Consider the following 112,643-nt stretch of genomic DNA (forward strand, 5'->3'; position numbering starts at 1 on the left):
GGAGTCCTCCAGCGACAGCTCGCCGCCCTCCAGCCGCTCGACCAGGGTCTGCAGCTCGGTGAGGGACTGTTCGAAGTCGAGGGCGGCTTTCTTGCGGGCCATGGCGAGTCTCGGCGGGTTGAAATCGGGCGCGACACTAGCAGAGCCGTGCCCAAGCGGCAAATGCCCGGTCCAGACGATGGGCTCCTGGCCTCGGGGGGCTGTTGCCGATAGGGCATTGGTGCAGGGTACGGTGAACCTTTGCGCTGCGGTTGCCGATGACTTCCGGTGGTCTGCGGAAACGACCGGAGCCCTGCTGTCTGTCCGAATCTCCTATTTCCCGAGGGACACGAATGGGTATTATCGCCGGGAATTTGGCGTGTGCGCCTGCTCTCGGCACAACTTGCGGGCTTCCCAGCCTCTCTTTTCCCATCAAGCAAGGCTTTATGCACCGTATCGAACTGCGCTGGCTGATCCTTCTGCTGATGATCGCCGCGGCATTCCTGGCCTGCTCCATCGGCTTCTATGCCAGCTACCGCACCGTGCGCGAACAGCTGATGAGCCAGGCGCTGGAAGCCAATCGGGTGTACGCGGCCAAACTGGCCCAGAGCGCCGACACCCTGTTCAAGGCGGTCCAGTCGGAAGTGGCCTACAGCGCGAGCATGCTGTCCGATGGGCTCGGCGATCCGGCGCGGGTCGAGGCGGAGGTCGCCCGTCTGCAGTTGCAGAGCAACGCCTTCAATGCCGCCTACGCGGTGAATGCCGAGGGGCGGATCCTGGCCGGCATGCCCCGGCACACGGGGCTCGTCGGCACCGTGCTAGAAACCGAGGGCGCGAAGGCCGCGCTGGCCCAGCGGCGGCCCCTGATCAGCTCGCCCTACATCAGCGCCAGGAACAATCTGGTGGTCTTCATCTCCCATCCGATCTTCGGCAAGGACGGGAGCTATCAGGGCTACATCGGCGGCTCGATCTACCTGGCGGAAACGAACATCCTCCACTCCATGCTCGGCCATCATTACTATCAGGACGGTTCGTACCTGTATGTGGTGGACCGCCAGCGGCGCATGATCTATCACCAGGACTCGCTGCGGGTGCGGGAAACGGTCACCGGCAATCCGGTGATCGAGGCCGTGATCAAGGGCGAGGAGGGGGCCATGCGGGTGACCAATTCCCGCGGAGTGGACATGCTCGCCGGCTATGCGCCGGTGGAGAGCACCGGCTGGGGCGTCGTTTCCCAACGGCCGGTCGAGGCCACCCTGCAGCCGCTGGACGGGCTGATGCTGGAAATACTCAAGCGCTGCCTGCCCTTCGTCGTTCCCCTGTTCCTGGTGATCTGGTGGCTGTCCCGCCTGGTGGTGAAACCGCTCCACCAACTGGCGATTACCGCACGGCATTGGGACCGCGCCGAATCCCAGGAGCAGATCCGCCAGGTGCGCACCTGGTATTTCGAGGCCGATCAGCTCAAGCACGCCATATTGGGCGGCCTGGGCCTGTTGCACGAAAAGCTCGGCAGGCTCAACCAGGAAAGCATCACCGACCCGCTGACGGGGTTGGCCAACCGGCGCGGCCTGCATACCGTGCTGGCCCAGTGGAAAGCCCAGGAGAACCCCTTCTCGGTGGTCGCGGTGAACATCGACAACTTCAAGCAGGTCAACGAGGCCCACGGTCAGGAGGTCGGCGACAAGGTTCTCCAGTTCCTCGGGACGCAGATGCGCAGCATTTCCCGCAGCGGCGACCTGCTCTGCCGGCTCGGCTCCAAGGTACTGCTGCTGCTGCCGCACACCAGCCTTGAGGAGGCGGGGGAGATTGCCGAGCGATTGCGCCTGTGGACCGCCTATATGGAAAGCCCCACCGGCTCGTTCATCACCGTTTCGGCGGGGGTCGCCTACTGGCCCGGCGGTTCGGCTTCGATCGCGGATACCCTCAAGAGGGCGGACGACGCCCTGCATCAGGCCAAGCGCGAGGGGCGCAACCGCACGGTCGTGAGCCCGCCGCAGGAGGAGGAGTCGGTCGCCACCGGCCCTCAGGAGGGCGTCTGAGGCACGCCCCGTACCGGTGTCGCTGCGACACCGGCAACGATTGGCTTTTCTGCAGGCAATAAAAAACGGCGCGACAGGGTCGCGCCGTTTTTAGGTCCTTACTTTCCTTGTGGGTCATCATCCTGATGAATCGCATCCTGCGATGTCCCTGACCGGCGATCCTTGCCGGCCTGTGTCGGTCCGTCGACACGGGAGCGATAGTAGGTAGATCTCTGGCCGGCAGTAAGTGGACGACTGCCTGACTTGATGTAAGTAATTGCTTACAGGCTTTTTGATATCTCCTTTCCGGGAACGAATCCGCCCGTTCGTCGAAGGTGGCGCAGAGCCGGCGCCCGCCCATCGGCCAGCCAAGCAGCCGGGGCGATGAATTCTTTAAGCTGTCCGCAGCGTGCCGCTTCAGCGAGGCCGGCCGCCAGGTTCGCAAACCTATCAACCTCACCGACGTTCAGCCGCGCAGCTGTTCGAATACCCGGTCTGTACGGTTTGCCGATGAGTTGCGCCGCCCTTCACTTATTCCTTCGCGTCGCCGCCCAATTGTCGGACCTCGCCCAACGTTTTCTCGCCGACCGCTTTCAGGCCATGTCCGGCCCGGATAGGCGTTTCTAAATCGGAGACTTTACGCCATATGACCGCTGAACTGATTCACGTGGACTTTCGCAATCGCAAGGTGAACGGGCGGCAGCCGGAACGGCAGCCCGGAGCTTTCAATCCGCTCAGGGACGAATTTTTCCGGGGCTTTGTCGACGTGATGGCCCGCGTGGCCATTTCCGCCCATGAGCGCGGCGCCGATTACCAGCGCATGATCGTGGTGATGTCCGACGGCGAGCTGAACCAGGTCGTGTTCAGCGGGGACGTTCTCAGTCCCGAGGAAGCGGTGGAGTCGCTGAACCGGGGCGTCGACAGGCTGCTCGATCATCTCGACGAATCGGTGCGCGACCTCTGAGGCCGGGGCCTCGTCATTCGATTCCGAATCCCTGCGAAATATTCCTTTATGTCACCTGACCGCGAGCTTGAATTCGACCATGCGGGCTTCCTGGGGCGTTTGTCACGCTATGCGCGCCGGGCGCAGTGTCCGGCAAGGACATCTAAAACTTTGATGCGATGGCGGCAGGCCAAGTCTCCCGTTAGTGTCGGCGTGCATTTCGCAACGAACGTTTTTCAGTGTTCTCGCTTGGGAGTTGAAGTAGATGGGGTTCTTGAAACGAATCGGATTGGCCGCCGCGCTGCTCGCGTGCCTGGTTCCGGCAGTACGGGCGGAAACCGTCAAGCTGGCGATTACGGATGTGGGGGGCATGAAGAAACTGCAGGGGTCGTTCGGCGCGTTCAGGGAGACCTTGGCGAAGGCGACCGGACAGGAAATCGAGTTCCTGCCGGTGAAGGACCACGAGACGGCGCTGGAAGCCCTGCGCGACAAGAAAGTCGATTTCTTGCTCACTGGGCCGGCCGAATATGTGGTGATCCACAAGCAAACCAATGCCCGCATCGTCGTGGGTCTTTCGCGTCCCGGCTATTTCTCGAGCATCGTGACGCTTGCCAGCAGCCCCTATAAAAGCGTGAAGGATCTGAAGGGGACCAAGGTTGGCCTGGGCGATGTCGGCTCCACCTCCAAGCACCTGGGACCGCTTCAGGCCCTGGCCGATGCCGGCCTGGATCCGCGCAAGGATGTCGAGATCGTCAACTTCGACGCGCGGACGCTTTGGGACGCGCTGAAGCGAGGGGAGGTCTCCGCCATCGGCATGACCAACACCACTTTCATCGCGGCGCGCAAGCTGGAAAAGAAAATGGGTGGTTTGCCGCCCGACGCCTTCCGCGAGATCGCCCGCGGGCCGGTTTTGCCGAGCGACGTGCTGTTGGCTGGCACGGACGTGGACGACAAGGTGGTGGAGAATGTCCGCAACGCCGTCTCGGCGCATTCCGACGAGCTCATCGCCGCCATTCTCAGCGGTCGCGGCAACAAGAAATACCGTGGCATGCGCTTCACCACCCAGGTCAAGGACAGCGACTACGATTACGTGCGCTCCATGTACGCCTCGGCAGGTTATCCGGAATACGACAAGTTCGTCGGCAACTGAAGAGAGCGAGCAGGCTACGGGCGGCTTTTTCCATGCAGACGGGGCCTGCGCCATCTTCCGCTAGCGTCGAGCATCGCCCACGGATGGGCGCCTGCTGGAAAGAAAACCGGCGGAAACAAAAAAGCCGGCTTGTGGCCGGCTTTCAGGGGGTGGCTTGGCTTACTTCTGGTAGGCCGCTGCCGCCTTCATGATTTCGGCACGGGCCGCTTCCGCGTTGCCCCAGCCTTCGACCTTGACCCACTTGCCCTTCTCGAGGTCTTTGTAGTTCTCGAAGAAGTGCTTGATCTGCTCGAGCAGCAGGGCCGGCAGGTCGGTGTATTCCTTGATGTCCTGATAGAGGACGGTCAGCTTGTCGTGCGGGACGGCGATCAGCTTGGCGTCGCCGCCGCCCTCGTCGGTCATGTGCAGCACGCCGACCGGGCGGGCGCGGATCACCGAGCCGGGAGCGACCGGGTAGGGAGTCACCACCAGCACGTCCAGCGGGTCGCCGTCGTCGGCCAGGGTGTTGGGGATGTAACCGTAGTTGGCCGGGTAGAACATCGGGGTGGCCATGAAGCGATCGACGAACAGGCAATCGCTGTCCTTGTCGATCTCGTACTTGATCGGCGCGTGGTTGGCGGGGATCTCGATCGCGACGTAGATGTCGTTCGGCAGGTCTTTGCCCGCCGGGATCTTGCTGTAGCTCATGGACTGACTCTCAGATAAGGGCCATCGGATAGGGCCAAAAAGTGGCGGCGATTATAGGCACAACGCCCCATCCTTGACCATCGCCGGGCGGCTCAAGCCCCGGGGGCGGAGCGGTATGCCGGATGTTCGACCTGCAGATGCCGCAAACGTGCCAGCGGGTCCTGCCGGTAGAACTTCGCGAGCTGCGCGTACACGGCCGGGTAGCCGGCCTCGAGCAGGTCGGGGCCGCTGAAGAAATATTCGCTGGCCACTGCGAAGAACTCCGCCGGGTCCTGGGCGGCGTAGGGATCGATGGGCGTTTCCGCGTCCGGGTCGGCGTCGAGCCGGGCGTTGAGGTCGTCGAAGGCCGCCTGCATGGCTTCCGCCCAGTCGCTGATGCGCATGTCCGGATGCAGCGGCGGCAGGCCGTTGGCGCTGCCGTTGAGCATGTCCAGCTTGTGCGCCAGCTCGTGGATCACCAGGTTGTAGGCGTCCCAGCCGCCGCTCGCTTCCACCCCCGGCCAGGCGAGGATGACCGGGCCCTGTTGCCAGGCCTCGCCGCTGCGCTCGTCGTCCCATTCGTGGATCACACCGGCGGAGTCGCGGTGCTTCTGCGGGCTGAGGAAGTCTTCCGGATACAGCACCAGCTCGTGGAAGCCCTGATACCAGTCGAGTTCCGGCAGGGCCAGCAGCGGCAGCTCGGCCTGGGCCGCCAGGCGCAGGCGGGCCGGCAGGTCAGGCTCGACGTCAGGGAGGGCGGTCAGGCGCTTGGCATGCAGGAAAAGCACGCTGCGCTCACGCAGGCGCTCGGTGTCGTCGGGGCTCAGGCCGTCGAGGATCGGCAGGCTATCCAGCACCTGTTGCCACAGCGCAGGCTCGACGGGATAGCGTTCCAGGATCCGGTGACGGCGCCAGGCTTGGAATGACCACATGGAATGCTCCAACCTTGGGGGCGGATCACCTTAAGGGCGGTGCGCGGACGGGGCAAGAGGGCGAAGCCGCGCCATGCCCTCACTCCAGCAGGAAGTTCCGCGTTCCGCTCTCCAGGATCGGCACCTCGGCCTCGTCCTTCAGCTGCACGCCGGAGAGCTGGCGCCGGCAGGCCTCGCGCATCAGGTAGAGCAGGCGGTGGGCCGCCGTGCCGTAGCTCAGGCCTTCCAGGCGCACGTTGGAGATGCAGTTGCGGTAGGCGTCGTTCAGGCCCACCCGCGGCGCCCAGGTGAAGTACAGGCCGAGGCTGTCCGGCGAGCTCAGGCCGGGGCGCTCGCCGATCAGGATCACCACCATCCGCGCCCGCAGCAGTTCGCCCACCTCGTCGCCCACGGCCACCCGGCCCTGTTGCACCAGTACCACCGGCGACAGGCTCCAGCCCTCGGCCTGCGCCTGCTCCTCCATGCGCTCCAGGAAGGGCAGGGCGTGGCGCTGCACGGCCAGGGCGGAGAGGCCGTCGGCGATCACCACCGCCAGGTCGTAGCCCTGGGGATGGGCTTCGGCATGGCGGCGCAGCAGCGCGGCGGACTCCGGGTCCAGGCGGCGCCCCAGGTCGGGACGCTGCAGGTAGGTGTGGCGGTCGGCGGCGGCGCTGTGCACCAGCAGCGTCTCGCGCCCGCGCTCGGCCAGGGCGGCGCTCAGCGCGGCGTGATCGAAGGGCAGGTGCACGGCGTCGCGGGCCTGGGCATGGGCGAACTGGAAGTCCAGGTGGGCGGCGGTCGGCAGGCTGGTGCCGGCGCGGCCGAGGGCGATGCGCGCCGGGGTCAGGCGGCGCAGCTCCTGCCAGGGATTGGGCGTGGCGGTGGGTTTCGACTCGCTCATCGCGGTTCCTCAGCTCAATTGCGCCAGGGCCGGGCGGAACGCCGGCGGCAGTTGCTCGGCCAGGCGCAGCCGGCCGTCGCGCTGTTGCAGGATGTGCATGCGCTCCAGCCACTCCTCGAATTCCGGGGCCGGACGCAGGCCGAGGCTCTGCCGGGCGTAGAGGGCGTCGTGGAAGGAGGTGGTCTGGTAGTTGAGCATGATGTCGTCGGAACCGGGGATGCCCATGATGAAGTTGATCCCGGCCACGCCGAGCAGGGTCAGGAGCATGTCCATGTCGTCCTGGTCGGCCTCGGCGTGGTTGGTGTAGCAGATGTCGCAGCCCATGGGCAGGCCGAGCAGCTTGCCGCAGAAGTGGTCCTCGAGGCCGGCGCGGATGATCTGCTTGCCGTTGTACAGGTACTCCGGGCCGATGAAGCCGACCACGGTGTTCACCAAAAACGGCTTGAAGCGCCGGGCCACGGCGTAGGCGCGGGCCTCGCAGGTCTGCTGGTCGACGCCGTGGTGGGCGTTGGCCGAGAGCGCGCTGCCCTGGCCGGTCTCGAAGTACATCAGGTTGTCGCCGAGGGTGCCGCGCTTGAGCGACAGTCCGGCCTCGTAGCCTTCCTGGAGCACCGCGAGGTTGACGCCGAAGCTGGCGTTGGCCGCCTCGGTGCCGGCGATGGACTGGAACACCAGGTCCAGCGGCGCGCCGCGGTTGATCGCCTCGATGGAGCTGGTGACGTGGGTCAGCACGCAGGACTGGGTGGGGATCTCGTAGCGCTGGATGATGGCGTCGAGCATCTTCAGCAGGTCGCCGATGCCCTGCAGGCTGTCGGTGGCCGGGTTGATGCCGATCACCGCGTCGCCGTTGCCGTAGAGCAGGCCGTCGACGATGCTGGCGGCGACGCCGGCCGGGTCGTCGGTCGGGTGGTTCGGCTGCAGGCGCGTGGACATGCGCCCGCGCAGGCCGACGGTGTTGCGGAAGCGGGTGACCACGCGGATCTTCTGCGCCACCAGCACCAGGTCCTGCACGCGCATGATCTTCGACACCGCGGCGGCCATCTCCGGCGTCAGCCCCGGCGCCAGGGCGCGCAGGCTGGCTTCGTCGGCGGCGTCGCCGAGCAGCCAGTCGCGGAAGTCGCCCACCGTCAGATGGCTGACCGGGGCGAAGGCGGCGCGGTCGTGGCCGTCGATGATCAGGCGGGTGACCTCGTCTTCCTCGTAGGGGATCAGCGCCTCGTCGAGGAAGCGCTTGAGCGGCACCGCGGCCAGGGTCATCTGCGCGGCGACGCGTTCGGCGTCGCTGCCGGCGGCGACGCCGGCCAGGCAGTCGCCGGAGCGGGCCGGGCTGGCCTTGGCCATGACTTCCTTGAGACTGTCGAAGCGCCAGGTCTGGCCGCCGACGCTGTGGGCGTATTCGGACATGGGAACTCCTTGGGCAGGCAAAGGGCGCCGGGCCGCGCGGTCCGGCGCGGGGTATCAGCCTTCGCTGGCGAGGCTGGCCGGTACGCCGCGGCCCACGGCCACGACCAGGTTGCAGCAGGCGAAGCCGGCGACCATCAGCAGCAGGAACAGCAGGGCGATGATCGGGTTGAACCAGAGCATGGCGGCCAGGCAGAGCAGCGCCAGGCCCAGGGCGATGCCCGGCACCAGCGGGTAGCAGGGGGCGCGGAAGCTGCGCTCCAGGTGCGGCTCGCTGCGGCGCAGCTTGAACAGGCTGAGCATGCTCATGATGTACATGACGATGGCGCCGAACACGCTCATGGTGATCATGGCGGCGGTCAGGCTCATGCCCTGCAGGCTGATCAGACCGTCGCTGAAGATCGCCGCGATGCCCACCACGCCGCCGGCGAGGACGGCCCGGTGCGGAGTATGGAAGCGCGACAGCTTGGCCAGCCCCGCCGGCAGGAAGCCGGCGCGGGCCAGGGCGAAGAATTGCCGCGAATAGCCGAGGATGATGCCGTGGAAGCTGGCCACTAGGCCGAACAGGCCGATCCACACCAGCATGTGCATCCAGGTCGAGTCGTTGCCGACCACCGCCTTCATCGCCTGCGGCAGCGGGTCGTTGATGTTCGACAGCGCCCGCCAGTCGCCGACCCCGCCGGCGAAGATCATCACGCCGATGGCCAGGCTGACCAGGGTGAGGATGCCGGCGATGTAGGCGCGCGGGATGGTGCGTTTCGGGTCCTTGGCCTCCTCGGCGGCCATAGCCGCGCCCTCGATGGCGAGGAAGAACCAGATGGCGAAGGGGATGGCGGCGAAGATGCCGCCGATGGCCGCCGGGCCGAATTCGTCGGAGCCGGCCCAGCCGTCGAGGACGAAGTTGCTGAAGCTGAAGCCCGGCGCCACCACGCCCATGAACACCAGCAGCTCGGCCACCGCCAGCACCGTGACCACCAGCTCGAAGGTGGCGGCGATGCTCACGCCGAGGATGTTCAGGGTCATGAAGATCAGGTACGCGCCGGTGGCCGCCCATTTCGGGTCGAGCGCCGGGTACTGCACGTTGAGGTAGGCGCCGATGGCCATGGCGATGGCCGGCGGGGCGAAGACGAACTCGATCAGGGTGGCGATGCCGGCGATGGTCGCGCCGTTCTTGCCGAAGGCGCGCAGGCTGTAGGCGAAGGGCCCGCCGGCGTGGGGGATAGCGGTGGTCAGCTCGGTGTAGCTGAAGATGAAGCAGGTGTACATCAGCGCCACCATCAGGGTGGTGACCAGGAAGCCGAGGGTGCCGGCGGTGCCCCAGCCGTAGCTCCAGCCGAAGTATTCGCCGGAGATCACCAGGCCCACGGCCAGACCCCAGAGGTGCAGGGTTCCCAGTGTCGGTTTCAGTTGCGATGCGCTCATTGCGGACTCCTCTGCCCCGCGGGGTGTGGACGGGTTACCAGGCCTTGATGGTAGCGGGCGCCGCGTCCCGGGACTTGACCCTGGAGCGCGGCATGCGGTCTCTGCGGTCAAGTATTGCCCCGCAATGGTGCGTTGCTCGCCCGGGAGCGCCGAGGCCCGGCTCGCCGGACGCCTTGCGAAGCCCGCCGGACGGGCCCGCGGGGCGAGGCACGGGAATTGCTTCGATCGCTCGTCCCATGAACGATAGATCACGAGCCTGCCCATGACTCCGTCCCTGTTTTCCTGCGCCGGCACCGCGCCGCTGGCAAGCAACATCGGCGTGCTGTCCGCCGCCGCCAGTGGACTGGATGACTTCATCGCCGCCCAGGGCGGCGACATCGACCGTGTCTTCGGTCGCGCCGGCATCGACCCCGAGCAGCTGCTTCACCCGACCCTGAGCCTAGCCCTGACCAACTACTGCCGGGTGCTGGAGGAAGCGGCGCGGCAATCCGGCTGCGACAACTTCGGCCTGCGCTACGGCCAGCAGTTCCAGCCGCGCGCCCTCGGCCTGCTGGGCTACGTCGGGCTCTGTTCGGAAACCCTGGAAGACGCCCTGCGCAACTTCGCCGCGGCCTTTCCCTACCACCAGCACAGCACCCTGATCCGGCTGGTCGACTGCGGCGAGTGCTACCGCTTCGACTACCAGGTGCAGCACGGCGCCATCCTCGACCGCCGGCAGGACGCCGAGCTGACCATGGGCATGGCGCTGAACCTGCTGCGCCACGTTCTCGGCGCGCAGTGGGCGCCGCGCGCGGTGGGCTTCGAGCATGCCCGCCCGGGCGACGGGCAGGAGCACGCGCAGGCCTTCGGCGCGCCGGTGCACTTCGAGCGCGGCTGCAACTGGCTGCTGGTGCCCAAAGCCGACATCAAGGGCCGGCCGATGCCCGAGCGCGATGCCAATCTGCTGTTCCTGGTGCAGGACGTGATCCGTCGCCTCGGCGAGCAGGGCGGTCGTCCGGATCTGCTGGAGGATGCCGGCACCCAGATTCGCCTGGCCCTGAGCGAGGGCGAGCCGGTGCTGGAGCTGATCGCCGAGCGTCTGGAGCTGACCGCCGCCGGCCTGCAGCGGCGTCTGCGCGAGGCCGGGCTGAGCTTCAGCCAACTGGTGGAGAACACCCGCCGCGAACTGGCCGTGCACTACCTGCGCCAGCGTCAGCGGCCGATCTCCGAACTGGCGCCGCTGCTCGGCTATTCCGAGACCAGCGCCTTCTCCCGCGCCTTCCGCCGCTGGTTCGGCGTGAGTCCGCGGCAGTGGCGCAGCGACGGGCATTGAGCCGCGTCCGAGCCGGGCACCGGAAAAAAAGGCGCGGCCCGCAGGCCGCGCAAAATAGAGGGAGTCGGAAAGGTAGGGAGCCTGCGCCCGGATGGACGCAGGCGGGTAGGGTGGATCAGAAGGCGTTGCGGAAGATCTCCTCGATTTCCCGCTGACCGGCCGGCCGCGGGTTGGTCAGGCCGCAGGCGTCCTTCAGGGCGTTGGCCGCCAGGGTCGGGATGTCGTCGGCCTTGGCGCCCAGCTCCTTGAGGCCGGCAGGGATGCCGATGTCCGCCGACAGGCGACGGATCGCCGCGATGGCGGACTGGGCGCCCATCTCGGCGCTCATGCCCAGGGTGTTCACACCCAAGGCTTGGGCGACGTCGCGCAGCCGCTCCGGACAGACTTCGGCGTTGTAGTTCTCCACGTGGGGCAGCAGGATCGCGTTGCAGACCCCGTGGGGCAGGTCGTAGAAGCCGCCGAGCTGGTGCGCCATGGCGTGCACGAAACCGAGCGAGGCGTTGTTGAAGGCCATGCCGGCGAGGAACTGGGCGTAGGCCATGTTCTCCCGGGCGGTCATGTCGTTGCCGTTGGCCACGGCGTTGCGCAGGTTGCCGGCGATCAGCTCGATGGCCTTCAGGGCGCAGGCATCGGTGATCGGGGTGGCGGCGGTGGAAACGTAGGCCTCGGTGGCGTGGGTGAGGGCGTCCATGCCGGTGGCGGCGGTGAGGCCCTTGGGCATGGCGGCCATCAGCGAGGGATCGTTGACCGACAGCAGCGGCGTGACGTTGCGGTCGACGATGGCCATTTTCACGTGGCGGGCCTCGTCGGTGATGATGCAGAAGCGGGTCATCTCGCTGGCGGTGCCGGCGGTGGTGTTGACGGCGATCAGCGGCAGCTGCGGTTTGGCCGAGCGGTCGACGCCCTCGTATTCGCTGATATGGCCGCCGTTGGCAGCGCACAGGGCGATGCCCTTGGCGCAGTCGTGGGGCGAGCCGCCGCCGAGGGAGATGACGAAGTCGCAGCCGCTGCTCTTGAGCACCTCCAGACCTTTTTCCACGTTGCCGATGGTGGGGTTGGGCTTGGCCCCGTCGTAGACGACCGAGGCGATGTCCCGCTCGCTCAGCAGTCCGGCTATCTTGGCGGCCACGCCGGCCTTGGCCAGCCCGGCGTCGGTGACGATCAGTGCCTTGCGGAATCCGTAGTTCTGGATGGCGCCCATGGCCTCTTCCAGGCTGCCGATACCCATCATGTTCACTGCCGGAATGAAAAAGGTGCTGCTCATGGTTGTTTCCTCATTGTTTTGGTGGTCTAGGCCACCTCTATCGCATAGTGAAGTCCGTTTCGCGGTGCCTGGCGAGGACATCGGGGGATTTCAGGCCACCCGGGCTGCGCCTTTCCTCGGACCTCTTCGGGACGGGGCGCTGGCGCCCCGGTACTTCTCTCTCGGGCCGGCCCGCTGCGACGGACGCCGCGGGGCGGTCGGCATCAGAAGAAGCCCAGCGGGTTGACGTCGTAGCTGACCAGCAGGTTCTTGGTCTGCTGGTAGTGGTCGAGCATCATCTTGTGGGTCTCGCGGCCGACGCCGGACTTCTTGTAGCCACCGAAGGCGGCGTGCGCCGGGTACAGGTGGTAGCAGTTGGTCCATACGCGGCCGGCCTGGATGCCGCGGCCCATGCGGTAGGCGCGGTTGATGTCGCGGGTCCAGACGCCGGCGCCCAGGCCGAACTCGGTGTCGTTGGCGATGGCCAGGGCCTCGGCCTCGTCCTTGAAGGTGGTCACGCCGACCACTGGGCCGAAGATCTCCTCCTGGAACACGCGCATCTTGTTGTGGCCCTTGAGCAGGGTCGGTTGGATGTAATAGCCGCTGGCCAGGTTGCCATCCAGCCGCTCGGCGGCGCCGCCGGTCAGCACCTGGGCGCCCTCGGCACGGGCTATATCGAAGTAGGAGATGATCTTCTCGAACTGCTGGCTGGATGCCTGGGCGCCGACCATGGTCTCGGTGTCCAGCGGGTGACCGCGCTTGATCTGGCCGACTTTCTTCATCACCACCTGCATGAACTCGTCGTAGATCGATTCCTGGATCAGCGCCCGCGACGGGCAGGTGCACACCTCGCCCTGGTTGAAAAAGGCCAGCACCAGGCCCTCGGCGGCCTTCTCGATGAATGCAGGCTCGGCCTGCATGATGTCCTCGAAGAAGATGTTCGGGCTCTTGCCGCCCAGCTCCACGGTGCTCGGGATGATGTTGTCGGCGGCGCAGCGGAGGATGTGCGCGCCCACCGGGGTGGAGCCGGTGAAGGCGATCTTGGCGATGCGCTTGCTGGTGGCCAGGGCCTCGCCGGCCTCGCGGCCGAAGCCCTGCACCAGGTTGAGCACGCCGGGCGGCAGCAGGTCGCCGATCAGCTCGACCAGCACGGTGATCGACAGCGGGGTCTGCTCGGCCGGCTTGAGCACGACGCAGTTGCCGGCGGCCAGGGCCGGAGCCAGCTTCCAGGCGGCCATCAGCAGCGGGAAGTTCCACGGGATGATCTGCCCGACCACGCCCAGCGGTTCGTGGAAGTGATAGGCCACGGTGGATTCGTTGATCTCCGCGGCGCTGCCTTCCTGGGCGCGGATGCAGCCGGCGAAGTAGCGGAAGTGATCGGCGGACAGCGGCACGTCGGCATTGAGGGTCTCGCGGACCGGCTTGCCGTTGTCCCAGGTCTCGGTCACCGCCAGCACTTCCAGGTTCTGCTCGATGCGGTCGGCGATCCTCAGCAGGACCGCGGCGCGCTCCTGCACCGAGGTGCGACCCCAGGCGCCGGCGGCGGCATGGGCGGCATCCAGCGCCTTCTCAATATCCTCGGCGGTGGAGCGGGGGAATTCGGCGATGGCCTCGCCGGTCACCGGCGAAGTGTTGGTGAAGTACTGGCCTTGCACGGGGGCGACGAACTCGCCGCCGATGTAGTTGCCGTAGCGGGTCTTGAAGGACACGACGGAGCCTTCGCTGCCGGGGTGCGCATAACGCATGGTTCGATCTCCATGTTCTTGGACTGGAGGCGCTGCGGGGCGCCTGTCATGCCTTGAGCAAGGGGCGGGCCAGAATCGCGGAATGCCCGTGCCAGAGCGGTTCCCTGCCGGAGTGCGGTTTTTTCGGCGGGCCGGAGTGTGTCAGGGCTGGAACAGGGGGTGTGACACTTTGTCCCGGAATATTGACAGTGGTACAACGTTAGTCAGGCTGACATTGCAAGAGCCCGGCATCTGGAGGATGCTGCAGTCCCCTGTAGGGGGCCGATCGTACGACGGAGAATAACAACTAATGTATGCGAACCGATTGCGACGCCACGCCCAGCGGGTCCTGACCGTGGCCCTGGGGCGCTCCGACGGCCCGGCCGCCGCGCCGTCCATTGCCGACTCCTGGCTGCGCTGCCTGGAGCAGCACCGCCTTGACCCCGGCCATGCGGTCGCGCCCAGCGTGCTGGAGCATGCGCGCATCCTCGAGCGCAGCGAGCCCCTGCAGGACGTGCTGGAAATCGCCAGCGGCGAGATGACCCGCCTGTACCGCCAGCTCGCCGACCGCCAGGCGGTGCTGCTCTCCGATGCCCGCGGCGTGATCCTCAGTTGCGTGACCGGCGATGCCGACCGTCAGCTCTTCGAGCAGGCCGGGCTGTCGCTGGGCGCCGACTGGAGCGAGGCCTGCGAGGGCACCAACGGCATCGGCACCTGCGTGGTCGAGCGGCAATCGCTGATCATCCACCGCGACGAGCATTTCCGCAGCCTGCATACCGATCTGACCTGCTCGGCCAGTCCGGTGTTCGATCCCCATGGCGAACTGCTAGCGGTACTCGACGTGTCCTCCGTCAGGGATCGGGTGTCGCGGCAGGGGCAGTTCCACACCATGACTCTGGTCAACCTGACGGCCAAGGTCATCGAAACCAGCTACTTTCTGCGCCTGTTCGAGGACCAGTGGCTGCTGCGCTTCCAGGCCCAGGTCGAATACCTCGGCCTGTTCAGCGAAGGGCTGCTGGCCTTCGACGGCGAGGGGCGGGTGCTGGCGGCCAACCAGAGCGCCCTCAACCTGCTCGGCCACGCCCGCGGCGAGCTGCTCGGGCTGTCGATGGAGGCCCTGTTCGACTGTCGCCTGGACGACCTGTTCGGCCGCGCCGGCGAGCAGCCGGGCCCCGGCTGGCCATTGCGCACCCGGGACGGCCGCGAGTTCTTCGCCGTGCTGCGCGGCCGCCCGCGGCGGCCGACCGTCGTCCTGGCCCGGCCGGCGCCAGCGCTGGCCATCCCCGGGATATGCCTGGGCGACGAGACCCTGCAACGGGCCTTCCGTCAGGCTCTGCGGGTGTTCGAGCACGACGTGCCGCTGCTCCTGCACGGCGAGACCGGCTCCGGCAAGGAGGCCTTCGCCAAGGCCGTGCACCAGGGCAGCAGCCGGGCGCAGAAGCCGTTCGTCGCGCTGAACTGCGCGGCCATTCCGGAGAGCCTGATCGAGAGCGAGCTGTTCGGCTACCGCGGCGGCAGCTTCACCGGCGCGCGCAAGGAGGGCATGCCCGGCCGTCTGCTGCAGGCCAACGGCGGCACCCTGTTCCTCGACGAGATCGGCGACATGCCGCTGGCCCTGCAGACCCGGCTGCTGAGGGTGCTCGAGGAGCGCCAGGTGGTGCCGATCGGCGGTGCGCCCCAGGAGGTCGACGTGCGCATCCTCAGCGCCACCCACCGCGACCTGCGCGAGCGGGTCGCCGCCGGGCTGTTCCGCGAGGATCTCTACTATCGCCTGAACGGCCTGGAGCTGTCCCTGCCGCCCCTGCGCGAGCGGGCCGACAAGGCGGAGCTGATCGACCATCTGCTCGCCGAGGAGGCGCGCGGCCGCTCCATCCGCCTGGAGCCGGCGGCCCGCCAGGCCCTGCTCGACTATGCCTGGCCGGGCAACGTGCGCCAGCTGCGCAACGTGCTGCGCACCCTGGCCGCGCTCAGCGAGGACGGCTGGGTGTACCTGACCGATCTGCCGGCGGAGCTGCGCCAGGTCCGGGCGCTGCCGCCCGCGGTCGAGCCCGATGACCGGCAGCAGCCCCTGCAGCGGGCCGAGCGCGATACCCTGCTGGCCGCGCTGGAGGCGCATCACTGGCACGTCAGCCGCACCGCCGAGCAGCTCGGCATCAGCCGCAACACCCTGTACCGCAAGCTGCAGCGCCACGGGATCAGCCGCATGGCCGACTGAGCGGCTTGTGCGCCGGCGCCTGTCTGCGCGCCGGCCCTGTGCTAACCTGCCGGCTGGTTCGATCGGGCCGCGCCAGGCCCCTGCAGGAGTCTTCATGCATATCCACATCCTCGGTATCTGCGGCACCTTCATGGGCTCGCTGGCCGTGCTCGCCAAGGAACTCGGGCATCGCGTCACCGGCTCGGATGCCAACGTCTATCCCCCCATGAGCACCCAGCTCGAGGCCCAGGGCATCGAGCTCATGCAGGGCTACCTGCCCGAGCATCTGGACCCGGCGCCGGACCTGGTGGTGATCGGCAACGCCCTGTCGCGCGGCAACCCGGCGGTGGAGTACGCGCTGAACCAGGGCATGCCCTACGTCTCCGGGCCGCAGTGGCTGGCCGACCACGTGCTGCAGGGGCGCTGGGTGCTGGCGGTGGCCGGCACCCACGGCAAGACCACCACCACCAGCATGCTGGCCTGGGTGCTGGAGCACGCCGGCATGAGCCCGGGCTTCCTCATCGGCGGGGTGCCGCAGAACTTCGGCGTCTCCGCGCGCCTGGGCGGCACGCCGTTCTTCGTGGTCGAGGCCGACGAATACGACAGCGCCTTCTTCGACAAGCGCTCCAAGTTCGTCCACTACCGCCCGCGCACCGCCATCCTCAACAACCTGGAGTTCGACCACGCGGACATCTTCCCGGACCTCGCGGCCATCGAGCGGCAGTTCCACCATCTGGTGCGGACCGTTCCCGGCCAGGGGCTGATCATCCATCCGACCAGCGAGCAGGCCATCGAGCGGGTGCTCGGCATGGGCTGCTGGACCAAGGTCGAGACCACTGGCGAAGGCGGGGAGTGGCAGGCCAAACTCCTGGTCGAGGACGGCTCGCGCTTCGAGGTGATCCGCGACGGCGAGGTGCAGGGCGTGGTGGACTGGGAGCTGAGCGGCCGGCACAACGTGTCCAACGCTCTGGTCGCCCTGGCGGCGGCGCGTCACGTCGGCGTGCCGGCGGATCTGGGCGCCGAGGCGCTGTGCCGGTTCCTGAGCGTCAAGCGGCGCATGGAGAAGGTCGCCGAGGTGAACGGCATAACCATCTACGACGATTTCGCCCACCATCCGACCGCCATCGCCACCACCCTCGACGGCCTGCGCAAGCGCGTCGGCGAGGCGCCGATCATCGCGGTGATCGAACCGCGCTCCAACTCCATGAAGCTCGGCGCCCACCGCGACGGCCTGCCGGGCTCCGTGGCCGAGGCCGATCAGGTGGTCTGGTACGCCCCGCCGAACCTCGGCTGGGACCTGGCCGCCACCGCCGCCGCCTGCCCGGTGCCGGCGGTGGTCTGCGACTCGCTGGAGGCGATCATCGCCCGGGTCAAGAGCCAGGCCGCGCCCGGCACCCAGGTGGTGATCATGAGCAACGGCGGCTTCGGCGGCCTGCACGGCAAGCTGGCGAAGGCGCTGGAGAACTGACATGGCGGGACCGCAACGCATTACCCTGGCGATGACCGGCGCTTCCGGCGTCCAGTACGGCCTGCGCCTGCTCGACTGCCTGGTGCAGGAGGAGCGCGAGGTGCACTTCCTGATCTCCAAGGCGGCGCAGCTGGTGATCGCCACCGAGACCGACGTCACCCTGCCGACCAAGCCGCAGGCGATGCAGTCCTTCCTCAGCGAATACACCGGCGCGGCGCCGGGGCAGATCCGTGTGTTCGGCAAGGAGGACTGGATGGCGCCGCCGGCCTCTGGCTCCAGCGCTCCGGGGGCGATGGTGGTGGTGCCGTGCTCCACCGGCACGCTCTCGGCGATCGCCACCGGGGCCTGCAACAACCTGATCGAACGCGCCGCCGACGTCACCCTGAAGGAGCGCCGCCCGCTGATCCTGGTGCCGCGCGAGGCGCCCTATTCGAGCATCCACCTGGAGAACATGCTCAAGCTCTCCAACCTCGGCGCGGTGATCCTGCCGGCCTCGCCGGGCTTCTACCACCAGCCGCAGAGCATCGACGACCTGGTCGATTTCGTCGTCGCGCGCATCCTCAATCTGCTGGACATCCCCCAGGACATGCTGCCGCGCTGGGGCGAGCACCATCTCGTGAGCGAGGAGTGAGACGCTGGGCGGGGCTCCTCCCGCTATTGGCTGCGCTGCTGCTCGGCGGCTGCGCCAGCGTGCGCACCATGAACGCGGCCAAGCCCGGCGCGCCGATCATCTACTCCGGCACCCAGCTGGACTGGTACGCGCTGCATGACGGCTGCTGCCCGCGGGATCGTTTCGGCGCCGAGGCGCCTCGCCATCCCGGGCTGGATCTGCCGGCCAGCGTCCTGCTGGATACGCTGATGCTGCCCTTCGCCGTGGCCGCCGAGCTGGGCGTGGTGCTCGGCGTCTCCGGCGGCAACTAGGCGTAGGCCGCTTCGCTGACCACCACCCGGTTGCGTCCTTCGTTCTTGGCCTGGTAGAGGGCTTCGTCGGCCCGCTTCAGGACTTCCTCGACATCCTCGGCAGTTTCCGGCCAGTGCGCCACTCCGGCCGATAGGGTGATGGCCGAGCACTCGCCGTGGCGGGTCTCGGCCATGCTGCAGCGCACCCGCTCGGCGACCTGCCGGGCGGTTTCCAGGTCCGCGTTCGGCAGCAGCATCAGGAATTCCTCGCCGCCGGTGCGGCAGAGCAGATCGCTGGGGCGCGAGCCGTTGGCCATCAGCCGGGCCAGGTTCTGCAGCACGCGGTCGCCGAACTCGTGCCCGTACTGATCGTTGACGCGCTTGAAATGGTCGATGTCCAGGGCCACGGCCGCGAACGGCTGGCGGTGTTCCCGCCAGGAATCCAGTTGCTGGTGCATGCCGCGGCGGTTACGCAGGCCGGTCAGCGGGTCGGTCAGGCTTTCCTGGCTGAGCCGGCCCAGGCGCTGGTGCATCAGGGCCAGGCTGCTGAGCACCGCGCGCTTGAGCTGATTGGCCTCGAAGTACCAGGTCTTGATGTTGCGCACCTGCTCCAGGGACTCGTCGGTGCCCCACTGCTGGGCGCTCCTGGCCAGCTGCCAGAGCGGCCTGGAGATGCGCTGCGACAGCCACCAGATGCCGATCAGCGAGAGCAGCAGCAGCGGCAGGGCCTGGCGCAGATTGTCCAGCATCAGCCGGTTCAGCTCCTGCTCGGTGACGGCCAGCGGGCGCTGGGCGACGATGCCCCAGCCGGCGGTCGGCACCGGGGCGAAACCGGCGAGCATCTCGATGCCGTCGGAGTTGGTCAGCTGGAGCGTGCCCATCTCGCCGGCGATCACCCGCTCCACCGCCGGGTTGCCGACCACGGTGTCGCCGATCCGCAGCGGGTCCTTGTGGTAGATCAGACGGCGGTCGCGATCGACCACGTAGAGATAGGAGCTGTCCTGGTAGAAGTGCTCGCCGAGCAGGCGGTGCAGGACGTTCTGCTGCTGCAGGTAGATGCTGCCGCCGACATAGCCGAGATAGCGCCCGTAGTGGTCGAGGATCGGCTGCGAGATGAACACCACCAGATTGTTGCGGGCGCTGATATAGGGCGCGCTGATCAGGAAGCGGTGCTTCTGCAGGGCCTCCAGCGCCCCGTTGGTCCTGAGCGTCTGGTTGAGCAGGCCGAGGCTCTCGGGCGAGCCGGCCAGCACCAGCCCGTCGTTCCTGACGACGAAGATCGCGTTGAAGATGCGGCTCTGGCGGAGCAGGCGCTCGGTCTCTTCCTGCAGGCGCTCCGGCTGGTCCATCCATTTCGGCAGCAGCGTGGCGCTGTAGCCCAGTTGCAGGTGTATCGAGTCGAGGAGTTGTTCGATACCCTGACCGAGTTTGGCCGCATAGACGCGGTTGGCCTCCTGGGTCTGCTGGATCAGCTGTTCGCGCTGGGTCCGGTAGCTGGCGTAGAAGCCGTTGGCGGACAGGAGCAGGGCCACTGCCAGGGTCAGCAGCAGGATGAGGCGGCGCAGGTCGATTTGAGTCGGGGGCATAGGCATAGGGCTGGAGCGCGCGGCTTCCTGCTCGTCGCGGCGTCTGGGCCACTTTCTCGTTCTTGGAATTGTTGTCGGGATGCGTTGCAGCTCCATGCTCAGCTTGGCACTGTAGCATGATGCCAGCATGGGGGCGACAAGGCTCGCCCGGGCTGGAGACACGCCGCGCCCGCCTTCTTTGCCGATAATCGGCGAGCGGGCCACAGGCGAAATTCATGGGAGGTATCGTGAAGCAACAGGCACCGTTTCATATCAGTTACTGGTTCGTCGCCATCCTCGGGTTCATGTTCATCCAGCACCTGCTGAGCCTCGAACAGCAGGTGGCGCAGATCCCCTACAGCGAGTTCGAGCAGTATCTCAAGGACGGCCGGATCGACGAGTTGGCGGTCACCGACCGGCAGATCGAGGGCAAGCTCAAGCAGCCGCTGCCCGGCGGCCAGAGCCGCTTCGTCACCACCCGCATCGACCCGCAGCTGGCCGAGGAGCTGAAGCAGTATCCGGTGCGCTATTCGGGCAAGGTCGAGAGCACCCTGCTGCGCGACCTGCTCTCCTGGACGCTGCCGGCGCTGATGTTCTTCGGCCTCTGGCTGTTCCTGCTCAAGCGCATCGGCGGCGGCCTCGGCGGCGGCATGATGCAGATCGGCAAGAGCAAGGCCAAGGTCTACGTCGAGACCGACATGAAGGTGACCTTCGCCGATGTGGCCGGGGTCGACGAGGCCAAGGACGAGCTGAAGGAGATCGTCGATTTCCTCCGCGATCCGGAGACCCACGGCCGCCTCGGCGGGCGCATGCCCAAGGGCGTGTTGCTGGTCGGCCCGCCGGGCACCGGCAAGACCCTGCTGGCGCGGGCGGTGGCCGGCGAAGCGAAGGTGCCGTTCTTCTCCATTTCCGGCTCCGAGTTCGTCGAGATGTTCGTCGGGGTCGGCGCGGCGCGGGTGCGCGACCTGTTCGAGCAGGCCCGGGCCCAGGCGCCGGCGATCATCTTCATCGACGAGCTGGACGCCCTCGGCCGTGCCCGCGGCGTCGGTCCACTGGGCGGCGGCCACGACGAGAAGGAGCAGACCCTCAACCAGCTGCTGGTGGAGCTGGACGGCTTCGACACCTCCGCCGGGCTGGTCCTGCTGGCGGCCACCAACCGCCCGGAAATCCTCGACCCGGCTCTGCTGCGCGCCGGCCGCTTCGACCGCCAGGTGCTGGTCGACCGGCCGGACAAGATCGGCCGCGTGCAGATCCTCGAGGTGCATCTGAAGAAGGCGCGCCTGGCGCCTGACGTCGATCCGCAGCAGATCGCCGCGCTGACCCCCGGCTTCACCGGCGCCGACCTGGCCAACCTGGTCAACGAAGCGGCCCTGCTGGCCACCCGGCGCAAGGCCGAGGCGGTGACCATGGAGGATTTCACGGCGGCCATCGAGCGCATCGTCGCCGGCCTGGAGAAGCGCAACCGCCTGCTCAATCCGCGCGAGCGGGAGGTGGTCGCCCACCACGAGATGGGCCACGCGCTGGTGGCCATGGCTCTGCCGGGCGTCGATCCGGTGCACAAGGTCTCGATCATTCCCCGCGGCATGGGCGCGCTCGGCTACACCATCCAGCGGCCGACCGAAGATCGCTTCCTGATGACCCGCGAGGAGCTGGAGGACAAAATGGCGGTGCTGCTCGGCGGCCGGGCCGCCGAGTGGCTGGTCTATTCCCAGCTCTCCACCGGTGCCGCCAACGATCTGGCCAAGGTCACCGAGATCGCCCGGGCCATGGTCACCCGTTACGGCATGTCCAAGCGGCTCGGCCACGTCACCCTGGAGCGCGAGCAGAACAGCTACCTGGGCGTCGAGCAGATGTATGGCCTGCCGGCCCGTCACGAGTACGGCGAAGCCACGGCGACGGCCATCGACGAGGAGGTCCAGGCGATCGTCGAGGAGGCCTTCGAGCGGACCCTTGGCCTGCTTCGCGAGCGTCGCGAGCTGCTCGAGCGCTGTGCCAAGCGTCTCCTGGAGGAGGAGACCCTGGATGCCGAGGAGCTGGCGGAGATGGTCGGGGCGCCGAAGCCCAAGCAGCTAGCCTGATTCACACGTTTACCAAGAGAGGTTCGAAAGACATGAAAGACCGGCAAGACCTGGACCCCGTTCCGGTGTGCCCTTCGCCCCCGGATGAGTTCGAGTGCTGCGACAGCGGCTGCGGCGAAGCCTGCGTCTGGGAGAAGTACTATCTGGACCGTGAGCGGTACGACAAGGCCCTGGCCGAGTGGAAGGTCCGCCACCCGGAGAGGCTGGAGGCCCACGGCTAGGGCGGAACGCGAGGGACGGACGGCCTGCTACTTGCCCAAACGGTGCAGCTCGTCCGACTCGACGATGCGCACGCCCTCGCAGTCCTCCAGGGCCAGGCGCCACAGGGCGCGGGCCAGGGCGCAGGGATCGATGCCGCGGTATTTGCCCGGCGTCCAGCGCATCAGGGGATCGGTCAGGTGGTCGACCAGGCGGAACTGGCTGCGCGGGCCGAGCAGCTGGGCGGGGCGGGCGATGGTCAGCTGCGGCCAGTTCTGCGCCTTGAGCGCTTCCTCCACAGTGCCCTTGATGCGGCTGTAGAGCTCCGGCGAGTTCGGGTCGGCGCCCTGTGTACTGATCACCAGCAGATGGCGAGCGGCCAGTTCCCGCGCCCGGCGGGCGAAGGCCAGGACCAGATCGTGGTCGACGGCGCGGAACTCCTCCGGCGTGCCGGCCTGCGTGCGGGTGCTGCCGAGGCAGCAGAAGGCGATGTCGATAGGGCCGGTCAGCTGCGGCAGGAGGCTCGCCAGGTCGCCCTGGGGATTTTCCAGGCGCGGATGGTGGGCCAGCGGCCGCGAGCTGGGCGCCACCACCCGGGTGACCGCCGGCTCGTTGAGCAGACGGTCGAGCAGGTGCTCACCGGCCAGTCCCGTGGCTCCGGCGAGCAGGATGTGCTGAGGCGTCATGGGCATAAGCGTTCCTTACTCGGGATGAGGGTCAGCAGGGCGACCGAGGTTCCGCCGCCTCGTTCGCTGAGGTGCCGCCACTGTCGCCATGTTCCCAGTGTGGTCGAAACTGCCTGCCCGTGCACGAACGGCGCCGCCCATACGGGGGCGCGCGTGCCGCTGCGGGCGTGACGCCAAGCCGAACGGCCTGCCTATAATGTCGTCCGCTCGATCAAGATCGTCGGGCCGGCGGCAACGAATAAGGAGAATTTCATGCTATTACGCGGCCTGACCTGGCTGGTGCTGTTCCAACTGCTCGGCACGCTGATCAACGTGCTCTTCCTGCACATGCTGCCGGGGCCGATCATCGGCCTGCTGCTACTGTTGCTCTATCTGATCTGGCGCGGCGAAGTGAGCGCGCCGCTGCAGGAAGCCGCCAGCAGTCTGCTGCGCTATCTGCCGCTGCTGCTGGTGCCGCCGGCGGTGGGCGTGATGGCCTATGTCGGTGCCATCGCCGCCGACCTGTGGGCCATCACCGGGGCGTTGCTGCTGTCCCTGCTGGTGTCGCTGGCCTTCGTCGGCTGGCTGATGCAGCGCCTGATCGAGCGCCAGGGGCGCCGTGGGGAGGATGCATGAGCCTCGACTGGCAGGGCGCCTGGCAGGCGCTGGTGCATCATCCGCTGTTCCCCTTCGGTATCACTCTCGGTGCCTTCCAGCTGGCGATGGCGGCCTACGAGCGGACCAAGTGGGTGTTCCTGCAGCCGGTGCTGATGTCGATGCTGCTGGTGATCGGCGTGCTGCTCGCCTGCGGGGTGGACTACGCGACCTACCGCGACGGCGCGAAGATCCTCACGGTATTCCTCGGGCCGGCTACGGTGGCCCTGGCCGTGCCGCTGTTCCTGAACCTGAAGCGTATCCGCCAGCTGTTCTGGCCGGTGGTGACGACCCTGCTGGTCGGCGGGGTGTTCACTACGGCGCTGGGCATCGGGCTGGCCTGGCTGTTCGGCACCGACCGGCTGATGCTGATGACCTTGGCGCCGAAATCGGTCACCTCGCCGATCGCCATGCTGGTGGCCGAGCAGCTCGGCGGGGTGGCCGGGCTGGCGGCGGTGTTCGTGCTCATCACCGGCATTCTCGGCGCGGTGCTCGGCCCCGCCCTGTTGCGGCTCTGCGGGGTGCGCCATGCGGCTGCGCTGGGCATGGCCCTGGGCCTGACCTCCCATGCGGTGGGCACTTCGCGGGCGCTGCAGGAGGGCGAGGAGTGCGGCGCCTTCGCCGCACTCGGTATGAGCCTGATGGGTGTGTTCACGGCGGTGTTTCTGCCGCTGGCCGTGACGCTGATCGCATGAGGGACCGAATATGGATTTTCCGCTGTTTCCATTGAACACCGTGCTGTTTCCCGGGTGCCGGCTCGATCTGAAGATCTTCGAGGCACGCTACCTGGACATGCTCAGCCGTTGCCTGCGCCAGGGGACGGCCTTCGGCGTGGTCTGCATCCTCGAGGGCGAGGAGGTCGGCGAGGCCGCCAGCCGTTTCTCCGCCATCGGCTGCGAGGCGCTAATCCTAGACTGGCAACAGCAGTCCGGCGGCGTGCTGGAGATCCGCGTCGAAGGCGCGCGGCGCTTTCGCGTCAAGCGGGCCGAGGTGCAGCGCGACCAACTGACGCTGGCCGAGGTGGACTGGCTGCACGAAGCCCATGCCGCTCCGCTGGCCGCCGAACACGCGGACCTGGCCACCCTGCTGCAGGCGCTGGCCGCGCATCCGCTGGTCAAGGCCCTGGGCATGGGTGGCACGGCGGAGAATCAGCAGGTGTTGGCCGATCAGTTGAGCTACCTGCTGCCGTTCAGCCCGGAAGAGAAGCTGCAACTGCTGGCCATGGGCGATCACGCCCGGCGCCTCGAACACATCCAGACCCTGCTCGAGCGCCTGCAGGGCGACCAGCCGGCCTGAGCGTCAGAACTGCTCGTCGGTCAGCTCGTACAGCGGCCGGCTGCCGGCGCGGATGGCGGCTTCCAGCGAGGCGATGCGCGGCAGCAGCTTGGCGAAATAGAACTGCGCGGTCGCCAGCTTGGCGCCGTAGAAGGCATCGTCGTCCGCCAGGCGGTTCTGCGCCGTATCGGCCATGCGCAACCACATGTAGGCATAGGCCACGTAGCCGAGCAGGTGCAGATAATCCACCGCGGCTGCGCCGATCAGCGCGGGCTCCTGCGCCGCCCGTTCGAGCAGCCAGGCGCTGACGCTTTCCAGCCGCTCCAGGGCCTGCAGCAGCTCGCCGGCCCGGGGGTTGCCCGGCCGGTCGGCGAAGGCGCGGATCTCCTCGGCGAACAGCCGCAGCGCGGCGCCGCCGTCGGCCACCACCTTGCGCTCCAGCAGGTCGTGGGCTTGGATGCCGTTGGTGCCCTCGTAGATCTGCGCGATGCGCACGTCGCGGACCAACTGCTCCTGTCCCCATTCGCGGATGTAGCCGTGGCCGCCGAACACCTGCTGGCCATGGACGCAGCTCTCCAGCCCGGTATCGGTGAGGAAGGCCTTGGCCACCGGGGTGAGCAGGGCGGCCAGGGCCTGGGCGCGGCGGCGTTTGTCGGTATCGTTGGCGTACTTGGCCAGGTCCAGCTGCTGCGCGACGTAGGTGGAGAAGGCCCGGCCGCCCTCGGTCAGCGCCTTCATGGTCAGCAGCATGCGGCGCACGTCGGCGTGGGCGATGATCGGCACGGTCGCCTGCTCCGCCCGCCGCGCGCCGTCCGGAGTGCGGCCCTGCCGGCGTTCGCGGGCGTAGGCCACGGCGCTCTGGTAGGAGGCCTCGGCGCAGCCGAGGCCCTGGATGCCGATGGACAGGCGCTCGTAGTTCATCATGGTGAACATCGCGGCCAGGCCCTTGTTCGGCTCGCCGATCAGGTAGCCGGTGGCGCCGTCGAAGTTCATCACGCAGGTGGCCGAGGCCTTGATCCCCATCTTGTGCTCCAGCGCGCCGCAGGACAGGGCGTTGTGCGGCCCCAGGGAGCCGTCCGGGCCGACCAGACGCTTGGGCACCAGGAACAGGGAAATGCCCCTGGAGCTGGGCGGCGCGTCGGGTAGGCGGGCCAGCACCAGATGCACGATGTTCTCGGTCAGATCGTGCTCGCCGCCGGTGATGAAGATCTTGCTGCCGCTGATGGCGTAGCTGCCGTCCGCCTGCGGCTCGGCGCGGGTACGCAAGAGGCCTAGGTCGGAGCCGGCCTGCGCTTCGGTCAGGCACATGGTGCCGGCCCATTCGCCGCTGTACAGGCGCGGCAGGTAGAGCCGCTTGAGCGCCTCGTCGGCATGGGCGTCGAGGGCCAGGCAGCAGCCGGAGGTCAGCGCCGAGTACAGGGTGAAGCTGGCATTGGCGGCATAGAGCATTTCCTCGAACTGCACGGCGAGCATCTTCGGCATGCCCAGTCCGCCGTAGGCCGGATTGCCGGCGAGGCCCACCCAGCCGCCGCCGGAATAGGTGGCGTAGGCCTCGCGGAAGCCGTCGGGGGTATGCACGACGCCGGCTTCCCAGCGGGCGCCCTGTTCGTCGCCGCTGCGGTTGAGCGGGGTGAGCAGTTCGCCGGTGACCTTGGCCGCTTCCTCGAGGATGGCGTCGGCGGTGGCGGCATCCACCGTTCCGGCCAGCGCCGGCAGGCGCGACCAGAGTCGCTCGGCGGCGAAGACCTCGTGCAGGACGAAGCGCATGTCGCGCAGGGGAGCTTGGTATCCGGCCATGACGAACCTCCGGGGCTTCGGTTTCGGGTGGTGGGTTTGCCCGCTCGGGCGGCGTGTTGCTCAGTAGACGTGAAAGCCCCGGCCGCTCTTGCGACCCAGGTAGCCGGCGGCGACCATCTCCTTGAGCAGGCTGGCCGGGCGGTACTTGGGATCGCCGAAGTCGCGGTAGAAGGTTTCGAGGATCGCCAGCAGGGTATCCAGGCCGATCAGGTCGGCCAGGGCCAGCGGGCCGATCGGGTGGTTGCAGCCGAGGCGCATGCCGGTGTCGATGTCGGCGGCGCTGGCCAGGCCTTCCTGCAGGGCGAAGATGGCCTCGTTGAGCATCGGGCAGAGGATGCGGTTGACCACGAAGCCGGGGCTGTTGCGCACGCTGATGGCGGTCTTGCCGACCCGCTCGGCCAGCTCGACGGCCCGGGCCTGGGTCGCGTCGCTGGTCTGTAGACCGCGGATGACCTCGACCAGCGTCATGACCGGCACCGGATTGAAGAAGTGCAGGCCGATGAATCGCTCGGGCCGGCTCACGGTGGCGGCCAGCTCGCTGATCGATAGGGAAGAGGTGTTGCTGGCGATGATGCATTCGTCGCCGACCCGCTCGTCGATCTGCTTGAGGATCTTCCGCTTCAGTTCGAGGCTCTCGGTCGCCGCCTCGATCACCAGGTCGGCGCCGCGCAGCTCGTCGTAGTCGGTGCTGGTCCGGATGCGCGGCAAGGCGGCCTCGCGCGCGGCCTCGCTGATGGTGCCCTTCTTCACCTGGCGCTCCAGGTTGCCGGAGAGCGTCGCTAGGCCGTGCTGCAGGGCGCTTTCGGAGATGTCCAGCAGGGTGACCGACAGGCCCGCCAGGGCGCAGACCTGGGCAATGCCATTGCCCATGGTGCCGGCGCCGATGACGGCGATGCGCAGATCGTTGGATTGGTTCTGGTCGTTCATGCTTGCTTCCGTATTGACTGTCATGACTGATTCTTTCGACCTCTGCCGGCGCCGGCCGCTCGCAGCGACCGACGCCGGACTCAGTATGCCTCAGTGGGCGCTGGCCGCTGCCGCCCCCAGGCCGGTCTGGGCCCGGACGAACTGGTCGTCGAAGGCCGCCCGCTCCCGCTCGGCGCGGGCGCTGCGGTCGAGCTTGGACACCACGACGATGACCAGGAAGGCCAGCGGCATGGAGAACAGCGCCGGGTGATCGTAGGGGAAGATCGCCTTGGCGTTGCCCAGTACAGTCACCCACACCGCCGGCGAGAGGATCACCAGCAGCAGCGCGCTGACCAGGCCGGCGCAGCCGCCCCAGAGCGCACCGCGGGTGGTCAGGTCTCTCCAGTACATGGCCATGATCAGCACCGGGAAGTTGGTGGAGGCTGCCACGCCGAAGGTCAGCCCCACGAGGAAGGCGACGTTCTGCTTCTCGAACAGGATGCCCAGGCCGATGGCCACCAGGCCCAGACCGATGGTGGCGATGCGGGTCACGCGCATCTCCTCGCGCTCGCTGACACGGCCTTTCTTCAGGACGGTGGCGTAGAGGTCGTGGGAGATCGCCGAGGCGCCGGCCAGGGCCAGGCCGGCGACCACGGCGAGGATGGTGGCGAAGGCCGTGGCGGAGAGGAAGCCGAGGAACAGGTTGCCGCCCACCGCCTTGGCCAGGTGCATGGCGACCATGTTGCCGCCGCCGATCAGTGCGCCCTTGAGATCGCCGCCGACGAAGTACTGCGGGTCGGTGCCGACGATGACGATGGCCGAATAGCCGAGGGTGACCACCACCAGGAAGAAGAAGCCGATGAAGCCGGTGGCGTAGAACACCGACTTGCGGGCTTCCTTGGCGTTCGGCACGGTGAAGAAGCGCATCAGGATGTGCGGCAGGCCGGCGATGCCGAAGGCCAGGCCGAGGGACATCGAGGCGGCGTTCAGCGGGTCGGCGAGCATGGAGCCGGGCCCCATGATCGCCTTGCCGATGGCGTGGCTGTCGATGGCGTGGGCGGCCAGGGTCTCGTAGCTGAAGCCGAACCGGGACATGGCCATCAGCGCCAGGGCGGTACCGCCGGCGAGCAGCAGAACCGCCTTGATGATCTGCACCCAGGTGGTGGCGATCATCCCGCCGAAGATCACGTAGACCAGCATCAGCACGCCGACCACCACCACCGCCACCGGGTAGTCGAGGCCGAACAGCAGCTTGATCAACTGGCCGGCGCCGACCATCTGTACCACCAGGTAGCAGCACACCACGGTCAGCGAACCGAAGGCGGCGAAGGTGCGGATGCGCGACTGGTCGAGGCGGTAGGAGACGATGTCGGCGAAGGTGAAGCGGCCGAGATTGCGCAGCCGTTCCGCCATCAGGAAGGTGATCAGCGGCCAGCCGACGAAGAACGCCACTGTGTAGATGAAACCGTCGTAGCCCTTGGCGAACACCAGGCTGGAGAGGCCGAGCAGGGTGGCGGCGGACATGTAGTCGCCGGCGATCGCCAGGCCGTTCTGGAAGCCGCTGATGCCGCCGCCGGCGGTGTAGAAGTCGGCGGTGGAGCGGGTCTGGCGGGCGGCCCACCAGGTGATCGCCAGGGTGCCGAGGACGAAGACGAAGAACATGCCGATGGCATGCAGGTTGAGAGGCTGTTTTTCCGCGACGATCACCGGGGCGGCGAGAGCGCAGGCGGGGAGGCAGAGGCCGGCGAGGCCTAGGGCGCGAAGCGGTCTCATGGCTGGCTCTCCTCGATAATCTGGGCGCTGAGGCTGTCGAAGCGGGTGTTGGCGCTGCGCACGTACCAGCCGGTGAGCAGCCAGGAGAAGACGATCAGCGCCGCGCCGACCGGAATGCCGGTGGTCAGCAGGCTGGCCTCGCCGAGCGGCCGGTGCAGCCATTGCGGGGCGAAGGCCACGATCAGCATGAACAGGCTGTAGACGCCGAACACCAGGGCACTGAGGGTCCACGCCAGGCGCGAGCGGCTCTGCACCAGCTTGCGGAATTTCGGGTTGTTGCGGATCTGGTCGTAACTCTGGGCATGTGAAACAGGACGGTCCATGTCTGGCTCCCGATCTTTATTGTTGTTGTTCTTTCTTGTCGCCGTACCTCTCGCGGCCGGCTTGGGGCCAGCCGCGTGCAGGGCGTCCGGCAGGGCCGGACGCCCGACTGCTCGCTCCGTCGGTGGTCGATGGCTACAGCGCCTTGGCCATCTCGCGCAGGACGTATTTCTGCACCTTGCCCGTCGAGGTCTTCGGCAACTCGCTGAAGACCACGGTCTTCGGCACCTTGAAGCCGGCCAGATGCTCGCGGCAGAAGGTGACGATGTCGGTCTGGCCGGTCTGCTCGTGACCGGACTTGAGGGTGATGAAGGCGCACGGGGTTTCCCCCCATTTCTCGTCAGGACGCGCCACCACGGCCGCCTCGAGCACGGCCGGGTGGCGGTAGAGCACGCCTTCCACCTCGATGGTGGAGATGTTCTCGCCGCCGGAGATGACGATGTCCTTGAGGCGGTCCTTGATTTCCACGTAGCCGTCCGGATGCCAGACGCCCAGGTCGCCGGTATGGAACCAGCCGCCCTCGAAGGCCTCGGCGGTGGCGGAGGGGTTCTTCAGGTAGCCCTTCATCACGGTGTTGCCGCGCATGAAGATCTCGCCGATGGTTTCGCCGTCGCGGGGCACCGGCTGCATCGTCTGCGGGTCGGCCACCATCACCCCCTCCAGGGTGGGGTAGCGCACGCCCTGGCGGGCCTTGATCCGCGCCTGATCCTCCAGCGGCAGCGCATTCCAGTGCTCGTGCCAGGCGCAGACGGTGACCGGGCCGTAGACCTCGGTGAGGCCGTAGACGTGGGTGACCTTGATGCCCATCGCCTCCACCGCGCCGATTACCTTGGCCGGCGGGGCGGCGCCGGCGACCATGGCGTTGACCGGATGGTCGATGGCGGCACGGTCGGTTTCCGGCACGTTCACCAGGGCGTTGAGCACGATGGGGGCGCCGCTCAGGTGGCTGACCTTGTGCTCGCGGATCAGGTGGAGAATCTTCTGCGGGTCGACCCGGCGCAGGAACACGTGCACGCCGGCCAGGGCGGTGACCGTCCAGGGGTAGCACCAGCCGTTGCAGTGGAACATCGGCAGGGTCCAGAGGTAGACCGGATGGTGGCCCATGGACCAGGTCATCTGGTTGCCCATGGAGTTCAGGTAGGCGCCGCGATGGTGGTAGACCACGCCCTTGGGATTGCCGGTGGTGCCGGAGGTGTAGTTCAGGGAGATGGCCTGCCACTCGTCTTCCGGCCACTCCCAGGCGAACTCGGGGTCGCCCTCGGCGAGCAGGGCCTCGTAGTCCAGTTCGCCGAAGGGCTGGCCTTCGCCGTATTCCGGGTCCTCGACCTCTACCAGCAGCGGCGGGTGTTCGAGCTGGGCGACGGCGGCCAGGGCCACCTCGCGGTACTCGCGGTCGGCGATCAGCACGCGGGCCTCGCCGTGCTCCAGCATGAAGGCGATGGCTTCGGCGTCCAGCCGCACGTTAAGGGTATTGAGCACCGCGCCGATCATCGGCACGCCGAAATGGGCTTCGAGCATCGGCGGGATGTTCGGCAGCAGCACCGCGACGGTGTCGCCCTTGCCGACCCCGCGTCCGGCCAGCGCGGAGGCCAGGCGCCGGCAGCGGGCATAGGTTTCCGCCCAGTCGCGGCGTAGCGAGCCGTGGATCACGGCGGGGTAGTGCGGATAGACGGCGGCGGTGCGCTCGATGAAACTCAGAGGAGAAAGCGGAGCATGATTGACGGTAGAGCGCGCGAGGCCCTGCTCGAAGATCGACATAGTGGTCCTGTCCCTGGCTATTGTTAGCTCTTATTTGTTCAGCCCCCACTTCCGGAGAGAGCTGCTCGTCCCTTCAGTAACCTGTATAGCAATGTCTGGCCAAATGTGAAACTAATACCAAGGATTTATAGGAGTCTTACTAGATGGGAAGGAACCCACCGCCATGACTCAGCCTCTCGTTCTGCTGGCCCATGATCCTCAGCCCGGTCTGTTGCTGGATGCGAAGGCGCAGCCGCTGGAGCTGAACCCGGCCCTGCGGACGCTGCTCGGGGCCGATCCCCAGGCCGCCCTGTCGCACTGCCTGCCGTCGAACCATCTCCATCTGGTGCGCGCCTGCCTCGACCAGCGGCGGGCGATCGAGGGCGTCGAGGCGCAGTTCGGCGAGCGTGTCCTGCTCTGGACCTACATCCCTGACCTGCCGGGCGAGCGGGTGCTGGCCCGCTGCCGGGACGCCACCGTCCAGCTGCTGGGGCAGCGAGCGGCGGCCCGGGCGCGGCGGCTGTACCGGGTGATCACCGAGAACACCACCGATCTGATCTCGCGGCACTCCCCGGACGGCCGTTTCCTAGATGCCTCGCCGGCGTCCTGGAGCCTGCTCGGCTGCTGGCCGGAAAGGCTGCGCGGCAAGTCGGCGCGGGCGCTGCTGCATCCCCACGACCGCGTCCGGCTGCAGGCGGCGCGGGAGGCGCTGGAGCATGACGGCTATCACACCATGACCTGCCGCATCCGCCATCGCAGCGGACGCCATCTCTGGTTCGAGACTGCCAGCCGGGCGATCCGCGATACCTACACCGGCGAAGTGGTGGAGGTGATCTGCGTTTCGCGCGACATCACCGCGCGGGTGCGGGTCGAGGAAAACAACCGGCGCCTGGCCGAGGTGGTGGAAGCCAATACCGATCTGGTGTTGTTCATCGATTCCCATGGGAATATCACCTATCTCAACCCGGCGGCGCGACGCAGCCTCGGTATCGCCGAGGGCGAGCCGATGCCGGAGCTTTCCCGCCTGTTCGCCCCCGACGATCTGGCGCGCCTGCGGCGCGAGGGCTGGAGCTGCGCCGAGCGCCTGGGCGTTTGGAGTGCCGACTCGCGCCTGCAGCCGCCGGGGGGCGGCCCTTCGGTGCCGGTGTCCCTGGTGCTGCTGGTGCACGCCGGCGTCGGCAGCGAGCGTTACTACTCGCTGGTGGCGCGGGACATGACCGAGCGCGAGCTGCGCGAGGCGCAGCAGCGCCGCCATCAGGACGAGCTGGCGCATACCGCGCGGCTGGTCACTCTCGGCGAGCTGGCCTCGGGCATCGCCCACGAGATCAACCAGCCGCTGGCGGCGGTGGTGAACTATGCCAGCGCCAGCCAGCGCTATCTTCAGGCCCTCGGCAACCAGCCGCAGGCCGCCCAGCGGGTAGCCCAGGGGCTGGAGCGCATCACCGAGCACGCCAACCATGCGGCGGAGGTGATCAAGCGACTGCGCGCCTTCCTGCGCAAGGGCCAGCGGCGCGTGCAGGCGCTCGACGTGGGCGAAGTGGTGCGCGAAGCGGTGAGTCTGTGCAGCTGGGAGGCCGGCGCCGGCCAGGTGGCGCTGGAGCTGGATCTGCCCGAGGCGCTGCCGGCGGTGCAGGCCGACCGGGTACTGCTCGAGCAGGTGCTGCTCAACCTGCTGCGCAATGCCATTGACGCCAATCGCGAGACCCACCCGGGACGCCCTTCGACGGTCGCACTGCAGGCCAGGGCCGACGCCGGTCGGCTGGCCATCGAGGTGCGCGACCGCGGTCCCGGACTGGGCGAGGCCGAGCTGGAACGCGTCTTCACGCCGTTCTACACCAGCAAGCCGGAAGGACTGGGGCTGGGCCTGTCGATGAGCCGCAGCATCGTCGAGGGCTTCGGCGGCTCCCTCGAGGCCGTGAATACCGCGGGCGGCGGACTGACCATGCGCTGTCTGCTGCCGATCCACTAGAAGAACAACAACGGGAGGGATTCCATGGAACAGGTGGTCTATGTGGTGGACGACGACCGGGGGATGCTCGATTCGACCGTCTGGCTGCTCGAGTCGGTGGGCCTCAAGGCCTTGCCCTTCACCAGCGGCAGAGCCTTCCTGGAGGTCTGCGATCCGCAGCTGAACGCCTGCGTTCTGCTGGATGTGCGCATGCCCGGGATGGGCGGGCTCGGCGTGCAGGAGGCGATGCGTGCGCGGCAGATCGACCTGCCGGTGATCTTCGTCAGCGCCCATGCCGACGTGCCCATCGTGGTGCGGGCGTTCAAGGCCGGCGCCCACGATTTCATCGAGAAGCCCTACAACGAGCAGTTGCTGCTGGACAGCGTGCAGCAGGCCCTCGGCCGTCTCGGCGAGCGCCGCTCCAGCCTGCGCCGCCATGGCGAGCTGCAGGAGCGCCTGGCCGGCCTGACCGCGCGCGAGCGCGATGTGTTGGAGCCGCTAGTGCAGGGCTACACCAATCGGGAGATCGCCGAACGGCTGTCGATCAGCGTGAAGACCGTCGATCTCTACCGGGCGCGGGTGATGAAGCGCATGCAGGCCGAGCGGCATGCCGATCTGGTGGGCATCGGCATCGCGGCCGGGTTGGCGGACCCGCTCAATCTGCGCTGAGGCCGGCCCGACAGCCGCTCAATATCGATACATCTCCAGCGCCAGCGGCAGCCTCCACAGGATCACGCCGCCGAGCAGGGCCAGGCAGGCCGGGAGGACCAGCCACCAGGCCCGCGGGTTCAGCGCCGTCAGGGGGCTGTTCCATTGCGCCAGGGCCAGGATGGCCGCGCAGACGGCGCCGGCGAGCAGGGCGCCGGCGATGATGTCGGTGGGCCAGTGCACGCCCAGATAGACCCGCGACAGGGCGACGGCCGTCGCCGGCAGGCAGGCCAGCAGCAGCCAGGTCAGGCGCATCCGCGGCGGTTGTTCGCGGCCGGCCAGGATGCCCAGCACCAGGAAGAAGGCGAAGGCCGAGGTGCTGTGCCCGCTGGGCAGGCTGTAGCTGGTAAGGGGATTCAGCAGGACTTCCGGACGCATGCGGCAGAACAGCAGCTTCAGGGTGCTGCCGGCCTGGCCTGCGACGAGGAGGACGCCGAGCGGGAGCAGGGCGGCGCGCCATTGCTTGGCCAACAGCAAGAGCAGGCTGAGCAGCACGGAGGCATAGAGCATGGTGTGGAAGTCGCCGATGACGGTGATCATCTCCATCACCCGATCAAGGCTGGCGTTGCGGTGCTGCTGGATCAGGGTCATCAGCCCGTTGTCCAGTTCGTGCAGATGCATCCAGCCCAGCAGCAGGGCGATGAGCGCGGTCAGGCACAGGCAGGCTGCCAGCGGCACCGTCCAGCGCTGCCGGCGCAGGCTGGAATGGGCGATCACTCCGACGACGACAGCCAGCGCGACCAGGACCACTGCTGCCTCGCGCCAGAAGCCCTCGGGCAGCGGCAGGCGCAGGGCGGCGCCGGTGGTCCAGCCCGGCAACAGGTAGGCGACCGACCAGCCGGAGGCGGCCAGCAGACTGACCAGGATGAAGCGCGGCAAGGGCATGTCCAGCATGCCGGCGATCATCGGCAGCATCGGGCGCAGCGGGCCGATGTAGCGGCCGACCAGCAGGCTGACGGTGCCGTAGCGCTGGAAGTAGGCCTCGGCGCCGACCATCCATTCCGGATGATGGCGCAGCACTGGCAGGCGCCGGATGCTCTGGTGGAAGCGCCGGCCCACGGCGTAGGAGATCGCATCGCCGAGCAGGCCGCCGGCATAGCCCAGCAGCAGGGTCTCCCAGGCGGTCAGGGCGCCGCTGCCGGCCATCACGGCGACGGCGAACATCAGCACGGTGCCGGGGATGATGATGCCGACCACGGCCAGGCATTCGGCGCAGGCCAGCAGGAATATGGTCAGACCCAGCCATTCGGGGTTGGCGGTCAGCCATCCGGTCAGACTGTCGATCCATGCGCTCATGCCTGCGCTCCTGGTGATGGGGTGTGGTTCTAGGGGGAGCCCGTATTCTCGGGCGCATCGCATCATAGCAACAAGAGGCGGGTGTCAGCCTTAAGCCATTCGCCCAACTGTGCTGGGCGGCAGGCGGAGGCACCGCTATAATCCACCGATTTCCCTGACTTCAGACCGAGACCATGACCGAGTCCGTGCTCGACTACATGACCCGCCTGGGCCGCGCCGCCCGCGAGGCCTCGCGGGTGCTCGCGCGCATCAGCACCGCGCAGAAGAACCGTGCTCTGGAGGCCGCCGCCGGCGCGCTGGAAGCGGCCGGCGAGGAGCTTGCCGCGGCCAACGCCCGTGACCTGGCCAACGGCCGCGACAACGGCCTGGACGAGGCCATGCTCGACCGTCTGGCACTGACCCCGGCGCGCATCGACGACATGATCGAAGGCCTGCGCCAGGTCGCCCGGCTGCCCGATCCGATCGGCGAGATTCGCGACATGCGCTACATGCCCTCGGGCATCCAGGTCGGCAAGATGCGCGTGCCCCTCGGCGTGATCGGCATCATCTACGAGTCGCGCCCCAATGTGACCATCGATGCCGCCAGCCTGTGCCTGAAGTCCGGCAACGCCACCATCCTGCGCGGCGGCTCCGAGGCGATCCATTCCAACCAGGCGATCGCCCGCTGCATCCAGCAGGGCCTGGCCGAGGCCGGCCTGCCGGCGGCCGCCGTGCAGGTGGTGGAAACCACCGACCGCGCCGCCGTGGGCGCCCTGATCAGCATGCCGGAGTTCGTCGACGTGATCGTCCCGCGCGGCGGCAAGGGGCTGATCGAGCGGATCAGCCGCGAAGCCAAGGTGCCGGTGATCAAGCATCTGGACGGCATCTGCCACGTCTATATCGACCGCGCGGCCGATCCGGACAAGGCGATCCGCGTCGCCGACAACGCCAAGACCCAGCGCTTCGCCCCCTGCAACACCATGGAGACGCTGCTGGTGCACGCCGACATCGCCGCCCGCGTGCTGCCGCCGCTGGGCGATATCTACCGGACCAAGGGCGTCGAGCTGCGCGCCTGTCCGCGCAGCTGCGCGCTGCTCGGGGCGGGCACGCTGGAAGCGAGCGAAGCGGACTGGTCCTCCGAATACAACGCGCCGATCCTTTCGGTGCGCGTGGTGGATTCGCTGGACGAGGCCATCGCCCACATCAACCACTATGGTTCGCACCATACCGATGCCATCATCACCGAGAGCTTCACGGACGCGCGGCGCTTCCTCACCGAAGTGGACTCCAGCTCGGTGATGGTCAACGCTTCGACCCGTTTCGCCGACGGTTTCGAGTACGGCCTGGGCGCGGAGATCGGCATCTCCACCGACAAGCTGCACGCCCGCGGCCCGGTCGGCTTGGAAGGGCTGACCAGCGAGAAGTACGTGGTCTTCGGCGACGGGCACATCCGCAGCTGATGGCGAAACGAATCGGCATCCTCGGCGGCACCTTCGATCCGGTGCACATAGGCCATCTGCGCGGCGCCCTCGAGGTGGCCGAGCAGTTCGCCCTGGACGAGCTGCGCCTGATCCCCAGCGCCCGTCCGCCGCACCGCGGCACGCCGCAGGTGTCGGCCGAGGACCGCCTGGCGATGGTCCGCGGCGCGGTGGCCGGGGTGCCGCCGCTGACCGTGGACGACCGCGAACTGCGCCGCGACCGGCCGTCCTACACTATCGATACGCTGGAGTCGCTGCGCCGCGAGCTGGCGCCGGACGACCAGCTGTTCCTGGTGCTCGGCTGGGATGCCTTCTGCGGCCTGCCGACCTGGCATCGCTGGGAGGAACTGCTCGACCACTGCCATATCCTGGTGCTGCAACGCCCGGACATCGGCAGCGAGCCGCCGGAGTCCCTGCGCAACCTGCTGGCGGCGCGCAGCGTCGGCAATCCCCAGGCCCTGTGCGGGCCGGGAGGCAACATCGCTTTCGTCTGGCAGACGCCGCTGGAAGTGTCCGCCACCCAGATCCGCGAGCGCCTGGCCAGCGGCAGATCGGTCCGCTTCCTGGTGCCCGATGCGGTGCTGGCCTATATCCATGCGCACGGGTTGTACCCGGCGTCGAACTGAACACACATCAAGAGTCGTACATGCAGAACGAACAACTGGTCCAACTGGCGGTAGCCGCCCTGGAAGATCTGAAAGCCAAAGACATCACCGTCATCGATGTGCGCGGCAAGACCAGCGTCACCGACTACATGGTGATCGCCAGCGGTACCTCGGGCCGCCACGTCAAATCCCTGGCCGAGAACGTGATCGAGAAGGTCAAGGAGCAGGGCAGGCGTCCGCTGGGCAGCGAAGGCCTGGATGGCGGCGAGTGGGCCCTGCTCGACCTGGGCGACGTGGTGGTGCACGTGATGCAGGTCGCCACCCGCCAGTTCTACGATCTTGAGCGCCTGTGGCAAGGCGCAGAGCAGAGCCGCGCCCAGCACGGCGAAGCCTGAGGCCGTCGTGCGTCTGCGTCTGATCGCCGTGGGCTCGCGCATGCCGCGCTGGGTGGAGGAGGGCTGGCAGGAATACGCCAAGCGTCTGCCGCCCGAGCTGACCCTCGACCTGGTGGAGATTCCGCTGCACACCCGGGGCAAGAACGCCGACGTGAACCGCCTGATCCGCCAGGAAGGCGAGGCCATGCTGGCCAAGGTGCAACCGGGCGAGCGCATCGTCACCCTCGAGGTGCAGGGCAAGCCCTGGAGCACCGAGCAGCTGGCCGGCGAGCTGGATCGTTGGCGCCTCGATGCGCGTACCGTCAACCTCATGGTCGGCGGCCCGGAAGGGCTGGCGCCGGAAGTCTGCGCGCGCAGCGAGCAGCGCTGGTCGCTGTCGCCCCTGACCCTGCCGCATCCGCTCGTGCGAATCCTCATCGGGGAGCAGATCTATCGTGCCTGGACGCTGTTGTCCGGGCATCCGTATCACAAATGACTGCGGTTAGCTGAATGCCGGAGCCGATTCGTCTCAAAGACCACGAGAAGGATGCGCGCCTGATCCGGGCGCGGGTCGTCGTCAGTGCCGGGGCGATTTTCCTGCTGGCGCTGGTACTGGTCGCCCGCCTGTATTACCTGCAGGTGGTGCAGTACGAGCATCACTCGACCCTGGCGGAAAACAACCGGATCCACGTGCAGCCGCTGCCGCCGCCCCGCGGACTGATCTTCGACCGCAACGGCGTGATCATCGCCGACAACCGGCCGAGCTTCAGCCTGACCATCACCCGCGAGCGGGCCGGTGACTGGCTCAAGGTGCTCGACACCATCGTCGAGGTGCTGGCTCTGACCCCGGAGGATCGCGTCCTGTTCGAGAAGCGGGTGCGCCAGGGGCGTCGTCCGTTCGAGCCGGTCCCCGTGCTGTTCGAACTGAGCGAGGAGCAGATCGCGCGGATCGCCGTCAACCAGTTCCGCCTGCCCGGGGTGGAGGTGGACGCCCAGCTGGTCCGCCATTACCCCGAAGCGGAGCACTTCGCCCACTCGGTCGGCTACGTCGGGCGGATCAACGAGGCCGAGCTGAAGAAGCTCGACCCAGTCGACTACGCCGGCACCCACCACATCGGCAAGACCGGCGTGGAGCGTTTCTACGAGGATCTGCTGCACGGCCAGGTCGGTTACGAGGAAGTCGAGACCAACGCCCGTGGTCGGGTCCTGCGGGTGCTCAAGCACACCGACCCGGTGCCCGGCAAGGATCTCACCCTGACCCTCGACCTGAATCTGCAGAAAGCCGCCGAGGCCGCCCTCGGCGACCGGCGTGGGGCGGTGGTCGCCATCGATCCGGCGACCGGCGAGGTGCTGGCCATGGTCAGCCAGCCGAGCTTCAATCCCAACCTGTTCGTGACCGGGATCGGCTACAAGGACTACGCCGCGCTGCGCGATTCCATCGACCGCCCGCTGTACAACCGCGTGCTGCGAGGCCTGTACCCGCCGGGCTCGACCATCAAGCCGCTGGTGGCCCTGGCCGGCCTCGACACGGGCGTGGTCGACCGCAGCTCGCGGGTCTTCGATCCGGGCTATTACCAGCTGCCCAACGTCGAGCACAAGTACCGCAACTGGAACCGCGGCGGCGACGGCTGGGTGAACATGGAGGCGGCCATCTCCCGCTCCAACGATACCTATTTCTACGATCTGGCCCACAAGCTGGGCATCGATCGCCTGCACGGCTACCTGAGCCACTTCGGCATCGGGCAGCGGGTTTCCCTGGACATGTTCGGCGAAGCCGAAGGGCTCATGCCGTCGCGCGAATGGAAACGCGCCATCCGCCGGCAGGCCTGGTTCCCGGGGGAGACCCTGATCACCGGCATCGGCCAGGGCTACATGCTGACCACGCCGCTGCAGCTGGCACAGGCTACCGCCCTGGTCGCGAACAAGGGCAAATGGCATCGCCCGCGGCTGCTGCTGAGGGCGGACAAGCTTTCCCCGGAGCAACTGGTCGCCCAGGGGCTGGTGGAAGCCCTGCCGACCCCCTCGGACATCCGTCTGAAGGACCCGCGCTACTGGGACATGGTCAGCTCAGACATGCAGCAGGTCATGCACAGCGCGCGCGGTACCGCGCACAAGGTCGGCGATACCGCCGTCTACCGCATCGCCGGCAAGAGCGGTACGGCGCAGGTGGTGGCGATCAGGCAGGGTGAGAAGTACGACCGTAGCAAGCTGCACGAGCGCCACCGCGACCACGCCCTGTTCGTCGGCTTCGCTCCGGCCGAGGCGCCGAAGATCGCCGTGGCGGTGATGGTCGAGAACGGCGAGTCCGGTTCGGGCGTCGCCGCACCGGTAGTCAAGCAGGTGATGGATGCCTGGCTGCTCGGCGAGAATGGCCGTCTGAAGCCGGAGTTCATGCCGCCCGCACCCTTGGAGGTGGTCCATGAACAGTAACTTCGATCGCACCCTGTCCCGGGAGGACGTGCTGCGCCGCCGCTCCAGCCTGCTGCAGCGCCTGCACATCGACGGCCCGCTGCTGCTGCTGTTGCTGCTGCTGGCCTGCGGCAGCCTGTTCGTTCTCTATTCGGCCAGCGGCAAGGACGTTGACCTGCTGCTCAAGCAGGCCAGTTCGTTCGGGCTGGGCATGGCCAGCATGCTGCTCATCGCCCAGGTCGAGCCGCGCTTCATGGCCCGCTGGGTGCCGCTGGGGTATGTCTGCGGCGTCCTGCTGCTGCTGGTGGTGGAGGTGATGGGGCACAACGCCATGGGCGCCACGCGCTGGATCAACATCCCTGGAGTGATTCGCTTCCAGCCTTCGGAATTCCTGAAGATCATCATGCCGGCGACCATCGCCTGGTATCTCTCCCGGAGCAGCCTGCCGCCCAGCTTCAAGCATACGCTGGTGAGCCTGGCGCTGATCGGCGTGCCCTGCGTGCTGATCCTGCGTCAGCCCGACCTCGGCACCGCGGTGCTGATCCTCGCTTCCGGCGCCTTCGTGCTGTTCGTCGCCGGCCTGCGCTGGCTGTGGATCGCAGGTGCGGCGGCGGCGGCGGTGCCGGTCGTCGTGGGCATGTGGTACTTCGTCCTGCACGAGTACCAGAAGCAGCGCATTCACACCTTCCTCGATCCGGAAAGCGACCCTCTGGGAACCGGCTGGAACATCATCCAGTCGAAGGCGGCCATCGGCTCCGGCGGGGTGTTCGGCAAGGGCTGGCTGCTCGGCACCCAGTCGCATCTGGATTTTTTGCCGGAAAGCCATACGGACTTTATCATTGCGGTCCTGTCCGAGGAGTTCGGGCTGGTGGGCGCCTGCCTGCTGCTGATGGTCTACCTGATGCTGATCGCGCGGGGCCTGGTGATCACCGTGCAGGCACAGACGCTGTTCGGTAAGCTGCTGGCTGGCGGCCTGACCCTGACCTTCTTCGTCTACGTGTTCATCAACATCGGCATGGTGAGCGGTCTGCTGCCGGTGGTGGGGGTGCCCCTGCCTTTTATTAGTTACGGTGGAACTTCGCTTGTGACCCTGATGTCAGGGTTCGGGGTTTTGATGTCGATCCACACCCATCGCAAGTGGATCACCAAGGTTTGAGTGGATCATCGATGCAGATACGGTGTGGCTGGGCGGCGCGAATGCTGTCTACGACGGGCCTGGCGGCAATTCTCGGCTTTGTCGGTGCGCTGCAGGCCGGAACGGTGCGGGCGGGCGACTACGCCGGCTCGCCCCAGGTCGACGAATTCATCGCCGAACTGACCCGGGATTACGGATTCGCCAGCGAACAGTTGGTCAGTCTGTTCCAGGAGGCCGAGCGCAAGCAGTCGATTCTCGACGCCATCTCGCGCCCGGCGGAGCGGGTCAAGCCGTGGAAGGAATACCGGCCGATCTTCATCACCGACGCCCGGGTCGCCCGCGGCGTGGATTTCTGGCGCCAGCACGAGGCCGCCCTGGCCCGTGCGGAGCAGGAGTACGGAGTGCCGGCGCAGGTGATCGTGGCGATCATTGGCGTGGAGACCTTCTACGGCCGCAATACCGGCAACTACCGGGTGATCGACGCGCTCTCCACGCTCGGCTTCGACTACCCGCCGCGGGCGCCCTTCTTCCGCAAGGAGCTCCGGGAGTTCCTCCTGCTGGCCCGCGAGGAGCAGGTCGACCCGCTCAGCGTGACCGGCTCCTACGCCGGCGCCATGGGCCTGCCGCAGTTCATGCCGAGCAGCTTCCGCTCCTTCGCGGTGGACTTCGATCACGATGGCCACATCGACATCTGGAAGAATCCGACCGATGCCATCGGCAGCGTCGCCAGCTATTTCAAGCGGCATGGCTGGGCTGCCGGCCAGCCGGTGGTCAGCCGCGCCGAGCTCCAGGGCACCCAGGCCCAGCAGGGCCTGAGCGAGGGGCTGGATCCGCAGAAGAGCTTGGGCGAGCTGCGCAGCCTCGGCTGGAAGACCCGGGATGTCCTGGACGATGCCATGCCGGTGACCGCCTTCCGCCTCGAAGGCGCGGAGGGCGACGAGTACTGGCTGGGCCTGCCCAACTTCTACGTGATCACCCGCTACAACCGTAGCGCCATGTACGCCATGGCGGTCTATCAGTTGTCCGACCTGCTGGCTCAGGCACGGAGCAAGCCCTGATGCGAAAATCGAGTGTCCGACTGACCGCGCTCGGGGGGCTGGCCATGCTGCTGGCCAGCTGTTCCAGCCACCATCCGTCGTCGGGCGGATTGTCCTCCGGTTCGGACCAGTACATGCGCCCGCACAAGGATGGCGCGCCTTGGTGGGACGTCGACGTGTCGAAGATTCCTGATGCCGTGCCGACGCCCCACTACGGCCCGGTCAAGGCCAATCCCTACACCGTGCTGGGGACGACCTACTACCCGATGAACGATGCCGGCAACTACAAGGCGACCGGCACCGCTTCCTGGTACGGCACCAAGTTCCATGGCCAGGCCACGGCCAACGGCGAGGCCTACGACCTCTACGGCATGACCGCAGCGCACAAGACCCTGCCGCTGCCCTGCTACGTACGGGTGACCAACCTGGACAACAACCGCAGCGTGATCCTGCGGGTCAACGACCGCGGCCCGTTCTATTCCGATCGCGTCATCGACCTGTCCTTCGCTGCGGCGAAGAAACTCGGCTATGCCGAGATCGGTACTGCTCGGGTCCGGGTGGAAGGCATCGACCCCAAACGCTGGTGGGCCGAGCGGGGGCAGTCGGCGCCGATGGTGCTGGCGAAGCCGCAGATGGCCGAGGCCGAGCCAGCCGCTCGCCCGGTGTCGCAACCGGTCGAGCAGTACTCGCCGCCGCCCCGGCAGCATGCGGCAGCGGTGCTGCCGCTGGAAGTGGCCGATGCGGGCGCTGGCGAACAGTCCACCCAGGGCATCTATCTGCAGGTGGGCGCCTTCGCCAACCCGGATGCCGCGGAGCTGCTCAAGGCCAAGCTGGGCACGCTCAGCGGTGCCCCGGTGTTCATCAGCTCGGTGGTCCGCGGCCAGCAGATACTGCATCGTGTTCGCCTCGGGCCGATCGGCAGCCAGAGCGAGGCCCAACAGCTGCAGAACAGCGTGAGGCTGGCCAGGTTGGGGCAACCGACCCTGGTCAAGCCCGACTGAGCGCCCAGCCGACTCTTACGACATCCAACAGCCCCGCAAGGGAATATTCGACTAGCAAACCACTCGAGATACGATGAAAACCACCCGCTTAGCGCACCGTTTGTTCCTTGCCCTGCTGATGATCTGCACGCCGGCAGCATGGGCTGCGACCCAGGCCGTTCCCGCCCCGCCGCAACTGGCCGCCACCTCCTATCTGCTGATGGACGCGGCCAGCGGCCAGGTGCTGATCGAGAACAACGGCGATCAGCGCCTGCCGCCGGCCAGTCTGACCAAGCTGATGACGGCTTACATCGCGACTCAGGAGATCAAGCGCGAACAGATCAAGGAAAGCGATATGGTCACCGTCAGCGAGCACGCCTGGCGGACCGGTGGTTCGCGGATGTTCATCCAGGTCGGCACCCAGGTGAGCGTCGGCGATCTGCTGCACGGCATCATCATCCAGTCCGGCAACGACGCCAGCGTAGCGCTGGCCGAGCACATCGCCGGCAGCGAAGACGCCTTCGCCGACATGATGAACACCACCGCTCAGCGCCTCGGCATGAGCAATTCGCACTTCATGAACGCCACCGGCCTGCCGAATCCGGAGCACTACTCCTCGGCCCACGACATGGCCAAGCTGGCCCGCGCGATCATCTACGACGATCCCGCCCACTACGCCATCTACGCCCAGAAGGAGTTCTTCTGGAACAACATCAAGCAGCCCAACCGCAACCTGCTGCTGTGGCGCGACAAGACCGTCGACGGTCTGAAGACCGGCCACACCGATGAGGCCGGCTACTGCCTGGTGGCTTCCGCCGTGCGCGAGGGCCAGCGGCTGATCGCCGTGGTGTTCGGTACCAACAGCGAGCAGGCCCGCGCCGCCGAGACCCAGAAGCTGCTGACCTACGGCTTCCGCTTCTTCGAGACCCAGACCTTCTTCAACAAGGACACCGAACTGGCCAAGGCTCCGGTATGGAAGGGCAGCAGCCGCGAGATTCGCGCCGGCCTGGCCAAGGACCTGAGCATGACCGCGCCGCGCGGCCAGCTCAAGCAGCTGACCACCAGCATCAGCCTGCAGCCGCAGCTGATCGCCCCGATCAAGCAGGGCGACGTGATCGGCAAGGTCGAGGTCAAGTCGGGCGAACAGGTTCTGCAGACCGCCGATCTCATCGCCCTGGATACCGTCGAGGAGGGTGGCCTGTTCCGTCGCATATGGGATAGCATCCGACTGTTCATCTACGGTTTGTTCCACTGATCCATTGCCGACCGCCGTCCATCCCGGATGGACGGCCGTCTCCGCGGGCTGCGGGCCCGCCGCTGCCATGACCGATACCGACGTACAAGCCCCGAAAATCGAGTTTCCCTGCGAGCGCTACCCGATCAAGGTGATCGGCGATGCCGGCGAAGGCTTCCCCGACCTGGTCGTCGAGGTGATCCAGCGCCATGCGCCCGACCTCGACAGTTCCTCCCTGGTGGTGCGCGACAGCCGCAACGGCCGCTTCCTGTCCGTCCAGGTGCTGATCACCGCCACCGGCGTCGAGCAGTTGCAGGCCATCCACATCGACCTGCGCGCCACCGGCCGCGTGCACATGGTGCTCTGATGGTCGGCGTGCGCGAGCTCGGCCTGATCCCCTACGAGCCTGCCTGGCAGGCGATGCAGCGCTTCACCGACCAGCGCACCGCGCAGACCGCCGACGAGATATGGCTGCTGCAGCATCCGCCGGTCTTCACCCAAGGCCAGGCCGGCAAGGCCGAGCACGTGCTGTTCCCCGGCGACATCCCCGTGGTCCAGGTGGATCGCGGCGGTCAGGTGACCTACCACGGCCCAGGGCAACTGGTCGGCTACCTGCTGCTGGATGTGCGGCGTCTGGGCATCGGCGTGCGCGAGCTGGTCAGCCGCATCGAGGACAGCCTGATCGGGCTGCTCGCCAGCTACGAGGTCGAGGCCTACGCCAAGCCGGACGCGCCTGGCGTCTACGTGCGGGACATGAAGATCGCCTCGCTGGGCCTGCGCATCCGCAACGGTTGCTCCTTCCATGGCCTGGCGCTGAACGTCGACATGGAACTCGAGCCGTTCCGGCGCATCAACCCCTGCGGTTACGCCGGCATGGTCATGACCCAACTGAAGGATCTGGCCAGCGGGCCGATCGAAATTGCCGAAGTGACCAGTCGCCTGCGTGCGCAGCTCGTGATGCGCCTGGGTTACGATGAATCGAAGACCCTGACGGGCGGAATCGAGAACATATGAGCACGATGGAAACCGCGGGCAAGGGCCCGGGCAAGGTGGAAACCGGGGTCAAGCTGCGTGGCGCCGAGAAGGTCGCGCGGATCCCGGTGAAGATCCTTCCCACCGAGGAGCTGCCGCGCAAGCCGGACTGGATACGCGTGCGCGTGCCGGTCACCCCGGAGATCGAGCGGATCAAGCAGCTGCTGCGTCAGCACAAGCTGCACAGCGTCTGCGAGGAAGCCTCCTGCCCGAACCTGGGCGAGTGCTTCTCCGGCGGTACCGCCACCTTCATGATCATGGGCGACATCTGCACCCGTCGCTGTCCGTTCTGCGACGTCGGCCACGGTCGGCCCAACGCGCTGGACCCGGACGAGCCAAAGAACCTCGCTGCGGCCATCGCCGACCTGCGCCTGAAGTACGTGGTGATCACCTCGGTGGATCGCGACGACCTGCGCGATGGCGGCGCCCAGCACTTCGCCGACTGCCTGCGCGAGATCCGCAAGCTGTCCCCGGGCGTCCAGCTGGAGACCCTGGTGCCGGATTACCGCGGACGCATGGACATCGCTCTCGAGATCACTGCGACCGAGCCGCCGGACGTCTTCAACCACAACCTGGAAACCGTGCCACGGCTGTACAAGTCCTCGCGTCCGGGCTCCGACTTCGAGTGGTCGCTGGACCTGCTGCAGAAGTTCAAGGAGCGCGTTCCGGGCGTGCCGACCAAGTCGGGGCTGATGCTCGGCCTCGGCGAGACCGACGAGGAGGTGATCGAGACCATGCAGCGCATGCGTGAGCACGACATCGACATGCTCACCCTCGGCCAGTACCTGCAGCCTTCGCGTAGCCACCTGCCGGTGCAGCGCTTCGTGCATCCGGACACCTTCGCCTGGTTCGCCGAGGAAGGCCAGAAAATGGGCTTCAAGAACGTCGCTTCCGGTCCGCTGGTGCGTTCTTCCTACCATGCCGACCAGCAGGCGCACGGCGAGAAGATCAGCTGAGCGGTCTCAAACCATGGAAAAAGGGCGACCCGCGGGTCGCCCTTTTTCGTTCTGTCGGCAGTGATGAGCTCGGGGTCGCCTTTGCGGGCTGCCCGCGCCGACTCACTCGCCCTTGAGTTTCTGCAGCAACTGGTGGGTCGGATAGCCGTCGGCCGGCCAGCCGAGCCGCTGCTGGAGGCTTCGCACCGCCTGGCGCGTGTTGGCGCCGATGATGCCGTCGGCACTGCCGGGATCGAAACCGTTGCCGGCCAGCAGTGTTTGCAGTTCGATCCGCTCGCTGCGGCTCAGCGGCCGGTCGTCGCGTGGCCAGTCGCCGAGGATGCGGCCACGGTTCTGGAAGCGCTCCGAGAGCAGGCCGATGGCCAGTGCATAGGAAGTGGAGTTGTTGTACTTGAGAATGCTGCGGAAGTTGTCCAGCACCAGGAAAGCCGGACCGCGGTGGCCGGCGGGCAGCAGCAGGCTGGCCGTTTCCTCGTCGTGCGCAGTGCTGTCGCCGGGGATGGCTACACCCAACTGGCGCCATTCGCGCAACGACTTGCGCAGTCCCATGTCGGCCTGGGCGTAGTCGAAGCCCTTCGGCAGGCGCACCTCGAAGCCCCAGGGCTGGCCCAGACGCCAACCGGAGGACTGCAGATAGTTCGCGGTCGAGGCCAGGGCGTCGGGGGCCGAATCCCAGATGTCGCGGCGGCCGTCGCCGTCGAAATCCACTGCATGCTGGTGGTAGGTGGTCGGGATGAACTGGGTCTGTCCCATGGCCCCGGCCCAGGAGCCGATCATCCGGGGCGGGCTGACATCGCCGCTCTGCAGGATACGCAGCGCCGCCAGCAACTGATCTTGGGCGAACTGCGGGCGGCGGCCTTCGTAGGCCAGGGTGGCGAGCGAGCGGATCACCGACTTGTCGCCCATGACCCGGCCGAAATTGCTTTCCATGCCCCAGATCGCCACCAACGCCTGACGGTCGACGCCGTAGCGGCTCTCGATGGTACGCAGCGTGTCGGCATGTCGATTCAGGTTGGCCAGGCCGGTGCGTACGCGCTGCTCGGACAGGGCGCCCTCCAGGTACTCCCAGACCGGGCGGGTGAATTCCGGCTGGCTGCGATCGGCGGCGATCACTGCGGGATCGGGGCTGATGCCGGCGAAGGCGGCGTCGAATACCCGCGGCTGGATGCCGGCCGCCAGGGCTTCCTGGCGGAACTGAGCGGCCCAGGCGCCGAAGTCCTGGCGCGGGGCGATGGATTCGAGCGCTGCAGCGGGCGTCGTCGATACGGGCGGAACCGGAGCGGCGGCTGGTTCCGGGGCGCCGGCGGAGGCGGGCGTATCGGCGCAGGCTGTCAGCAGAAGCAGGGTGCTGCTGGCGATCAGTTGGCGGAGGATCGGGCCGGGGACCGGAGTACGAAGCATCGATACATCTCGACGTGGTGCGATTCAAGGCGCGACCTTAGCACGCTTGGGCGCTTCTTGCCTGCACGGGGCGCCGGAAGGCAGGCGCTTCAGCTGTTTCGGCCAAGGCATGCAGCCGGATGTTCTCCACGGCATCGTCCCGCGCCCGAATCCTCTGCCGTGCCCGAAGCTTGCGGCAAGTTCGTTTGACTTGCGTCAGGGTGATGGCTCAATTACTGTTACGCTCGTCTCGGATAGCCTGCATGGCTGGTCCGACATCGGGAGGCACTTGAAGCACGCAGTTCGGGGATGAAGCAAGCCCCTTCCGGCGTCCTCCGCTCTCGTTCGCTCCGATTGCCCGGCCGGTCCGACCGGTACCGATGGCAATCCGAATCGGCCCATTGAACAACGGATACACCCAAAGACATGTCCGGTCTTCGTCACCATCGCCTGTCGTCGTTCCCGTGCGTCATCGCACTGGTGCTGGCCGTGGCTTTGCTGATGAATCCCGTTCTGGTGACCCTGGGTGACTTCCACATCGAGGTCGAGCACTCGAACGGTATCGCCTACGAGCAGACGTCGTCGGTGCAGCAGGATGACAACGGCTCCCGCCTCCTCGATGCACTGCTGCATATCGCCCATTCCGGTGGCGCTTCATTGGCCACCCTTCCGGCCTTTCTGGTCGTGCCGGCAGCTCCCGCCGCCAGGGTGAAGATCCTGGGCGAAGTGGAGTCTCCGCCTTCCTCTCCCCGCCAAGCCCCTTATCGCCCTCCGATTCCAGCGTGACTCTTGGACTGGCCTATGGCCAGCTTTCACGTTTCTGAATACGCTCGGAGTCATTTCATGCGCTTTCGACCTGCGGCCCATGCCGCTTGTGGCGTGGCATTTCCCTTGGCTTGGCCTGTTACCGCCGCTGCCCGTTTCACCCCGGACGACGCCTTCGCCCGCGTTGCCGCTGCCTGTTTCCGTCCGCGCATCGTCGCCCGCTACGTCGGGCCGCTCGCGGAGAGTCCCGACCGTGCCCGCCTGCGATCAGTCGGTGGCCGCATGAAGGTTCTCGGCGCGTAGCACGCGGCGCTCCACAGGCCTATTCCGCCATGTCGCTGGCACGACATGGCCATGACGATTCTTGCGACGCCTGGCGTCATTCGAGGTTATTTATGAAGAAAAGCCGTCCCCGCTTTCCGTTGAGCGCATGGTCCCTGGCCGTGATGTGCACGCTTGCGCTTACGGTTCAGGCCGCCGATCAACTTGGCCGATTCGCGGTTCCCGAGAGTCAGATCCAAGCCCTCGGCATCCAGACCGCTCCCTTGCAGGGGCAGACGGGTTCGATCAAGTCGAGCTTCCCGGCGCAGGTGGTCGTGCCGACCCAGGCCGAGCAGGTGGTCAGCTCGCCGGTGTCCGGCCTGGTCGCGCAGCTGCTGGTGCTGCAGAACGAGATCGTGCGCCCGGGCACGCCCCTGATCCGCATCGCCAGCCCTGAGCTTGGCCAGCTGCAACTGCAACTGCTGCAGGCCGGCGCCCGCGCCACGCTCGCCCGGCAGGCCTCGCAGCGCGAGCAGGCCCTCTACAGCGAAGGCATCATTGCCCAGCGCCGGGTGCAGGAGGCTCAGGCCGCCCTGAAGGAGGCCGAGGCGGCGCTGCAGCAGGCCAAGGCGGCCCTGCGTCTGAGCGGCATGCCGGCCGAGACCGTCGCCCGCGTCGCCGCCTCGGGCACGCCGCAGGACAGCATCACCCTGACCTCATCGCAGAACGGCATCGTCACCGCGGTGGCGGTCAAGCCCGGTCAGCGGGTCGACAACATGACCGCCTTACTGAACGTCGCGCAGACCGATGTGCTCTGGCTCGACATCCAGCTCCCGGTCACCGAGCGTGCCAACTGGCGGGCCGGAACCAAGGTGATGGCCACCGTGGCCGGGCACGAGACGCAGGCCGAGATCCTGAGCATCAGCCCGACCGTTTCGGCCAACAGCCAGACGGTTCTGCTGCGCGCCGCCATCGACGGCAAGAGCGGGCAGATCCGCCCCGGCGAGTTCGTGACGGTCGAGCTGCCCGTCGCCGCTACGCAGGAAGGATGGGACGTGCCGCTCGCCGCGGTGGCCCACGACGGCGACCAGGCCTACGTGTTCGTTCGCACCGCCGACGGTTTCGAGGCCCGGCCGGTGACGGTCGCCGCCCGGGCCGGGCAACTGGTGCGCGTGCAGGGCGAACTCAAGACCGGCGAGCAGATCGCCGTATCCAGCGTGGTGGCGCTCAAGGGCGCCTGGCTCAATGCCAAGGAGAGCCAATAAATGCTGGCTCGTCTCATCCAGTTCGCCCTGGCGCAGCGCCTGTTCATGCTGATGGCGACGCTGTTCATCACCGCCGCTGGCTGGTATGCCTACAGCGGGTTGCCCATCGACGCCTTCCCGGACGTGTCGGGCACCCAGGTCAAGATCATCATGAAGGCTCCCGGCATGACGCCGGAGGAGGTCGAAAGCCGTATCGCCGTGCCGATCGAGGTGGAAATGCTCGGCCTGCCGAAAACCACGCTCCTGCGTTCGGTGAACAAGTACGGCCTGGTCGACGTGACCATCAACTTCGAGGACGGCACCGACATCTACTGGGCGCGCCAGCAGGTCAGCGAGCGCCTCGGGGGGCTGGTCGGCAACCTGCCCCCCGGCATCGTCGGCGGGATGGCGCCGATCACCACCCCGCTGGGCGAAATGTTCATGTTCACCGTCGACGGCGAGGGGATGTCCCTGGCCGAGCGGCGCAGCCTGCTGGACTGGGTCATCCGCCCGGCGCTGCGCACCGTGCCGGGGGTCGCCGACGTGAACGCGCTGGGCGGCGAGGTCCGCGCCTTCGAGGTGGTGCCCGATCAGCTCAAGATGATCGCCAGCGGCGTGACCGTGACCCAGCTCAAGGATGCGATCCTCGTCAACAACCGCAACGACGGCGCCGGCCGGCTCGGGGAGGGCGACGAGGTGCTGCTGGTCCGCAGCGAGGGCAGCATCAACACCCTGGATGACCTGCGCGAGATCGTGGTCACGAGCAAGGACGGCGCGCCGGTGCGCGTCGGCAGCCTGGCCGAGGTCAAGATCGGCTCGATAACCCGCAACGGCGTGGTGACCCACAGCGGCCAGGGCGAGGCGGTCGAAGGCCTGGTGTTGGGCCTGGCCGGCGCCAACGCGCAACAGGTGGTCGAGGGCGTGCGCAAGAAGCTCGCCGAGCTGCAGCCGACCCTGCCCAAGGGCGTGGAGATCAACAGCTTCTACGACCGCTCGACGCTGGTGACCAAGGCCGTGGGCACGGTGTCCTCGGCGCTGATGGAAGCGACCGTTCTGGTGGTCGTGCTCCTGGTGCTGTTCCTCGGCGATCTGCGTGCGGCCCTGACGGTCGCCCTGGTGCTGCCCCTGGCGGCGCTGATCACCTTCATCCTCATGCGCGTCTTCGGCATGTCGGCCAACCTGATGAGCCTGGGCGGCTTGGCCATCGCCATCGGCATGCTGGTCGACGCCGCCGTGGTGGTGGTGGAGAACGTCGTCCAGCACCTGGCCACCGACCACTCGGGCGGCAAGCTGCCGCGGCTGCACATCATCTACCGTGCGGTGCGCGAGGTCTCGGTGCCGATCACCTCGGGCATGCTGATCATCATCACGGTGTTCCTGCCGCTGCTCACCCTGCAGGGGCTGGAGGGCAAGTACTTCGCCCCGGTGGCGCTGACCATCGTGTTCGCCCTGGGCGGTGCGCTGCTGCTGTCGCTGACGATCATTCCCGTCCTGGCGTCCTTCCTGTTGGGCAAGGTGAAGCACGAGGAGCCCTGGCTGCCGCGCAAGCTGCTGGAATTCTACGAGCCGATCCTCGCCTGGGGCCTCAGTCGCCAGCGCTTTGTCATCGTCGGCGCGGCGGTGATGCTGCTGGCCGCCGGGGTGATCTACACCCAGGTCGGCAAGACCTTCATGCCGGGCATGGACGAGGGTGACCTGATCGTCGGCATCGAGAAGCTCCCGTCGATCAGCCTGGAGGAAAGCGCCGCGCTCGACCTGAAGATCCACAAGGCGATCATGTCGGCGGTTCCGGAGGTGCGCGGCGTCGTCGCCCGCGCCGGCTCGGACGACATCGGTCTCGACCCCATGGGCCTGAACCAGACCGACACCTTCCTGCTGCTGAAGCCGCGCGAGGAGTGGCGGATGGAAACCAAGGACGAACTGATGGAGGAGTTACGCAAGGTGCTCGATCCGATACCCGGCATCGAATACAGCTTCACCCAGCCCATCGAGATGCGTGTGTCGGAAATGGTCATCGGCGTGCGCGGCGACCTGGCGATCAAGATCTTCGGACCCGACCTCGCCCAGCTCAACGAGTACGCGCGGCTGATCGTCGAGCTGCTGAAGACGGTTCCCGGCAACCAGGACGTATACACCGTGCAGAACGACGGCATGCAGTACCTGCGGGTCGCCATCGACCGCCTGCAGGCCGGCCGGCTCGGCCTGAACGTCGAGGAGATCCAGGACGCGCTGCGAGCCCAGATCGAAGGGCAGCGGGCCGGGGTGGTGATCGAGGGCAACCGCCGCACGCCGATCGTGCTGCGCGGCGCCGACGGAATACGCCTGTCGCCGGTCGAGTTCGAGTCGCTGCGGATTACCACTCGGGACGGCAACACCGTTCCCCTGTCTAGCGTCGCCCGTCTGGAGCGGGCGGAGGGGCCGGTGAAGATCGACCGGGAAATGGGCAACCGCTACAGCGTGGTCATCGCCAGCGTCAGCGGCCGCGACCTGGTGGGCTTCGTCGAGGAGGCCAAGGCGCTCGTCGCGCAGAAGCTGCCCCTGGCCACCGGCTACCAGCTCACCTGGGGAGGGCAGTTCGAGAACCAGCAGCGCGCCGCGGCGCGTCTGAGCGTCGTGGTGCCGATCTCGCTGGGACTGATCTTCGTGCTGCTGTTCGCCACCTTCGGCTCGGTACGCCAGACCCTGCTGATCCTCAGCAACATCCCCTTTGCCCTGGTCGGCGGCATCGTCGCCCTGTGGGTCACCGGGGAATACCTGTCGGTACCGGCCTCGGTGGGCTTCATCGCCCTGCTGGGCATCGCGGTGCTGAACGGCGTGATGCTGGTCAGCTACTTCAACCAGCTGCATGGCGAGGGTCTGCCGATCGACCAGGTGGTCGCCCATGGCGCCAAGCGCCGCCTGCGGCCGGTGCTGATGACCGCCTCGATCACGGCGTTCGGTCTGATCCCGCTGCTGTTCGCCAGCGGACCCGGCTCGGAAATCCAGCGGCCGCTGGCCATCGTCGTGACCGGCGGCCTGATCACCGCCACGGCGCTGACCCTGATGCTGCTGCCGATCCTGTACCAGCGTTTCGCCTTCCCGAAACAGGAGGCTTCCCATGTCTGAACTTTGCCTGACATTGCTATGCCCGCCCGAGGTCGAGGAGAAGCTGATCGATCTGCTGCTCCTGATGCCCAACGCGCGGGTCTTCTCCAGTACCGCCCGGTCCGCGCACGGCATGTCCCAGGAGTACATGGACGAGAAGGAGCAGGTGCTGGGCTGGACGCGGACCACCGAGGTTCGCGCGCTCATCACCGCGGACGAGCAGACCGCACTGCTCGAAACGTTGCGACAGCAATTCTCCGGCGTGGGCATCCGTTACTGGACCATGCCGGTCGTCGATTCGGGAGTGATCCTATGAAGTTTCGAAAGCTCCTGATCGGTCTGCTGATCGCTTCGGGAACCGTCCAGGCCGTGGAGCCGCTGAGCCCGCCCGGGCTTCTGCCGATCGAGGTGGCCCGCCCGCTCCTCGAGCAGGATCCGGGCGTCGCTTCTGCCCGGGCCGGACTGGAGGTGGCCCGGCAGCAGGCCGGCATCCTCGAGCGCTCGCCCCACGAATGGAACATCAGCGGCCAGTTGAACCAGCGGCACCTGTACAACGCCGACAAGACCTACTCGGAATGGAACGCCAACCTGCAGAAGGGCATCCGCCTGCCGAACAAGGCCGCTGCCGACCGCAGGATCGGCAAGGCCACCGTCGACGAGTCCTTCGCTGCCTACGGTGCGGCGCTGATCCAGTCGTCCCGTGAACTAATCGTCCTCTGGGTGGATTGGCTGGCGGCGGAGCGTGGCCACGAGCTGGCCAAAAGCAATCTGAAATCGGCCCAGGCCAATCTCGATGCGGTGGAGAAGCGTTCCCGCGCCGGCGACGCCTCGCAGCTGGACGTGAGCCTCGCCCGCGCCGAACTGGCCGACCAGAGGCGACTGGAGAACGACGCCAAGACCCAGGCCGACGCGACCTGGTCGCTGCTGTCCACCCGTTTCCCCGGGCTGGAGCGCCGTGGCGCGACGCTACCCGAGCCGCTGCCGATCAAGGAGGAGGCTTCCTTGTGGCGTCAGCGTGTCATCGGCGAAAGCCACGCCCTGCAGGTCATGCAGGCGCGTACGCGCAACGCCCAGGCCCAGGCCGACCGGGCGAGGGCGGACAAGATCCCCGACCCGACCCTCGGCGTCTACTCGGCTTCGGAGAACGGGCACGAGCGAGTCTTCGGCCTGACCTTCAGCGTGCCGATCCCCACCGGCCTGCGCAGCGCGAACAGCGCCAAGGCCCTGGCGGCCGTCGAGGTCTCCCGCCAGGACGAGGAGCTCGCCAAGCGCCAGCTGGAGGCGGCGATCGCCGGTGCCGTGGCGACGGCCCGGGGCTCCTACGAGAGCATGCAGATCGCCAAGGAAGGCGCCGCTTCCATGCAGGAGAACGCCAAGCTGATGCAGCGGGCCTACGCTCTCGGCGAAGCGGAGCTGCAGGCTATGCTGATCTCCCGTCGCCAGGCGAATGCGGCGCAGAGCAGCGCGCTGCAGGCACAGGTCGCGGCGCTCAAGGCCTACTACGGATTGCTGGCCGACGCCCAACTGATCTGGGGACTGGACAGCGACTAACGCAGCACGGCTCTGCGGAGCCCGGCCGGGTCTGCCGAGACCCGCGCCGGGCTTTTTTTCGTCGTCGCTTCAGCGCCGGCTGCGCTTTGGATCAGGATTCCGGGGGGAGGGGGAGGCGCTGGCCGGCGATGGCCAGGGCCAGATGGCCGAGGCCGTTCCAGGGATCGCCCTCGGCCTGGCCCTTGATCTGCGCGTCGATCCGCTGGGCTTCCAGCAGCAGCTGGTTCCAGGGTGCGGAGGAGTGCCGCTGCAGGGCCTTGGCGAGCAGCGGGCGGCGTTTCTCCCAGACCGGCGGACGGGCCTGGGCGAAAGCCCGCTCCAGCGGCACGCCCTGGCCGTACTGCAGGGCCAGGCTGGCGAGCAGGCGCAACTCGCGGGCCAGCGCCCAGAGGATCACCGGGGTCTCCACGCCTTCGCCGCGCAAGCCGTCGAGCATGCGCAGGGCGTGGGCGGCCTCGCCCCTGAGGGCGCAGTCGATCAGGCCGAAGACGTCGAAGCGGGCGCTGTCGGCGACCGCCGCCTGCACCGTGTCGACGTCGAGCTGATTGCCTTCGGCGAGGAGCTTGAGCTTCTCCACCTCCTGGGCAGCGGCCAGCAGGTTGCCCTCGACGCGGGCGGCTATCAGCTCGAGCGCCTCCTGGCTGGCGGAAAGCCCGGCCTGGGCCAGGCGCTGGCGGATCCACTGGGGCAACTGCTGGGCGTCGATCGGCCAGATCTGCACGAACTGCACCTGCGGCCCGTCGAGCAGGGCCTTGGCCCATTTGCTCTTCTGCCCGCTGGCGTCGAGCTTGGGCAGGTCGATCAGCAGGACGGTATCCTCGGCGGGGCGCTGCAGGTACTCGAGGATGGCCGCGGCTCCCTTGTCGCCGGGCCTGCCGGAGGGAAGGCGCAGCTCCAGCAGACGCTTCTCGGCGAATAGCGAGAGGCTGGCGCCAGCCTCGTACAATTGGCCCCAGTCGAAGCTGGCATCGGCGTTGAACACCTGGCGCTCGCCGAAACCCTGGGCGCGCGCCGCGCTGCGGATGGCGTCGGCGGCCTCCTGGCAGAGCAGCGGTTCGTCGCCGCTGACCACGTAGACGGGCGCCAGCGGGCCCTTGAGCTGCTTGGCGAGTTGTGCGGGGGATATCTTCATGGGGAAAGACGGGCCGCCGAGACGGCCCGATCACGTCACTTCTGCTGCTGTCTCAGCAGGTCGATCGGCGACTGCTGCGGCGCGTTCTGCTGGCGGTCGGCTTGCTCCTGGAGCTGCTCCTCGATGCGGGCCTGTTCTTCGGCCTTCTGCTGCAGCTGCTCGAGCTTGCTCGGGGTGAGCTGCTGCAGACGCATCATGGTCTGCTGGACCAGCTCGTTGCGCATCTCGTCGCTCAGTTGCTTGGCCTGCTGGTTGGAGCCGGTGATGTTGTTCTGGTCGTACATGTAGACCCGGCGCGCCGTCACGGTGCTGCCGGTCAGCGGCAGGTCCTGCTTGCCGTGCAGTTCGTACTGCAGTTCGCTGATCAGCTCGTACTCGGAGCCGCGTCCGGAGGTGGTGTAGCTGGCGATGCGCTGCCGCTGTCCCTCGCGGACCAGGACCAGTTCGTAGGGTGCCCCGGCATGGATCTTCACATGGTTGGCCTCAAGCTGCTCGCGCAGCAGGCGGACGGTTTCGCCATAGGCGTTGCGTGCGCTCAGGTCGAGTTCCTTGATGGCGAACTGGCCGCCCTGGCCGGTGCCGCGCAGGTGGAAGCCGCAGGCACTGAGCAGACTGGCCAGGCCGAGGACCAGCAGTCCCTTCTTGATCATCTTGCATTCCCCTTCGAGAGGGCCCGGCCGGCTTCGCGCCGCCGGGCCGGAGCGTCAGTTGGCGACGATGTTGACCAGCTTGCCGGGTACCACGATGACCTTGCGGATGGCCAAACCCTCGGTGAAGCGCAGGACGTTCTCGTTGCCCCGGGCGGTGGCCTCGATTTCCTCGCGGGAAGCGCTGGCCGGCACCTGGATTTCTCCACGCAGCTTGCCGTTGACCTGCACCACCAGGGTCAGGTTGTCCTGCACCAGGGCGGATTCGTCCACCGCCGGCCACGGGGCGTCGATCACGGCACCGCTCTTGCCGAGTTCACGCCAGAGTTCGTGGCTGATGTGCGGGGTGATCGGCGCCAGCAGCAGGACCACCGCTTCCAGGCCTTCCTGGAGCAGGGCGCGGTCCTGTTCGCCGGCGCTCGGCGCCTTCTCCAGCACGTTCATCAGGGTCATCACCGCGGCGATGGCGGTATTGAACTTGTGGTGCTGGCCGACATCCTGGCTGGCCTGCTTGATGGCCAGGTGGATAGCGCGGCGGATTTCCTTCTGTGCGTCGCTCAGCGCGGCCTTGTCCAGAGCGCCGGGCAGGCCGGCGCCGACGTGGGCATGGGCCAGACGCCAGACCCGGCGCAGGAAGCGGCTGGCGCCTTCGACGCCGGCGTCGGACCACTCCAGGCTCATGTCCGGCGGCGAGGCGAACATCATGAACAGACGGCAGGTGTCGGCGCCGTACTGGTCGATCATCGCCTGTGGATCGACACCGTTGTTCTTCGACTTGGACATCTTCTCAGTGCCGCCGATCTCCACCGGCAGGCCGTCGGACTTGAGCTTGGCGCCGACGACCTTGGCCTTGGCGTCGCGCTCGACGATCACGTCGGCTGGATTGAACCAGTCCTTGCCGCCGTTCTCCAGGTGGCGGTAGTAGGTCTCGGCGACCACCATGCCCTGGGTCAGCAGGTTCTTGAACGGCTCGTCGCAGGACACCAGGCCCTCGTCGCGCATCAGCTTGTGGAAGAAGCGCGCGTAGAGCAGGTGTAGGATGGCGTGCTCGATGCCGCCGATGTACTGGTCCACCGGCAGCCAGTGGTTGGCGGCCTGCGGGTCGACCATGCCCTTGTCGTACTGCGGCGAGGCGTAGCGGGCGTAGTACCAGGACGACTCGACGAAGGTGTCCATGGTGTCGGTTTCGCGCTTGGCGGGCTTGCCGCACTTCGGGCAGCTGCACTCGTAGAATTCCGGCATCTTGGCCAGCGGGCTGCCGGTGCCGTCCGGCACCACGTCCTCGGGCAGCACCACCGGCAACTGATCCTCCGGCACCGGCACGTCGCCGCAGGACTCGCAGTGGATGATCGGGATCGGGCAGCCCCAATAGCGCTGGCGGCTGATGCCCCAGTCGCGCAGGCGGAACTGGGTCTTGCGCGCGCCATGGGCGGCGCTTTCCAGATCGGCGACGATGGCGTCGAAGGCGGCCTCGTAGGTCAGATCGTTGTATTTGCCGCTATTGATGGTGATCAGTGCTGGATCGTTCTTCCATGCGTACCACTCTTTCCATTCGGAGATATCCACTTCCTCGAAAGAGTCAACGGGATGCTTGGTATCCCACGGCTTATCGCCCATCTTCTGCAGCTTGTAGACGGCTTTGATCGGCAGGCCGTACTTGTTGGCGAATTCGAAGTCGCGCTCGTCGTGGGCCGGCACTGCCATCACCGCGCCTTCGCCGTAGCCCCAGAGCACGTAGTTGGCGACGAACACCGGCAGCTTGTCGCCGGTCAGCGGGTGGACGACGAACTGGCCGGTGGCCATGCCCTTCTTCTCCATGGTGGCCATGTCGGCCTCGGCCACGGAGCCGGCCTTGCACTCGGCGATGAAGGCCGCGAGCGCCGGGTTGGTCGCAGCGGCGCGCTGGGCCAGCGGGTGCTCGGCAGCGACGGCGACGTAGGTGGCGCCCATCAGGGTGTCCGGACGGGTCGAGTAGACCTTGAGCTGGCCTTCCTCACCGACGCTGGCGACGTCGTAGTCGAAGACGATATCGGCACCGAAGCTCTTGCCGATCCAGTTGCGCTGCATGGTCTTGACCTGCTCGGGCCAGCCGTCGAGGGTGTCGAGGTCGGCGAGCAGCTCTTCCGCGTAGGCGGTGATGCGGAAGTAGTACATCGGGATCTCGCGCTTCTCGACCAGCGCACCGGAGCGCCAGCCGCGGCCATCGATCACCTGCTCGTTGGCCAGTACGGTCTGGTCCACCGGGTCCCAGTTCACGGTACCGTTCTTGCGGTAGATGACGCCCTTTTCGAACAGCCTGGTGAACAGCCACTGCTCCCAGCGGTAGTACTCCGGCTTGCAGGTGGTGACTTCGCGCGACCAGTCGATCGCCAGGCCCAGGCTCTTGAGCTGGGACTTCATGTAGGCGATGTTCTCGTAGGTCCACTTGGCCGGCGCCACCTGGTTCTTCATGGCGGCGTTCTCCGCCGGCATGCCGAAGGCGTCCCAGCCCATGGGCTGCAGCACGTTCTTGCCCTGCATGCGCTGGTAGCGCGCGATCACGTCGCCGATGGTGTAGTTGCGCACGTGGCCCATGTGCAGCTTGCCGCTGGGGTAGGGGAACATCGACAGGCAATAGAAGGTGTCCTTGCCCGGCTGCTCTCTCACTTCAAAGGATTGGTTCGCCTCCCAATGGGACTGCGCGGCGGCTTCGGTTTCGCGTGGCTGATACTGTTCGTGCATGGTCTGCTGGCGCTGGAAAAAGGGCTTCAGAAAACGGCGTAGCATACATGACGGCATTCGGTCGAGGGAAACGCCGTCATCCGTACTGGCGCCCTGCCGCCGTTGGTCGTGGTGCCCGCCAGGTCGCCAGCGGGGCGCTAAGCTCAAGACAGGGAGCCCGGTGCGTCCCTGCGTCGAGGTGCGGTATGAGCCAGGCACGAGCAGTCGGTGGTCTTTACGAGCGCTTGATCCAGCGGCTTGCCCTGGCCATCCACGAAGCGGAACAGGCCCGCAGCCAAGCTCCGGAGGACTCCGGCGAGTTGGAGCTGCGCGGTCTGTCCCTTGCCGAAATGGCCTGGATCCAGGCCTACCTGTCCCAGGACCTGCAATGGTTGCGCGGCTGGCATGCCGCCGCCGAGGAGCTGGCGTTGCTCGAACGGCAAGGATGCGAGGCGGATGCGCCTGCGGCTATCAGAGCAACGAACCGGCCGTCCGGCGATTCCCCCGTCCTGTTCTGCGCCTGCTGCGGCAGTCCGGTACGGATGAGTGCCGATAGCGCTCCGGCCTGTCCCGTCTGCACTTCGCAGGTATTCCGCGCCGGCCGTCGCCGCTGAGTTTATCTGTTAGCCTTCGCGGCACCGTCCGGAGGTGCCCGATGCCGCTTCGCTATCTGCTCAAACATCTCGTCCTGCCCCCGTCCGGCCTGTTGCTGCTGCTGGTGTTCGCCTGGTGGCTGCGTCGGCGCGTTCCGCGCCTGGCCGTCGCCGGCTTCGCCATCGGGCTGGGCGGGTTGTGGCTGCTCAGCCTGCCGGTCACGGTTGAATGGGCGGCGCGTCTGATCGAGCGCGAGCCGGCGCTGCCGGAAGCCGGTTGGGCGGATCTGGCGCAGCGTGCCGAAGCCATCGTGGTGCTGGGCGGTGGGCGGGAGCAGAACGATCCGGCCTGGGGCGGCGACCAGCCGAGCCCGATGGCGCTCGAACGCCTGCGCTACGCAGCGCGCCTGGTCAGGGCTTCCGGCTTGCCGCTGCTGGTCAGCGGCGGCCTGCATTTCGGCCGGCCGCCCAGCGAGGCGGCGTTGATGGCCGAGGTGCTGGAGCGCGACTTCGGCGTGCCGGTGCGCTGGCGGGAGGAGTCCAGTAGGACCACCTGGGAGAATGCCGCCGGCACGGCCGAACTGCTGCAGCGCGAAGGCATCCGCCGGATCGTGCTGGTGACCCAGGCCTGGCACATGCCGCGGGCGCGCTGGAGTTTCGAGGCGGTCGGTTTCGAGGTGGTGGCGGCCCCGGCCGGCTTCCTCGGCGTGCCGAACGGACGCCCGCTGGGCGGCTGGCTGCCGGAAGCCAAGGCGGCCTGGCAGAGCGGTCTGCTGCTCAACGAGGCGCTCGGTGAGCTGCTCTATCCCTATCTGTACCGCTAGGGGCGAAAAGAAAGAGCCCGGCACGGGGCCGGGCTCTTTCATGTATCGCAGCAGGGCCGGATCAGTTGCCGTACACCGGGAACTTGGCGCAGATCGCCTTGACCTTCTCGCGCACGGCGTCGATCACCGCTTCGTTGTTCAGGTCGGCGAGGATGTCGCAGATCCAGCTGGCCAGCTCGCGACACTCGGCTTCCTTGAAGCCGCGGGTGGTCACGGCCGGGGTGCCGATGCGCAGGCCCGAGGTGACGAAGGGCGAACGCGGATCGTTCGGCACGCTGTTCTTGTTCACGGTGATGTAGGCGCGGCCCAGGGCGGCATCCGCATCCTTGCCGGTGATGTCCTGCTTGATCAGCGAGAGCAGGAACAGGTGGTTCCGGGTGCCGCCGGACACCACGTCGAAACCGCGCTCGATGAACACCTGGGCCATGGCCTGGGCGTTCTTCACCACCTGCTGCTGGTATTCCTTGAACTCGGGCTGCAGGGCTTCCTTGAAGCACACGGCCTTGGCCGCGATCACGTGCTCCAGCGGGCCGCCCTGGGCGCCTGGGAAGACCGCAGCGTTGAGCTTCTTCTCGATCTCCTCGTTGGCGCGGGCCAGGATCAGGCCGCCGCGCGGGCCGCGCAGGGTCTTGTGGGTGGTGGTGGTGACAACGTCGGCGAAGGGCATCGGGTTCGGGTAGACGCCGGCGGCGACCAGACCGGCCACGTGGGCCATGTCGACGAACAGGTAGGCCCCGACCTTGTCGGCGATCTCGCGGAAGCGCGGGAAGTCCAGCACTTGGGAGTAGGCGGAGAAGCCGGCGACGATCATGCGCGGCTTGTGTTCCAGGGCCAGGCGCTCGACTTCGTCGTAGTCGATCAGGCCGTCGCTGTTAATGCCGTACTGGATGGCGTTGTACAGCTTGCCAGAGGAGCTCACCTTGGCGCCGTGGGTCAGGTGGCCGCCGTGGGCCAGGCTCATGCCGAGGATGGTGTCGCCCGCGTTGAGCAGGGCCAGGTAGACGGCGCTGTTGGCCTGGGAGCCGGCGTGCGGCTGGACGTTGGCGTAGTCGGCGCCGAACAGCTGCTTGGCGCGGTCGATGGCCAGCTGCTCGACGATGTCGACGTATTCGCAGCCGCCGTAGTAACGCTTGCCCGGGTAGCCTTCGGCGTACTTGTTGGTCAGCACCGAGCCCTGCGCTTCCATCACCGCCGGGCTGGTATAGTTTTCCGAGGCGATCAGCTCGATGTGTTCTTCCTGACGCCGAGCTTCTTGCTCCATGGCGGCAAACAGATCGGCGTCAAAGCGGGCGAGGGTCAAATCACGGCTGAACATGGCAGTCCCCTGGAAATCAGCTGGGCGGGAAAAAAAGAACGCGAATTCTACCCTATCCGTAAAGAACAGGCATATGAAAGGCGATCATCCGCCCGACGAATACAATTAAAGCAGCAGTTGATCAGAGCCCGCCCCGTATCTGCTCTTGCGCATCACCGCCGTTTGCCCTGCCCGGAGCATTCGGGTAGCTTTGCCGCTCGCGCGCGGGGTGCGGGCAGGCTGCTGTGCACAGGCCCGGGATCGGTCGTTCCCCGGCAAGTCTTCTATATATTTCTCTTCTGGCATTCAGATCCAAGGTCATCCATGGCTCAATACGTCTACACCATGCATCGGGTCAGCAAAGTCGTGCCCCCGAAGCGTGAAATCCTCAAGGACATCTCCCTGTCGTTCTTCCCCGGCGCCAAGATCGGCGTGCTCGGTCTGAACGGCGCGGGCAAGTCGACCCTGCTGCGGATCATGGCCGGGGTCGACACCGAGTTCGACGGCGAGGCCCGGCCGATGCCCGGCATCAAGGTCGGCTACCTGCCGCAGGAACCGCAGCTGGCCCCGGAGAAGACCGTGCGCGACATCGTCGAAGAGGCGGTGGGCGAGATCAAGCAGGCCCAGGCCCGGCTGGATGAGGTCTACGCCGCCTACGCCGAGCCGGACGCCGACTTCGACGCCCTGGCCGCCGAGCAGGCCAAGCTGGAGGCCATCCTCCAGGCCGCCGACGGCCACAACCTGGAGCGCCAGCTGGAAGTCGCCGCCGACGCCCTGCGCCTGCCGCCGTGGGACGCGAAGATCGAGCACCTCTCCGGCGGCGAGAAGCGCCGCGTGGCGCTCTGCCGCCTGCTGCTGTCGGCGCCCGACATGCTGCTGCTGGACGAACCGACCAACCACCTGGACGCCGACTCCGTGGCCTGGCTGGAGCACTTCCTCCACGACTTCCCCGGCACCGTGGTGGCCATCACCCACGACCGCTACTTCCTCGACAACGTCGCCGGCTGGATCCTCGAACTGGACCGCGGCCACGGCATCCCCTTCGAGGGCAACTACTCCCAGTGGCTGGAATCCAAGTCGGCTCGTCTGACCCAGGAAGCCAAGGCCGAAGCCGCCCACGCCAAGGCCATGAAGGCCGAACTGGAGTGGGTGCGCCAGGGTGCCAAGGGCCGCCAGGCCAAATCCAAGGCGCGTCTGGCGCGCTTCGAGGAGATGCAGTCCCAGGAATTCCAGAAGCGCAGCGAGACCAACGAGATCTACATCCCGGCCGGTCCGCGCCTGGGCGACAAGGTCATCGAGTTCAGCCACGTGCGCAAGGGCTACGGCGACCGCGTGCTGATCGACGACCTGTCCTTCGCGGTGCCCAAGGGCGCCATCGTCGGCGTGATCGGCGGCAACGGCGCGGGCAAGTCGACCCTGTTCCGCATGATCCTCGGCAAGGAGACGCCGGACGCCGGCACCATCGACATCGGCGAGAGTGTGCAGATCGCTAGCGTCGACCAGAGCCGCGACAACCTGGACGGTAGCAAGACCGTGTGGGAGCAGGTGTCCGACGGCTTCGAGCAGATCAAGATCGGCAACTACGAAGTCCCGTCACGCAGCTACGTCGGTCGCTTCAATTTCAAGGGCGCCGACCAGCAGAAGTTCGTCAAGGATCTTTCCGGCGGTGAGCGCGGCCGCCTGCACTTGGCCCTGACCTTGAAGCAGGGCGGCAACGTGCTGCTGCTGGACGAACCGTCCAACGATCTCGACGTGGAAACCCTGCGTGCCCTGGAAGAGGCGCTGCTGGACTTCCCCGGCTCGGCCATCGTGATTTCCCACGACCGTTGGTTCCTCGATCGCATCGCCACCCACATCCTCTCCTACGAGGACGACGGCAGCGTGGTGTTCTTCGAGGGCAACTACACCGACTACGAAGCCGACCGCAAGAAGCGCCTGGGCGAGGCTGCCGCGCAGCCTCACCGCGTGCGCTACAAGAAACTGGCGTAAGCCGCTTCACGCAGAACGGGGCCTTCGGGCCCCGTTTTCGTTTCCGCGCTCGGCAGGCGGGCCCGGATCAGTTCATGTTCGGGCAGCTGGTGTCGGGGTACAGGTACTCGATAGCGTTGAGTTCGCCGTGGGAGTCCTCGTACACCATCTGGGCCGGAATGACGCCGCAATAGTTGGGCTCCGGCGGGAAGTACTTGATGCTGACGACTTTCTCGATGTCCAGATGCATCCCGTAGTGGTACGGCTTGACCTCGGGCGCCTCCATGAAGGTCACGATGTCTTCCAGAATGATCGGCTCGTCATCGTCGCTGCGACCGGTGTCCGCCGCCAGGGCCGGGTATACCTGGGCGATGGCGGCCAAGGCCAGGAGAATTCTCGCGGGTTTCAGGATGAATGCCGGCATGGGACGTACCTCCATGGATGTCGGGAAGAACCGGCGCGGGCTGCCGCTTCTCCGGCGATGAGCTGCCCGGGCCGTTCCGCTCGTTCGTCCGCCCTGCCCCGGAAGGCCGGGACACTCGCGACGGCGGAAAGGCGAGGCTTGGTACAAGCAAAGCCCTGCGCCGAGTCATGGTCAAGCGGCCATCACCGAAAGACTCTGTTTCCGGATGCTTCCCGATGCGCCGGACAGGCCGGCCCTATAGTGGTTGGCCGTCCTCGTCGAACTCCAGCCGCGTCACCTCGCCGTCGGCATCGGTGATCTCGGCCAGCCGCAGCGGGCCGTGGTCGTGATAGGCGTAGACATGCTGCAGTTCCAGTTCCCCGTAGACCATCTTCTCCAGCCGGACGAGGCGTTCCCGGGCGTCGAAGTGACCGCGGAAGAAGGTGTTGCGGTTGTGCAGATCCGCTTCGCCGAGTTCGTTCATCAGTTTCAGGGGCAGCTTCACGCCGCTGTAGGTGACGAAGAAGCGGCAGGTGGCGGCGGCCTCGTTGCTCATATCCATTCTCTTTGTATGGTCAATGGGGCGCCATCATCGCATAGGCGGCGACCCGAGCGCTTCGGCGATGCGCTCGACGATGACTTCCGGAGGTTGGCGGATGTCCATCACCAGGGCCTCGCCCGGGTTGGGCGGCTCCAGGGTGGCGAGCTGGTCGGCCAGCAGTTCGGGAGCGAAGAAATGCCCCGTGCGCTGGCGTAGGCGCCGAGCCAGCAGGTCGGGCGGCCCCTGCAGGTAGACCAGGCGCAGGTCGTCGTCCGCACCGCGCAATAGTTCCCGGTAGCGGCGTTTCAGGGCCGAGCAGGCGAAGACGTGATCCCGACCCTGGCGCCGCTGCTCGTCCATGGCGGCACGGATCGCGAGCAGCCAGGGCTGGCGGTCGGCGTCGGTCAGGGCGATGCCGCGGGACATCTTGGCCTTGTTGGCCGGGCTGTGGAACTGGTCGGCGTCGCTGAAGCCGCAACCCAGCCGAGCGGCCAGACGCTCGCCGATGGTGGTCTTGCCGCTGCCGGAAACCCCCATGACCAGGACGATCATCCTCGTGTCCTCCACCGTGCTTCCGAGCAATCTCACCGAGTCCGAGCGGCATCGCAAGCGTTGTTCGCCGAAGGCCAGTGAGGTTTGCGTCTGTTGGTGAACTAATCTGGTGCGAATCGTGCGCTATTTTGGCTCTGTATTTTGGTGGGCTCTGGATTGATCAAGTTTGCGCACCATTTTCCTGACATTCATGTTGCTTCTAGGGTTTTTGATTGTTCGCGTCAAAATGGTTCGTTTTTATGCTTTCGGCACGATAATGGTGCAATCGCGTATTGGTGCTTGGTAAAGTCGCGCCCCCGATTTTTCGTTAGCGGCCAGTGGGCCGGCTGGAAGTCACCATGAACGTATCCGTAGATTCCTTCCTCGAGCGCCTGAAGCGGCGCGATCCCGATCAGCCCGAGTTCCATCAGGCGGTGGAAGAGGTATTGCGCAGCCTGTGGCCCTTCCTCGAGGCCAACCCTCACTATCGGCAGGCCGGTATCCTCGAGCGCATCGTCGAGCCGGAGCGCGCCATCCTGTTCCGCGTGCCCTGGGTCGACGATCAGGGGCGGGTGCAGGTCAATCGCGGCTACCGGGTGCAGATGAGCAGCGCCATCGGCCCGTACAAGGGTGGCCTACGCTTCCACCCGTCGGTGAATCTCGGCGTACTCAAGTTCCTCGCCTTCGAGCAGGTGTTCAAGAACTCCCTGACCTCGTTGCCCATGGGCGGCGGCAAGGGCGGTTCCGACTTCGATCCGAAGGGCAAGAGCGATGGCGAAGTGATGCGTTTCTGCCAGTCGTTCATGACCGAACTGTACCGCCACATCGGCGCCGACCTCGACGTGCCGGCCGGCGACATCGGCGTCGGCGGCCGCGAGATCGGTTTCCTGTTCGGCCAGTACAAGCGTCTGTCCAACCAGTTCACCTCGGTGCTGACCGGCAAGGGCGTCGCCTACGGCGGCAGCCTGATCCGTCCGGAGGCCACCGGTTATGGCTGCGTGTATTTCGCCGAGGAAATGCTCAAGACCCGGCGGGAAAGCTTCGACGGCAAGCGCGTGGCGATCTCCGGCTCCGGCAACGTGGCCCAGTACGCCGCGCTCAAGGTGATGGAGCTGGGCGGCCAGGTCATCTCCCTGTCCGACTCCGACGGTACCCTGTTCCTCGAGGGCGGCATGACCCGGGCGCAATGGGACTACCTGATGGACCTGAAGAACGTGCGTCGTGGCCGCCTCAGCGAAATGGCCCTGCACTTCGGTCTGCAGTTCTATGCCGGCCAGCGTCCGTGGCACCTGGCCTGCGACATCGCGCTACCCTGCGCCACGCAGAACGAGCTGGACGCCGACGACGCCCGAGCGCTGCTGAAGAGCGGCTGCATCTGTGTCGCCGAAGGCGCCAACATGCCGTCCACCCTGGAGGCGGTCGACCTGTTCGTCGAGGCCGGCATCCTCTATGCGCCGGGCAAGGCCTCCAACGCCGGCGGCGTGGCGGTGAGTGGCCTGGAGATGTCGCAGAACGCCATGCGCCTGCACTGGAGCGAAGGCGAAGTGGACACCAAGCTGCACAGCATCATGCAGTCCATCCACCATGCCTGCGTGAACTACGGCGAGGAGAACGGTCAGGTCAACTACGTCAAGGGCGCCAACATCGCCGGCTTCGTCAAGGTCGCCGACGCCATGCTGGCCCAGGGCGTGGTCTGACTCCCGAGGCAGAAGCCCGGCCGGTCGGACCTTCGGCCCGACCGGCTGATCCTGGCCCGCATCTCTCCTTCAGCTCGCCAGCAGCCGCCTGATCCACTCCAGCAGCACCCCCGGCAGGCGTTCCGGGTTGGGCAGCAAGGCGTAGCGCCGCGCACCGAACACCGCCGGCAAATAGCCGGATGCCTGCCGGTCGATGGTCAGGCAGAACGGCTGTATCCCCCGCAGCCGGGTTTCGTTGACCGCCTGGCGCATGTCTTCCACGCCGTAGCGGCCCGCGTACTTGTCCACATCGTTCGGCTTGCCGTCGGAGAGCAGCAGCAAGAGCCGATGGGTGGCCGGCTGCTGCATCAGGCAGGTGCTGGCATGGCGGATGGCGGCGCCGGCGCGGGTGTAGAGCTCCGGCTCCAGCGCGGCGATGCGCCGTGCGACGGCGACCCCGTAGCGCTCCGGAAAGTCCTTCAGGGTCCGCAGCTTCACCGACTGCGGGCCGACGCCGGAGAAGGCCTGCACGGCATAGGGCTCGCCCAGGCTGTGCAGAGCCAGGCAGACCAGCAGCAGGGCTTCGCGCTCCACGTCGATGATCCGCCGCTGGCTGGAGATCCAGCCGTCGGTGGAGCCGCTGACGTCGATCAGCAGCAGGATCGCCAGATCGCGCCGGCTGCTGCGTTGCAGCTGGTACAGCGCCTGCGGCATGCCGAGGCCGGCGCGGGCCTGGGCCAGGGCATCGGTATAGGCGTCCAGGTCGATGTCGTCGCCGTCCAGCTGGCGGCGCAGCCGCAGGCGCTGGGCGCGCAGCCGCTCGAACGGACGGCGGACGGCCTCGAGCAGGGCGCGGTGGGTCTCCTGGGTCCGTTCGACCCACTCCAGAGGGCCGGTCGCAGCGGGGCACAGGTGTACGGTCGCGCCGTGATCGCGATAGCTTCGGCTGCGAAAATTCCACTCCGGATAGACCAGGGCCGGGCCCACCGGGGGTTCGCTGCGCACGAAGAGCCGGGCGCCCGGCGGGTCGTCGTCGAGCGGAACCTCCCTCGGCGAGGCGGGATTGACCGCCAGACGGGTCTGCTGCTCCGCCAGGGCGTCGGCGACATCCTCGGCGGCGCGCGTCTGGCGATCGGCGAGACGCTGGAGGTTCGGCGGCTCTTCGCTGGGCTCGCGGGTTTTGGCGGCCTGCACCGTCCAGGGGCCGGATTGCCGTTGGCCATCCCTCCCGGCGAGCGGCCGGCGCGCCAGGGGGCTGCGGGGCAGGTGCGCGGTATGAGGCGGAGCGGTGGGCGCCTGCGCCTCGGCGACATCGACCGACGGTGCCATCGCCTCGGGTTGGCGCAGGTCGCCGGTCCAGCAGTCGCGCAGCAGCGGCTCGGCGCCGAGCAGGTTGCTCGGCGGCAGGGCTCTGGCGAGACGGCAGGCCAGGCGCAGCGCGTCGTCCGGTGTGGCCGGCGGAGTCAGGCCGGGCAGGGGCTCGCTGCCGGGATCTTCCAGCACCCGGCGGAGGAGACCTTCCAGCGCCAGTCCCGGGCCGCTGCAGGACGATAGCTGCGGGCGCTGCGCCAGGGCGTCACGGCGCAGGGCCAGGAGCGGCGACGCCAGCCCGGGCAGGCGGGCCAGCAGGTCGGTTTCGGCGGCCCAGGCCTCCAGGAGCAGGTAGAGGCCGCGCTGCAGCGGGTCGGTCAGCTCCCGCAGGTGCGCCGCACTGCCGCGGGCGGCGCGCGTGGCCTGGAGCAGGGCGAGGATCCGGTAGCGGGCCAGGGCGTCTTCGGGCGAGCCTAGGTCAAGATTGGCCGGCAGCCAGATGTTGAGGCCGTCGGTGGCCGGTACGGCGGCTCGCGACCGAGGGCCGTCGCGGCGACCGAGCAGTTTAGTCAGCAGCCGGGGCGGGGCGGGTGGTTGGGCCGCACGCAGTGCGTAGCAGCGGCCGAATAGGGCATTGATCAGCAGGTCCAGACGCTGCGCCACCTCCGCCAGGGCGAGACCGTCGGGCGTCGGCGGTGCGCCGTGGCGCCGGCGCCACAGAGCCTGGGCGTAGTTCGTGGCGCGGCGCGTCGCTGCGGTCAGGGCATCCTCGCCTACGCTCATCGGGCGAATGCCAGTTCGACCAGATCGGTCATGGCGCCGAGCAGGGTGGCGTCGTCCGAGAGCGGGGCGATCAGGGCGGCGCGGCAGGCGCTGCGCGGCTCGATGCCGTCGGCGATCAGGCGTGCGCTGGCGATCAGCAGACGGGTGCTCGGCACCTCCGCCAGGCCGCGGTCCTGCAGTTCGCGCAACTGCCGGCCGAGGCCGACCAGGGCATGGGCGATGGCCGAATCGACGCCGCTCTCGTGACTGACGACGGCGGCCTCGCGTTCGGCCGGTGGGAAGTCGAAGTCGAGCGCCACGAAGCGCTGCCGGGTGCTCGGCTTGAGGTCCTTGAGCAGGCGCTGGTAGCCGGGGTTGTAGGACACCACCAGCTGGAAGCGCGGCGCCGCCTCGAGGATCTCGCCGGTCTTGTCCAGCGGCAGCAGGCGGCGGTGGTCGGTGAGCGGATGCAGCACCACGACGGTGTCCTGACGCGCCTCCACCACTTCGTCCAGATAGCACAGGGCGCCTTCGCGCACCGCCCGGGTCAGCGGACCGTCGACCCAGCGGGTGCCCTCGTGGCCGATCAGGAAGCGTCCGACCAGGTCGCTGGCGGTCAGGTCGTCGTGGCAGGCGATGGTGATCAGCGGTCGGCCCAGGCGCCAGGCCATGTGCTCGACGAAGCGGGTCTTGCCGCAGCCGGTCGGCCCCTTGAGCATCACCGCCAGATGCTGGGCGTGGCAGCGCTCGAAGATCGCCACCTCGTCGCCGGCCGGCAGATAGAAGGGTTCCCGCTCCGGCCGCCCGGACTGGCGGGGCCGCTCGCTCGGCTCGTTCATGGCTTTGCCTCCGTGTCCGTGTGCCGGTCCGCTCCGGCCCGGAGCTACTGGGGCCGGCGGAAGATGGTCAGCAGGACCAGGGATTCCTGCCGTGCTTTCACCGTGCAGCGGGTGCCTCCGGTCAGGTACAGGAGGTCGCCAGCCTGCATGGGCCTCCACTGGTCGTCGATCCCGACCTCGATGGCGCCCTCCAGGCAATGCAGGGTCACCGGGCCCTCCACCTGGTAATCCGCCAGCACCTTGCCGGACTCGAGGGCCAGGCGCACGACCTCAATGTCCGGTGTGCTGACCAGCGCCTGGGACTGGTCGCCGGCCGTCTGGGCGAAGGCGTTGCGGATGTTCACCACTTCGCCGGAGAGTGCATGTCTGAGTGCCATGACGGAGCTCTCGTCCACTGCTGCGATGGCTTTGAACCTAGACAAGCATCGGTGCGCTGTCCAGCGACTGCCCGGCAGGGGGCAGCGGGGGCGACCGGCGTTCTCAGTACTGATACCAGCGCAGTTGCAGCATCAGATCGTTGACCGGCCCGGCCAGATGGCTGAACTCGCGCCGGGCCGACAGACGCAGGCCGAGGTTGTCGGCCAGCTCCCAGTGCTGGGAGAGGTCGAAACGGCGGCGGACCTCGCCGTTGGCGAAGTAGTCGGTGGTGGTTTCCAGGCTCAGGTTACCCAGCCGGTTGCGCCACAGGAGGCCGGCATCGAAGCCGCCGGCGGGGCTGATGAAGGCGGCGAAGTCCTGGTTCTGCTCCAGACGCAGGGTGGCCAGGGCGAAGCCGTAGAGCTCGTCGTCCAGCTGCCAGGTGAAGCCGGCGCCGCCGCCGACGCGGCCGACCAGCTGCGCCTCGCCGTGCTTGCCGAGGACCCGCTCCAGGCCGCCGCCGACCTGCCAGGACCAGGGCTTGAGCAGGCCGCTGCGCGGGGTCAGCGAGCGAATGTTGGCCAGGTCCAGCTGCTGCAACTGCCAATGGTTGCCCTCGTACTGGCGCAGCTTGAGCTGGAGGATCTCGATCTGCGCGCCGATGGGAAAGCCGTGGAGGTTGTCGAGCAGGTCGTGGTAGGCCATGCGCAGGCCGTATTCGGCAAAGGTCCGGTGGTCGCGGCTGCCGAGGCCGAGTTGCCAGGTATGCGAGCGGTGGCCCTGCTCGGGCCGGGCCGGGCGCTCGACCGCCAGGCGCGGTGGCGGGTTGCGGTTGATCGCCTGAAGCAGGCGGAAGCTGGTGCGTGCGCCGTCTTCGTCGCGCTCCTTGCCGGACTGGCGATAGCGGGTCAGGCGGAAGGCGGCGTCCTGCATCAGCGCCCGGCGTTCGGCCGGCCGGGCCTGGAAGGCCCGATCGTCCAGCGCGGCCGGGTCGCCGGCCAGACGTTCGACCCAGTCCTGCTCCCGTCGATCCAGCGAGCGGGCGCGGGTCAGCAGCTCCTTTTCCTTGGACGGCCGGTAGTCGATGGCCTCGATCAGCCCGGCCTGCTCCACCGCCCGCACCGTGTCGGTGGGGATGGCGGTGAAGGGGAACTGATCGGTCAGTTCGAGTCCGGGACGGGCGATCTCCAGCAGTTCCAGCAGGCGATACGAGCAGTTCTCGTCGAAGAAGAAGTAATCGAAGCGGATCTGCTTGAGTTCCCAGACGTGCTCGATCATTCGCCCGGTTTCCTCGGGCGTCAGGTTCAGCCGGTACTCCCACAGGTCGCGGTTTTCCAGGCGGCTGTATTCGGACAGCTTGTCGTTGTAGGGCATCAGGGCGAACAGCCCCGGATAGCCGCCCATCACGCCCTTCCAGGCATACAGGATGCTGTTGTCCATGCCCTCGATGTGGGCGCCGAAGTTCAACGCATAGCTGAGCAGGACGGTGCCCTGTCTGTCGACGTCGGCCTGGTCGACGCGCAGCAGGGTATGGCCGAACATTGACGAGGGGCTGTTCAGGTAGGCGGCGGGAAACACCAGCACGGCGCTGTGCGGGGCGATGTCCTGCCACCACCGGGTGAATTCGGGGCACTGCACCTTGGGCAGATCGTCGAGTGCGAGCCGCTCCTTCAGCCAGCGGGTGCGAGCCGGATAGACGCATTGGGGATGGCGATCGCCGAGGGCCGGGTCCCGGTACAGCGCGCGGAGGGTGGCGGCCAGCTCGGCGGCCGGGTCGTGCGCGCCCTGCGGCGACAGGAAGAATCTGGCGTCGTCCACATAGCTGCGCCAGCCGCCCAGCCGGCTGCGCTCGTAGTGGCCGAGCGAGAGCCAGAACGGCTCGGCTGCCAGGCTCTGCAGGCGGCTTTCGGTGGGCGCAGGGGCAGCGTGGAGCGCGGCACAGGCGCCGCTCAGCACGAGGGGAAGCAGGCGTTTGAGCATCTGGGGCCGGCAGCGTGGAGGCGCGAAGAGGCCCGCCGAAGCGGGCGCGTGGACGTCTCGCGGTCTGGGATCAGGCCTGCTCGGCGTACTTGGCCAGGCGTGCGTCGTTCTTCAGCACGGCCAGGGTGGCGGCATGCACGTCTTCGGCGGTGACGTCGGCGGAGCGGAAGATCTCGCTGAAGTGCTGGTGGGTCACGGCGGCGAAGTGGGCGCGGTCTTCCGGCTGCACGCCGAGCACCACGGCATAGGTGGTCAGGGCTTCGCCTTCGCCCTTGGCCATGTCCTCGGACAGTTCGTCCATGATGCTGCCGAGCACGATCATCGGCTTGCCGTTGTAGGAGAGGGCGCCCTTGGTGGAGCAGCCGTTGGTGCCGGAGGTCATGCCGAAGGTGGCGTTGCCGGAGGTGCCGTTGGTGGTCGAGGCGACCAGGTGCGAGGGCAGACCGCGCTGGCCCTTGAACAGCATGTTGCCCCAGCCGCAGCCCGGGCCGCCGGGGGCTTCGGCGAAGGCGTTGAGAGCGGTGGCGGCGAGCAGGGAACCAAGCAGAATCCGTTTCATTGATGATCTCTTCTTCATGTGGACGATGGGCCGGCCCCTGCCGGCCCGCGTGCAGCATTTTGTAACGCGGGCAAAGTGTCAAGGACGGCCGCTGCGTATTGCGATGATTGCTCCAGATCAGTGCGATTCGGCTTATCTGGGCCAAACTGGAACCATCATTCAGCATGAACTCGAGAGAACGCCAGCATGTCCACCTTCGATCCCCGGGTTGCCCTCGACCGTCTCCATCTCGAATACAGCCAGCGGGTCAGCGCCATCCGCGGCGATCTGGGCCAGCCCCATGCGGCGGACTCCGCCGAGCAGGCCAGCGAACGGCAGAACGACGACGTGCTGCGGGCTTTGCTGGCCGAGGCCGAGGAGGGGCTGCGCGCGGTCGCACGGGCCCGTCAGCGGCTGGCGGAGGGAACCTACGGCGCCTGTCTGCGCTGCGGCGGGCCTATCGAGCCGGCGCGCCTGGCCGCGTTGCCGACCGCCGAGTACTGCCTGGGTTGCACGGATCGGACGCCGTGAACCTTCCGGGCTGACACCTTGCGGCAGGTCGGACTCGAAGCCAGAATGCCGGCATCACTCCCCGCGGCCCGTGCCGCCCGATGTAAGGATTCCCGATGCCCGACTCCGTTGCCGCCGGCCTGCGCCTGAGCCCCGATGAGCTGACCCGTCCCTTCGCGCCCTCCCAGTTCGATTTCAACACCACCGACGACCTGGAGCCCTTCCGCGGCGTGCTGGGCCAGGAGCGTGCGGTACAGGCCCTGCAGTTCGGCGTGGCGATGCCGCGCCCGGGCTACAACGTCTTCGTCATGGGTGAGCCCGGCACCGGCCGTTTTTCCTACGTCAAGCGCTACCTGCAGACCGAGGCCAAGCGCCTGGCCACCCCCTGCGACTGGGTCTACGTCAATCATTTCGACGAACCCCGCGAGCCGCGCTCGCTGGAGCTGGCGCCCGGCAGCGCCAGCGAATTCATCGACGACATCGTCCATCTGATCGACAACCTGCTGGCGACCTTCCCCGCGGTGTTCGAGACGCCCACCTACCAGCAGAAGAAGGGCGCCATCGATCGCGGCTTCAACCAGCGCTACGACCGGGCCCTGGACCTGATCGAGCGGCTGGCGCTGGAGAAGGACGTCGCTCTGTACCGCGACAGCGCCAACATCGCCTTCACGCCGATGAAGGATGGCAAGGCCTTGGACGAAACCGAGTTCGCCCAGCTGCCCGAGGCCGAGCGCGAGCGTTTTCACGAGGATATCGCCGTCCTCGAGGAGCGCCTCAACGAGGAACTCTCCAGCCTGCCGCAGTGGAAGCGCGAGTCGAGCAACCAGCTGCGCCGGCTCAACGAGGAGACCATCACCCTGGCCCTGCAGCCGCTGCTGGCACCGCTGTCGGAAAAGTATGCGGAAAGCGCCGGGGTCTGCGCCTATCTCCAGGCGATGCAGGTCAACCTGCTGAAGACGGTGGTCGAGCAGCTGGCCGACGAGAGCGGCTCGGACGCTCAGCGCCGGGCGCTGCTGATGGAGCAGTACTGTCCGAGCCTGGTGGTCGGCCATCACAGCCAGGGCGGTGCGCCGGTGGTATTCGAGCCGCATCCCACCTACGACAACCTGTTCGGCCGCATCGAATACAGCACCGATCAGGGCGCTCTCTACACCAGCTACCGACAGCTGCGCCCGGGGGCGCTGCACCGTGCCAACGGTGGCTTCCTGGTACTCGAGGCGGAGAAGCTGTTCGGCGAGCCCTTCGTCTGGGATGCGCTCAAGCGCGCCCTGCATTCGCGCCAGCTGAAGATGGAGTCGCCGCTGGCCGAGCTGGGCCGGCTGGCCACGGTAACCCTGAATCCGCAGGTCATTCCGCTGCAGGTCAAGGTGGTGATCATCGGTTCGCGCGAGATTTATTACACGCTGCAGGACGTGGATCCGGACTTCCAGGAGATGTTCCGCGTGCTGGTGGACTTCGACGAGGAGATCCCCCTGGCCGAGGACAGCCTCGAACAGTTCGCCCAGTTACTCAAGACTCGGACCACGGAGGAGGGGCTGGCATCGCTCACCTCGGCCGCGGTGGCCCGTCTTGCCACTTACAGCGCGCGTCTGGCCGAGCACCAGGGGCGCTTGTCGGCGCGCATCGGCGATCTGTTTCAGCTGGTCAGCGAGGCCGACTTCATCCGTCAGCTGGCCGGCGACAGGGTCACCGACATCGGCCACATCGAGCGAGCCCTGAAGGCCAAGGAAACCCGCACCGGCCGCGTCTCGGCGCGCATTCTCGACGACATGCTGGCCGGCATCATCCTGATCGACACCCAGGGCGCGGCGACCGGCAAGTGCAACGGCCTGACCGTGCTGCAGGTCGGCGACTCGGCCTTCGGCGTGCCGGCGCGGATCTCCGCCACCGTCTATCCGGGCGGCTCGGGCATCGTCGACATCGAGCGCGAGGTCAGCCTCGGCCAGCCGATCCATTCCAAGGGGGTGATGATACTCACCGGCTACCTGGGCAGCCGTTACGCCCAGGAATTTCCCCTGGAAATTTCCGCCAGCATCGCCCTGGAGCAAAGCTATGGCTACGTGGATGGCGACAGCGCCTCGCTCGGCGAGGTCTGCACGCTGATCTCGGCGCTGTCGCGCACCCCGCTCAGGCAGTGCTTCGCCATTACCGGCTCGATCAACCAGTTCGGCGAGGTACAGGCGGTCGGCGGGGTCAACGAGAAGATCGAAGGCTTCTTCCGTCTCTGCGAGGCCCGCGGCCTGACCGGCGAGCAGGGCGTAATCATCCCGCGGGCCAACGTCAGCAACCTGATGCTCGACGAGCGCGTGCTGCAAGCGGTGAGGGCCGGTCGCTTCCATGTCTATGCCGTGCGTCAGGTGGACGAAGCGCTTGGTCTGCTGCTCGGCGAGCCGGCCGGCACGCCGGACGGCGAGGGGCGTTTCCCTGCGGGCAGCGTCAACGAACGCGTGGTCGAGCGGCTGCGGGAAATCGCCGAAATGGGTGTCGAGGAAGACGAGGCCAGGCAGAAGGCGCCGCATATCAACGTCAAGGAATGAGCGCTGCCGGTGAACGAGGATAACGGGATGCCATGCAGGGCACTCCCGTTGTTTTGCGGATCATGCACAGAGTTATCCACAGGCTGAAAAGGCTTCCTGTGCGGCAGACGTGGGTGTAGGCTGAAAGTGAGCCCTGAGGGGGATCAACCTATGCCGCGCAGTCTCTGTTTCACCCGGCGTTGCCTGGGAATGGAAATCCGCATCGAGTTCGTGGTTCGGCCGCTGGTCGGCGATCAAGGGGTGTGGGCGCTACTGTGCGCCGCCGGTACATCCGGAGCGCAGCCCTCTTCGGTCAGGGCGCAAGGCCCGTTCCACGGGGCTCGGGAGGCCGAGGCGATACTCGCTGAGATCGCCACGAACCTGGCCGGACTGGATTATGTCGAGTGTTCCGAGATGCTCATCTGGCGCCTCCATCTGCAGGCCGAACTGCGCCGGGTGAACGAGGCCTGGCGGCATCGACGAGGCGGTTTCCTGTCCACGGAACACTGATCGGGTGGGCTTTCTGCGCTGGATTCATCCTGTCTTTATCAACAAAGTTATCCACAAAAGGCTTGATTATGTCGGATCGGTATTTGACGGCTGAAGGCCCTGTGGGCGGAACCACCGACCTGGCCGAATGCTCGTCTTTCCCGATCGGCCATCCGCTCGGTTCGGCTGTCCGCATGTGCTAGTCTGTTCAGCCTTTTTAACCAAGTGGAGCCGTAGCATGCCCGAACTCAACCTTTCCACCGACGAAGCTCGTGTCAGCTACGGCATCGGCCGGCAGCTGGGTGATCAGATCCGTGACAACCCTCCGCCCGGGGTGAGCCTGGACGCGCTGCTGGCCGGTCTCGCCGATGCCTTCAACGGCAAGCCCAGTGCGGTGGGCGCGGACGAGATGTCTGCCAGCTTCCAGGTGATCCGCGAGCGCATGCAGGCCGACGCCAAGGCCAAGGCCGAGGCGGCTGCAGCCGAGGGCGTCGCCTATCTTGCCGAGAACGCCAAGCGCGAAGGCGTGACCGTGCTGCCTTCCGGCCTGCAGTTCGAAGTACTGAGCGCTGGTGAAGGGCGCAAGCCGAGCCGCGAGGACACCGTGCGCACCCACTACCACGGTACCCTGATCGACGGCACCGTGTTCGACAGCTCCTACCAGCGCGGTCAGCCGGCCGAGTTTCCGGTCGGCGGCGTGATCGCCGGCTGGACCGAAGCCCTTCAGCTGATGAACGCCGGCAGCAAGTGGCGTCTCCATGTACCGAGCGAACTGGCCTACGGCGCTCAGGCGGTCGGCAGCATTCCGCCCCATAGCGTCCTGGTGTTCGACGTCGAGCTGCTCGACGTGCTCTGATCGATCTCAGGTTGCCAGCATCACCGAAAGCCGGGCCATTGGTCCGGCTTTCGCGTTTCTGCCATTCGGTGCCATCGCTGCCCCGGTCGCAGGACGCGGCTGTAGCAGAACAGGAACAGGTTGCGGACGATTTCCTTGAGGATCTGTGGCTCGGAGGAGTTCAGCTCTCCCAGCTCCAGATCGCCTTGGGCGCGCAGTTCGTCCAGATCCTCCTCGTCCAGCACGGCGCAGACCTCGCCGGTCTCCCGGTGAAGGATGCGTAGACAAGGATGGGGGCGTTCCAGCCAGGCGTCGATCAGATAGGTCATGTCTCATCTCCCGAACAAGGTTTAGATGAGAATAATTTTTATTTGCAAAATTGCAAGAGCGATACGGTATTTCTTCGAGCCAAGAAAAAGCCCGTCCACGCCTGGGGCGCGACGGGCTCGGATGCATCGTTGGCGATCAGTGCGTCCGCGCCACGGCGAAGCGGGTCAGTTCGATCATGGCGTCGCGGTATTCGTTGTCGGGCAGGACATCGAGGCAGGCGATGGCCCGGTCGGCATGGTCGCGCGCCAGGCGTGCCGTGTAGTCGAGAGCGCCAGCGGCCTCCACGGCATCGAGGATGCTGGAGAGGTCCTCGATGCCGCCTTTCTGGATTGCCTTTCGTACCAGGGCGGCCTGCTCGGGGGTGCCTTCGCGCATGGTGTAGATCAGGGGCAGGGTAGGCTTGCCTTCGGCCAGATCGTCGCCGACGTTCTTGCCCAGGGTTTCCGCATCGCCACGGTAATCGAGCAGGTCGTCGACCAGCTGGAAGGCGATGCCGAGAAGATCCCCGAACTGGCGCAGGGCTTCCGCCTGCTCGGCGCTGGCTCCGGCGAGAACGGCGGCGCTGTGGCTCGAAGCCTCGAACAGCATCGCGGTCTTGCCGCGGATGACCTCCATGTAGGTCTCCTCGGTGGTGCTGGCATCGCGGATCTTCGACAGCTGCAGCACCTCGCCTTCGGCGATCACCCGGGTAGCTTGGGAAATGATGCGCATCACCGGCATGGAGGCGAGTTCTACCATCATCTCGAAGGAGCGGGCGTAGAGGAAGTCGCCCACCAGCACGCTCGGCGCATTGCCCCATAGGGAGTTGGCGGTGGATCGGCCGCGGCGCAGTCCGGAAGCGTCGACCACGTCGTCATGCAGCAGGGTGGAGGTATGCAGGAACTCGATGATGGCGGCCAGCAGGCGCAGTTGATCGTTGCGGTAGCCCAGAGCGCTGCCGCTGAGCAGAACCAGCAACGGCCTCAAGCGCTTGCCGCCAGCGGAGACGATGTAGTCGCCGATCTTTTCCACCAGCGGCACGTGGGAGGTGAGCTGCTTGCGGATAATGCCGTCGACAGCGTTGAAATCATCCGCTACCACGCGGTAAAAGGCTTGGGGTTGCATCAACGCCTCGAGCTGCTCATGGGTTGCGCGGGCATGCTAGGTGGCAGGTCTTGCACTGTCAAGGCAAGGCCCTGCGCCGCTTGCGCGCGATGGGCCCCCCGCGTACAATCGCTGGCCCTAACTTCCCTGGGTATTTCCCTGTCTTACGCAATTGCGCGGAGCGGTCAAACGGTTCCGTGCAGCCATGCCGGCCGATCATTATTCCTACTAAAGCGCTGGGTGAGCAGGATCAAACGGAGACATACCATGTACGCAGTAATCGTTACCGGCGGCAAGCAGTACAAAGTTGCCGAAGGTGAATTCCTTAAAATTGAAAAGCTCGAAGTGGGCACCGGCGAGTCGGTCACTTTCGATCGCGTGCTGCTGATCGGCAACGGCGACGACGTGAAGATCGGTGCTCCGGTGGTCGAAGGCGCCAAGGTGACTGCCGAAGTAATCGGTCAGGGCCGCCACGACAAGGTGAGCATCATCAAGTTCCGCCGTCGTAAGCACCACATGAAGCACCAGGGCCACCGTCAGTGGTTCACCGAGGTCAAAATCACCGGTATTCAGGGCTGATCGGAATTCTCCGCCTGAATCCCCGCAATTTGGAGTATTGAACTCATGGCACACAAAAAAGCTGGCGGTTCTACCCGCAACGGCCGCGACTCAGAAAGTAAACGCCTTGGCGTGAAAATCTACGGCGGCCAGGTCATCAAGGCCGGCAACATCATCGTGCGTCAGCGCGGCACCCAGTTCCACCCCGGCTACGGCGTGGGCATCGGCAAGGATCACACCCTGTTCGCGAAAGTGGAAGGCGTGGTCAAGTTCGAAGTGAAAGGTGCTTTTGGTCGTCGCTACGTGAGCGTCGTCCAGGCCTGATCGCGGCTTTGCCGGAAAAGCCCTGTCATGCGACGGGGCTTTTTTGTTTTTATATCCTGTTAGACCTCGATTCAATCAGCCCGCCCCGGCGGGAGGCGTACCCATGAAATTCGTCGATGAAGTATCGATTTTTGTAAAAGCCGGCGATGGCGGCAACGGCATGATGAGCTTTCGTCGAGAGAAGTTCATCGAGAAGGGCGGCCCCAACGGTGGCGATGGCGGTGACGGCGGCTCCGTGTATCTGGAGGCCGACGAGAACCTCAATACCCTGGTGGACTACCGCTACACCCGGCGCTTCATGGCGCAGAACGGCGAGAAGGGTGGCAGCACCGACTGCACCGGGGCCAAGGGTGAGGATCTGGTTCTGCCGGTGCCGGTCGGTACGACGGTGATCGATGCCGGCACCCAGGAGATCATCGGCGACCTGACCAAGCCCGGGCAGCGCCTTCTGGTCGCCCAGGGTGGCTGGCACGGGCTCGGCAATACCCGCTTCAAGTCCAGTACCAATCGGGCTCCGCGGCAGACCACGCCGGGCAAGCCGGGGGAGGCGCGCGATCTCAAGCTGGAGCTGAAGGTGTTGGCGGACGTCGGTCTGCTCGGTCTGCCGAACGCCGGCAAGAGCACCTTCATTCGTGCGGTTTCGGCCGCCAAGCCGAAGGTCGCCGACTACCCCTTCACCACCCTGGTGCCGAACCTGGGGGTGGTTAGCGTCGGTCGCTACAAGAGCTTCGTGGTCGCCGACATCCCGGGTCTTATCGAGGGGGCGTCGGAGGGGGCTGGGCTGGGTATCCGCTTCCTCAAGCACCTGGCCCGTACCCGGCTACTGCTGCATCTGGTGGACATGGCGCCGCTGGATGAAAGCGATCCTGCCGAGGCGGCCGAAACCATCATCCACGAGCTGGAGAAGTTCAGTCCGGCGCTGACCGAGCGCGAGCGCTGGCTGGTGCTGAACAAGGCCGACCAGTTGCTCGACGAGGAGCGCGAGGAGCGCCTGTGCGCCGTGATCGAACGGCTCGACTGGAAGGGGCCGGTGTATGTCATCTCCGCGCTGGAGCGCGAGGGGACCGAGGCGCTCTGCCAGGACATCATGCGCTATCTGGACGAGCGGGCCCTGCGTATTGCCGAGGAGCCCGAATACGCCGAGGCTCTGGCTGAGCTGGATCAGCGCATCGAGGACGAAGCGAGGGCGCGCCTGCAGGCGCTGGACGATCAGCGCGCGCTGCGTCGCGCCGGGCTGAAGAGTGCCGATGTGCTGGAGGGCGAGGACGATTTCGACGACGAAGACGATGGTGACGGGCCGGAGATCTTCTACGTGCATTGATTTTGTCGGGCGGACGAGGTTCGTTCGCGAATTCCGGCGGCGGGCCGGGCCCGCCGTCTGACTGATAGGGCGGAAAGGCTGAGATGATGCGCGATAAGGTAGCGGGTGCGCGGCGTTGGGTGGTGAAGATCGGCAGTGCCCTGCTGACCGCCGACGGCCGTGGTCTGGATCATGGCTCGATGGCGGTCTGGGTCGAGCAGATGGTGGCTCTGCGCGAGGCTGGCGTCGAGCTGGTGCTGGTCTCTTCGGGGGCGGTGGCGGCGGGTATGAGTCGGCTCGGTTGGAGCGCTCGACCGAAAGCTATTCGCGAGCTGCAGGCGGCCGCCGCCGTCGGGCAGATGGGGCTGGTCCAGGCCTGGGAGTCCAGTTTCTCCAGGCACGGCCTGCATGCCGCACAGATCCTCGTGACTCATGACGATCTTTCCGATCGCAAGCGTTATCTGAATGCACGCAGCACGCTGCGGACCTTGGTGGATCTCGGGGTGATTCCGGTGATCAACGAGAACGACACCGTGGTGACTGACGAGATTCGCTTCGGCGACAACGATACCCTGGCGGCTCTGGTGGCCAATCTGGTAGAGGCAGATCTGCTGGTCATCCTGACTGATCGCGATGGCATGTTCGATGCGGATCCGCGCAATAACCCGGATGCCAAGCTGATCTTCGAGGCGCGAGCCGACGATCCGGCGCTGGATGGCGTTGCCGGCGGTACGGGGGGCGCCCTGGGGCGTGGCGGGATGCAGACCAAGCTGCGCGCGGCACGGCTGGCGGCGCGTTCGGGAGCGCACACGGTGATCGTCGGTGGGCGGATCGAGCGGGTGCTGGGGCGGCTCAAGGCCGGGGAGCGGCTGGGCACTCTGCTGGCTCCGGAACAGGAGATGCTGGCCGCTCGCAAGCAATGGCTGGCCGGCCATCTGCAGATGCGCGGAACTCTGGTGCTGGACGGCGGCGCCGTGCAGGCCCTGGTGCGGGATCACAAGAGCCTGTTGCCTGTCGGGGTGACGGAGGTCGATGGTAATTTCCGGCGCGGCGAGATGGTGGTTTGCGTCGATCAGGAGGGCAGGGAAGTGGCTCGTGGCCTGGCCAACTACAGTGCCGTCGAGGCGCAAAAGATCATCGGGCACTCTTCCGATCTGATCGAGAAGCTGTTGGGCTACGTGGATGAGCCGGAGTTGGTTCATCGCGACAATCTGATTCTGGTCTGAGGAAAGCTGGCATGCGCGTGATTGGATTGGTGTTGGCGGCGCTGTTGTCGCCTCTGGCTCTGGCGGAGGAGATCGGTGAGGTCTCCACGGTGTTCAAGTGGGTCGGGCCGAACGACAAGATCGTGGTCGAGGCCTTCGACGATCCCAAGGTTGCGGGGGTGACCTGCTACCTGTCGCGAGCCAAGACCGGTGGCGTCAAGGGTGGTCTGGGGTTGGCCGAAGATCGGGCCGAAGCCTCCATTGCCTGTCGCCAAGTTGGACCGATCAGCTTTCGCGAGGAGTTGAAGGATGGCGAGGAGGTGTTCAAGGAGCGCACTTCGCTGGTGTTCAAGACCATGCAGGTGGTGCGCTTCCTGGACAGGAAGCGTAATACCCTGGTCTATCTGGTCTATAGCGACAGGGTGATCGAGGGTAGTCCGCAGAATGCCGTGACGGCGATTCCGATCGTGCCCTGGCGCGAGTGAATGGAGTGGGGCGGGGTGCGGCTCGCTCCCGTTTAGAACTCGCGGGCAATAAAAAACCGGCCATCGGCCGGTTTTTCATTTGAACGCTTCGATCAGGCTGCGGCTTGGCCGAGTGCCTTGATGTGTGCGTTCAGGCGGCTCTTGTGACGAGCGGCCTTGTTCTTGTGGATGATGCCCTTGTCGGCCATGCGGTCGATGACCGGAACGGCTGCAGTGTAGGCTGCTTGGGCTTTCTCCAGGTCCTTGGCGTCGATAGCCTTGACCACGTTCTTGATGTAGGTACGAACCATCGAGCGCAGGCTGGCGTTATGGCTACGACGCTTCTCAGCCTGTTTGGCGCGTTTTTTGGCAGAAGGTGAGTTGGCCACCGTCAAGCTCCTCGAAAACTGGGGGGGATACGAACAAATAAGGCCGCGAATCATGCCGAGCTGTCAGGGGGTTGTCAAGGGGCGGGCAATCTGCAGGGGGAGGCGATTCCCTCGGGGAGTGGTCGCCGGCAGGTGAAAGAATTCGGTCCTCCCCAGTCCCGGTGCGTTGCGGCAGTCAGGCGTGGGCTCTACACTCGGCGGCCTCGCTGCCTCTGGGCAAGCGCAGCCTCTCCGGTCAGGATGCAGCCCACTCTATGAATCTACTCAAGTCGCTGGTGGCCGTCAGTTCCATCACCATGCTGTCCCGTGTGCTGGGGTTCGTGCGCGATACCATAGTGGCGCGGATCTTCGGCGCGGGCATGGCCTCCGACGCCTTTTTCGTCGCCTTCAAGCTGCCCAACCTGCTGCGCCGCATCTTTGCCGAAGGGGCATTTTCCCAGGCTTTCGTACCGATCCTGGCCGAATACAAGACCCAGCAGGGCGAGGAGGCGACTCGCACCTTCGTGGCCTATGTTTCCGGCCTGCTGACCCTGGCGCTGGCGCTGGTGACCCTCCTGGGCGTACTCGCCGCGCCCTGGGTCATCTGGATCTCGGCCCCGGGCTTTGCCGATACGCCGGAGAAATTCGACCTGACCTCCGCTCTGTTGCGAATCACCTTTCCTTATATATTGCTGATTTCCCTGTCGTCCCTGGCCGGGGCAATCCTGAACACCTGGAACCGCTTCGCCGTACCGGCCTTCGTGCCGACTCTGCTGAACGTCAGCATGATCGGCTTTGCCCTGTTCCTCACCCCGTATTTCGATCCGCCGGTGCTGGCCCTGGCCTGGGCAGTGCTGGCCGGTGGGCTGCTGCAGCTGCTCTACCAACTGCCGCACCTGAGGACGATCGGCATGCTGGTGCTGCCGCGCCTGAATCTGCGCGACAGTGGTGTCTGGCGGGTGCTCAGGCAGATGCTGCCGGCTATCCTCGGCGTTTCGGTGGGGCAGATCTCGCTGATCATCAACACCATCTTCGCCTCCTTCCTGGCTGCCGGTTCGGTGTCCTGGATGTACTATGCCGACCGCCTGATGGAGCTGCCGTCCGGGGTGCTCGGCGTGGCGCTGGGGACTATCCTGCTGCCGGCCCTGTCCAAGACCTACGCCAGCAAGGATCGCCACGAGTATTCGCGCTTGCTCGACTGGGGGCTGCGCCTGTGTTTCCTGCTGGTGCTGCCCTGCGCCCTGGCGCTGGCGATCCTGGCCGAGCCGCTCACCGTGTCCCTGTTCCAGTACGGCAGGTTCGACGCCCACGACGCCCTGATGACCCAGCGGGCGCTGATTGCCTACTCGATTGGCCTGCTCGGTATCATCCTGGTCAAGGTACTGGCGCCCGGGTTCTACGCTCAGCAGAACATCCGGACGCCGGTGCGGATCGCCGTTTTCACCCTGGTGGTGACCCAACTGATGAATCTGGCCTTCATCGTTCCGCTCAGGCATGTCGGCCTGGCGCTGTCCATCGGTCTGGCGGCCTGCCTGAACGCCGCTCTGCTCTACTGGAAATTGCGCAGCCAGCGCTTGTTCGAGCCGCAGCCGGGGTGGGGGAGGTTCATCCTCAAGCTGGTGGTGGCAGTGCTGGCGATGGTTGGCGTGCTGCTAGGGCTGATGCAGTTGATGCCGGCCTGGGATCTGGGTGGTATGCCGGAGCGCTTCCTGCGCCTGGGCATCCTGGTGCTGGCAGGCGTGCTGACCTATTTCGGAGTGTTGGCAGCGCTCGGCTTTCGCCTGCGGGATTTTTCCCGCAGGGCGATCGCATGACCGAAGGCGCGCGGGTGGCGCGAGCCGGGACGAGACCTGTCGCTTGGCGGCAGACTTCCGGCTGGAGGCGCGACTGCTGGCCTGTTGCCCGGCGTCGGCTGTGCGTATAATCGACCACTTTGTAAGTAAGATGTGTCCTATGCAGCTGGTTCGAGGCCTCCACAATCTGCGGCCCCAGCATCGGGGTTGTGTCGCCACCATTGGGAATTTCGACGGTGTCCATCGTGGCCACCAGGCTATCCTCGCGCGCATGCGCGAGCGTTCGGCTGCCATGGGGCTACCCAGCTGCGTGGTGATCTTCGAGCCTCAGCCGCGTGAGTTCTTCTCCCCCGATACGGCCCCGCCGCGCCTGACCCGCCTGCGCGAGAAGCTCGAACTGCTCGCCGCGGAAGGTGTGGACCGGGTGCTGTGCCTGGCCTTCAATCGTCGCCTGCGCGAGTTGAGCGCCCAGGCATTCGTGGAAACGGTGCTGGTCGACGGACTGGGAGTGCGCCATCTGGAAGTGGGCGACGATTTCCGTTTCGGCTGCGACCGTGCCGGCGATTTCGACTTCCTCTGCCGTGCCGGGATAAGTGAAGGCTTCACGGTCGAGGCGGCCACTACGGTCGAGGTGAACGGCGAGCGGGTCAGCAGCACCCGGGTGCGCGAGGCGCTGCAGTCCGGCGACATGGCTCTGGTCGAGCGCCTGCTCGGCCGGCCGTTCAGCATTTCCGGACGAGTCCTGCACGGACAGAAGCTGGGCCGTCAGCTGGGGGCGCCGACCGCGAACATCCAGCTCAAGCGGCGCCGTGTTCCGCTCTGCGGTGTCTACGTGGTGAGCACCGAGCTGGATGGGCGGCGCTGGCCGGGAGTGGCCAACATCGGCGTGCGACCTTCCGTGGATGGCGATGGGCGGGCCCATCTGGAGATGCATCTGCTGGATTTCGCCGGCGACCTGTACGGTCGGCACCTTGCCGTTACCTTTCACCATAAGCTGCGCGACGAGCAGCGTTTCGCCTCACTGGCGGCGCTGAAAACGGCGATCGACGCGGATATCGCCGCCGCCCGTGCCTACTGGCAGGGTCAACCGCTTAATCACGAGCCTGAATGACGATGACCGACTACAAAGCGACCCTCAATCTGCCGGAGACGGCATTCCCGATGAAGGCCGGCCTGCCGCAGCGCGAGCCGGAAATGCTGCAGCATTGGAACAGCATCGGCCTGTACCAGAAGCTCCGGCAGATCGGCGAGGGGCGTCCGAAGTTCATCCTGCACGACGGCCCGCCGTACGCCAACGGCAACATTCACATCGGCCACGCGGTGAACAAGATCATCAAGGACATGATCGTCCGTTCCAAGACCCTGGCCGGTTTCGACGCTCCCTACGTCCCGGGTTGGGACTGCCACGGCCTGCCCATCGAGCACAAGGTCGAGACCACCTTCGGCAAGAACCAGCCGGCGGACCTGACCCGCGAGCGCTGCCGTGCCTACGCCGCCGAGCAGGTGGAGGGGCAGAAGGCCGACTTCATTCGTCTCGGCGTGCTCGGCGACTGGGCGAATCCCTACCGGACCATGGACTTCTCCAACGAGGCCGGAGAGATTCGTGCCCTGGCCAAGATGGTCGAGGGCGGCTTCGTGTTCAAGGGCCTGAAGCCGGTGAACTGGTGCTTCGATTGCGGCTCGGCGCTGGCCGAGGCGGAGGTCGAATACCAGGACAAGAAATCCGATGCCATCGACGTGGCCTTCCAGGTGGAGGATGCCGACAAGCTGGCCGCCGCTTTCGGTCTTTCCAGCCTGGACAAGCCGACCAGCATCGTGATCTGGACCACCACCCCCTGGACCATCCCGGCCAACCAGGCGCTGAACGTCCATCCGGAATTCACCTATGCCCTGGTCGATTGCGGCGACCGCCAGCTGGTGCTGGCCGAGGAACTGGTGGAGGGCTGTCTGGCTCGCTACGGCCTCGACGGGCAGGTGATCGCCACGGCGAAGGGCGAGGCCCTGGAGCTGGTCCGTTTCCGCCACCCGTTCTACGAGCGTTTCTCGCCGGTCTACCTAGCCGATTACGTGGCGCTGGACGCCGGCACCGGCATCGTCCACTCGGCCCCGGCCTACGGCGAGGACGACTTCCGCTCCTGCAAACAGTACGGCATGAGCAACGACGACATCCTCAGCCCGGTGCAGAGCAACGGCGTGTACGTCGAGTCGCTGCCGTTTTTCGGCGGCCAGTTCATCTGGAAGGCCAATCCCAATATCGTCGTCAAGCTCGATGAAGTGGGGGCCTTGCTCAAGCATGCGAGCATCACCCACAGCTACATGCACTGCTGGCGGCACAAGACCCCGCTGATCTACCGGGCTACCGCTCAGTGGTTCGTCGGCATGGACAAGCAGCCGGCCGAAGGCTCCACCCTGCGCGAGCGGGCCCTGACCGCCATCGAGCAGACCGAGTTCGTGCCCGCCTGGGGGCAGGCGCGCCTGCACGGCATGATCGCCGGTCGGCCCGACTGGTGCATCTCGCGTCAGCGCAACTGGGGCGTGCCCATCCCGTTCTTCCTGCACAAGGAAAGCGGCGAGCTGCATCCGCGCACCGTCGATCTGATGGAAGAGGTGGCCAAGCGGGTCGAGAAGGAGGGCATCGAGGCCTGGTTCAAGCTCGAACCCGTGGAACTGCTCGGCGATGAGGCCGCCCAGTACGACAAGATCGCCGACACCCTGGACGTCTGGTTCGACTCCGGCACCACCCATTGGCACGTGATGCGCGGCTCGCACCCCATGGGCCATGAGCAGGGGCCGCGCGCCGACCTGTATCTCGAAGGCTCCGACCAGCACCGCGGCTGGTTCCATTCCTCGCTGCTGACCGGCTGCGCCATCGACGGCCACGCCCCGTATCGGGGGCTGCTGACCCACGGCTTCACCGTGGACGAGAACGGCCGCAAGATGTCCAAGTCCCTCGGTAACGTGATCGCCCCGCAGGAGATCACCGACAGCATGGGCGCCGACATCCTGCGTCTGTGGGTCGCCGCCACCGACTATTCCGGCGAGATGGCGGTGTCCAAGCAGATCCTCCAGCGCAGCGCCGACGCCTACCGGCGCATCCGCAATACCGCGCGCTTCCTGCTTTCCAACCTCAACGGCTTCGATCCGGCGAAGGATCTGCTGGCCGCAGAGGACATGCTGGCGCTGGATCGCTGGGCGGTGGATCGCGCCCTGCTGCTGCAGCGCGAGATCAAGGAGGCCTTCGACAGTTATCGCTTCTGGGTTGTGTATCAGAAGGTGCACAACTTCTGCGTGCAGGAGTTGGGCGGTTTCTATCTCGACATCATCAAGGACCGCCAGTACACCACCGCCGCCGACAGCGTGGCGCGCCGCTCCTGCCAGAGCGCGATGTATCACATCGGCGAGGCCCTGGTGCGCTGGATCGCGCCGATCCTAGCCTTCACCGCCGAGGAGATCTGGCAGTACCTGCCCGGCGATCGCAACGAATCGGTGATGCTCAACACCTGGTACGAAGGGCTCTCCGAACTGCCGGAAGGCTTCGAGCTGGGGCGTGCGTTCTGGGATCGGATCATGACGGTCAAGGCGGCGGTCAACAAGGAGCTGGAAAACCAGCGCGCGGCCAAGGCCATCGGCGGAAACTTGCAGGCCGAGGTTACCCTCTATGGCGATGCGGCGCTCACCGAAAGCCTGGCCAAGCTGGGCGACGAACTGCGCTTCGTGCTGATCACCTCCGCAGCGACCGTGGAGCCCCTGGCGACCGCTGCCGCGGATGCGGTGGAAACCGACGTCGGCGGTCTCAAGCTCAAGGTGGTCAAGTCCGGCCATGCCAAGTGTGGTCGTTGCTGGCATCACCGCGAAGATGTCGGTATCGACCCGGCCCATCCCGAGATCTGTGGTCGCTGCGTGGAAAACATCGAAGGCGAAGGCGAGGTGCGTCACTATGCGTGACGCGATTGCCCAGTCCTGCTGCGGAGCCTCGGCATGACTTCCCGCTTCGGCAAGCTTCCCTGGCTCTGGCTCAGCCTGGTCGTATTCGCGCTCGACCAGGCGAGCAAGCTGTATTTCGAAGGCGCGCTGCGTCTGTATGAGCAGATCACGATCATTCCCGGCCTATTCAGCTGGACCTTGGCCTACAACACCGGCGCGGCCTTCAGCTTCCTGGCCGGCGAGTCCGGTTGGCAGCGCTGGCTCTTCGCTCTGATTGCCATTGCGGTCAGTGCCGTGCTGGTGGTCTGGCTGAAGCGTCTCAAGCCCGGCGAGACCTGGCTGGCCGTCGCCCTGGCCTTGGTGCTGGGCGGCGCGGTCGGCAACCTGTTCGACCGCGTGGTCTACGGCCATGTGATCGACTTCATCCTCGTGCACTGGCAGGACCGCTGGTTCTTCCCGGCCTTCAATCTGGCCGACAGTGCGATCACCATAGGCGCCATCATGCTGGCGCTCGACATGTTCACCAGCAAGAAGTCCGGAGAACCCGCCCATGACTGATCTGCGCATAGGACCCGATCGGGAAGTCACCCTGCATTTCGCCATCAAACTGCAGTCCGGCGATGTGGTCGACAGCAACTTCGACAAGAGTCCGGCCACTTTCAAGGTCGGCGACGGCAACCTGCTACCGGGGTTCGAACAGGCTCTGTACGGCCTCAAGGCCGGTGACAGGCGTACCTTGCCGATCGAGCCGGAGCAGGGCTTCGGCCGACCCAACCCGCAGAACGTGCAGGTCATGCCGCGCAGCCAGTTCGAAGGCATGGAGCTGTCCGAAGGTCTATTGGTGATCTTCAGCGACGCATCCAGCAGCGAAATGCCCGGCGTGATCAAGGCGTTCGACGACAACCAGGTCACCATCGACTTCAACCACCCGCTGGCCGGCAAATCGCTGACCTTCGAGGTGGAGATCGTCGACGTCAAGGCTGTCTAAGTAGGCTCCAACTTCAACGAAGGAGTGCGGCTGGGCTCTCCGGCCTGGCCCTTACCCTCCCTTCAGCGTTTACACTTGCAACTCTTCCGATTCTGTGCCGAGAACCCCAATGCACATCAAACTTGCTAACCCGCGCGGCTTCTGCGCCGGCGTTGACCGCGCCATCGATATCGTCACCCGCGCCGTGGAAGTCTTCGGCCCCCCGATCTATGTTCGTCACGAAGTGGTACACAACAAGTTCGTGGTGGAGGATCTGCGCGCACGCGGAGCGGTCTTCGTCGAAGAGCTGGACGAGGTGCCGGACAATGTCATCGTCATTTTTAGCGCCCACGGCGTGTCGCTGGCCGTGCGCGAAGAGGCCGAGCGGCGTGGTCTGAAGGTGTTCGACGCCACCTGTCCGCTGGTCACCAAGGTGCACATGGAAGTCGCTCGTTATAGCCGCGAAGGGCGCGAATGCATTCTCATCGGCCATCACGGTCATCCTGAGGTCGAGGGTACCCTGGGGCAGTACGATGGCAAGAACGGCGGTGCCATCTATCTGGTCGAGGATGAGGAGGATGTCGCTCGCCTGGAGGTGAACAACCCGGATGCCCTGGCCTTCGTGACCCAGACCACCCTGTCGATGGACGATACCAGCAAGATCATCGACGCCCTGCGCACCAAGTTCCCCAACATTCATGGCCCGCGCAAGGACGATATCTGCTATGCCACGCAGAACCGTCAGGATGCGCTCAAGCAACTGGCCCACGACTGCGATCTGGTACTGGTGGTCGGCAGTCCCAACAGCTCCAACTCCAATCGCTTGCGCGAGCTGGCCGAGCGCCTGGGCACCCCGGCTCACCTGGTCGACAGCGCCGAGGATCTCAAGCGTGAATGGTTCGAGGGCGTTGAGCGTATCGGCGTGACCGCCGGTGCTTCGGCTCCGGAGATCCTCGTGCGCGGCGTACTCGACCGGCTGTCCGAGTGGGGGGCCACTGGCGCCGAGGAAGTGGAAGGGCGCAAGGAAAATATCACCTTCTCGATGCCGAAGGAGTTGCGCATCGTTTCGGTGGACTGAGGAAATATCTTATTTGTCCAAGGCCGCTCCTTCCATGCCCTGTTCAAGGGGCGGCGGCCTTCAGGCGTAATCTCGGAATTGCGCACTTTGCCTGAGAATGCCCGGGCAAGGGGCGCTATCTTCGCCGCATCTTTGCTTGCTGATTCAAGCCAGAGCCAGGGTGCGGTGCCTTTGTATTCCACGGCCTCTTGTAGATTAGCGAGCCTGGCTCCTTGGCGATGAGTCGCCAGTATCGAAGCCGTCGGGATGCCATTAATAACCATTCGTCACATGGCTCGATGCTGGATGCGGTTGGCGGTCTTACAGTATCTCCGCAAAAGCAGGCGCCAGTTAAGAATCAAGAAAATGGGGGATCTTTTTAATGGAGCTTGAAAGGTGTCCTACGACACGGTGGCGTCAGGCAGCTGGCTTCACGCTGATCGAATTGATGATCACGGTAGTGATTGTCGCCATTCTTATGGCTGTGGCGCTGCCCAGTTATCGACAGCATGTAATTAGGTCGAACAGGGCGGCGGTAGAGGCCTTCATGCTGGAGGTGGCTAACAGGCAGGAGCGTTATCTGCTGGATAGGCGAAGTTACGCAAGCAGCCTCAGCGATCTGGCTCTGAGCGTAGGTCCCGAGATCTCTCCCAATTACACGGTCTCGGTAAGCAATACCGGTACAGGCTTGGCTTATACGATTACTGCGACTCCGATCGGCGCCCAACTGACCGGCGACACCGATTGTGGGGTGCTCGCCCTCGATCAATTGGGCATCAAAAGCGCCTCCGGTGGTGGTGACCGGTGTTGGAAGTAGAGGGGGCGACTCCATGACCTGGCAGGCTTCGCCCAAGTCCGGCAAGGGCTTCACTCTTGTGGAGTTGATGGTCACAGTCGTGATTATGGCCATCTTAATGTCAATTGCAGTTCCTTCCTTTCTGCAATATCAGGCCACTCAATCGGTTCGCAGTGCCGCCTCGGATCTTGTTGATGCCATGGTCTTCGCCAGAAGCGAGGCAGTGAAACGCAATACGGAAGTTAGCGTTTCGGCAAAGAGCACATGGGTTCAGGGTTGGGTGGTAAAAGCTGGTGGGCTGATGTTGAGGGAGTTCAGTGCTCATAACGATTTGGAAATCGACTCGAATGTGAGCGCGCTTTCATATGGCAACGACGGTCGGGCAAATGAAGAGGCCGCATTCGAAATCAAATCGGGCACTGCCGAAGTGAGTCCTCGCTGCATACGGGTATCGGGAAGTGGGAAGTCCAATAATCGGATAGGAGCATGTTCCTGATGTCTTGGCAGAATCGAAGCTCCGGCTTCACGCTTGTCGAAGTTCTAGTCGCACTGGTGATTTTTCTTGTCAGCGCTCTTGGAATCGCGGGGCTGGTGACTCGTACGTTACAGCAGGAAACCGAATCGTATCAGCGCGTACAGGCGCTCATTCTACTGCAGGACATGCAGGAGCGGCTCGGCGCCAACCGTGCGGCCGTTAGTTGCTACGCCGGCTCCGATACTTTGGGAACTGGGTTCTCTGGCACTTTCACCTGCTCTGCAGGCACTGCTGGGCAGCAGACGATTGCCGTATCGGATCTGCAACAGTGGGATAACAGTTTGAAGGGAGCTGCGGAAAAGTCCGGAACTACGAATGTGGGGGCCCTTATCGGGGCTCGAGGCTGTATCCGGGTAGTCGATGCCAGTCAGCAGATATATCGGATAACCATTGCCTGGCAGGGCGTGGGTGAGACGGTGATCTCCGCCAACAATTGTGGTGAGAATCAATATGGTAAGGAAACACTACGTCGTACCGTAAGTGCGCAGGTGCGATTCGGGAAACTTTCCTCATGAAGAATAAGACTGCAAAGACCCGTTCCCTTCGATATTTTCAACGTGCTCGTCGGACTGATACCTCCGCGCAGGCCGGTATAGGCCTCGTTGAGATCATGGTTGCCATGGCCATTGGCGTCTTCATGTTGGGTGGGGTTCTGAGCCTGGTGTTATGGGTAAGCCGAACCCGTGTTGATCTGGACAAGACTTCCGAGCAGATAGAGAACGGGCGCTATGCCATCCAGCTCATAAGCAACGAATTGCGTCTTGGCGGATTTTATGGAATGTCCCAGATCGGGACGACGGCTTCCAGCATGCCGACTCCTTGTCCGACAACTGCGGGTGAGCTGGGTTTTTCTTATGACTCCACGACATTGACTACAACTCTCCCGGTAGCCATCCAGGGAATTGCATCTTTACCTCAAGCCGATACGACCTGCTTCAGCAATTATAAGTCGGGCAGCGAGGCTATCGTGGTGCGCCATGTGGAAACGGAAAGTGTGGCAACGGCTTCGGCGGGAGTGCCATACGCTCAAATGTCGGCCTGTCAGGAAGATTCTATGCCCATGGATTTCGGCGTTTCCGGTACCGCTACTTTTTCTCTGCGGCAGAAGAATTGCTCACTGCCTGCCGTGTTATGGCCTTATTCGATTCGTGCTTTCTATCTGGGGGCGTGCGATATATGCAGCCCAAATGACAATGTGCCGACTCTGAAGATGGCGGAGCTCAGAGTTTCGGGGGGCGGAATCCAGGTTGTAGGCCAGTCGGTCGTCGAAGGTATCGAAGACATGCATTTCCAATATGGAATGGATCTGGATACCGATGGCTCGCCTGATTGTTACGTGCCAGACCCAGCGGTGGACGCCCCGCCGGCAGCTTCCAATTGCCCGGCAGGGGGATGGTCCGATATCGATGCAACCAACTGGTCCAATGTCGTCAGCGTCAGAATCAACTTGTTGGCCAGGAGCACCGAGGCAAGCAACGACTGGAAAGATGACCGGACCTATGATCTGGGGCGTGGGACTCCAGTTGGGCCTTTCAATGACAAGTTCAGACGTCAGATATATAGCACGGTCGTGACCTTGCCTAATATTTCCGGGGTGCGTGAATGAAGAAGGACCTCTCTCGCCAGCAAGGGGCAGTGTTGGTCGTTGTGCTCGTCATGCTGGGCATCCTGACAATTATCGTTGCGGCGATGGTCAACTCATCGAATATCAATTTTCGCATCGCGGGTAATCAACAATACAGAGCAGAGGCTCAGCTCACCGCACAGAATGCGATAGAGGCCTATATCAGTAACGAGGCGAACTTCATCATCCCTCTGCCGACGGCAGAAATAAGTATTCCAACGGATCTGGATGGAGATGGCGTGAATGAGTACACCGCCGTGGTCAGTCCACCAGTATGTCTACGCTCCATACCCATCAAGTTGACCGAGCTCGATATCAAGCGGGCGGATGATGCTTCCTGCTATGGCAGTGGCGCCGTGCAGGAAAGCGGCCTGTTGACGGGGGGCGTTGCCTCGGGGAACTCCTGGTGTTCGAGGATGATGTGGGATGTGCAGTCTAAAGTCGATGATGCCGCACTGACCGGGGCCTCTGTGGAAGTACATCAGGGTATCTATCTGAGAACCCTACTTGGAACGCCGTGCCCATAAGGGCGGGCTTTGAGTTTGCGGGACGGAGAGCTGTTGTGAGCAAACTTGGTAATTGGGTTGCGGCGGTAGGATTACCGTTGCTTCTTTGTAGTGCACTTGCTCGGGCGGAAGATATCGATATCTATACCGGGCTTAATCCTTCAGCAGCTAATCCGCCGACGGTCTTGCTGGTTTGGGATAACGCTGCCAACAACAGTGCCAGTGCTCAGGATGTTTGCACCCAGTATGCGGATGGCTCCGGGGCTCCCAGCCTTGGAACCAATACTGCTTCGGGAATGGAGCAGTGTGCAATGGTGAATGCCTTGTTGACTTTGAAGAGCGATCCGGACCTTTTAGGGAAGGTCAAGATCGGGCTGATGATTTTCAACAAGAATGGTTTTTCGAATAATGGGAACGGACAATGCGGATACTTGGTGCGTGCTCCTGCCTTGATGGATTCCACAGGGGTAAGCAATCTCATTGCCGATATAAAGGGATTCCAGAATACGGGCAGTAACAGTGTGAAGACCAACGGCGTTGCCGTTGGGGCAACCATGGCTGAAGCCTGGGCCATGCTGAATGGAAAGAGCAATTCATGTTCGGGGGTCAACTATTCCAATCTGGCCGAGGTTGCGACTCAGTGTCGTGACGCTGTATTGATCTATATCGGAAACGCATTCACCAATAGCAATCCGGGGGATGGCGGTGATGCAGATGTTTTTCTGAAGAGCGAACTGACCAGTTCTTTTGGCTATTCGACCAGCTCCAACGAGTATTCGTTATTTTCCGATCCCATTGCGGTGCCCCTGCTCAATACTTCGGGAAATGACAATAACGACTATTGGGCCGATGAATGGACTCGCTTCATGAAGCGAGTATCGGTTATCGATAGTGCGGCCTCGGACAAGAATGTCACCACCTATACCATTTCTGTAGCCGACTCAGCCAATCAGGGACAGGCCCAACCGGTGATCAATTATTATGCAGAGATGGCTAAGCAAGGTGGTGGTAAGAGTTTTCTGGTCGATTTCCGCAATACCTCAGGGTTGTCCAATGCCATATTAAGTGTCTTCAATGATGTTCAGGCTAAAAACAGTGTTTTTGCCTCGGCTACGCTGCCAGTTACGGCAAATACCCAGGGTACCTATCTGAACCAGGTATTCGTGGCTATGTTCCGCCCGGATGACAATGCCCATCCCCGCTGGTACGGGAACCTGAAGCAGTATCAATTGGGCCTGGATAGTGGCGATAACATCGTTCTGACGGATGCAACCGAAGATCCCAATGCCGGTACCGTAACCTCCAAGACCAACCCGACGACGGGTGCCCTTTCGCCGGATGCCGTCAGCTTCTGGACGACGAACACCCCGGGAGTCCCCGGCTGGCCTGCCACCGGCTTCTGGCTCAACAGTCCCTCAGGCAAAGGACTGCAGTTCGATTCGCCGGATGGTGAGCTGGTCGAGAAGGGGGGGGCAGCGGAGATGGCTCGGGCTGACAATCTGACTGCCAGCTATGCCGACAGCAACAACGACAATGGCCGTAACCTGCTGACCTGCAACCGTGTTGGTGGATGCAGTTCGGGCTTCTCGGAGTTCTCCACCGGTAATGGCACTCTGATGACGAATGCTCTCGCCCTGTTTGGCGTGGGGCAGGCTGCTTCGTATAGCGGATCCCTGTCGGCCGGGATGAAGTTCCAGGGGCAAGCGACGAGCTGCAAGGCGGCCAGCAAGTCCTGCACCTTTACGGTTCCCTTCATGGGGGCCAATTCGGGGGTGAATGCTTCGGACTTGATTTCCAATAGCCTGTCGATCGCAAACTTCGAGGGGGCATGTAATCTGCCCACGGGATGTGCCGTGCTCAGTGCATCGAACACGGATTTTTCATACACCTTGAGCAATCTGCAGACCGGCTCGACTTATTCCGTCCCCGGAAATACCGATTTCTACAAGGCCGACCGGTCGGTGACGGTCACTACCAGTACTGCGCATGGCTTAGGCGTCGGCGATTCTGTCATCCTCAAGAGTTGCGCTGGACAGGCAAATAGCAGCCTTGTGACCGGTTTGTCCGGCCTGCCGGCCAGTGGCTACAGGAACGTGACCGTTACGGGAGCGACAAGCAACACCTTCACCTTCCAATGGGACAGTCCGGCCATCACCATGCCTGGGGCCAGTGTCAGCTGCACCATCGAGCCGGCCCTGACCGCCAGCAACCTGATCAACTGGGTGCGAGGCTGGGATATCGCCGGTAATGAAGAGCTGGCCGGCCCGGGTGCTCCTGTCACCGTACGCCCCTCGCTGCATGGGGATGTCTTGCATTCGCGTCCGGCCGTGATCAATTACGGCGGCAGTACCGGCGTAGTGGTTTTCTACGGAGCGAACGATGGGGTTTTCCGTGCCGTCAACGGTAACCAGACGCAGCCGATTACAACCTCGAAGGGTTCCGTACGTGCCGGCGATGAACTCTGGGGTTTCATCGCTCCCGAATTCCATCGCAAGTTCAAGCGGCTGTTTCAGAATACGCCTCTGGTGGACATCGCCGGTGTAATGGACCCGAACAAGCAGCCCAAGGACTACTTCTTCGATGGTTCCACCACGGTGCTCAGGGATACCCGCCTTGGGACGAGCACTGCGGGCAAGACCTATATCTATCTGACCGCCCGACGCGGGGGACGTCTCATCTATGCCCTGGATGTTTCGGACCCGGCGACCCCGAAATTCCTGTGGAGCAAGGATCAGGATGATATTCCGGAGCTGGGGCAAACCTGGTCTCAGCCGAAAGTGGCGCTCTTGGAGGGCCGGGACAACCCTGTGCTCATCATGGGGGCCGGTTATGCGCCAGAGCAGGACGCCGATCCAGTCGCGGCGGCCGATACCATGGGCCGCGGGATATTGGTCCTCGATACCATCACGGGCGAGGTAGTATGGGCAGCGCTTGCCAACTGCAGTGGACTGACGGCGACTTGCGTGGAAAACAGTGGTTTGACTCATTCCATCGCTGCCGATGTCACCCTGATGGATCGCAATGCCGATGGTTATATCGACAGGGTCTATGCGGCGGATACGGGAGCCAATATCTGGCGCCTGGATCTGCAGCCGGCAGGCTATCAGGCTGCTGTCGATCCAGGCCAGTGGAGGCTGACCAAGCTGGCTGCTTTGGGCGGGACGGGAAATAACGCGCGCAAATTCCTTTTCGCGCCTGATGTGATCCCCACCAACGACTTCGATGTCGTGATGGCAGTATCCGGCGACCGCGAGCATCCTCTCTACACGACGGCTACGACAGCCGGGCTGGCTTACAACGTGCAGAACCGGATCTATATGCTAAAGGACACGGAAATCGGTTCGATCATGGATTCAACCTTTGTCGCTCTGACGAATACCGATCTCGCGGCGAATCCGTCAACCTTCAATGCCAGCGGTCTCATGGTGAAGGGGTTCTACATCGATCTGAAGAACCCCGGCGAGAAAGGGGTCAACGCGCCCACAACGGTGGCGGGAAAAACCTATTTCAGCACCAACTACCCCGATGTGCCGCAAGCCAATTCCTGTACGGCCGATCTCGGTTTTGCCCGGGCTTATACGGTCGACTTCAAGACGGCCACGGTGAACTTCACCCGGTTCGTCGGGGGGGGCTTGCCTCCATCGGCAGTCAGCGGGCTCGTCGAGATTGGCGATAAGACCGTTCCCTTCATCATCGGTGGCTCCGGTCCCACGACTTTCGATCCGAGCATTCCCGAGATCGACCTCAACAACAACCGCAGACGTGCCTACTGGTATGCCCGGTAGGTGAGAAAGTGGTGGCGCCTACGGGCGCCATCGCTTTTGGGCTCCGGCTATTCGGGTGGGCAGCTGATAGGGTTGCCATCCGAGCCTTCTATCAGTCCGTCCCCGTCCATATCTCGTGCGCTTCGTACCCTTCCCATACTGTTGATGATCAGCTTCGTTGCATATTGATCGTCTGAGGAGGGGCAGAACACGACATTGCCGTAACTTGCTGCCGTTCCGCTTGCTCGGAAACGAAGGCTGTCGAGATTGGACCCGATCAATTCGTAGCGCATGTCTGCAACGACCGCCTCTTTGCGGAGGATCTCGTTTGCATCCGCTGCGCTGTTCTGGTCGTCATCGCTGAACACGATGAAATGGCGTGCTCCTGTCCGGCTGCAGCTGTGACCGTCTCGACTGGCACACAGGGTCACAGTTCGTTGCAGTGTGACCGCGCTGCTTCTGGCATGGGCGAGGAGGGACCTGATCTGCTGCGCCGCACTGCTTCGCTTGTTGCTGAGGATCATGTGGGTGAAGGCAGGCACCGCGATGCTGGCTGCGATGGCAATCAGCGCTGTCGTGGTCAGAGCCTCGACCAGGGTGAATCCCTTGGTATGGCCATGCTCGATCCTGTGCATTGCTCCCTCCTTGGTTCAAGCTTCTTCATCCAGTCGGCCTGGAAGAATACAAGGGGCTGATTCGGGGATGTGTCGATCAGCCAGCAATTGGTAGCGGAGCAATCAGCCGTGTCCTGCATGAAAATGACTTAAATCGTGGCAGGGGCGCTTCGGCAAGGCGTATAACGACGGCCCGTTAGTGTTGGGAGGAAGGTAATGCGAGTCCTAGTGATTGGTGGCGGTGTCATTGGTTTGTTGTCGGCATATCAGCTGGCGGATGCCGGGCTGGAGGTTCAGGTGCTGGATCAGGGGGACGTCGGTCGAGAGGCTTCCTGGGCCGGCGGCGGGATCGTCTCGCCACTGTATCCGTGGCGCTACAGCCCGGCGGTGACGGCCTTGGCGCACTGGTCGCAGGATTTCTATCCGCAGCTCGGTGAGCGTTTGCTGGCCGAGAGCGGCATCGATCCCGAGGTGCATGTCACCGGTCTGTATTGGCTGGATCTCGAGGATGAGGACGAGGCGCTGGCCTGGGCGAAGCGGGAGGGGCGGCCGCTGACGGCGGTGGATATCCAGTCGGTGTATCGGGCGGTGCCGCCTCTGGGCCCGGGGTTCTCTCACGCCGTCTACATGCCGGGGGTGGCCAATGTGCGCAACCCGCGCCTGCTCAAGTCGCTGCGCGAGGCGCTGCAACGAATGCCGAACGTGACCCTGCTGGAAAATGCCAAGGCTACCGGTTTCGTTCGTGAGGCCGAGCGGGTTGTCGGGGTCAGTACCGAGTCCGGAGAGCTGCGTGCCGACCGCGTGGTGGTCGCCGCCGGTGCCTGGAGCGGCGGTCTGCTGGCTTCGCTGGGGCTGCAACTGCCCGTCAAGCCGATGAAGGGAGAAATGATCCTGTTCAAGTGCGCCGAGGACTTCCTCCCGCGCATGGTACTGGCCAAGGGACGTTATGCGATCCCCCGGCGCGATGGCCATATCCTGGTGGGCAGTACGCTGGAAGACGTCGGTTTCGACAAGACGCCCACCCAGGAGGCTCTGGATAGCCTCAGGGCTTCGGCCATCGAGTTGCTGCCGGCGCTGGCCGATGCCGAGGTGGTCAAGCACTGGGCGGGGCTGCGGCCGGGATCCCCTGAAGGGATTCCCTATATCGGCCCCGTGCCGGGGTTCGAAGGGCTGTGGTTGAACTGCGGGCACTTCCGTAACGGGCTGGTGCTGGCGCCGGCTTCCTGCCAACTGCTCGCCGATTTGCTGCTGGGACGGGAACCGATCATCGATCCGGCGCCCTATGCGCCCGCAGTACGGGGCGGCTCCCTCTGATCGGATGGCAAGCGGGCCCCGGGCGGCCCGCTGCATCTTTGCGGCCGCTCAGTCGATCCCCAGCTTCTTCAGGCGGTAGCGCATCGAGCGGAAGGTCAGCCCCAGACGCTGGGCGGCGGCGGTTCGGTTCCAGCGGGTTTCCTCGAGAGCCTGCATGATCAGCTTGCGTTCCAAGTCCTCCAGATAGTCCTCGAGATTGTCGATGCTGGCTAGCGAGGCCTCGCCGCCCTCGCCGGCTCCCGGAGCGTCGGCGAGACGCAGGTCGCGGGCCTGGATCAGGTCGTCTTCGCAGAGCGTGTAGGCTCGTTCGAGCATGTTCTCCAGTTCGCGGACGTTTCCTGGAAAGCGGTAGTTCTTCAGCTTTTCCAGGGCTTCCTCGGTCAGTCTGGCCGGGGGGAGGCCGCTGCTCTCGCCCAAGCGCCTGAGCGTGATCTCGGCCAGTGTCGGGATGTCCTCGCGCCGCTCGCGTAAGGGCGGCACGCGCAGTTCGATTACGTTGAGACGGTAGTAGAGATCCTGGCGGAAGCGTCCCGCGGCGACCTCGGCGGCCAGATCCTTGTGGGTAGCGCTGAGGATGCGCACATCGACCGTGATTTCCTGCTGTCCGCCGACGGCGCGCACAGCCTTTTCCTGGATCGCCCGCAGCAGCTTGACCTGCATCGGCAGTGGCAGGTCGGCGACCTCGTCGAGGAACAGGGTTCCGCCGTTGGCGGCCTGGAACAGCCCCTGCTTGTCCTCGATGGCGCCGGTGAAGCTGCCTTTGCGATGGCCGAAGAATTCGCTTTCCATCAGCTCCGAGGGAATGGCGCCGCAGTTCACCGGAACGAAGGAGTGTGCGGCGCGCGGACCTTGCTCGTGGATCAGGCGCGCCACCAGCTCCTTGCCGCTGCCGGACTCGCCGCTGATGTAGACCGGCGCCTGGCTGCGGGCCAGTTTGGCGATCTGCTTGCGCAGGGTGCGCATCGGCGGCGAGTCGCCGATCAGGCGGTTATCCACCGGTGCTTCCTCGCGGGCCGGCGCGCGCAGGCGTAGCGCGCTGGCAACCAGTTCGCGCAGACGGGCGAGATCGACCGGCTTGGTCACGAAATCGAAGGCGCCGGCCTTGAGAGCGTTGATCGCGGTATCCAGGCTGCCATAGGCGGTGATCATGGCAACCGGAAGCTGCGGATGGCGCAGCTGGATGTGTTGTACCAGTTCCATGCCGTTGCCGTCCGGCAGGCGCATGTCGGTCAGGCACAGATCGAAGGGTTCGCGTGCCAGCCAGTCGCGGGCCTCTTTCAGGTTGCGCGCGCTGCGGGTATCGAGCTTCATCCGGCCCAGGGTGATCTCCAGTAGCTCGCGGATATCGGGTTCGTCGTCGACGATCAGGGCTCTCTGTCGATCACTCATGCTTGGACTCGGTTGCGTGGGGCAATGGCGGTAAGCGGCGTTGGCATGTCATCAGGCATACATCGAGTGCTAGGCCAGCTTGCGCGGATGGGCGAAGGTGATGCGGAAGCAGCTGCCGCCGGTTTCGCCCCGGCGGTAGTCGATCCGGGCCTGGTTGCTCTCGCACAGTTCGCGGGAAATATACAGGCCCAGCCCGGTGCCTTTTCGTTCGGTGGTGAAGAAGGGTTCGAATATGTGCTGCATTTTGTCTTCCGAAACCCCGGGGCCGTCGTCGATCACCTCCAATACCGGCAGATCGCTCTCCGGATCGCAGAACAGCTTGAGCCAGACCTGGGCCTGGTCGTGCAGTTGTGCGCTGTAGCGCATGCCGTTCTGCGCCAGATTGCCCAGGACCTGGAGGAGCTGCTGCGGATCCATGCGGGTCTTCAGGGCATTGCCGTAAGTTTCCAAGTGCAGGCTCTGGTTCACGGACGCGGAGTTGCGGAATTCGCTGGCGAAACGATGTACCCAGTATTTCAGATCGAGCAGTTGCGGTTCTGCCTGGCGTCGCCGCGATAGCAGCAGCACGTTCTCGATCACTAGGTTCATCCGTCGCGACTGGTCCTGAATGATCTGTGCCAGCCGCCTGTCCGGCCCGTCGAGGCATTCGGACTCCTGCAATAGCTGTGCGGCATGGCTGATCGCGCCCAAGGGGTTGCGGATTTCGTGGGCGATGCCGGCGGTCAGGCGGCCGAGGGAGGCCAGTTTGAGCTGCTGGGCCTGCTGGGCGATCTGCGAGATATCCTCGAGAAACACCAGAATGTTGCAATGGTCTTCGAGTTGCAGTGGCACGAAGCTGGGTTGCAGGAGCGGGCCATTGGGCAGGGTCCGCAGGTCCTGCGGACGCAGGGTCTTGTTCTGCTGCCATTGCTGCAGGCGTTCGACCAGCTCCGGGCAGTGGTCATCCAGCGGTTGGCCGATCAGCGAAGCGTTACCCAGCAGGCTGAGGGCGCTGGGATTGGCCAGCAGGACCCGATGCTCCTCGTCGATCACCAGGATGCCGGTGCGCATGCGCTGCAGGATCAGGGTGTTCAGCGTCTCCAAGTTCGCCAGTTCGGCCGCGTGCTGTGCGGCGCGGGATTCGCTCTGATGCAGCCGGCGGGTCAGGCTCTGCACGAACAGCGCAGCGGCGAAGCACAGCGATCCCAAGGCCCCGGCCTGCACGAACTGGGCGCTCGCCTCGGGGGTGCTGAGACTCAGGTAAAAGGTCATGAAGACCAGGCCGATCGCGGCCACGGCAGCAATCAGCAGACCGATGCGCCCGCGCAGGAGGATGTTGGCGATGGCCACGGCGACGATGATCAGGTTGCCGATACCGCTGGGCGTTCCTCCTGCGGTGTAGAACAGCCCCGAGAGCAGTATCACGTCGACCAGGGCCAGACAGAAGATTTGCAGGGGTTTGGCGCGCTGCACCAGGACGGCGACCAGAATGTTCAGCACCAGATAGAACCAACTGCCGAAGCGGAACAGCCCCAAGTGGGCGACCCTGAGCAACTGTTCGTCCAGATGGCTGGAAATCAGCAACAGCAGCAGGAGACCGATGGCCAGCCGGTAAAGGTGGTACAGACGCAGGACATTGGCGCCGTGGGGCGCGCTCAACACCACGCGGGGCGGCAGCAGGTTTTCAGCGTTCACCTTGCCGGGGGCCCTGTTCCAGATGTGCCCGGCTGCAATACCACTGGCTGTCGCTTTCCAGGGCTTCGGTGCGGGGGAGATGCACGCCGCAATGGGCGCAGCGCACCATCGGTGCGGCATCCGGAATTTTCTCGGTGGGGGCGGAGGGGCGTTTCAGGCGGCGCCAGAACCAAACGGCGGCGAGGATGAGGACGATCCAGAAAAGCAGGCGAAACAATCCCATGACACCTTCTATCCGAGTAAAGGCCAGCAGTTTAACAAGCCGCGCAATCCCATACAGCCGGCATCGATCAACATGAGGAGTGGCCAGCTGGAAATCGTCGCTACAGCCCCCTCTTCATAAAAAAAGCGCTGGCTCCACCTCCCGCCCGATCCGGACAGCCCATGGAATCACCTACGCGTTGTTTCGATTGCCGTCCATGCGGGAGAATGCGCCTTCGTAGCGCGCCATACTGGAAGCAAGTGCCTGACTGGTCGGTTCGCCCCGGCCGATTTCGGTGTCCAGGGTTCCGATACCGCGTTGCCGCCCGCCATGGCTCGACTATGGCTCGTTGCGACGCCTTGCCCCGGACTTCCGCACATCGGCTGGCGAGCCGCCTTCGAGGTGCAGCGCGACAACTCATCAGTTGGAGACGGCCATGAGCCAAACCCTGCGGGTCGTGATGGCCCAATTGAACCTGCGTGTCGGCGATGTGCACGGCAACGTCGAGCGCATCATCGAGGCGGCCTGCAATGCCCGTGACGATCGCGATGCGGATGTCATCGTGTTCCCCGAACTCTCCTTGTGCGGTTACCCGCCGGAGGATCTCCTGTTGCGTTCGAGCATGCAGCGGCGCATCGAGCAGGGACTGAAGCGCCTCCAGGAGGCGGTCCGGGGTATTTACCTGGTGGTCGGCTATCCCTGGCTGGAGGAAGAGAAGCGTTTCAATGCGGCGGCGGTCATCGCCGATGGGGAGTTGCTGGCGACCTATTACAAGCAGCATCTGCCGAACTACCGCGTGTTCGACGAGCGCCGTTACTTCGAACCGGGCAGCGAAGCCTGCGTGGTGGACATCAAAGGGGTGCCGGTGGCCCTGTCGATCTGCGAGGACATCTGGTTCCCCGGCCCCATGCGGCAGGCGCACGAGGCCGGAGCGCAACTGGTGCTCAGCTTGAATGCCTCGCCCTTTCACTTGGACAAGCAGCACGAACGCGAGGAAGTCCTGGCGACCCGGGTGAGCGAGAGCGGGATGCCGGTGGTTTACGTCAACCAGGTCGGCGGTCAGGACGAACTGGTCTTCGACGGCGGCTCCTGCGTGATCGACGCCGGCGGGCGAATCACCCAGCGGGCCCCGGCCTTCGTCGAGGGACTCTATCCGGTGGATCTCGTCATCGGCGCGGGGGGCGTGGTACCGCGTGCCGCCGCCTGCGCACCGCTGCCCGAGCTGGAGGCCGGCGTCTATCAGGCGCTGGTCATGGGCGTGCGCGACTATGTGCAGAAGAATGGCTTCCGGGGCGTGATCCTCGGTCTTTCCGGTGGCATCGACTCGGCGCTGACCCTGGCCGTGGCGGTGGATGCCCTCGGTGCGGAGCGGGTCGAGGCGGTGATGATGCCCTACCACTACACCGCGCAGATGAGCCTCGAGGATGCCGAAGCCGAGGCCAGGGCTCTGGGCGTGACCTATCGCGTCCTGCCCATCGCGCCGATGGTCGAAGCCTTCATGTCCACCCTGGCGCCGGTGTTCGCCGGCCTGGGACGGGATACCACCGAGGAAAATCTGCAGGCGCGCTGCCGTGGCACCCTGCTGATGGCCATCTCCAACAAGAAGGGCTATCTCGTGCTCACCACCGGCAACAAGAGCGAAATGGCGGTGGGCTATGCGACGCTCTACGGCGACATGGCCGGCGGTTTCGACGTGCTCAAGGACGTGCCCAAGACCCTGGTGTTCCGGCTTTGCGAATACCGCAACCGGCTCGGCCCGGTGATTCCCCAGCGGGTCATCGATCGTCCGCCGTCAGCCGAACTGGCGCCCGGGCAGAAGGACGAAGACTCGCTGCCGCCCTATCCGGTGCTCGACGAGATCCTCAAGCTGTACGTCGAATACGATCTTTCGGCCAACGCCATCGTCGCCGAGGGCTTCGACGAGGATACGGTCAAGCGGGTGCTGCGTCTGGTCGATCTGAACGAATACAAGCGGCGACAGGCCGCGGTGGGCGTTCGGGTGACTCAGCGCGGTTTCGGGCGCGATCGCCGGTATCCGATCACCTCGGGTTGGCGGCTGGGCGATTGAGTCGCTGATCGAGTGGCTCGGCGGTCTTACCGGCCGCCAGGGCTCCCCGGTATTCCCGGGGCAAAGAAAAAGGGAGGCTCAGGCCTCCCTTGTCGTTCGTGCGCCGAGCGATCAGTCGAACAGACCGAAGGTCAGGCGGTTCAGCCAGGAGCGCCTGGGTTCGTCGTCGTTGATCGCGGTCTTTCCCTTTTTCCCTTTGTAGCCCGGCTGGAGCTCCGGTGGGATGGCCTCGACGGCATCTTCGTACTGGCGACGCATGTCTTGGGCGGCACGGGTCTCGCCCGGAGGTAGAGGGGTGTCGTTCTCGATCAGACGCAAGGTGGCGCGGGCCAGCCATGTGCGCTTGTGGGTCGAGGCGCGTGGAACGAACTGTCCGTCCTCCAGGCTCGGGTGGTCCGGGTAGTTCAGCTTCAGGGTCTGCAGGCTGGTGCCGGCCAGATCGTCCAGGCCGAGTTGCTGGTAGGCCTCGACCATGATGGCCAGGCCGTCGCCAACGGAGGGGGTGCCCTGGAAGTTCTCGACGACGTAGCGACCGCGATTGGCTGCGGCAACGTAGGCCTGGCGTCTCAGATAGTAGTGCGCCACGTGGATTTCGTAGGAGGCGAGCAAGTTGCGCAGATAGATCATGCGCGCCTTGGCATCCGGAGCATAAGGGCTGTTCGGGTAGCGGCTGGTGAGCTGGGCGAACTCGTTGAAGGAGTCGCGTGCCGCACCCGGGTCGCGCTTGGTCATGTCCAGCGGTAGGAAGCGCGCGAGAATGCCTCGATCCCGGTCGAAGGACGACAGGCCCTTCAAGTAGTAGGCGTAGTCGACGTTCGGATGTTGCGGATGCAGACGAATGAAGCGGTCGGCGGCCGAGCGGGCTGCTTCCGGCTCCTGGTTCTTGTAATAGGCGTAGATCAGTTCCAGTTGCGCCTGCTCGGCATACTGGCCGAAGGGGTAGCGTGATTCCAGAGCCTTCAGCTTGCTACTGGCGTGGGAATAGTTCTTGTTCTTCAGGTCGATCTGGGCCTGCTGGTACAGCTCGGTTTCGCTCAGGCTCTCGTCGACCTTGATCTCCTTGGAGCCGCACGCAGCGGTCAGGACGAGAATGGCGATCAGCAGCAGGTGTTTCACGTGCATGGCGGGTTGCGTCCCTGTGACGGCCGGCTGTCGAGTACCGGGCCGTCCTGTTATGATGAGCACCCCGCATGAGCCGGGGCAAAGACGCAGTATTTAACCACAAGCGCGAAGCCGAAACCAAAGGCCGTGCCCCGCCGTATCGAGCATGTCAGAACCTACCGATAAAGCCATTCGGCTCCAGGCCGAAGTCCCCTACGAACTGGGCGGCCAGCGCCTCGACCAGGTCGCTGCGCAGCTGTTCAGCGAGCACTCCCGTTCACGTCTCGCCGCCTGGGTCAAGGACGGTCGCCTGACCGTCGACGGCGTTGCGCTGCGACCGCGCGACATCGTCCATGGTGGCGCCCTGTTGTCATTGGCCGCCGAGCAGGAGGCCCAGGGCGAGTGGGCCGCCCAGGACATCGAACTGGACATCGTTTACGAGGACGAGCACATCCTCGTGTTGAACAAGCCCGCCGGTCTGGTCGTGCACCCGGCTGCCGGGCACGCCGATGGGACCCTGCTCAACGCCCTGCTGCACCACGTGCCGGAACTGATCAATGTGCCGCGCGCCGGCATCGTCCATCGCTTGGACAAGGACACCACCGGTCTGATGGTGGTGGCCAAGACCCTGCAGGCGCAGACCCGCCTGGTCGAGCAGCTGCAGAGACGCAGCGTGAGCCGGATCTATGAGGCCATCGTGGTCGGCGTGATCATCTCCGGCGGCACGGTCGATGCACCCATCGGGCGTCATGGTCAGCAGCGCCAGCGCATGGCCGTGATCGAGGGTGGGAAACCCGCAGTCAGTCACTATCGGGTGCTGGAGCGCTTCCGCTCGCATACCCATACGCGGGTCAAGCTGGAAACCGGCCGTACCCACCAGATCCGCGTGCACATGTCTCACATCGGATACCCGCTGGTGGGAGATCCCGCATACGGCGGACGCTTCCGCATTCCGCCAGCGGCCAATCCGACGCTGATCCAGGCGCTCAAGGAGTTTCCGCGCCAGGCCCTGCACGCGCGCTTCCTCGAGCTGGATCATCCGGCCACGGGCGAGCGCATGAAGTGGGAGGCACCCTTGCCCGATGATTTCGTCTGGCTGCTCACCCTACTGCGGCAAGACAGCGAGGCCTTCGTCTGATGACCTCCTGGTTGACACCGGAGTGGCCTGTCCCCGCCAGTGTAAAGGCCTGCGTGACGACTCGTGCCGGTGGTGTCAGTGCGGCGCCCTTCGACAGCCTCAATCTCGGCGATCATGTCGGCGATGCCCCTGAGGCGGTTGCCGAGAACCGCCGTCGTCTGCGTGCCGCCCTCGGCTGCGAACCGGCCTGGCTGAGACAGGTGCACGGCGTGGAGGTGGTCCTGACCGATCCGTCGTTCACCGCCCAGGCGGATGCCTGCTGGACCGGCGAGCCGGGGATCGCCTGTTCAGTTCTCACCGCCGATTGCCTGCCGGCACTCTTCTGCGACCGTGCCGGCACCCGCGTGGCTGCAGCCCATGCCGGGTGGCGCGGGCTGTCCGGCGGCGTGCTCGAGGCAACCTTGGATGCCTTGGCCGTGGCGCCGGCTGAAGTGCTGGTGTGGCTGGGGCCGGCGATCGGTCCGGAGGCTTTCGAAGTCGGGCCGGAGGTCCGTGAGGCCTTCCTTGATCAGAGCTCCGAAGCGGCACAGGCCTTCGTGCCGAGTCGAAATCCCGGTCGCTTCATGGCCGACCTCTACCAACTGGCGCGTATCCGTCTGGGCGCATGTGGTGTCACCGCCGTCCATGGCGGGGGCTTCTGCACCTTCAGTGACCCTCGCTTCTACTCCTATCGCCGTGCGCCGCGCACTGGCCGCTTCGCCAGTCTGATATGGCTGGAAGCCCCCACCGCCTGAGGGCTTGTCCCCTTTAGTGCCTTATGGCGCGCAGGCTGGGCGGCTGACCTGTATCAATGTCATCTGCCTTGAATCCATGACAATCATCCTTATCTAAGCTTCATCTCAGCAGGTTTTATCGCAGGCGTGCCCGGTACGCCGGCCTGCTCTCATAGAAGGATGATTCCATGCGTATCGATCGTTTGACCAGCAAGTTGCAGCTTGCGCTTTCCGACGCCCAGTCCATCGCGGTCGGCCTCGATCATGCCGCCATCGAACCGCTGCACCTGATGCAGGCGCTGCTCGATCAACAGGGTGGTTCGATCAAGCCGCTGCTGATGCAGGTCGGTTTCGACATCAACGCTCTGCGCCAGGCCCTCACCAAGGAGCTGGATCAGCTGCCCAAGCTGCAGAACCCCACCGGCGACATGAACCTGTCCCAAGATCTGGCCCGCCTGCTCAACCTGGCCGACAAGCTGGCCCAGCAGAAGGGCGATCAGTTCATTTCCAGCGAGCTGGTATTGCTTGCCGCGCTGGACAACAGCACTCGCCTGGGCAAGGTTCTGCTTGGCCAGGGAGTGACCAAGAAAGCCATCGAGAACGCCATCAGCAACCTGCGTGGCGGTCAGACGGTGAACGACCCTAACGCCGAAGAAGCCCGCCAGGCGCTGGACAAGTACTGCATCGACATGACCGCACGGGCCGAAGAAGGCAAGCTCGACCCGGTGATCGGTCGCGACGACGAGATCCGTCGTACCATCCAGGTCCTTCAGCGGCGGACCAAGAACAACCCGGTGCTGATCGGCGAACCGGGCGTGGGCAAGACAGCCATCGTCGAGGGGCTGGCCCAGCGCATCGTCAACGGAGAAGTGCCGGACGGCCTCAAGGACAAGCGTCTGCTGGCCTTAGACATGGGGTCGCTGATCGCCGGTGCCAAGTTCCGCGGCGAGTTCGAGGAACGCCTGAAGGCCGTGCTCAACGAGCTCGGTAAGCAGGAGGGGCGGATCATCCTGTTCATCGACGAGCTGCATACCATGGTCGGTGCCGGCAAGGGCGAAGGGGCCATGGACGCCGGCAACATGCTCAAGCCCGCCCTGGCTCGTGGCGAGCTGCATTGTGTCGGCGCCACTACTCTGGATGAATACCGTCAGTACATCGAGAAGGACGCCGCTCTGGAGCGCCGATTCCAGAAGGTGCTGGTAGACGAGCCGAGCGAGGAGGACACCATCGCCATCCTGCGCGGCCTGAAGGAGCGCTATGAAGTGCACCATGGCGTATCCATTACCGATGGCGCGATCATTGCGGCGGCGAAACTGTCGCACCGCTACATCACCGATCGTCAGCTGCCGGACAAGGCCATCGACCTGATCGACGAGGCTGCCAGCCGTATCCGCATGGAAATCGACTCCAAGCCGGAGGAGCTGGATCGCCTGGACCGCCGCCTGATTCAGCTGAAGATCGAACGCGAGGCCTTGAAGAAGGAGACCGACGAGGCGACGCAAAAGCGTCTGGCCAAGTTGGAGGAGGAAATCGTCAAGCTCGAACGCGAATATGCCGATCTCGAGGAGATCTGGAAGTCGGAAAAGGCCGAAGTGCAGGGCTCTGCGCAGATCCAGCAGCAGTTGGAGCAGGCCAAGACCGATCTGGAGCTGGCGCGCCGCAAGGGCGACCTGAACCGCATGGCCGAGCTGCAGTACGGCGTCATTCCGGATCTGGAGCGCAAGCTGGCCAGCGCCGCCAGCCATGAGCCGCATGAGAACCAATTGCTGCGCAATCGGGTAACCGACGAGGAGATTGCCGAAGTCGTATCCAAATGGACCGGAATCCCGGTATCCAAGATGCTCGAGAGCGAGCGCGAGAAACTGCTGAAGATGGAGGGCCTGCTGCATCAGCGGGTCATCGGTCAGAACGAGGCCGTGACCGCCGTGGCCAACGCGGTTCGTCGTTCTCGTGCCGGTCTCGCCGATCCCAACCGGCCGAGTGGCTCCTTCCTCTTCCTCGGTCCGACCGGTGTGGGTAAGACCGAGCTGTGCAAGGCTCTGGCCGAGTTCCTCTTCGACACCGAGGAGGCGATGATTCGCATCGATATGTCCGAATTCATGGAGAAGCATTCCGTGGCTCGCCTGATCGGAGCGCCTCCGGGATATGTCGGTTACGAGGAAGGCGGCTACCTGACCGAGGCGGTCCGGCGTAAACCCTATTCCGTGGTGCTGATGGACGAGGTGGAGAAGGCTCACCCGGATGTCTTCAACGTTCTCCTGCAGGTATTGGAAGACGGTCGTCTGACCGATAGCCATGGGCGTACCGTTGACTTCAAGAACACGGTGATCGTGATGACCTCCAACTTGGGCTCGGCACAGATCCAAGAGCTGGCGGGCGATCGCGAGGCCCAGCGTGCAGCGGTAATGGATGCGGTGAGCCATCATTTTCGGCCGGAATTCATCAACCGGATCGACGAGGTGGTGGTATTCGACCCGCTGGCTCGCGAGCAGATCGCCGGTATCGCCGGGATCCAGCTCAAGCGTCTGCGCCAGCGCCTGGCCGAGCGTGATCTGACCCTAGAGCTTTCCGACGAGGCTTTGGACAAGCTGATCGCGGTGGGCTACGACCCGGTCTATGGCGCGCGTCCGCTGAAGCGGGCGATCCAGCGCTGGATCGAGAACCCGCTGGCGCAGCAGATCCTCGCCGGTCAGTTCGTACCGGGCACGAAGATCTCTGCCAAGGTGCAAGGCGACGAAATCGTCTTCAGTTGACGGTGCGCTCCCCCTGGCCTCCAGGGGCCAGGGGGAGAAAAACAAGTGGTTGCCGCAAAAAGCATTTTTCGAGGGTTGACAGGCGCTCAGGAAGTCTTAAAATGCGCGCCACTGCAACGGTAACGGATATTCGTGGTCTGGCGCAGATTAGGAAGTGAAACGTTCCGCGATAGCTCAGTCGGTAGAGCAAATGACTGTTAATCATTGGGTCCCTGGTTCGAGTCCAGGTCGCGGAGCCAGCTTTCAGACGGGGTATAGCGCAGTCCGGTAGCGCGCCTGCTTTGGGAGCAGGATGTCGGGAGTTCGAATCTCTCTACCCCGACCACTTCTTAACCAAGCTATATGGGTCGTTAGCTCAGTCGGTAGAGCAGTTGGCTTTTAACCAATTGGTCGTAGGTTCGAATCCTACACGACCCACCATATTTACTACCGCACCGTGCAAGACGGTGTGTCGTTCGACCTGACAGTAGGTCGTTAAAAGTGCAGCCGATCCCTTGCGCTTCCCATGGACGATCCTAGTCCAAACCCTGCGTTAATCCTCACTTATCTCTGACGCTCAGACCTCACAGCTGTCTTCACGGCGAAACCTAGCCGTTTCCTCCCATGATGTCAAATTGGGAGCGTCAAATTGTCGTCATCGTTTTTTTTTACCGACGAGCGCCATCGCCACTCGGGTATCGGCCCAAATGCGGCGGTTCTATCGTTTTGGTATGACTAGACTTTCGTCTCATTCTCGCTTTCCACGCGCGCAGCCGGCTCCGCCCACGCTAATCGTCCGATTCGCGGGTATCGGCGTCGCTACCGGGGAGGCGAGCGATTAGCGGCTGGGAGGTTGTGCTTCCAGCCGGAATAGACCGGCCTGACTGCGGCGCGAGGCGCTGTGTGGCTGACTCGTCTCACGCCTCACGGCGCGGACCAGTCGGGCGAGCTGGAGCGCCGGCAGGGGCTGACGGAGCGCGGCGCCGCGTTCGAGGTCTGCTTCCAGCCGTGAGGGTTGTGGCCCGCAGGGTGGTTCGTCGCGAGACGGTACGGCGCCGGCTGCCCAGGGCCTGAGTCGCTCGATATCGTCGGGATCCGGAGCCGGAATCAGAGTCGTCGGGGCAGGCTCTCCTTCGCGTTCCGGGGCCTTATCAGTCCGCTCGCTCTGCGCCGGTGGAGCGCTCTCGACAGGGGGCTCGGTTGCCTCGATAGCCGTGCGAGCCTGCCCCTCCGGACGGGTGGCCATCTCGTCTTGGGTGCTCTGCCACAGCTTCGCCAGGTGCCGCTCCAGGTGTTGTTCCAGATGCTGTTCCACCTGATCGGCGATCAGTTGCGGAATGCGGGCAATGGCCTGATTGAGCTGTTCCAGGATCGACGGCCAGGCTGACGGCACCGGTTCTGCTGCCGTCCTGGGCGGCTGGGTTTCCGGCGAGGCAGCCGGGGGTTCGGCTCGGCCGTGATCGACGCCAACCTTCTCCACCGGAGCCCGTTTCGGCTCTTGGACCGTCGGGTCGATGTTCTGGACCACCCGTTTCGGTGGTCGCCGATCCCGTGCTTGACTACAGCCCTCCAGCAGCGCCCGCATCTGCTCCTGGTCCGGCTCGATATAGCCCATGGTTGTGCTGACATTGGAATGATTCAGCACCTTCATGGCCAGGTGTATGTCGCGCTCCGGCCGGCGCATCAGCTCCGTGGCCAGGGTGTGCCGGCAGCGGTGGGGCGTCAGCTTCGTGCCGATCTTCTCGCTGATCTTGGTGAAGATCGCCTCTACCTGGTTGAGGTTCATGGTCCGCCGTTTGTAGTGCGGCGAGAACCGATTCACGTTGAAGAGTTGATCTTCGGTCTGGAAGCCTGCGGCGACGGCCCGGTTCACCAACTGCTGCAGGTGGGTGTACAGCGTCGCGGTGGCGGGAACCATGAATTCGCGGTGAGTCTTCTCGGTGTCGCCGCGAATCAGCAGCGTGCGTTTCTGTAGGTCGACATCGGCCAGTCTGAGG

The 112,643-nt window shown here is 65.5% G+C and carries 101 protein-coding genes and 3 tRNA genes (1 of these 104 running past the window's edge); 66 read left to right on the forward strand and 38 right to left on the reverse strand.

What is annotated here, in order from left to right; all coding sequences use genetic code 11:
• The coding region (locus tag ACFOJE_RS15955) for an exodeoxyribonuclease VII small subunit (RefSeq protein ID WP_377812801.1) at positions 1–102 on the reverse strand (102 nt) is incomplete at its 3' end.
• 323 nt (positions 103–425) lie between these two features.
• On the opposite strand from ACFOJE_RS15955, the gene ACFOJE_RS15960 reads away from it, so the two are divergent.
• From ACFOJE_RS15960 to ACFOJE_RS15970, 3 genes are all read left to right on the forward strand, one after another.
• A complete protein-coding gene (locus ACFOJE_RS15960) occupies positions 426–2,018 on the forward strand; it encodes a sensor domain-containing diguanylate cyclase (RefSeq protein ID WP_377815510.1) in 1,593 nt (530 codons plus the stop codon).
• 625 nt (positions 2,019–2,643) lie between these two features.
• Positions 2,644–2,961, forward strand: a complete 318-nt coding sequence (locus ACFOJE_RS15965) for a hypothetical protein (RefSeq protein WP_377815513.1) — start codon at positions 2,644–2,646, stop codon at positions 2,959–2,961.
• A 244-nt stretch (positions 2,962–3,205) separates the two neighbouring features.
• Entirely contained in the window at positions 3,206–4,090 is an 885-nt protein-coding gene (locus ACFOJE_RS15970) for a PhnD/SsuA/transferrin family substrate-binding protein (protein ID WP_377815515.1), read from the forward strand.
• 159 nt (positions 4,091–4,249) lie between these two features.
• On the opposite strand, the gene ppa is transcribed toward ACFOJE_RS15970, so the two are convergent.
• From ppa to eat, 5 genes are all read right to left on the reverse strand, one after another.
• Entirely contained in the window at positions 4,250–4,777 is a 528-nt protein-coding gene (gene ppa / locus ACFOJE_RS15975; RefSeq protein ID WP_377815517.1) for an inorganic diphosphatase, read from the reverse strand.
• A gap of 92 nt (positions 4,778–4,869) precedes the next feature.
• Positions 4,870–5,688: a M90 family metallopeptidase gene (locus tag ACFOJE_RS15980; RefSeq protein ID WP_377815518.1), complete on the reverse strand. Its 819-nt coding sequence runs from the start codon at positions 5,686–5,688 to the stop codon at positions 4,870–4,872.
• 79 nt (positions 5,689–5,767) lie between these two features.
• Positions 5,768–6,568 (reverse strand): ethanolamine ammonia-lyase subunit EutC, encoded by an 801-nt coding sequence (gene eutC, locus ACFOJE_RS15985; protein ID WP_377815520.1) that lies wholly within the window; start codon positions 6,566–6,568, stop codon positions 5,768–5,770.
• Positions 6,569–6,577: 9 nt separating this feature from the next.
• The gene (locus ACFOJE_RS15990) at positions 6,578–7,972 is read right to left on the reverse strand and encodes an ethanolamine ammonia-lyase subunit EutB (protein ID WP_377815523.1); all 1,395 of its coding nucleotides are present in this window, start codon (positions 7,970–7,972) and stop codon (positions 6,578–6,580) included.
• A 54-nt stretch (positions 7,973–8,026) separates the two neighbouring features.
• The gene (gene eat, locus ACFOJE_RS15995) at positions 8,027–9,391 is read right to left on the reverse strand and encodes an ethanolamine permease (protein ID WP_377815525.1); all 1,365 of its coding nucleotides are present in this window, start codon (positions 9,389–9,391) and stop codon (positions 8,027–8,029) included.
• Between the two features lie 262 nt (positions 9,392–9,653).
• On the opposite strand from eat, the gene qhpR reads away from it, so the two are divergent.
• Positions 9,654–10,703 carry an AraC-like transcriptional regulator QhpR gene (qhpR, locus tag ACFOJE_RS16000; protein WP_377815527.1) on the forward strand — a complete coding sequence of 350 codons (1,050 nt, stop codon included), beginning with the start codon at positions 9,654–9,656 and terminating at the stop codon, positions 10,701–10,703.
• A gap of 115 nt (positions 10,704–10,818) precedes the next feature.
• Here qhpR and yiaY read toward each other — a convergent pair whose 3' ends face one another.
• Positions 10,819–11,967: an L-threonine dehydrogenase gene (gene yiaY / locus ACFOJE_RS16005; protein WP_377815529.1), complete on the reverse strand. Its 1,149-nt coding sequence runs from the start codon at positions 11,965–11,967 to the stop codon at positions 10,819–10,821.
• 203 nt (positions 11,968–12,170) lie between these two features.
• Positions 12,171–13,691: an acetaldehyde dehydrogenase ExaC gene (exaC, locus tag ACFOJE_RS16010; protein ID WP_377815531.1), complete on the reverse strand. Its 1,521-nt coding sequence runs from the start codon at positions 13,689–13,691 to the stop codon at positions 12,171–12,173.
• Positions 13,692–13,980: 289 nt separating this feature from the next.
• Between exaC and ACFOJE_RS16015 the strand changes: the two genes are divergently transcribed.
• The 4 genes from ACFOJE_RS16015 to ACFOJE_RS16030 all read left to right on the forward strand — a co-directional run bounded on the left by ACFOJE_RS16015 (position 13,981) and on the right by ACFOJE_RS16030 (position 18,253).
• Positions 13,981–15,885 (forward strand): sigma-54-dependent Fis family transcriptional regulator, encoded by a 1,905-nt coding sequence (locus tag ACFOJE_RS16015; RefSeq protein WP_377815532.1) that lies wholly within the window; start codon positions 13,981–13,983, stop codon positions 15,883–15,885.
• A 94-nt stretch (positions 15,886–15,979) separates the two neighbouring features.
• Entirely contained in the window at positions 15,980–17,332 is a 1,353-nt protein-coding gene (gene mpl / locus ACFOJE_RS16020; protein WP_377815534.1) for a UDP-N-acetylmuramate:L-alanyl-gamma-D-glutamyl-meso-diaminopimelate ligase, read from the forward strand.
• 1 nt (position 17,333) lies between these two features.
• Positions 17,334–17,963: a flavin prenyltransferase UbiX gene (gene ubiX / locus ACFOJE_RS16025; RefSeq protein WP_377815536.1), complete on the forward strand. Its 630-nt coding sequence runs from the start codon at positions 17,334–17,336 to the stop codon at positions 17,961–17,963.
• A complete protein-coding gene (locus ACFOJE_RS16030; RefSeq protein ID WP_377815537.1) occupies positions 17,960–18,253 on the forward strand; it encodes a YceK/YidQ family lipoprotein in 294 nt (97 codons plus the stop codon). The genes ubiX and ACFOJE_RS16030 overlap by 4 nt, the downstream gene beginning before the upstream one ends.
• Here ACFOJE_RS16030 and ACFOJE_RS16035 read toward each other — a convergent pair.
• Positions 18,250–19,818, reverse strand: coding sequence for a sensor domain-containing diguanylate cyclase (locus tag ACFOJE_RS16035; RefSeq protein WP_377815539.1), 1,569 nt, complete (start codon positions 19,816–19,818; stop codon positions 18,250–18,252). The two genes, ACFOJE_RS16030 and ACFOJE_RS16035, sit on opposite strands and share 4 nt — an antisense overlap.
• Positions 19,819–20,045: 227 nt before the next feature.
• Here ACFOJE_RS16035 and ftsH point away from each other — a divergent pair, with 227 nt between their 5' ends.
• The gene (ftsH, locus tag ACFOJE_RS16040; RefSeq protein ID WP_377816320.1) at positions 20,046–21,875 is read left to right on the forward strand and encodes an ATP-dependent zinc metalloprotease FtsH; all 1,830 of its coding nucleotides are present in this window, start codon (positions 20,046–20,048) and stop codon (positions 21,873–21,875) included.
• Between the two features lie 32 nt (positions 21,876–21,907).
• Complete coding sequence (locus tag ACFOJE_RS16045; protein ID WP_377815541.1) at positions 21,908–22,096, forward strand: oxidoreductase-like domain-containing protein; 189 nt, start codon at positions 21,908–21,910, stop codon at positions 22,094–22,096.
• A 27-nt stretch (positions 22,097–22,123) separates the two neighbouring features.
• On the opposite strand, the gene ACFOJE_RS16050 is transcribed toward ACFOJE_RS16045, so the two are convergent.
• Entirely contained in the window at positions 22,124–22,765 is a 642-nt protein-coding gene (locus ACFOJE_RS16050) for an NAD(P)H-binding protein (RefSeq protein WP_377815542.1), read from the reverse strand.
• Positions 22,766–23,011: 246 nt separating this feature from the next.
• On the opposite strand from ACFOJE_RS16050, the gene ACFOJE_RS16055 reads away from it, so the two are divergent.
• From ACFOJE_RS16055 to ACFOJE_RS16065, 3 genes are read left to right on the forward strand one after another with little or no spacing between them, the layout of a single operon-like run.
• On the forward strand, positions 23,012–23,374 hold the full coding sequence (locus ACFOJE_RS16055; protein WP_377815543.1) for a CidA/LrgA family protein: 363 nt from the start codon (positions 23,012–23,014) through the stop codon (positions 23,372–23,374).
• On the forward strand, positions 23,371–24,087 hold the full coding sequence (locus ACFOJE_RS16060) for an LrgB family protein (RefSeq protein ID WP_377815545.1): 717 nt from the start codon (positions 23,371–23,373) through the stop codon (positions 24,085–24,087). The genes ACFOJE_RS16055 and ACFOJE_RS16060 overlap by 4 nt, the downstream gene beginning before the upstream one ends.
• Positions 24,088–24,097: 10 nt before the next feature.
• Positions 24,098–24,688, forward strand: coding sequence for an LON peptidase substrate-binding domain-containing protein (locus ACFOJE_RS16065; protein ID WP_377815546.1), 591 nt, complete (start codon positions 24,098–24,100; stop codon positions 24,686–24,688).
• 3 nt (positions 24,689–24,691) lie between these two features.
• Here ACFOJE_RS16065 and ACFOJE_RS16070 read toward each other — a convergent pair whose 3' ends face one another.
• The 5 genes from ACFOJE_RS16070 to ACFOJE_RS16090 all read right to left on the reverse strand — a co-directional run bounded on the left by ACFOJE_RS16070 (position 24,692) and on the right by ACFOJE_RS16090 (position 31,222).
• The gene (locus ACFOJE_RS16070) at positions 24,692–26,464 is read right to left on the reverse strand and encodes an acyl-CoA dehydrogenase C-terminal domain-containing protein (protein WP_377815548.1); all 1,773 of its coding nucleotides are present in this window, start codon (positions 26,462–26,464) and stop codon (positions 24,692–24,694) included.
• A 60-nt stretch (positions 26,465–26,524) separates the two neighbouring features.
• Positions 26,525–27,391: a 3-hydroxybutyryl-CoA dehydrogenase gene (locus tag ACFOJE_RS16075; RefSeq protein ID WP_377815549.1), complete on the reverse strand. Its 867-nt coding sequence runs from the start codon at positions 27,389–27,391 to the stop codon at positions 26,525–26,527.
• 90 nt (positions 27,392–27,481) lie between these two features.
• Positions 27,482–29,143 (reverse strand): cation acetate symporter, encoded by a 1,662-nt coding sequence (locus tag ACFOJE_RS16080; protein ID WP_377815550.1) that lies wholly within the window; start codon positions 29,141–29,143, stop codon positions 27,482–27,484.
• On the reverse strand, positions 29,140–29,466 hold the full coding sequence (locus ACFOJE_RS16085; RefSeq protein WP_377815552.1) for a DUF485 domain-containing protein: 327 nt from the start codon (positions 29,464–29,466) through the stop codon (positions 29,140–29,142). Before ACFOJE_RS16085 ends, ACFOJE_RS16080 begins: the two co-directional genes overlap by 4 nt.
• A gap of 133 nt (positions 29,467–29,599) precedes the next feature.
• Positions 29,600–31,222 (reverse strand): acyl-CoA synthetase, encoded by a 1,623-nt coding sequence (locus ACFOJE_RS16090; protein WP_377815553.1) that lies wholly within the window; start codon positions 31,220–31,222, stop codon positions 29,600–29,602.
• Positions 31,223–31,385: 163 nt separating this feature from the next.
• Here ACFOJE_RS16090 and ACFOJE_RS16095 point away from each other — a divergent pair, with 163 nt between their 5' ends.
• Together ACFOJE_RS16095 and ACFOJE_RS16100 are read left to right on the forward strand one after the other, a co-directional pair.
• Positions 31,386–33,170, forward strand: coding sequence for a PAS domain S-box protein (locus ACFOJE_RS16095; RefSeq protein WP_377815555.1), 1,785 nt, complete (start codon positions 31,386–31,388; stop codon positions 33,168–33,170).
• A gap of 24 nt (positions 33,171–33,194) precedes the next feature.
• A complete protein-coding gene (locus ACFOJE_RS16100; protein WP_377815556.1) occupies positions 33,195–33,818 on the forward strand; it encodes a response regulator transcription factor in 624 nt (207 codons plus the stop codon).
• 18 nt (positions 33,819–33,836) lie between these two features.
• Here ACFOJE_RS16100 and ACFOJE_RS16105 read toward each other — a convergent pair whose 3' ends face one another.
• Positions 33,837–35,153, reverse strand: coding sequence for a bifunctional DedA family/phosphatase PAP2 family protein (locus ACFOJE_RS16105; protein WP_377815558.1), 1,317 nt, complete (start codon positions 35,151–35,153; stop codon positions 33,837–33,839).
• Between the two features lie 173 nt (positions 35,154–35,326).
• Between ACFOJE_RS16105 and ACFOJE_RS16110 the strand changes: the two genes are divergently transcribed.
• The 12 genes from ACFOJE_RS16110 to lipA all read left to right on the forward strand — a co-directional run bounded on the left by ACFOJE_RS16110 (position 35,327) and on the right by lipA (position 46,372).
• Positions 35,327–36,592, forward strand: coding sequence for a glutamate-5-semialdehyde dehydrogenase (locus ACFOJE_RS16110; protein WP_377815560.1), 1,266 nt, complete (start codon positions 35,327–35,329; stop codon positions 36,590–36,592).
• Complete coding sequence (gene nadD / locus ACFOJE_RS16115; protein ID WP_377815561.1) at positions 36,592–37,236, forward strand: nicotinate-nucleotide adenylyltransferase; 645 nt, start codon at positions 36,592–36,594, stop codon at positions 37,234–37,236. The genes ACFOJE_RS16110 and nadD overlap by 1 nt, the downstream gene beginning before the upstream one ends.
• Positions 37,237–37,256: 20 nt before the next feature.
• A complete protein-coding gene (gene rsfS / locus ACFOJE_RS16120) occupies positions 37,257–37,610 on the forward strand; it encodes a ribosome silencing factor (RefSeq protein WP_377815563.1) in 354 nt (117 codons plus the stop codon).
• 7 nt (positions 37,611–37,617) lie between these two features.
• Entirely contained in the window at positions 37,618–38,085 is a 468-nt protein-coding gene (gene rlmH / locus ACFOJE_RS16125; protein ID WP_377815565.1) for a 23S rRNA (pseudouridine(1915)-N(3))-methyltransferase RlmH, read from the forward strand.
• A 14-nt stretch (positions 38,086–38,099) separates the two neighbouring features.
• The gene (gene mrdA / locus ACFOJE_RS16130) at positions 38,100–40,019 is read left to right on the forward strand and encodes a penicillin-binding protein 2 (protein WP_377815567.1); all 1,920 of its coding nucleotides are present in this window, start codon (positions 38,100–38,102) and stop codon (positions 40,017–40,019) included.
• Complete coding sequence (gene rodA / locus ACFOJE_RS16135; RefSeq protein ID WP_377815568.1) at positions 40,009–41,154, forward strand: rod shape-determining protein RodA; 1,146 nt, start codon at positions 40,009–40,011, stop codon at positions 41,152–41,154. The genes mrdA and rodA overlap by 11 nt, the downstream gene beginning before the upstream one ends.
• An 11-nt stretch (positions 41,155–41,165) precedes the next feature.
• Positions 41,166–42,191 (forward strand): lytic murein transglycosylase B, encoded by a 1,026-nt coding sequence (gene mltB / locus ACFOJE_RS16140; protein WP_377815570.1) that lies wholly within the window; start codon positions 41,166–41,168, stop codon positions 42,189–42,191.
• Positions 42,191–43,171, forward strand: coding sequence for a septal ring lytic transglycosylase RlpA family protein (locus tag ACFOJE_RS16145; protein WP_377815572.1), 981 nt, complete (start codon positions 42,191–42,193; stop codon positions 43,169–43,171). The genes mltB and ACFOJE_RS16145 overlap by 1 nt, the downstream gene beginning before the upstream one ends.
• A 73-nt stretch (positions 43,172–43,244) precedes the next feature.
• A complete protein-coding gene (locus tag ACFOJE_RS16150) occupies positions 43,245–44,405 on the forward strand; it encodes a D-alanyl-D-alanine carboxypeptidase family protein (protein ID WP_377815574.1) in 1,161 nt (386 codons plus the stop codon).
• 67 nt (positions 44,406–44,472) lie between these two features.
• A complete protein-coding gene (locus ACFOJE_RS16155; RefSeq protein ID WP_377815576.1) occupies positions 44,473–44,751 on the forward strand; it encodes a DUF493 domain-containing protein in 279 nt (92 codons plus the stop codon).
• The gene (lipB, locus tag ACFOJE_RS16160; RefSeq protein ID WP_377815578.1) at positions 44,751–45,398 is read left to right on the forward strand and encodes a lipoyl(octanoyl) transferase LipB; all 648 of its coding nucleotides are present in this window, start codon (positions 44,751–44,753) and stop codon (positions 45,396–45,398) included. Before ACFOJE_RS16155 ends, lipB begins: the two co-directional genes overlap by 1 nt.
• The gene (gene lipA / locus ACFOJE_RS16165; protein WP_377815579.1) at positions 45,395–46,372 is read left to right on the forward strand and encodes a lipoyl synthase; all 978 of its coding nucleotides are present in this window, start codon (positions 45,395–45,397) and stop codon (positions 46,370–46,372) included. Before lipB ends, lipA begins: the two co-directional genes overlap by 4 nt.
• A 102-nt stretch (positions 46,373–46,474) precedes the next feature.
• On the opposite strand, the gene ACFOJE_RS16170 is transcribed toward lipA, so the two are convergent.
• Positions 46,475–47,773 carry a lytic murein transglycosylase gene (locus ACFOJE_RS16170; RefSeq protein WP_377815581.1) on the reverse strand — a complete coding sequence of 433 codons (1,299 nt, stop codon included), beginning with the start codon at positions 47,771–47,773 and terminating at the stop codon, positions 46,475–46,477.
• 405 nt (positions 47,774–48,178) lie between these two features.
• On the opposite strand from ACFOJE_RS16170, the gene ACFOJE_RS16175 reads away from it, so the two are divergent.
• From ACFOJE_RS16175 to ACFOJE_RS16200, 6 genes are all read left to right on the forward strand, one after another.
• The gene (locus ACFOJE_RS16175) at positions 48,179–48,538 is read left to right on the forward strand and encodes a hypothetical protein (protein WP_377815582.1); all 360 of its coding nucleotides are present in this window, start codon (positions 48,179–48,181) and stop codon (positions 48,536–48,538) included.
• 105 nt (positions 48,539–48,643) lie between these two features.
• On the forward strand, positions 48,644–48,820 hold the full coding sequence (locus ACFOJE_RS16180) for a hypothetical protein (protein WP_377815584.1): 177 nt from the start codon (positions 48,644–48,646) through the stop codon (positions 48,818–48,820).
• A 242-nt stretch (positions 48,821–49,062) separates the two neighbouring features.
• On the forward strand, positions 49,063–50,043 hold the full coding sequence (locus tag ACFOJE_RS16185; RefSeq protein WP_377815586.1) for an efflux RND transporter periplasmic adaptor subunit: 981 nt from the start codon (positions 49,063–49,065) through the stop codon (positions 50,041–50,043).
• Positions 50,044–53,127 (forward strand): efflux RND transporter permease subunit, encoded by a 3,084-nt coding sequence (locus ACFOJE_RS16190; protein WP_377815588.1) that lies wholly within the window; start codon positions 50,044–50,046, stop codon positions 53,125–53,127.
• A complete protein-coding gene (locus tag ACFOJE_RS16195) occupies positions 53,120–53,422 on the forward strand; it encodes a DUF3240 family protein (protein WP_377815590.1) in 303 nt (100 codons plus the stop codon). Before ACFOJE_RS16190 ends, ACFOJE_RS16195 begins: the two co-directional genes overlap by 8 nt.
• Entirely contained in the window at positions 53,419–54,657 is a 1,239-nt protein-coding gene (locus tag ACFOJE_RS16200; protein WP_377815591.1) for a TolC family protein, read from the forward strand. The genes ACFOJE_RS16195 and ACFOJE_RS16200 overlap by 4 nt, the downstream gene beginning before the upstream one ends.
• A gap of 91 nt (positions 54,658–54,748) precedes the next feature.
• On the opposite strand, the gene holA is transcribed toward ACFOJE_RS16200, so the two are convergent.
• The 3 genes from holA to leuS are packed head-to-tail and all read right to left on the reverse strand — an operon-like array spanning position 54,749 to position 59,157.
• The gene (holA, locus tag ACFOJE_RS16205; protein ID WP_377815593.1) at positions 54,749–55,789 is read right to left on the reverse strand and encodes a DNA polymerase III subunit delta; all 1,041 of its coding nucleotides are present in this window, start codon (positions 55,787–55,789) and stop codon (positions 54,749–54,751) included.
• 35 nt (positions 55,790–55,824) lie between these two features.
• Positions 55,825–56,439 (reverse strand): LPS-assembly lipoprotein LptE, encoded by a 615-nt coding sequence (locus ACFOJE_RS16210; protein WP_377815595.1) that lies wholly within the window; start codon positions 56,437–56,439, stop codon positions 55,825–55,827.
• A gap of 54 nt (positions 56,440–56,493) precedes the next feature.
• Positions 56,494–59,157 carry a leucine--tRNA ligase gene (gene leuS / locus ACFOJE_RS16215; protein WP_377816321.1) on the reverse strand — a complete coding sequence of 888 codons (2,664 nt, stop codon included), beginning with the start codon at positions 59,155–59,157 and terminating at the stop codon, positions 56,494–56,496.
• A 185-nt stretch (positions 59,158–59,342) separates the two neighbouring features.
• Between leuS and ACFOJE_RS16220 the strand changes: the two genes are divergently transcribed.
• Both ACFOJE_RS16220 and ACFOJE_RS16225 read left to right on the forward strand, forming a co-directional pair.
• Complete coding sequence (locus ACFOJE_RS16220; RefSeq protein ID WP_377815596.1) at positions 59,343–59,750, forward strand: hypothetical protein; 408 nt, start codon at positions 59,343–59,345, stop codon at positions 59,748–59,750.
• Between the two features lie 41 nt (positions 59,751–59,791).
• On the forward strand, positions 59,792–60,553 hold the full coding sequence (locus ACFOJE_RS16225) for a YdcF family protein (protein WP_377815598.1): 762 nt from the start codon (positions 59,792–59,794) through the stop codon (positions 60,551–60,553).
• A gap of 61 nt (positions 60,554–60,614) precedes the next feature.
• Here the strand turns inward: ACFOJE_RS16225 and glyA are convergent, their stop codons facing one another.
• Positions 60,615–61,868 (reverse strand): serine hydroxymethyltransferase, encoded by a 1,254-nt coding sequence (gene glyA / locus ACFOJE_RS16230; protein WP_377815599.1) that lies wholly within the window; start codon positions 61,866–61,868, stop codon positions 60,615–60,617.
• Between the two features lie 303 nt (positions 61,869–62,171).
• Between glyA and ettA the strand changes: the two genes are divergently transcribed.
• The gene (gene ettA, locus ACFOJE_RS16235; protein ID WP_377815601.1) at positions 62,172–63,836 is read left to right on the forward strand and encodes an energy-dependent translational throttle protein EttA; all 1,665 of its coding nucleotides are present in this window, start codon (positions 62,172–62,174) and stop codon (positions 63,834–63,836) included.
• A 67-nt stretch (positions 63,837–63,903) separates the two neighbouring features.
• Here ettA and ACFOJE_RS16240 read toward each other — a convergent pair whose 3' ends face one another.
• The 3 genes from ACFOJE_RS16240 to ACFOJE_RS16250 all read right to left on the reverse strand — a co-directional run bounded on the left by ACFOJE_RS16240 (position 63,904) and on the right by ACFOJE_RS16250 (position 65,311).
• Positions 63,904–64,239, reverse strand: a complete 336-nt coding sequence (locus tag ACFOJE_RS16240) for a DUF2790 domain-containing protein (protein ID WP_377815603.1) — start codon at positions 64,237–64,239, stop codon at positions 63,904–63,906.
• 235 nt (positions 64,240–64,474) lie between these two features.
• Positions 64,475–64,774 (reverse strand): DUF6156 family protein, encoded by a 300-nt coding sequence (locus tag ACFOJE_RS16245; RefSeq protein ID WP_377815604.1) that lies wholly within the window; start codon positions 64,772–64,774, stop codon positions 64,475–64,477.
• A gap of 33 nt (positions 64,775–64,807) precedes the next feature.
• Entirely contained in the window at positions 64,808–65,311 is a 504-nt protein-coding gene (locus ACFOJE_RS16250; protein WP_377815606.1) for a gluconokinase, read from the reverse strand.
• A 338-nt stretch (positions 65,312–65,649) separates the two neighbouring features.
• Between ACFOJE_RS16250 and gdhA the strand changes: the two genes are divergently transcribed.
• The gene (gene gdhA, locus ACFOJE_RS16255) at positions 65,650–66,987 is read left to right on the forward strand and encodes an NADP-specific glutamate dehydrogenase (RefSeq protein ID WP_377815608.1); all 1,338 of its coding nucleotides are present in this window, start codon (positions 65,650–65,652) and stop codon (positions 66,985–66,987) included.
• Between the two features lie 69 nt (positions 66,988–67,056).
• Here the strand turns inward: gdhA and ACFOJE_RS16260 are convergent, their stop codons facing one another.
• From ACFOJE_RS16260 to ACFOJE_RS16280, 5 genes are all read right to left on the reverse strand, one after another.
• Positions 67,057–69,060, reverse strand: a complete 2,004-nt coding sequence (locus ACFOJE_RS16260; protein WP_377815610.1) for a nitric oxide reductase activation protein NorD — start codon at positions 69,058–69,060, stop codon at positions 67,057–67,059.
• Entirely contained in the window at positions 69,057–69,878 is an 822-nt protein-coding gene (locus tag ACFOJE_RS16265) for a CbbQ/NirQ/NorQ/GpvN family protein (RefSeq protein ID WP_377815612.1), read from the reverse strand. Before ACFOJE_RS16265 ends, ACFOJE_RS16260 begins: the two co-directional genes overlap by 4 nt.
• Before the next feature lie 44 nt (positions 69,879–69,922).
• Positions 69,923–70,255: a hypothetical protein gene (locus tag ACFOJE_RS16270; RefSeq protein ID WP_377815614.1), complete on the reverse strand. Its 333-nt coding sequence runs from the start codon at positions 70,253–70,255 to the stop codon at positions 69,923–69,925.
• Positions 70,256–70,358: 103 nt separating this feature from the next.
• Positions 70,359–72,215: an Lnb N-terminal periplasmic domain-containing protein gene (locus ACFOJE_RS16275; protein WP_377815615.1), complete on the reverse strand. Its 1,857-nt coding sequence runs from the start codon at positions 72,213–72,215 to the stop codon at positions 70,359–70,361.
• Between the two features lie 70 nt (positions 72,216–72,285).
• On the reverse strand, positions 72,286–72,774 hold the full coding sequence (locus ACFOJE_RS16280; RefSeq protein ID WP_377815617.1) for a DUF3015 domain-containing protein: 489 nt from the start codon (positions 72,772–72,774) through the stop codon (positions 72,286–72,288).
• A 186-nt stretch (positions 72,775–72,960) separates the two neighbouring features.
• Between ACFOJE_RS16280 and ACFOJE_RS16285 the strand changes: the two genes are divergently transcribed.
• From ACFOJE_RS16285 to ACFOJE_RS16300, 4 genes are all read left to right on the forward strand, one after another.
• Entirely contained in the window at positions 72,961–73,284 is a 324-nt protein-coding gene (locus ACFOJE_RS16285) for a TraR/DksA family transcriptional regulator (protein WP_377815618.1), read from the forward strand.
• Positions 73,285–73,379: 95 nt separating this feature from the next.
• Positions 73,380–75,800: a Lon protease family protein gene (locus tag ACFOJE_RS16290; protein WP_377815620.1), complete on the forward strand. Its 2,421-nt coding sequence runs from the start codon at positions 73,380–73,382 to the stop codon at positions 75,798–75,800.
• 150 nt (positions 75,801–75,950) lie between these two features.
• Positions 75,951–76,289, forward strand: coding sequence for a PA4575 family protein (locus tag ACFOJE_RS16295; RefSeq protein ID WP_377815622.1), 339 nt, complete (start codon positions 75,951–75,953; stop codon positions 76,287–76,289).
• Positions 76,290–76,506: 217 nt separating this feature from the next.
• The gene (locus ACFOJE_RS16300) at positions 76,507–77,124 is read left to right on the forward strand and encodes an FKBP-type peptidyl-prolyl cis-trans isomerase (RefSeq protein ID WP_377815623.1); all 618 of its coding nucleotides are present in this window, start codon (positions 76,507–76,509) and stop codon (positions 77,122–77,124) included.
• A gap of 20 nt (positions 77,125–77,144) precedes the next feature.
• Here the strand turns inward: ACFOJE_RS16300 and ACFOJE_RS16305 are convergent, their stop codons facing one another.
• Positions 77,145–77,432 carry a PA4570 family protein gene (locus ACFOJE_RS16305; protein ID WP_377815625.1) on the reverse strand — a complete coding sequence of 96 codons (288 nt, stop codon included), beginning with the start codon at positions 77,430–77,432 and terminating at the stop codon, positions 77,145–77,147.
• Between the two features lie 136 nt (positions 77,433–77,568).
• Positions 77,569–78,537 (reverse strand): polyprenyl synthetase family protein, encoded by a 969-nt coding sequence (locus ACFOJE_RS16310; protein ID WP_377815627.1) that lies wholly within the window; start codon positions 78,535–78,537, stop codon positions 77,569–77,571.
• Positions 78,538–78,783: 246 nt separating this feature from the next.
• Between ACFOJE_RS16310 and rplU the strand changes: the two genes are divergently transcribed.
• The 5 genes from rplU (at position 78,784) to ACFOJE_RS16335 (ending at position 82,388) form a co-directional block, all read left to right on the forward strand.
• Positions 78,784–79,095, forward strand: coding sequence for a 50S ribosomal protein L21 (gene rplU, locus ACFOJE_RS16315; protein WP_377815628.1), 312 nt, complete (start codon positions 78,784–78,786; stop codon positions 79,093–79,095).
• A 45-nt stretch (positions 79,096–79,140) separates the two neighbouring features.
• Complete coding sequence (gene rpmA, locus ACFOJE_RS16320; protein ID WP_377815630.1) at positions 79,141–79,398, forward strand: 50S ribosomal protein L27; 258 nt, start codon at positions 79,141–79,143, stop codon at positions 79,396–79,398.
• A 103-nt stretch (positions 79,399–79,501) separates the two neighbouring features.
• Positions 79,502–80,719, forward strand: coding sequence for an Obg family GTPase CgtA (gene cgtA / locus ACFOJE_RS16325; RefSeq protein ID WP_377815632.1), 1,218 nt, complete (start codon positions 79,502–79,504; stop codon positions 80,717–80,719).
• Positions 80,720–80,805: 86 nt separating this feature from the next.
• The gene (gene proB, locus ACFOJE_RS16330) at positions 80,806–81,924 is read left to right on the forward strand and encodes a glutamate 5-kinase (protein ID WP_377816322.1); all 1,119 of its coding nucleotides are present in this window, start codon (positions 80,806–80,808) and stop codon (positions 81,922–81,924) included.
• A gap of 11 nt (positions 81,925–81,935) precedes the next feature.
• Complete coding sequence (locus ACFOJE_RS16335; RefSeq protein WP_377815634.1) at positions 81,936–82,388, forward strand: CreA family protein; 453 nt, start codon at positions 81,936–81,938, stop codon at positions 82,386–82,388.
• 92 nt (positions 82,389–82,480) lie between these two features.
• On the opposite strand, the gene rpsT is transcribed toward ACFOJE_RS16335, so the two are convergent.
• On the reverse strand, positions 82,481–82,756 hold the full coding sequence (gene rpsT / locus ACFOJE_RS16340; protein ID WP_377815636.1) for a 30S ribosomal protein S20: 276 nt from the start codon (positions 82,754–82,756) through the stop codon (positions 82,481–82,483).
• A gap of 254 nt (positions 82,757–83,010) precedes the next feature.
• Here rpsT and murJ point away from each other — a divergent pair, with 254 nt between their 5' ends.
• The 12 genes from murJ to ACFOJE_RS16400 all read left to right on the forward strand — a co-directional run bounded on the left by murJ (position 83,011) and on the right by ACFOJE_RS16400 (position 97,722).
• On the forward strand, positions 83,011–84,549 hold the full coding sequence (murJ, locus tag ACFOJE_RS16345) for a murein biosynthesis integral membrane protein MurJ (RefSeq protein WP_377815638.1): 1,539 nt from the start codon (positions 83,011–83,013) through the stop codon (positions 84,547–84,549).
• Between the two features lie 139 nt (positions 84,550–84,688).
• Entirely contained in the window at positions 84,689–85,639 is a 951-nt protein-coding gene (gene ribF, locus ACFOJE_RS16350) for a bifunctional riboflavin kinase/FAD synthetase (protein WP_377815640.1), read from the forward strand.
• A gap of 2 nt (positions 85,640–85,641) precedes the next feature.
• The gene (gene ileS / locus ACFOJE_RS16355) at positions 85,642–88,473 is read left to right on the forward strand and encodes an isoleucine--tRNA ligase (protein ID WP_377815641.1); all 2,832 of its coding nucleotides are present in this window, start codon (positions 85,642–85,644) and stop codon (positions 88,471–88,473) included.
• A 33-nt stretch (positions 88,474–88,506) separates the two neighbouring features.
• Positions 88,507–89,010 carry a signal peptidase II gene (gene lspA, locus ACFOJE_RS16360; RefSeq protein WP_377815643.1) on the forward strand — a complete coding sequence of 168 codons (504 nt, stop codon included), beginning with the start codon at positions 88,507–88,509 and terminating at the stop codon, positions 89,008–89,010.
• The gene (locus tag ACFOJE_RS16365) at positions 89,003–89,440 is read left to right on the forward strand and encodes an FKBP-type peptidyl-prolyl cis-trans isomerase (RefSeq protein ID WP_377815645.1); all 438 of its coding nucleotides are present in this window, start codon (positions 89,003–89,005) and stop codon (positions 89,438–89,440) included. Before lspA ends, ACFOJE_RS16365 begins: the two co-directional genes overlap by 8 nt.
• 109 nt (positions 89,441–89,549) lie before the next feature.
• Positions 89,550–90,497 carry a 4-hydroxy-3-methylbut-2-enyl diphosphate reductase gene (gene ispH / locus ACFOJE_RS16370; RefSeq protein ID WP_377815647.1) on the forward strand — a complete coding sequence of 316 codons (948 nt, stop codon included), beginning with the start codon at positions 89,550–89,552 and terminating at the stop codon, positions 90,495–90,497.
• Between the two features lie 361 nt (positions 90,498–90,858).
• The gene (locus ACFOJE_RS16375) at positions 90,859–91,293 is read left to right on the forward strand and encodes a type IV pilin protein (protein WP_377815649.1); all 435 of its coding nucleotides are present in this window, start codon (positions 90,859–90,861) and stop codon (positions 91,291–91,293) included.
• Positions 91,294–91,306: 13 nt separating this feature from the next.
• A complete protein-coding gene (locus tag ACFOJE_RS16380) occupies positions 91,307–91,768 on the forward strand; it encodes a GspH/FimT family pseudopilin (RefSeq protein ID WP_377815651.1) in 462 nt (153 codons plus the stop codon).
• On the forward strand, positions 91,759–92,322 hold the full coding sequence (pilV, locus tag ACFOJE_RS16385) for a type IV pilus modification protein PilV (protein ID WP_377815652.1): 564 nt from the start codon (positions 91,759–91,761) through the stop codon (positions 92,320–92,322). Before ACFOJE_RS16380 ends, pilV begins: the two co-directional genes overlap by 10 nt.
• A complete protein-coding gene (locus tag ACFOJE_RS16390) occupies positions 92,319–93,413 on the forward strand; it encodes a PilW family protein (protein WP_377815654.1) in 1,095 nt (364 codons plus the stop codon). The genes pilV and ACFOJE_RS16390 overlap by 4 nt, the downstream gene beginning before the upstream one ends.
• Complete coding sequence (locus ACFOJE_RS16395; RefSeq protein ID WP_377815655.1) at positions 93,410–93,958, forward strand: hypothetical protein; 549 nt, start codon at positions 93,410–93,412, stop codon at positions 93,956–93,958. The genes ACFOJE_RS16390 and ACFOJE_RS16395 overlap by 4 nt, the downstream gene beginning before the upstream one ends.
• 35 nt (positions 93,959–93,993) lie before the next feature.
• Complete coding sequence (locus ACFOJE_RS16400; protein WP_377815657.1) at positions 93,994–97,722, forward strand: pilus assembly protein; 3,729 nt, start codon at positions 93,994–93,996, stop codon at positions 97,720–97,722.
• A 47-nt stretch (positions 97,723–97,769) separates the two neighbouring features.
• On the opposite strand, the gene ACFOJE_RS16405 is transcribed toward ACFOJE_RS16400, so the two are convergent.
• A complete protein-coding gene (locus tag ACFOJE_RS16405; RefSeq protein ID WP_377815659.1) occupies positions 97,770–98,336 on the reverse strand; it encodes a GspH/FimT family pseudopilin in 567 nt (188 codons plus the stop codon).
• Positions 98,337–98,531: 195 nt separating this feature from the next.
• Between ACFOJE_RS16405 and thiO the strand changes: the two genes are divergently transcribed.
• Positions 98,532–99,629 carry a glycine oxidase ThiO gene (gene thiO / locus ACFOJE_RS16410; protein WP_377815661.1) on the forward strand — a complete coding sequence of 366 codons (1,098 nt, stop codon included), beginning with the start codon at positions 98,532–98,534 and terminating at the stop codon, positions 99,627–99,629.
• 48 nt (positions 99,630–99,677) lie between these two features.
• Here the strand turns inward: thiO and ACFOJE_RS16415 are convergent, their stop codons facing one another.
• From ACFOJE_RS16415 to ACFOJE_RS16425, 3 genes are all read right to left on the reverse strand, one after another.
• Complete coding sequence (locus tag ACFOJE_RS16415) at positions 99,678–101,018, reverse strand: sigma-54-dependent transcriptional regulator (RefSeq protein ID WP_377815663.1); 1,341 nt, start codon at positions 101,016–101,018, stop codon at positions 99,678–99,680.
• A 69-nt stretch (positions 101,019–101,087) separates the two neighbouring features.
• Complete coding sequence (locus ACFOJE_RS16420) at positions 101,088–102,692, reverse strand: two-component system sensor histidine kinase NtrB (RefSeq protein ID WP_377815665.1); 1,605 nt, start codon at positions 102,690–102,692, stop codon at positions 101,088–101,090.
• On the reverse strand, positions 102,682–102,915 hold the full coding sequence (locus ACFOJE_RS16425; protein ID WP_377815667.1) for a PP0621 family protein: 234 nt from the start codon (positions 102,913–102,915) through the stop codon (positions 102,682–102,684). Before ACFOJE_RS16425 ends, ACFOJE_RS16420 begins: the two co-directional genes overlap by 11 nt.
• Before the next feature lie 415 nt (positions 102,916–103,330).
• Between ACFOJE_RS16425 and ACFOJE_RS16430 the strand changes: the two genes are divergently transcribed.
• Complete coding sequence (locus ACFOJE_RS16430) at positions 103,331–104,962, forward strand: NAD+ synthase (protein WP_377815668.1); 1,632 nt, start codon at positions 103,331–103,333, stop codon at positions 104,960–104,962.
• A 111-nt stretch (positions 104,963–105,073) separates the two neighbouring features.
• Here ACFOJE_RS16430 and ACFOJE_RS16435 read toward each other — a convergent pair whose 3' ends face one another.
• Positions 105,074–106,084, reverse strand: coding sequence for an outer membrane protein assembly factor BamD (locus tag ACFOJE_RS16435; protein WP_377815670.1), 1,011 nt, complete (start codon positions 106,082–106,084; stop codon positions 105,074–105,076).
• Positions 106,085–106,229: 145 nt separating this feature from the next.
• Here ACFOJE_RS16435 and rluD point away from each other — a divergent pair, with 145 nt between their 5' ends.
• From rluD to ACFOJE_RS16465, 6 genes are all read left to right on the forward strand, one after another.
• Positions 106,230–107,201 carry a 23S rRNA pseudouridine(1911/1915/1917) synthase RluD gene (rluD, locus tag ACFOJE_RS16440; RefSeq protein ID WP_377815672.1) on the forward strand — a complete coding sequence of 324 codons (972 nt, stop codon included), beginning with the start codon at positions 106,230–106,232 and terminating at the stop codon, positions 107,199–107,201.
• Positions 107,201–107,935 carry a peptidoglycan editing factor PgeF gene (gene pgeF / locus ACFOJE_RS16445; protein WP_377815674.1) on the forward strand — a complete coding sequence of 245 codons (735 nt, stop codon included), beginning with the start codon at positions 107,201–107,203 and terminating at the stop codon, positions 107,933–107,935. The genes rluD and pgeF overlap by 1 nt, the downstream gene beginning before the upstream one ends.
• A 167-nt stretch (positions 107,936–108,102) precedes the next feature.
• A complete protein-coding gene (gene clpB / locus ACFOJE_RS16450) occupies positions 108,103–110,667 on the forward strand; it encodes an ATP-dependent chaperone ClpB (RefSeq protein WP_377815676.1) in 2,565 nt (854 codons plus the stop codon).
• Positions 110,668–110,830: 163 nt separating this feature from the next.
• Positions 110,831–110,906: transfer RNA gene (locus tag ACFOJE_RS16455), tRNA-Asn, on the forward strand.
• Between the two features lie 9 nt (positions 110,907–110,915).
• A tRNA-Pro gene (locus ACFOJE_RS16460) sits at positions 110,916–110,992 on the forward strand.
• A gap of 19 nt (positions 110,993–111,011) precedes the next feature.
• A tRNA-Lys gene (locus ACFOJE_RS16465) sits at positions 111,012–111,087 on the forward strand.
• 397 nt (positions 111,088–111,484) lie between these two features.
• On the opposite strand, the gene ACFOJE_RS16470 is transcribed toward ACFOJE_RS16465, so the two are convergent.
• A protein-coding gene (locus ACFOJE_RS16470) for a tyrosine-type recombinase/integrase (RefSeq protein ID WP_377815677.1) crosses the window boundary here: on the reverse strand, positions 111,485–112,643 show its 3' portion. 479 nt of this gene lie beyond the right edge of the window; 1,159 of the gene's 1,638 nt are visible here — the last part of the coding sequence; the start codon falls outside the window, past its right edge; its stop codon occupies positions 111,485–111,487.

The organism is Azotobacter bryophylli, from assembly GCF_042643485.1.
GTDB classification, from domain to species: Bacteria; Pseudomonadota; Gammaproteobacteria; order Pseudomonadales; family Pseudomonadaceae; genus Azotobacter; species Azotobacter bryophylli.

Bases quoted from the DNA above. Each gene is read 5' to 3' on its own strand.
- ispH (WP_377815647.1), top strand. From the start codon at position 89,550: ATGCACATCAAACTTGCTAACCCGCGCGGCTTCTGCGCCGGCGTTGAC.
- murJ (WP_377815638.1), top strand. From the start codon at position 83,011: ATGAATCTACTCAAGTCGCTGGTGGCCGTCAGTTCCATCACCATGCTG.
- ACFOJE_RS16300 (WP_377815623.1), top strand. From the start codon at position 76,507: ATGCCCGAACTCAACCTTTCCACCGACGAAGCTCGTGTCAGCTACGGC.
- ACFOJE_RS16050 (WP_377815542.1), bottom strand. From the start codon at position 22,765: ATGCCCATGACGCCTCAGCACATCCTGCTCGCCGGAGCCACGGGACTG.
- eat (WP_377815525.1), bottom strand. From the start codon at position 9,391: ATGAGCGCATCGCAACTGAAACCGACACTGGGAACCCTGCACCTCTGG.
- ACFOJE_RS16305 (WP_377815625.1), bottom strand. From the start codon at position 77,432: ATGACCTATCTGATCGACGCCTGGCTGGAACGCCCCCATCCTTGTCTA.
- cgtA (WP_377815632.1), top strand. From the start codon at position 79,502: ATGAAATTCGTCGATGAAGTATCGATTTTTGTAAAAGCCGGCGATGGC.
- eutC (WP_377815520.1), bottom strand. From the start codon at position 6,568: ATGAGCGAGTCGAAACCCACCGCCACGCCCAATCCCTGGCAGGAGCTG.
- ACFOJE_RS16245 (WP_377815604.1), bottom strand. From the start codon at position 64,774: ATGAGCAACGAGGCCGCCGCCACCTGCCGCTTCTTCGTCACCTACAGC.
- rplU (WP_377815628.1), top strand. From the start codon at position 78,784: ATGTACGCAGTAATCGTTACCGGCGGCAAGCAGTACAAAGTTGCCGAA.
- ACFOJE_RS16250 (WP_377815606.1), bottom strand. From the start codon at position 65,311: ATGATCGTCCTGGTCATGGGGGTTTCCGGCAGCGGCAAGACCACCATC.
- ACFOJE_RS16175 (WP_377815582.1), top strand. From the start codon at position 48,179: ATGTCCGGTCTTCGTCACCATCGCCTGTCGTCGTTCCCGTGCGTCATC.
- ACFOJE_RS16265 (WP_377815612.1), bottom strand. From the start codon at position 69,878: ATGAACGAGCCGAGCGAGCGGCCCCGCCAGTCCGGGCGGCCGGAGCGG.
- pgeF (WP_377815674.1), top strand. From the start codon at position 107,201: ATGACCTCCTGGTTGACACCGGAGTGGCCTGTCCCCGCCAGTGTAAAG.
- ACFOJE_RS16380 (WP_377815651.1), top strand. From the start codon at position 91,307: ATGACCTGGCAGGCTTCGCCCAAGTCCGGCAAGGGCTTCACTCTTGTG.
- ACFOJE_RS16405 (WP_377815659.1), bottom strand. From the start codon at position 98,336: ATGCACAGGATCGAGCATGGCCATACCAAGGGATTCACCCTGGTCGAG.
- ACFOJE_RS16260 (WP_377815610.1), bottom strand. From the start codon at position 69,060: ATGAGCGTAGGCGAGGATGCCCTGACCGCAGCGACGCGCCGCGCCACG.
- lspA (WP_377815643.1), top strand. From the start codon at position 88,507: ATGACTTCCCGCTTCGGCAAGCTTCCCTGGCTCTGGCTCAGCCTGGTC.
- ACFOJE_RS16190 (WP_377815588.1), top strand. From the start codon at position 50,044: ATGCTGGCTCGTCTCATCCAGTTCGCCCTGGCGCAGCGCCTGTTCATG.
- gdhA (WP_377815608.1), top strand. From the start codon at position 65,650: ATGAACGTATCCGTAGATTCCTTCCTCGAGCGCCTGAAGCGGCGCGAT.
- ACFOJE_RS16155 (WP_377815576.1), top strand. From the start codon at position 44,473: ATGACCGATACCGACGTACAAGCCCCGAAAATCGAGTTTCCCTGCGAG.
- ACFOJE_RS16225 (WP_377815598.1), top strand. From the start codon at position 59,792: ATGCCGCTTCGCTATCTGCTCAAACATCTCGTCCTGCCCCCGTCCGGC.
- ACFOJE_RS16210 (WP_377815595.1), bottom strand. From the start codon at position 56,439: ATGATCAAGAAGGGACTGCTGGTCCTCGGCCTGGCCAGTCTGCTCAGT.
- ACFOJE_RS16395 (WP_377815655.1), top strand. From the start codon at position 93,410: ATGAAGAAGGACCTCTCTCGCCAGCAAGGGGCAGTGTTGGTCGTTGTG.
- ACFOJE_RS16195 (WP_377815590.1), top strand. From the start codon at position 53,120: ATGTCTGAACTTTGCCTGACATTGCTATGCCCGCCCGAGGTCGAGGAG.
- lipA (WP_377815579.1), top strand. From the start codon at position 45,395: ATGAGCACGATGGAAACCGCGGGCAAGGGCCCGGGCAAGGTGGAAACC.
- ACFOJE_RS16390 (WP_377815654.1), top strand. From the start codon at position 92,319: ATGAAGAATAAGACTGCAAAGACCCGTTCCCTTCGATATTTTCAACGT.
- ACFOJE_RS16090 (WP_377815553.1), bottom strand. From the start codon at position 31,222: ATGTCGATCTTCGAGCAGGGCCTCGCGCGCTCTACCGTCAATCATGCT.
- ACFOJE_RS16100 (WP_377815556.1), top strand. From the start codon at position 33,195: ATGGAACAGGTGGTCTATGTGGTGGACGACGACCGGGGGATGCTCGAT.
- ACFOJE_RS16280 (WP_377815617.1), bottom strand. From the start codon at position 72,774: ATGAAACGGATTCTGCTTGGTTCCCTGCTCGCCGCCACCGCTCTCAAC.
- ACFOJE_RS16415 (WP_377815663.1), bottom strand. From the start codon at position 101,018: ATGAGTGATCGACAGAGAGCCCTGATCGTCGACGACGAACCCGATATC.
- clpB (WP_377815676.1), top strand. From the start codon at position 108,103: ATGCGTATCGATCGTTTGACCAGCAAGTTGCAGCTTGCGCTTTCCGAC.
- leuS (WP_377816321.1), bottom strand. From the start codon at position 59,157: ATGCACGAACAGTATCAGCCACGCGAAACCGAAGCCGCCGCGCAGTCC.
- ACFOJE_RS16150 (WP_377815574.1), top strand. From the start codon at position 43,245: ATGAAAACCACCCGCTTAGCGCACCGTTTGTTCCTTGCCCTGCTGATG.
- ACFOJE_RS16070 (WP_377815548.1), bottom strand. From the start codon at position 26,464: ATGGCCGGATACCAAGCTCCCCTGCGCGACATGCGCTTCGTCCTGCAC.
- ACFOJE_RS16200 (WP_377815591.1), top strand. From the start codon at position 53,419: ATGAAGTTTCGAAAGCTCCTGATCGGTCTGCTGATCGCTTCGGGAACC.
- mltB (WP_377815570.1), top strand. From the start codon at position 41,166: ATGCAGATACGGTGTGGCTGGGCGGCGCGAATGCTGTCTACGACGGGC.
- qhpR (WP_377815527.1), top strand. From the start codon at position 9,654: ATGACTCCGTCCCTGTTTTCCTGCGCCGGCACCGCGCCGCTGGCAAGC.
- ACFOJE_RS16335 (WP_377815634.1), top strand. From the start codon at position 81,936: ATGCGCGTGATTGGATTGGTGTTGGCGGCGCTGTTGTCGCCTCTGGCT.
- ACFOJE_RS16085 (WP_377815552.1), bottom strand. From the start codon at position 29,466: ATGGACCGTCCTGTTTCACATGCCCAGAGTTACGACCAGATCCGCAAC.
- ACFOJE_RS16240 (WP_377815603.1), bottom strand. From the start codon at position 64,239: ATGCCGGCATTCATCCTGAAACCCGCGAGAATTCTCCTGGCCTTGGCC.
- rluD (WP_377815672.1), top strand. From the start codon at position 106,230: ATGTCAGAACCTACCGATAAAGCCATTCGGCTCCAGGCCGAAGTCCCC.
- ettA (WP_377815601.1), top strand. From the start codon at position 62,172: ATGGCTCAATACGTCTACACCATGCATCGGGTCAGCAAAGTCGTGCCC.
- ACFOJE_RS15980 (WP_377815518.1), bottom strand. From the start codon at position 5,688: ATGTGGTCATTCCAAGCCTGGCGCCGTCACCGGATCCTGGAACGCTAT.
- ACFOJE_RS16275 (WP_377815615.1), bottom strand. From the start codon at position 72,215: ATGCTCAAACGCCTGCTTCCCCTCGTGCTGAGCGGCGCCTGTGCCGCG.
- lipB (WP_377815578.1), top strand. From the start codon at position 44,751: ATGGTCGGCGTGCGCGAGCTCGGCCTGATCCCCTACGAGCCTGCCTGG.
- ACFOJE_RS16295 (WP_377815622.1), top strand. From the start codon at position 75,951: ATGCCGCGCAGTCTCTGTTTCACCCGGCGTTGCCTGGGAATGGAAATC.
- nadD (WP_377815561.1), top strand. From the start codon at position 36,592: ATGGCGAAACGAATCGGCATCCTCGGCGGCACCTTCGATCCGGTGCAC.
- ACFOJE_RS15990 (WP_377815523.1), bottom strand. From the start codon at position 7,972: ATGTCCGAATACGCCCACAGCGTCGGCGGCCAGACCTGGCGCTTCGAC.
- ACFOJE_RS16170 (WP_377815581.1), bottom strand. From the start codon at position 47,773: ATGCTTCGTACTCCGGTCCCCGGCCCGATCCTCCGCCAACTGATCGCC.
- proB (WP_377816322.1), top strand. From the start codon at position 80,806: ATGCGCGATAAGGTAGCGGGTGCGCGGCGTTGGGTGGTGAAGATCGGC.
- ACFOJE_RS16430 (WP_377815668.1), top strand. From the start codon at position 103,331: ATGAGCCAAACCCTGCGGGTCGTGATGGCCCAATTGAACCTGCGTGTC.
- pilV (WP_377815652.1), top strand. From the start codon at position 91,759: ATGTTCCTGATGTCTTGGCAGAATCGAAGCTCCGGCTTCACGCTTGTC.
- ACFOJE_RS16060 (WP_377815545.1), top strand. From the start codon at position 23,371: ATGAGCCTCGACTGGCAGGGCGCCTGGCAGGCGCTGGTGCATCATCCG.
- ACFOJE_RS16110 (WP_377815560.1), top strand. From the start codon at position 35,327: ATGACCGAGTCCGTGCTCGACTACATGACCCGCCTGGGCCGCGCCGCC.
- mrdA (WP_377815567.1), top strand. From the start codon at position 38,100: ATGCCGGAGCCGATTCGTCTCAAAGACCACGAGAAGGATGCGCGCCTG.
- holA (WP_377815593.1), bottom strand. From the start codon at position 55,789: ATGAAGATATCCCCCGCACAACTCGCCAAGCAGCTCAAGGGCCCGCTG.
- ACFOJE_RS16095 (WP_377815555.1), top strand. From the start codon at position 31,386: ATGACTCAGCCTCTCGTTCTGCTGGCCCATGATCCTCAGCCCGGTCTG.
- ACFOJE_RS16045 (WP_377815541.1), top strand. From the start codon at position 21,908: ATGAAAGACCGGCAAGACCTGGACCCCGTTCCGGTGTGCCCTTCGCCC.
- ACFOJE_RS16075 (WP_377815549.1), bottom strand. From the start codon at position 27,391: ATGAACGACCAGAACCAATCCAACGATCTGCGCATCGCCGTCATCGGC.
- ACFOJE_RS16055 (WP_377815543.1), top strand. From the start codon at position 23,012: ATGCTATTACGCGGCCTGACCTGGCTGGTGCTGTTCCAACTGCTCGGC.
- ACFOJE_RS16435 (WP_377815670.1), bottom strand. From the start codon at position 106,084: ATGCACGTGAAACACCTGCTGCTGATCGCCATTCTCGTCCTGACCGCT.
- ACFOJE_RS16425 (WP_377815667.1), bottom strand. From the start codon at position 102,915: ATGGGATTGTTTCGCCTGCTTTTCTGGATCGTCCTCATCCTCGCCGCC.
- ileS (WP_377815641.1), top strand. From the start codon at position 85,642: ATGACCGACTACAAAGCGACCCTCAATCTGCCGGAGACGGCATTCCCG.
- ACFOJE_RS16220 (WP_377815596.1), top strand. From the start codon at position 59,343: ATGAGCCAGGCACGAGCAGTCGGTGGTCTTTACGAGCGCTTGATCCAG.
- ppa (WP_377815517.1), bottom strand. From the start codon at position 4,777: ATGAGCTACAGCAAGATCCCGGCGGGCAAAGACCTGCCGAACGACATC.
- ribF (WP_377815640.1), top strand. From the start codon at position 84,689: ATGCAGCTGGTTCGAGGCCTCCACAATCTGCGGCCCCAGCATCGGGGT.
- rsfS (WP_377815563.1), top strand. From the start codon at position 37,257: ATGCAGAACGAACAACTGGTCCAACTGGCGGTAGCCGCCCTGGAAGAT.
- rodA (WP_377815568.1), top strand. From the start codon at position 40,009: ATGAACAGTAACTTCGATCGCACCCTGTCCCGGGAGGACGTGCTGCGC.
- ACFOJE_RS16015 (WP_377815532.1), top strand. From the start codon at position 13,981: ATGTATGCGAACCGATTGCGACGCCACGCCCAGCGGGTCCTGACCGTG.
- ACFOJE_RS16365 (WP_377815645.1), top strand. From the start codon at position 89,003: ATGACTGATCTGCGCATAGGACCCGATCGGGAAGTCACCCTGCATTTC.
- ACFOJE_RS16375 (WP_377815649.1), top strand. From the start codon at position 90,859: ATGGAGCTTGAAAGGTGTCCTACGACACGGTGGCGTCAGGCAGCTGGC.
- ACFOJE_RS15970 (WP_377815515.1), top strand. From the start codon at position 3,206: ATGGGGTTCTTGAAACGAATCGGATTGGCCGCCGCGCTGCTCGCGTGC.
- ACFOJE_RS16035 (WP_377815539.1), bottom strand. From the start codon at position 19,818: ATGCCCCCGACTCAAATCGACCTGCGCCGCCTCATCCTGCTGCTGACC.
- rpmA (WP_377815630.1), top strand. From the start codon at position 79,141: ATGGCACACAAAAAAGCTGGCGGTTCTACCCGCAACGGCCGCGACTCA.
- ACFOJE_RS16105 (WP_377815558.1), bottom strand. From the start codon at position 35,153: ATGAGCGCATGGATCGACAGTCTGACCGGATGGCTGACCGCCAACCCC.
- ACFOJE_RS16145 (WP_377815572.1), top strand. From the start codon at position 42,191: ATGCGAAAATCGAGTGTCCGACTGACCGCGCTCGGGGGGCTGGCCATG.
- glyA (WP_377815599.1), bottom strand. From the start codon at position 61,868: ATGTTCAGCCGTGATTTGACCCTCGCCCGCTTTGACGCCGATCTGTTT.
- ACFOJE_RS16290 (WP_377815620.1), top strand. From the start codon at position 73,380: ATGCCCGACTCCGTTGCCGCCGGCCTGCGCCTGAGCCCCGATGAGCTG.
- ACFOJE_RS16065 (WP_377815546.1), top strand. From the start codon at position 24,098: ATGGATTTTCCGCTGTTTCCATTGAACACCGTGCTGTTTCCCGGGTGC.
- ACFOJE_RS16285 (WP_377815618.1), top strand. From the start codon at position 72,961: ATGTCCACCTTCGATCCCCGGGTTGCCCTCGACCGTCTCCATCTCGAA.
- thiO (WP_377815661.1), top strand. From the start codon at position 98,532: ATGCGAGTCCTAGTGATTGGTGGCGGTGTCATTGGTTTGTTGTCGGCA.
- mpl (WP_377815534.1), top strand. From the start codon at position 15,980: ATGCATATCCACATCCTCGGTATCTGCGGCACCTTCATGGGCTCGCTG.
- ACFOJE_RS16270 (WP_377815614.1), bottom strand. From the start codon at position 70,255: ATGGCACTCAGACATGCACTCTCCGGCGAAGTGGTGAACATCCGCAAC.
- ACFOJE_RS16310 (WP_377815627.1), bottom strand. From the start codon at position 78,537: ATGCAACCCCAAGCCTTTTACCGCGTGGTAGCGGATGATTTCAACGCT.
- exaC (WP_377815531.1), bottom strand. From the start codon at position 13,691: ATGCGTTATGCGCACCCCGGCAGCGAAGGCTCCGTCGTGTCCTTCAAG.
- ACFOJE_RS16080 (WP_377815550.1), bottom strand. From the start codon at position 29,143: ATGAGACCGCTTCGCGCCCTAGGCCTCGCCGGCCTCTGCCTCCCCGCC.
- yiaY (WP_377815529.1), bottom strand. From the start codon at position 11,967: ATGAGCAGCACCTTTTTCATTCCGGCAGTGAACATGATGGGTATCGGC.
- ubiX (WP_377815536.1), top strand. From the start codon at position 17,334: ATGGCGGGACCGCAACGCATTACCCTGGCGATGACCGGCGCTTCCGGC.
- ACFOJE_RS15960 (WP_377815510.1), top strand. From the start codon at position 426: ATGCACCGTATCGAACTGCGCTGGCTGATCCTTCTGCTGATGATCGCC.
- ACFOJE_RS15965 (WP_377815513.1), top strand. From the start codon at position 2,644: ATGACCGCTGAACTGATTCACGTGGACTTTCGCAATCGCAAGGTGAAC.